Below are 101,127 nucleotides of genomic sequence, written 5' to 3' on the forward strand. Positions count from 1 at the left end.
CTATTGATAATGACATAATTATATCTAATGATAGACCCCGAGTTATTGCTGGTTAACTTACAAAACAGCGACCAATATCTGTTGTCCGCTTTAGTTTACACATTTGCCGTAAAGAAGAAGCTCGCCTTGGACTTTAGCTGTTTCCCTTGGTCTAATAACTCGTACTCAAACGGGTGTTTTTTTCCTATCTGAAATTTGAATAGGATGTCATTTGAAGTTGCACAATAGAAGCTATTGTAAGTTCTGCAATTGACTGTGAAATAGTTTGATTTACTACCATCAGCCCAAATAATTTCTTCGTCAGTAAATGCAAATCCATTCTCACTCAAATACTCTTGAATACCAGATGTAAGAATAACTACCTCTATGTTTGACCTAGTTGTAGGAAACTGTTTGACCAAGCATGCTCCTCGGTAGTGAAGGATTATATTGAACTGCCGTGTCAGATGCTCTTTCAATGTTGTAGAGCCTAAACTTCTGAAATCAACATGAGTATTTGTGTTTTTCAAAAACGTGACTCTCGGTAATGTTGCTTTAAATGTAAATGTGCTTTGGTTCGCTAGCTTTAAATTCTTAAGCGCAATAGGGATGAGAGGGTTACTTTCAATTGCATCCAGATAAACCTGTTTCAAACACCCAACAACTTCATTATCCAGTGGACCACTTTCTTCAAGTTCTGCTTTATGCTTCTTCAGGTTCTGCACAACATCTTCAAGGAACTCTTCTGAGACCTTTAGAACTTCTTCAACAGTCAAATAATGGCTTGTTATAAATTTCGAAATTGCACCAATAACAACAATATTTTTGATACCAACTTTCAACCTATCGATGACAAAAAGAAGAAAGTCTAAGTCACAGTACTCGTGTAAATTTATATTGAATGATGGCTTGTCTCCTTTAAATTGACATTTAACAATCTCATACACGAAAAGAACGCAGCTTGAATGAATGATGCTCTCCTTTGGCGAATCCCATAACTCTACAGACTCTAATTGCTGGGCACCGACTATTGACGTTAAGATCGCGTCTATTGTGTTCGGTAGAATTCCGTCTGAAAAACTGTGTATATCCGACTTCAAAGGATTAATCAGGTTACGAAGAGATAACAAACAATCTTCTCTTGATTGTAGATAAAAAAGAAATGAATACGATAAACGCCCTACAGCCCTACTAAAGTCCACATCCCACAAGGTAGAAATGAATTTATCAACAAGCTCACTAACATTTTCATCAACATCGACTTCTACTGACTCTAAAGCTTCTACAATTAGTTCTCTTGTAACGTTTTTTTCATCACCTAACAATAATTTCTCTAGTTTCTGTGTTAAATCTGATTGCCACAAGTTAGCGTTAATTCTCTGGTGGAAGAAGTAGCACATGCTTGAACGATTATCATGATTTTTGTGGTTATAGGCATTGCATAAACGTTCGTATAATTCCCTTATTACACTATCGTTCTCGTCTTTCGCTAGACGTATTAACTGCTTGGTATAACTTACTAATTCATTTATATCGACATTGTGTACATATTTTGTATACGGAAGTTCCATGAGAAATCTAGCTGACAAAAAGGGCTTGTAGCTATCGCTTCTTTGAGTTTCTACCCAGACAGCAATCTCTTGTAAGCTACTTAAAGATATTTCATATCTTTTATCACCAAGTAACTGAAATGACAGGTAGGACAGTAAATTTGCGACCATTGTATATTTCTTTTGGGAGGAGTCTGTTGGTAGTCCGTAGAGAATTTTATATAGGCCTGCTATATAGCACTTCATGTGTTCCACCAATCTGCCACTATCATCATTTTTCAAAGAATAACCAAGGCTTTTTGCTTGCTCACTAAGACTATTCACTTCCAAGTTGTTTTTTAGTCTGGCTCCCTCAATGTCCATTAACACGACTACCTCTGTAGTCGTAAGGTCACTAAAGTTCTTAACTTTTCCAAGCATTTTTTCATGTATATATGTAGAACTACTTAGATTTCTAAATACATAAGAGAAATACCTTGCATACATAATCACCACGTATACAAAATAAACTATCACGAATAGTAATATGAACACTTGCAAGTAAGCAGGTAGAGCTTTACTAGCCACATAAAAGATCAAAGCAAAAACCATGTATATGAGCACTCTAGGCACTATAGAGTCAGGACTTATAGGAGATTTTTGATTCAAGTACTTAACTAAACTTTCGGAACCATACTTATCTTCCATCCACTGCAATGACTGCTGTGTAAGTGGAAGGGCGATAGCCGTCAATGCAACTAATATCGTGGCTATGTACGTTATGATGCTTACTGTGTTTTTAAGAGAGTTATTGACCGCACTTTCGAATGGTCCTCCCATATATAGATCATTCAGTACTTCAAACGCTTTATAAAGATATTCCATCTAGCCAACCTACTATTTGTATTATGAATCGAAAGCTCGAAGCTGCTTACTATAACCACTTTAGTTCATAGTACATGGAATATTTTTATGTGGTCAATCAAACACTTAAATATGACTCGTAACAAGTGTGATAGCTCACTAATATTGCTTAATGTAGTAACTCCAAAGTCCAACTATTCTGCAATTTAGCTGACTATCAAGTCATCTTATTTCAACAAGCTCATAAAAGTGGCCTTTAAGTTATCTAGAACCAGTAAGCACGTTTTGAGGTCTATGCTTCGATAATAAATCTAATTCTAAATATTAGGCATGGGCAAAAGCTCTAAAACGTTTATGTCCAGAACCTTCACAGATGGCACTTCGTAACTCAGAAGTGCCCCTATATGTGTTAACGCAAATACTCTAAGGACGGCTTTGAGCGATAAGGAGACCTTGAGTAAAAGACACTAATATGGTGAGATTGCTCCAAAACAGACACTCATTTAAATTATTTCTATAGGATTGCTCTTACAAGGATTGAAGTATATGAAATACATCATTTTTACTATATCACTATTGTTGGCTAGCAATGCCTTTTCGCAAAACATTCCAAAAAACGCGAGACACAACCAATTTACAGCTCAAGGTTGGTCGTGCAATAGCGGTTATAAAGAAGATGGTAATCAATGCAAAAAGGTAAACGTACCGCAGAATGCACGTATCAATGATTACGCTGCTCAAGGTTGGTCGTGCAATAGCGGTTATAAAGAAGATGGTAATCAATGCAAAAAGGTAAACGTACCGCAGAATGCACGTATCAATGATTACGCTGCTCAAGGTTGGTCGTGCAATAGCGGTTATAAAGAAGATGGTAATCAATGCAAAAAGGTAAACGTACCGCAGAATGCACGTATCAATGATTACACTGCTCAAGGTTGGGCGTGCAATAGCGGTTATAAAGCTGTAGGTAATACCTGTATTGTAATGACGGAGGCCGAACTTGCTAAAGAAGCGGAATTAAAACGTAAGATTGCAGCATATGAGAAACGACAAAAGGCGCTTGGTCATTGTGAAACAGAATATAAAACTGGCGCTGAAGTTTGTGTATCGATTTTAGATGGTGCTCTAGATTGTGATGAAAGTTATTCTGGTAATTATTACGATAGCTGTGAGGTTGAACTGTCTTATAAAGTCGAAACGGATTACTCTGGTAGTGCTTATATAGATGCCACTATAAAATGTGAAGTAGAAATAGAGTATAGCGGGAAAAACACATACTCAACGGATAATGAGAGTGAATCAGAACAATACTCTCATACTTTGTATGCTCACGATAGCTCAAGAAGAACGTTTGACTTTGACTTTGATTTTGGGCTGTACGACGAAGTTAATAGCGTGAAAATATCAGAAGCAGAATGCAAGGTTACAGACGTATATATGTATTAAGGTGTTGTTGTCTAAAAGAGAGTTTGGCCAAACGTCCACTTTTTCAATCTTAGTTGTTCTAAGCCGCTAAGCTTAAACAGCTGTTTCTAGCACAGAGCTGTCCTTCGGCTCTAAATTATTTTTGTCCAAAAACTATTTAGGGCTTTAGCCATAACTTCTAATGTAAAAGGTACCGTTGTTCTAAATTCGGTGTAGATACGGCCGTGACCGTCCATTACAAGGACGTCATGGCCGAGCTTCCAGGGCCAATTCTGTTCCATACAGAATTTGGCATTTCCTCCATCCTTGGAGGTCAGATGGACTTGCTGCGTGTCACGGCAGTGTCTGCACATGCGCTGGCCGAGGCCATTGGAACCACTGTTGCCTGAAGTTATCGCCAGTATAAAAATATATCGAGTCTTTGTGTTTCAACAATCAAACGAAGTTTGATTCATTCAATTTTTAGATGAAGTCTAACTTAAATAGCTGACATACTAATTGCTATCAACAGCAAAACAATCAGTTCGCTAAAGCTGAACTCAGTAGTCTCCCGATTTGCCAAACTAGAAAACAAACGAGCGTTTTAAATAACTGGTCTCTGACCTAAACCCCCCGTATAATCGCACCGAAATGTAGGGGTGGACGGTTTTTGTACACCTCTATATTTATGCTTTGTTAACCTAGGCTCGCTTTGAAGCAAACAAGGATTGTTTCAGAAATAGAAAAAACCTACTCAAGTTAGCAATGATTACACCCTACAAATCAATATAATAAAAACCAAGGGACTTAGTTCCATGTTAGAAAAATTATTCAAATTAAAACAACATCAAACGTCGCTAAAGCAAGAGGTTGTGGCTGGTTTAACAACCTTCTTGACCATGGCTTACATTATTTTCGTTAACCCTATGATGCTGGCCGATGCGGGCATGGATCATGGTGCGGTGTTTGTCGCTACCTGTTTGGCTGCAGCAATAGGCTGTTTAGTCATGGGCTTAGTAGCGAACTACCCGATTGCGCTAGCCCCCGGCATGGGGCTCAACGCTTTCTTTACTTATACCGTCGTTGGCGAGATGGGCTATTCATGGGAGACGGCGTTAGGTGCGGTGTTTCTATCTGGGATCTGCTTTCTAATTCTATCGCTTGTGCGTATTAGAGAGTGGATAGTTAATAGTATCCCAATGTCGCTGCGACTCGGTATTGCCGCTGGCATAGGTCTTTTCTTGGCTTTGATAGGCCTTAAGAGTGCGGGCATTGTAGTCGCGAGCCCTGCAACGTTGGTGACTATGGGCGATATTACTGCTTTCCCGGCGGTTATGGCGGTATTGGGCTTCTTCTTGATTATTGCCATGGTACATAGAGGCATGAAGTCTGCGGTGATTATTAGCATTCTTGCTATTACTGCTTTGGGTCTACTGTTTGGCGATGTGCAGTATCAAGGTATTGTGTCTGCGCCGCCTTCAATTATGCCGACGTTTATGAAAATGGATCTGTCTGGTGTGCTTGAAATCAGCATGTTATCTGTAGTGTTTGCCTTTCTATTTGTCGATCTATTCGATACCTCTGGCACCTTAGTTGCGGTGGCGCAGCGCGGTGGCTTCTTAGATGACAAGGGCCGTTTACCTAGACTTAATCGCGCACTAACCGCAGACAGCACGGCAACAATTGCCGGTGCAATGTTGGGAACGTCAACTACGACTAGTTATATCGAAAGTACAGCGGGTGTCAGCGCTGGTGGCCGCACTGGATTAACCGCTGTGGTCGTGGGCGTGCTATTTTTAGGGGCGTTATTTATCTCGCCATTGGCGGGTATGGTGCCAGCTTATGCAACGGCGGGTACACTTTTTTATGTCGCTATTTTGATGATGGCAGGGTTGGTTCATGTTGAATGGGAAGACATCACCGAAGCGGCTCCTGTAGTGGTTGTGTGTATCCTTATGCCACTGACGTTCTCTATTGCAACAGGGATCGCCTTGGGCTTTATCTCTTATGCAATGATTAAATTGATGAGTGGACGCTATAAGGATCTCAGCATTGGCGTGGTGGTCTTAGCCGCACTGTTTATCGCCAAGTTCATCTATGGCTAACAGTCGTTGGGAGTAGATGAATCGTAGATGTAAAGCCACACCGAGTGTGGCTTTTTATTAGGGGGACTGTTAAAAAATCTCGCGCTAAATTTCAACGTTCTGCTAAATTTCCAGCATTTATGATTGGAAAACACTAATTCCCCCATTTTTTTTAGTTTCTTTGTTGGTGCTTACTACCATTTCAAACCTAGATTGGGTATAAGGATTTATTCAATGTAATTTTGTTAGCAAATAATGAACTTAAGTGAGATTAGCTACCGCCGCGTAGTGGTTAAATTGGGAACGAGTGTACTGACTTCTGGCAGCCGTAAGCTAGATAAAGCACACATGGTTGAATTAGCACGGCAGATGGCCTGCTTGATGAAAGCGGGTGTCGAAGTTGTATTATGTACTTCTGGTGCAATAGCCGCAGGTAAAGAGCATTTAGGCTACCCCGAACTACCCGACACCATCGCCAGCAAACAGTTGCTTGCTGCGGTAGGGCAAAGCCAGCTAATTCTAGCTTGGTCTCAGTTATTTAGCATTTATGGTTTGCATGTTGGGCAACTATTACTGACTCGTGCAGACTTGCATGACAGAGAGCGTTACTTAAACGCGAGAGACTCACTCAATGCCTTGCTCAATAATGGCATCATTCCAATTATTAACGAGAATGACGCGGTCGCAACGGCGGAGATTAAGGTCGGGGACAACGACAACTTGTCTGCACGAGCCGCGCTTTTATGTGATGCCGATCTGCTTATCCTTCTAACGGATCAAAAAGGTCTGTTTGACGCTGATCCGCGCAAGAATCCTGACGCAAAACTGATCACCGAAGTTCAAAATATCGATGATAGCCTACGCATGCTAGCGGGCGGTGCCGTATCTGGTTTAGGTACCGGCGGCATGGCGACTAAGCTTGAGGCGGCTGATATCGCGCGTCGTGCAGGTATAGAGGTGGTGATAGCCTCGGGCCACCATAAAGATGTGATTCAAAATGTGGTCTGTTCGAAACCTGTAGGTACGCATTTTACCGCGCTTGAGCATCCATTAGAGAGCCGTAAACAGTGGATCTTAGCCGGACCGAAAGCCCGTGGCCAAGTTGTACTTGATAGCGGTGCGATAGGAGCGGTCACCGAGAAGGGCAGAAGCTTACTTTCTAAAGGCATAACCGAAGTAAAAGGTGTATTTCAACGTGGCGATACCATTGAGCTGATTGATACCAAGGGCAAGGTGTATGCTAAAGGTATGAGTCGCTATGGCTCAGTAGATATGACTAAGATTGCAGGAAAGCACTCAGATAGTATCGAAGAAGTGCTTGGGTATGATTATGGTGATGCAGTGGTTCACCGCAACGACATGGTGGTGTTATGAGTAACGAAGGATATTTAACGGCTTTAGGGCAGAACGCTAAACAGGCAAGCTATGCATTAGCCAGTCTTTCAGGAGCGCAAAAGTCAGCTCTGCTTCGCTGTATTGCCGATAAACTCACAGCTGCAAAGGCCGATATTGTTAGCGCTAACCAACTAGACGTGGCACAGGCGAAGGCCAATGGTCTGTCTGACGCGATGATTGACCGTCTATTACTCGATGAAACCCGCTTAATGGGCGTGATTAGCGATATCGATAACGTGATTGGTTTAACTGACCCTGTTGGCAGCGAGATCGATAGTCGACTACTCGATAACGGGTTACGTTTGTCACGTCGTCGTGTGCCTTTAGGTGTCATTGGAGTCATTTATGAAGCACGCCCCAATGTGACTGTCGATATTGCGGTATTGGCGCTAAAAACTGGTAATGCGGTTATTTTACGTGGCGGTAAAGAGACACTGGCTTCGAATAAAGCTTTATGTAAAGTGATCCGTAGCGCTATGGTAGAACAAGGTTTGCCTGAAGATTGCGTACAGTTAATTGATAACCCTGATCGCGCATTGGTCTCTGGGCTATTAAAGCTTGATAAGTATGTCGATATGATCGTGCCTAGAGGCGGGCAGAACTTGCAGCGTCTATGTGCGGAGCAAGCAACGATTCCAGTTATTTTAGGTGGGATTGGTATTTGTCATATCTTCGTTGATGCAGAGGCTAACCTAGAAAAAGCGGTTTCTGTCATTGAAAATGCCAAAGTGCAGCGACCTACGGTTTGTAACGCGCTGGATACTGTGCTTATTCACCAAAGTCATGCTGAGCTGTTTATTCCTAAGTTATGTAAGCACTTAGCTAACCTCGGGGTTAAATTCTATGGCTGTGATAAGACGCAAGCTATCTTGACTGCAGAAAGTATTGAGGTTTCTGCGGCAACAGCTGAGAGCTTTGCGACAGAGTGGCTATCTCTGACTCTTGGGATCAAAGTCGTTGCAGACTTAGCCGATGCCGTTGAACATATCCGTAGCTTCTCAAGTGGTCACTCTGAGTCGATATTGACCGATAATATCCATACCGCAAGTGAGTTCATGAATGCTATCGACTCAGCCGCGGTCTATGTCAATGCTAGCACTCGCTTTACCGATGGTGGCGAGTTTGGCCTTGGTGCCGAAGTTGCGGTAAGTACACAGAAGTTACATGCTCGTGGACCTATGGGGTTAGAAGCGCTTACAACCTATAAATGGTTAGCCTGGGGCGATTATACGGTTCGAGGTTAAACAGGGCTTACAAATTGTCTATTTAATTCACATAAAAAAGCCGCATTGAGCGGCTTTTTTTATGACTTTTTCTAGGGGCGAGCGCTATTTCGATACGTGTCGTTAAGTGTGCGGTGGTTGAAATATTTGCAGCTCATAAGTGACGATCTGGTGTACGTATAACACAAAGTAGGTGAGTGTCATCAATACCGTATAGATCCTAAAGGGTTTAAGCACGTCTCGCATATAGAAAAAATGCCGATACCGATTCTCTCGGGTAAAGTAGAGTGATGGAATGAGAAAAAAACAGTATAGAAACGCAAAATACCAAGAGTAGGAGCGTCCTAAGTGTAACTCATTTAACAACATCGCCACGGCAACTAGCATAGAGCTGAGTCTGATAAACATGGCTATTTTGGGATGTCTGAAATATTTAAGTGCATCCATACATTTGTAATACATAACTAATATCCATTTTGTTACGCAATTGTTACTTTATACCTATGCCTAAGCTGATTTACAATTAAAGTTTAGCTTATTAATGGCTTTTAAACGAAAAAAGCCGAACATAAAGTTCGGCTAGAAGGAGTAACTTTGCTGTTTTAGGCGTTTAAGCTGATATACGTTTCCTTGTTCGCCATTGACCAACTTTGGGCAAAACTTGCTGTAATACCAGAGCGAGAATAATTAAGCCTAGGCCTATATAAGTCGACTTTTCTATGCTCTCTTGCAAAATCCAAGCGATAAAGCCAATCGACATCACAGGGGTGATAAATACCAAGGTACTGATACTGGCTGTGCGCTCGGCTTTCTTTAAGGCGACCAACCAGAGTACGAAGGTGACACCCATTTCAAATAGCCCAACGTAGACGCCAGCCATTAGTGCCTTCAGATCTAGGCTTGGCAGCGATTGGGTCAGCATGAGCGCGACTAGGATAAAAGGCAGTCCCACTAGAAAGCTCAGAAGTAAACTAACAACTGGATCGCCTTTATCTTTGGTATTTACAATCCAGTAAAGCGACCAAAGTACAGTGCTGGTTAGCGCCAGCGCAACCCCAGTCATGCTTTCAAATTGCACGCCAGTAATATTACCTTTGGTGGCAATAAAGAATACGCCGCAATAAGCAACCAATGCCGCTGTGACATCGCTCTTACGCAGTGCTTGCCCAAGTAAAGGCACCGATAATAGCGGCAGCAAAATCGCCCAAGTGTAATTTAGCGACAGTGCTTGTTGAGCTGGCAGCAGATCGTAAGCTTTAAATAAAACTAAATAGTATAGGAATGGATTCAGTAGCCCAGTCTGTAGGTAGAAAAGCGGCCTTGAGAGAAATTGCTGCTTAATTAGCGGTAATTTTCTCTGTGCGATCAGGATGACACCTAAGGCAAATATTGAGGTTGTAACAGCCACAAATACCAGCTGCAGCGGCGTATAGTGCGCCAATGCTAATTTAAATGCAGTTGCAACGGTGGACCATAGGAAAATGGCACCGATACCAAACAGATACGCTTGATGGGATGATTTCAATGTTTACTACTCTACAAAATGAGATGACAACTAAGCGTAAATTGATTCGTGATGAACCCAATTGACACGCTACCTCTAGATTGTATCCATTATACGTTTTGACTCGGTTTACGAACGAGTCACAGATCAAATTAATGCATTCTTAAGATAATTTTTAAATTTTCCCTTGTATTCACTCTAAACGTCCCAATATAGGGGTTAAGAGACGATTTGGGGTGAAAAAAAAAGACTTGAAAACGATTCGGTCTGTCCCCATTTCAATAACCAGATAACAAATTTAGTTTTTAAAAAGTTTTTCGGAGGACTCCATGGGTAGAATTATTGGTATCGATTTAGGCACAACTAACTCTTGTGTTGCAGTATTAGATGGCGACAAAGCGCGCGTATTGGAGAATGCTGAAGGCGATCGTACTACACCCTCAATCATCGCATACACTGCTGATGAAACATTAGTTGGTCAGTCTGCAAAGCGTCAGGCTGTAACAAACCCAAATAACACTGTATTTGCTATTAAGCGTCTTATTGGTCGTCGTTTTAAAGATGACGAAGTTCAACGTGACGTTGATATCATGCCATTCAAAATCATCAGCGCTGACAACGGCGATGCATGGGTTGAAGCGCAAGGCAAGAAAATGGCTCCGCCACAAATCTCTGCTGAAATCTTGAAGAAGATGAAGAAGACAGCTGAAGATTACTTAGGTGAAGAAGTAACAGAAGCGGTTATCACTGTTCCTGCATACTTTAACGATTCACAACGTCAAGCTACTAAAGATGCGGGTCGCATCGCGGGTCTTGAAGTTAAGCGTATCATCAACGAGCCTACAGCGGCTGCACTTGCTTACGGTATCGATAAGAAGCAAGGCGACAACATCGTTGCTGTTTACGACTTAGGTGGTGGTACATTCGATATCTCTATCATCGAAATCGACAGCGTTGATGGCGAGCAAACTTTCGAAGTACTTGCTACAAACGGTGACACTCACTTAGGTGGTGAAGACTTTGATAACCGTATGATCAAGTATCTTGCTGACGAGTTCAAGAAAGAGCAAGGTCTAGACCTACGTAACGATCCACTAGCGATGCAGCGTCTAAAAGAAGCGGCAGAAAAAGCGAAGATCGAACTATCAAGCACAACACAGACTGAAGTTAACCTGCCATACATCACTGCTGATGCAACAGGTCCTAAGCACTTAGTGGTTAAGATCACTCGTGCAAAACTTGAGTCACTAGTTGAAGACTTGATCAAGCGTTCACTTGAGCCGCTAAAAGTTGCTCTAGCTGATGCTGACCTATCTGTTTCTGATGTTAACGAGGTTATCCTTGTTGGTGGTCAGACTCGTATGCCTAAAGTACGTGAAGAAGTGTCTGCATTCTTCGGTAAAGAGCTACGTCAAGACGTTAACCCAGACGAAGCGGTTGCTATCGGTGCTGCGGTTCAAGCGGGCGTACTATCTGGCGACGTTAAAGACGTATTGCTACTAGACGTTACTCCACTATCTCTAGGTATTGAGACTATGGGTAGCGTAATGACTAAGCTTATCGAGAAGAACACCACTATCCCGACTAAAGCTTCACAAACATTCTCGACTGCTGACGACAACCAAAGTGCCGTGACAATTCACGTACTTCAAGGTGAGCGTAAGCAATCAAGCGGTAACAAGTCTCTAGGTCAATTTAACCTAGAAGGTATTGAGCCAGCTCCACGTGGCATGCCACAAATTGAAGTTGCTTTCGACATCGATGCTGACGGTATCTTGCATGTATCTGCTACAGACAAGAAGACTGGCAAAGCACAAAACATCACTATTAAAGCCTCTTCAGGCCTAAGTGATGAAGAAGTTGAAGCTATGGTTCGTGACGCTGAAGCACACGCTGACGAAGACGCTAAGTTCGAAGAGCTAGTAACTGCTCGTAACCAAGCCGATGGCATGGTTCACGCGACTAAGAAGCAGATCGAAGAAGCGGGTGAGGCACTACCAGCGGACGAGAAAGAGAAGATTGAAGCTGCAATGGCTAACGTTGAAACTGCTGTTAAAGGCAACGACAAAGAAGCGATTGAAAAGTCTACTCAAGAGCTAATGGAAGCGTCTTCTAAACTAATGGAAATCGCTCAAGCTAAAGCGCAAGCACAGCAAGGTCAACCAGAAGGTGAGGCTAAGTCTGCTAAGCCAGAAGATGACGTAGTCGATGCTGAGTTTGAAGAAGTTAAAGACGACAAAAAATAATGCCGGGTAACTCCTAAATTATTGTAGCGGGCGTTACGAGGAAACTCTAACGCCCGTTTGTGCAACTTTAGCAAAGAAAGTATTAAAACTATGTCAAAGCGCGATTATTACGAAGTATTAGGTGTCGGACGTGATGCCAGCGAACGCGAAATTAAGAAAGCTTACAAGCGTTTAGCAATGAAGTTTCACCCTGACCGTAACCCGGGTGATAAAGCGGCTGAAGCCAGCTTTAAGGAAGTTAAAGAAGCTTACGAAATCCTAACCGACGGCGATAAGAAAGCCGCCTATGATCAGTTTGGTCATGCTGGCGTCGATCCTAACCGCGGTGGCGGTGGTTTTGGTGGCGGCGCCGATTTTGGCGACGTATTTGGCGATGTGTTTGGCGATATCTTCGGCGGTGGACGCCGTGGTGGTCAGCGCCAAGCGGCACGTGGTAGCGATCTACGTTATAACCTTGAGCTATCTCTAGAAGAAGCGGTTCGTGGTCTAACTAAAGAGTTACGTATTCCAACATTGGCTGCTTGTGACGCTTGTGATGGTAGCGGTGCTAAGAAAGGCTCTTCGCCAACCACATGTGGTACCTGTCATGGTCAAGGCCAAGTGCAGATGCGCCAAGGTTTCTTCGCTGTTCAGCAGGCATGTCCAACCTGTCACGGTCGCGGTAAGATCATTAAAGATCCTTGTAACAAGTGTCATGGCGAAGGTCGCGTCGAGAAGAGCAAAACGCTATCAGTTAAGATCCCGGCAGGGGTTGATACGGGCGATCGTATTCGTCTTTCTGGCGAAGGTGAAGCCGGTGAGTTCGGAGCTCCTCCAGGGGACTTATATGTGCAGGTGAGCGTGCGTGAGCATGCTATCTTCCAGCGTGATGGCAACAACCTTTACTGTGAAGTGCCAATCTCATTTAGTAAGGCTGCTTTAGGTGGCGAGATTGAAGTGCCAACACTCGATGGTAAGGTTAATCTTAAGATCCCAGCCGAAACACAGACTGGCCGTATGTTCCGTATGCGCGGTAAAGGTGTTAAGTCGGTTCGCAGCCATGCGGTAGGTGACTTGCTATGTAAGGTTGTAATGGAAACGCCAGTTAACCTTAATGAGCGTCAGAAAGAGCTACTTCGTGAATTTGAAGATACCTTAACGGGTCAGTCGAAGAAGCATAGCCCAAAGGCTGAAGGTTTCTTCGATGGCGTGAAGAAGTTTTTTCAAGATCTAAATAGCTAAAACTGGGTTCGTTCAGTATATAATTTAAGCCTCGCAACTGCGGGGCTTTTTATTATGTGAAATCAGAAGAGAGCAATATATGAAAGGAATACTAATACTGCTTAGCGCGGCATTGTTTTTAACGGGCTGCGCAACACACCAATCACCCACAGGCCGTGGGCAAACTTTATTGTTTTCTCCCCAAGAAATGTCACAACTTGGCGATAGCTCTTTTGCTCAGATAAAACAGCAAGAAAAAATCAGTCAAGATAAAGCGCTAAACGCGTATGTTCACTGTGTCGCGGACAGAGTGACTCAGGCGCTGCCCGATCAGAGTTTACCTTGGGAAGTGGTAGTGTTTGAGTCAGATCAAGTCAACGCCTTTGCCTTGCCGGGTGGCCATATCGGTGTGTATAGCGGATTGCTTAATGTGGCGGTAAATGCCGACCAACTTGCCACAGTTATTGGACATGAGATTGCTCACGTACTGGCAAATCACAGTAACGAGCAGGTATCACGTGCACAGCTGACTGGTGCGGGTATGCAGCTTGCCGATTTGGCGCTCGGTGTTGGTGGTATTGCCGATAAAGAGCTCTATATGGCCGCGCTAGGTTTAGGTGTACAGGTGGGTTACATATTGCCATACGGTCGTGAGCAAGAGTCAGAAGCAGATGTGATCGGCGTAGAATTGATGGCGAAAGCAGGCTTTGATCCCGCACAGAGTGTCGAGCTTTGGAAGAACATGTCAAAAGCGGGCGGAGAGCAGGGGCCTGAACTGCTTTCTACTCATCCGTCACACGGTCAACGTATCGCTCAGTTGCAACAGATGCAGGCAAAAGCCCAGCCTTTATATCAAGCCAGCAAATTAAGTGTGAAAAATACTTGTCAAAGACCAAAATAGCTACAGTTTTTAGGGCAACATCACAGAAATTATGATAAAGTTGCGCGCGAAAATTCATTTGAATCATTGAGAGTACAATCATTATGTCTGAGAAGTTCAGTACAATTGAAGCGCAAGCAAGCTACGGTGTTGGTCGTCAACTAGGTGAGCAACTAGCTGCTAACTCGTTTGAAGGTATCGATATTTCTGCTGTTCAATTGGGTCTATCTGACGCTTTCGAAGGTAAAGAAAGTGTTGTATCTATGCAAGATATGCAAATTGCATTCACTGAAATTAGTCAGCGTATCCAGAAAGTTCAAGAAGCTGCTGCAGCTGCTGCATCTGAAGAAGGTGAGAAGTACCTAGCCGATAACGGTGCACGTGAAGGCGTTGTTACTTTAGAATCTGGCCTACAGTATGAAGTTATTACTGAAGGTAACGGCGATAAGCCTGGTTACGACTCTACAGTTCGTACTCACTATCACGGTACTTTCATCTCTGGTGATGTATTTGATAGCTCAGTTGCTCGTGGTGAGCCAGCTGAATTCCCAGTTTCAGGCGTTATCGCTGGCTGGACCGAGGCACTACAGCTAATGCCAGTAGGCTCTAAGTGGAGACTGTTCGTACCACAACACCTAGCTTACGGTGAGCGCGGTGCGGGTGCAGCGATCCCACCATATTCAACTTTGGTATTCGAAGTTGAATTATTAGATATTATCTAAGTTAGACAATAAGCCTAAGTTAATACTTAGGCTTTTTTTTGACATATGCAGGGAGACACTGAGATGACTGAACGAGTAAGAGTGGCAATAACCGGCGGCAGCGGTCGTATGGGACGTACTCTTATTGAGGCAGCGAAGCAAAATGACGCTATTTTGCTAGGCGCAGCGATTGAACGTGCAGGTTCGACCCTAATGGGCGTCGATGCTGGTGAGCTTGCTGGGGTTGGTTCGATGAACGTAGCCATCACAGACTCATTAGATAAAGCAGTCGATGATTTTGATGTGCTTATCGACTTTACCTCACCAGAAGCCAGCGTGATTCACACCGACTGGTGTGCAAGAAATGGCAAGGCAATCGTTATCGGTACAACCGGGTTCAATCATGCTCAGAAAGAGCAAATCTCAGCCTATTCTGATCAAGTACCTATTGTAATGGCACCTAATATGGCCGTCGGCGTTAACCTGATGTGGAAACTGCTTGAAGTGGCTGCAGAGGTAATGGGACATTACAGTGATATCGAGATCATCGAAGGTCACCATAGATATAAAAAAGATGCGCCATCAGGCACGGCGCTTAAGATGGGCGAAGTGATTGCCGAAACCTTAGGCCGTGATCTTGAGAAATGTGCCGTTTATGGCCGTGAAGGTATTACCGGTGAACGTGACAGAGAAACCATAGGTTTCGCGACTGTACGTGCTGGTGACATAGTTGGTGAACACACTGCGCTATTTGCCGATATTGGCGAGCGTTTAGAGATCACCCATAAAGCCTCAAGTCGAATGACCTTTGCTAATGGCGCAATGCGCGCTGCAACTTGGTTAGTCGATCAAGATTCAGGGCTCTACGATATGCAGCAAGTTTTAGGCTTGAAAGCATAATTATTTAAAACCGCTATTAGCGGTTTTTTTTTGCTAAAAAAAATTTTTTGACAAATTTCTTATCTGTACTATGGACAGGTTTTAATTTTACATATAAAATCGGCGGAATTTGTCAAAATTTTGCATTTTAGCGAAAGTTGGTATCTTAAAAACACACAAAAAACAATCAATTTCAATGATTTGGCTCTTTCCGGAGGTCGCGTTGACAAAGTCTGCCTTACTCGTACTTGAAGATGGAACCATTTTTTCTGGCACTGCTATCGGTGCTGAAGGGATGTCTGTTGGTGAAGTAGTATTTAACACTTCAATGACTGGTTACCAAGAAATTTTGACTGATCCATCATATTCACGTCAAATGGTCACCCTCACTTATCCACATATTGGTAATACTGGTACCAATGAAGAAGATACAGAATCTGATTCTGTTCATGCATGTGGCCTTATCATTCGAGACTTGCCGCTCATCGCAAGTAACTTTCGTAATCAGCAATCTTTAAGCGATTATTTGATCGCTCACAACGTTGTTGGCATTGCTGATATCGATACCCGTAAATTAACTCGTATCCTACGTGAAAAAGGCGCTCAAGCCGGTTGTATCATGGTTGGTGATTTAGATGAAGCTAAAGCGCTAGCTGCAGCTAAAGCCTTCCCTGGTCTTAAAGGCATGGATTTAGCTAAAGAAGTCACTACAAATGAAACCTACTCATGGCGCAGCGGCAGCTGGCGTTTAGTTGGCGGTTTGCCATCTGACACACCTGAAGCTGAGCTTAAGTATAAAGTGGTAGCCTACGACTATGGTGTTAAGCGCAACATCCTACGTATGTTGGTTGACCGCGGTTGTGATGTGACGGTTGTACCTGCACAAACTCCAGCGAGTGAAGTGCTAGCGATGAATCCTGATGGGGTATTCCTATCAAACGGTCCTGGCGACCCAGAACCATGTGATTATGCAATCGCTGCGATTCAAGAGATCTTAAAAACAGATATTCCTGTTTTCGGTATCTGCTTGGGTCACCAGTTATTGGCATTAGCTTCAGGTGCTAAAACACTGAAAATGAAGTTTGGTCACCATGGTGCTAACCACCCTGTAAGCAATATTGAGCAAGGTAATGTGATGATCACCAGCCAAAACCATGGTTTTGCTGCTGATGAAGCCACATTACCAGCCAACATTAAGGTGACTCACAAGTCGCTGTTTGATGGCTCTTTGCAAGGTATTCACCTTACTGATAAGCCTGCATTTAGTTTTCAAGGCCACCCTGAGGCGAGCCCTGGACCACACGATGCTGCGCCGTTATTCAATCACTTCATCGATTTGATTGAGTTATACCGTAAAAACGCCAAGTAGTAACCTCATCCGGGAGAAGATTTAAGCAATGCCAAAACGTACAGATATAAAGAGTATTCTTATCCTAGGTGCTGGACCAATCGTAATTGGTCAAGCCTGTGAGTTTGACTACTCAGGCGCTCAAGCCTGTAAAGCCCTACGCGAAGAAGGCTACCGAGTTATTCTCGTTAACTCAAACCCTGCAACCATTATGACTGACCCTGAGATGGCTGATGCAACATACATCGAGCCGATCCAGTGGGAAGTGGTACGCAACATCATAGCTAAAGAGCGTCCAGACGCGATTTTGCCAACCATGGGCGGTCAGACTGCACTTAACTGTGCACTTGAGCTTGAAAGCCGCGGCGTACTGAAAGAGTTTAATGTCGATATGATTGGCGCAACTGCCGATGCAATCGACAAAGCGGAAGACCGTAGCCGTTTCGACAAGGCGATGAAGTCGATTGGTCTTGAGTGTCCACGTGCGGGTATCGCTCATACAATGGATGAAGCTTACGGCGTACTTGAGCAGGTCGGTTTCCCATGTATTATTCGTCCGTCATTCACCATGGGTGGCAGCGGCGGCGGTATCGCTTATAACAAAGAAGAGTTTGAGGATATCTGTTCTCAAGGTCTTGAGCTATCACCGACTAACGAACTACTTATCGACGAATCTTTGATTGGTTGGAAAGAGTACGAGATGGAAGTGGTTCGTGACCGCAACGATAACTGTATTATCGTATGTTCTATCGAAAACTTTGACCCAATGGGCGTTCATACTGGTGACTCAATTACAGTTGCACCAGCGCAAACACTAACAGACAAAGAATACCAGTTGATGCGTAATGCATCACTAGCGGTTCTACGTGAGATTGGTGTTGAAACAGGTGGTTCAAACGTACAGTTTGGTATCAACCCGAAAGATGGCCGTATGGTTATCATCGAGATGAACCCACGTGTATCTCGTTCATCAGCACTTGCGTCTAAAGCAACCGGTTTCCCGATTGCTAAGATCGCCGCCAAGCTAGCGGTTGGTTTTACCCTTGACGAACTAAGCAACGACATCACAGGCGGTGCAACTCCGGCATCATTTGAGCCTGCTATTGACTACGTTGTGACTAAGGTTCCACGTTTCAACTTTGAAAAGTTCGCAGGCTCTAACGACCGCTTGACCACACAGATGAAGTCAGTGGGTGAAGTGATGGCGATTGGCCGTACTTTCCAAGAGTCGCTACAAAAAGCCCTTCGTGGCCTTGAAGTGGGTAAGAATGGCCTATGTCCGCATATCGACCTTGCAGATAGCGAAGCGTTAACCCGTATTCGTCATGAGCTTAAAGAGCCAGGTGCAGACCGTATTTGGTATATCGCTGATGCATTCCGCGCAGGTTTATCAGTAGACGATGTGTTTGCTTTAACTAACATCGACCCTTGGTTCCTTGTACAGCTTGAAGACTTACTAAAGTCTGAAGCGCAAGTTGCTGAAGCAGGTCTTGCTGGTTTGACTGAAGACTTCCTACGCCAGCTTAAGCGCAAAGGTTTTGCTGACTCACGTCTAGCAGCACTTGCAGGTGTAAGCGAGACGGAAGTACGTAAACTACGTACTCGTTTCGAAATTCATCCTGTATACAAGCGCGTTGATACTTGTGCGGCTGAGTTCTCAACTGATACGGCTTACATGTACTCTACTTATGAAGAAGAGTGTGAAGCTAACCCGTCTAACCGTGACAAAATCATGGTACTAGGCGGTGGTCCAAACCGTATTGGTCAAGGCATTGAATTTGACTACTGTTGTGTACACGCAGCGCTAGCGCTACGTGAAGACGGTTATGAAACCATCATGGTTAACTGTAACCCTGAAACGGTTTCTACCGACTATGACACATCAGACCGTTTGTACTTCGAATCAGTAACATTTGAAGACGTGCTTGAAATCGTACGTATCGAGAAGCCAAAAGGCGTTATCGTGCAGTACGGTGGCCAAACACCACTTAAACTTGCACGTGACCTAGAAGCTGCTGGTGTACCAATTATCGGAACTAGCCCAGATGCAATCGACCGCGCTGAAGACCGTGAGCGTTTCCAGCAAGCGATTGAACGTTTAGGCATGAAGCAGCCAGAAAACGATACCGTTACTACAGTAGAAGGCGCGGTTATTTCTGCAGAGCGTATCGGTTATCCGCTAGTTGTGCGTCCATCTTATGTTCTTGGTGGCCGTGCGATGGAAATCGTATATGACGAGCAAGATTTACGTCGTTACTTCAACGAAGCGGTAAGTGTATCTAACGCGTCTCCAGTACTATTAGACCACTTCCTAGACAACGCAATTGAAATTGACATCGATGCAGTATGTGATGGCGAAACTGTTGTGATTGGCTCAATCATGGAGCATATCGAGCAAGCTGGTGTTCACTCTGGTGACTCAGGTTGTTCATTGCCTCCATACAGCCTAAGCCAAGACATTCAAGACCGCATGCGTGAGCAGGTGGGTAAACTTGCAATGGAATTAGGGGTTGTAGGTCTAATGAACGTACAGTTCGCGGTGAAGGATAACGAGATCTACATGATTGAAGTTAACCCACGTGCAGCGCGTACCGTGCCATTTGTGTCAAAAGCGACTGGCGTACCATTGGCTAAGATCGCTGCGCGAGTGATGGCAGGACAAAGCCTTAAGTCTCAGAACTTCACTGAGGAAGTGATTCCACCATTCTTCTCTGTAAAAGAAGTGGTATTGCCGTTTAACAAGTTCCCTGGTGTTGATCCACTGCTTGGCCCTGAAATGCGCTCAACGGGTGAAGTTATGGGCGTGGGTGATACGTTTGCCGAAGCTTATGCTAAAGCACAGCTAGGTGCGACATCTGAAGTACCTAAGTCTGGTCGTGCACTGTTGTCTGTTCGTAACAGCGATAAGGCTCGTGTAGCCGATTTGGCTGCTCAGTTAATTGAGCTAGGTTACCAAATTGATGCAACACACGGTACAGCGGTTATCTTGGGCGAAGCGGGCATTAACCCACGTCTAGTGAACAAGGTACATGAAGGTCGTCCACACATTCTTGACCGCATCAAGAACGGTGAGTACACCTACATTGTTAACACGACAGAAGGCCGTAAGGCCATTGAAGACTCACGTCAGCTACGTCGTGGTGCGCTACGCTACAAGGTGAACTACACAACGACTCTGAATGCTGCATTTGCAACTTGTATGGCTCACTCGGCGGATGACCGCTCGAACGTGACTTCAGTACAAGAGTTGCATAAGCGCATTACCCAGTAAGTTAAGCGAAGCTTGAATAAAAAGGCCGCTTTTAGCGGCCTTTTTTATTGCAGGCGAGAAGTGGGTTAATAAAAATTTATCTGTAACGGCTAGTAACTCTAGCCAAGGTTGAGTAAGCTCTAGAACGGCTGTTACGATATCGTTATTGCTGTATTCCTCGTTTATATCGCCAGCTTGACTTATATTTTGAACACAGAAGCTAAGTTATCGAGCGTAGCAGATAGATTAGAGTGCATCGTTTGCCCTCAGCGTTTACAATAACGCAATTCCACCAAATTTTTATCTCACTGACAGTTAGGCTCAGTGGGGCATGCTTTTGTTTTAAAGGAGACGAAAGAAGCTTATGAGTACGGTTCCAATGACAGTTGTCGGTGCTGAACAACTGCGTAAAGAATTAGATTATCTTAAGTTCGAACGCCGCCCACAAATTGCTGAAGCAATTGGTGAGGCGCGTGAACTTGGCGATTTAAAAGAAAACGCCGAGTACCACGCAGCACGCGAAGAACAAGGTTTGTGTGAGGCGCGCGTTAGAGATATCGAAGGTAAGCTTTCTCACGCACAGATTATCGATGTGACAACCATGGCTAACAACGGTCGTGTTATTTTCGGTTCTACCGTGACGATTTTGAATGTCGATACCGATGAAGAAGTGACTTACCGTATCGTAGGTGAAGACGAAGCGAATATTAAAGAAAACCTGCTTTCAGTCAGCTCTCCGATTGCCCGTGGTCTTATCGGTAAGAACCTAGATGACGAGATCTCTATCGTAACCCCAGGTGGCACTAACGATTTTGAAATCATCAAAGTAGATTACATCTAACTTCAGGGTTAGATAGTCGAGTTAAGCCGCTTTTTAGCGGCTTTATTATTGGTTTAATGGGTATTAAAAGCTTTGTGTCTTTAGCTAACTAGGTTTACTATGTTAGCGATAAATAAGGCATATATTAGGACGTTAATTGCAGTTATTGGTGCGGTTTGGATTTATCTTGTTGCTCATAGGGGGATTATTCTTCACGCCTATGGCTGCGAGTGCGTCTGAGCAAAGTCCACAGCAAGCTCAAGTGTTAGCGGCTGAGCACGTTAACGAGCAAGCGCAGTTACAAGCGCAAGCAAAGCTGGGTATTGACTTGGCTGTGTTAAGCCTGCCTGATGTCAACTCTATTACGCTAAAGGATAACCATGCCCAGAAGAAGCAGGGAGATGACTCTGAATATGCGCCGCTAGTATCATCACGTTTCGTCAGTTTCTCACAGCATGATCCACAGCAAACACGTCCAGAATATCTACTCGCGTTTGAATTTATATCGCCTGCCGTTCCATCGTTAACTGTGGGTTACCGAGTGGAGTTTACTCCGGCTCTTGATTGGTTGTTACATATCTCAAGTTCTACACATAGGCTCTCCGCTTGGAAAGAGTCCAATCTTCTCTATCGCTTTTCTCAAGCTCGCGCCATTTGCTAAGTTCCATAAGCCATTTCGGCTTACCTATCGAGAACTTCTTTACCTCTGTGCAGCAACAAACCTCATTTGGCTAAAGGAAGGTTTTATAAACTTTGCCTTTAAAACATAGGTTTCATGCTTAGCCGTGTGTTTACCCACTCATTATTTTTATGAGTTAGCACCGCATTGGTAAGTACTATTTGCTGTTTTAAGCATGACCAGGCAGGTCACTAAAAGCAGGCTCTTCTCGATAGCGATTACCGCGATATTACGTGTGCCCAAGTCAACTCTTACGGGTTAATAACCCCGGACTAATGGCAAGTCATTATCGCGTTCTTAGGCAATATACAGAGCAAATATTATGAGAGAGAACAAGAGTCCGACAATCTTAAACCATTACAGCGCATGGAAATATGTGCTGTTAGTAGTCACTATAACCATTATGCTACTCAGTGCATTACCCACATTCTTTGGTGAGGATGCTGCAGTGCAAATAAGCGATGAGGCGGGTCTTAAGGTTAACCCCCTGGAGCTACACCAGCTGTTGGTATCACAAGGTATCAGCGTCAAGCGCATCGATCAGGCTAGCGGTCAAACCCTGATCGTGCTTGACGACAATTCACAACAGAGCAAGCTCAAGACCTTACTTGTAAGCCAAGTAGAAGATCCTGCTAAGTTAACCCTTACTCTTGCGCCAGCAGCACCTAACTGGCTATTGTCACTTGGTTTTTCCCCAATTAAATTGGGGCTGGATCTGCGAGGTGGAGTGCAGTTTCTACTCGATGTTGAAATTGACCCCGTTTATAAGCTGCAGGCCAATACCTTTATCGAGTCTGTTAGACAATTTGTACGTGAACAGTCGCTATATGGCGTCACGATTCAGGAGCAGGTTGATGGTCATGTGAATATCAAAACAACAGACTTAACCCAAAGAGCGGCGGTAAGAGAGTTTATTAAGTCTCAATATCCCAATTGGCAAATCACTAATTCTGGCGACCAATCTCTAAATGTTGGCTTGTCTGAAGCTGGAAAAATTAACATTCGCGATCTAACCGTGAAGCAAAACTTGCAGATTATGCGTAGCCGTATCGAGCAGCTTGGGATCAGTGAAGCTGTGGTTCAGCGTCAAGGAGAGCATCGTATTCGCATCGAACTCCCTGGTGTACAAGATCCTGCAGCTGCTAAGTCGGTGATTGGTGCGACAGCCAGTTTAGCTTTTTATCAAGTGAAGCAGGCGGGGTCAGTCAATGCCAAGGTTCTTAAAGATGAGCAGGGGCAGCCAGTTTATGTCGCCAGACGCGCAGTACTAGGAGGTGAACATATCGTCGATGCCAGAGCGTCTCTTGGAGAGATGGGGCTACCAGAGGTGGTGATCCATTTAGACCGAGAGGGAGGTGCCATGATGTCAGACTTTTCTCGTGACAATATAGGTAAGCCAATGGCGACCTCATACAGCGAGTATAGCCGTGATGATAGAGGTAAGATAAGACAAACCACCGAGGTGATCAGCATTGCGACAATACAGTCACAACTGGGTGACCGCTTTAGTATTACTGGCGTGGGAGAATACGCCGCCGCGCAGCAGTTAGCGCTCTTACTGCGCGCTGGTTCGATGACTGCGCCAGTGACTATCGTAGAGGAGCGTACTATCGGCCCGAGCCTTGGGGAGGAGAATATTACTAATGGCTTCTCAGCGTTGGCTTTAGGCATGGCGGTGACCTTATTGTTTATGGGGCTTTGGTACCGCCGTTTAGGCTGGATAGCAAACGTGGCGCTTGTGGCCAACATGATCCTTATTTTTGGCTTAATGGCATTAATCCCGGGCGCGGTATTAACTCTACCGGGCATTGCGGGTCTTGTGTTAACAGTCGGTATGGCTGTGGATACCAACGTACTAATTTTCGAGAGAATTAAAGATAAGCTAAAGGAGGACAGAAGTTTTGCTCATGCTATCGACAGAGGTTTCGATAGCGCTTTTTCAACCATTGTCGATGCCAACTTCACCACCATGATAACGGCTGTGGTGCTTTACGCAATTGGTAACGGACCCATTCAAGGCTTTGCGTTAACCCTAGGGTTAGGTCTACTCACCAGTATGTTTACCGGAATATTTGCATCCAGAGCATTAGTTAACTGGGCATATGGTCGTAACTTTAGTCGTAATGTGAAGGTGTGATATGGAACTTAAGAACATGAGTAAATTAAGCAAGTTGACTAAGGCACGTTACCTCTCGAGTATCTTCTCTGTGCTTGTAATGCTTTCATCTATTGGCATTATTTTGGTTAATGGTTTTAATTGGGGCCTAGACTTTACTGGCGGAATTGTTACTGAAGTCAAACTTGATCCCAAGATCAAGGCTGAGCAAATTAGCAAGTTGTTGGCAAAAACATCTGAGCAGGAAGTCAGTGTTATTTCCGCGGGCGAACCTGGTCGTTGGATTTTGCGTTACGCCAAAGTAGACAATGCTGGGACGCAGGATATTAAAACGGTATTGGCGCCTTTGACTGACGATGTTCAAGTGCTCAACTCGAGTATCGTTGGGCCACAAATTGGTCAAGAACTCGCAGAACAGGGCGGCTTGGCGCTACTTGCTGCAATGCTATGTATTTTGGCTTACTTGAGCTTTCGGTTTGAGTGGCGCCTTGCCAGTGGCGCACTACTCGCCCTATTTCACGATGTCATCTTTGTGTTGGCCTTCTTCTCGTTAACTCAGATGGAGTTTAATTTAACGATTCTGGCTGCAGTATTGGCTATTTTGGGTTACTCCTTGAATGACTCTATCGTGATTGCCGATAGGGTTCGAGAAGTTCTGATCGCCAAGCCTAAGATGGCGATTGATGAGATCTGTAGTAGTGCAGTGGAAGCAACTTTCTCGCGTACCATGGTTACCAGCGGTACAACCCTGTTTACCGTTGCAGCCTTATGGATTATGGGCGGCGCACCGTTGCAGGGGTTTTCCATTGCTATGTTTCTTGGCATCATGATTGGAACTATTTCGTCAGTTTCAGTAGGTACTTGCTTACCCGAATTCCTAAAGGTGAGTGCAGAGCATTACATGGTTGAGCCTTTAAGCGAAACACCATAAAAGGCTCATAAAAAAAGAGCCGCTGAATTAACAGCGGCTCTTTTTATTTATCTTGCAACGGCTTCTTAAAGAGGCCTTTGCTAATTACTTTGCCTTAGGCACAGCAATTTTCATTTCTTCAGACTGACGGAACAGTACTAAGACGTGACCGATAAGCTGTACTTTTTCAGCTTGAGTTTCACGTACAATGGCATCTACGATAGCGTTTTTAAGCTCTCTGTCACCAGAGGCTACTTTCACTTTAATCAATTCATGATGAGAAAGTGCATTATCAATTTCAGCCAGTACTCCTTCAGTCAGGCCGTTGCCACCAAGCATCACTACAGGCTTGAGACTGTGCGCTAAGCCTTTTAAGTGCTGTTTTTGTTTGGTTGTTAAGTTCATTTATACCAACTTTATGCTGAGTTACTGTTGAAAACCCGCTATTCTACCCTTATATAGTCTTTGTGTAACTCTCAATTTTGTTGCGGATTTTAAATGTCAGGAAAAAAACGAACAGCCAGTTCATCTCGCTGGATGCAGGAACATTTCGACGATCACTATGTCAAACTGTCGCAAAAGCGCGGTTTAAGGTCGCGTGCGGCCTTTAAGATTGAAGAGATCCAGGAAAAAGATAAACTCATTCGTCCGGGAATGACGGTTGTTGATTTAGGTGCCGCACCGGGTGGCTGGTCCCAAATTGCCGTTAAATTGGCTGGAGACAGTGGTAAAGTTATTGCTTGTGATATCTTACCTATGGACCCGATTGTTGGTGTTGACTTCCTACAGGGTGATTTCCGTGAAGAGAAAGTGCTAGATGCATTGCTCACGCGTGTAGGCGATGCCAAGGTTGATGTTGTATTATCCGATATGGCACCAAACATGAGTGGTTCAGGTGGGGTCGATCAGCCTCGCGCTATGTATTTAGTAGAGCTTGCGTTAGATATGTGTCATCAAGTGTTGGCACCTAATGGTAGCTTTGCTGTTAAAGTCTTTCAGGGGGAGGGCTTTGATGAATATATGAAAGCGGTTAAAGAGGCGTTTAAAACCGTTAAAACACGTAAGCCAGATTCTTCGAGACCACGTTCTCGTGAAGTCTATCTTGTGGCGACAGGTTACAAGTTATAGTAATCTATCGTAAGTACTCTAACATTAGTTTTCGAAAGACTTTAAAAGAGGTCGAGTAATTTGAGTGACATGGCAAAAAATTTAATTCTCTGGGTTGTCATCGCCGTTGTGTTGATGTCAGTTTTTCAGGGCTATTCCCCCTCTTCTTCTACCAAGCAGAAGATGGATTATTCAACCTTTTTAGACGATGTTCGCTCTGGACAGATTAGTACTGTCGAAGTGAAAAGCGATCAGCGTACCATTGAAGGAACAACGACTACAGGCGAGAAGTTTGTCACAATCATGCCGATGCCAGATCTTGATTTAATCAACGATCTAGACCGTAAAGGCATCATGATGAAAGGACAAGAGGCTGAGGAGTCTGGTTTCTTAACCCAGATCTTTATCTCTTGGTTCCCGATGCTACTGCTTATCGGTGTATGGATTTTCTTTATGCGCCAGATGCAAGGCGGGGGCGGTAAAGGCGCAATGTCATTTGGTAAGAGTAAAGCCAAGTTGATGAGCGAAGATCAGATCAAGACGACTTTTGGTGACGTTGCTGGTTGTGACGAAGCGAAAGAAGACGTTAAAGAGCTGGTTGATTACCTAAAAGAGCCGACTAAATTCCAGAAGCTGGGTGGCCGTATTCCAACAGGTGTACTACTTGTTGGCCCACCAGGTACGGGTAAAACTTTGCTTGCTAAGGCGATTGCCGGTGAAGCTAAGGTACCTTTCTTTACTATTTCTGGTTCGGATTTCGTAGAGATGTTCGTCGGTGTTGGTGCATCTCGTGTGCGTGACATGTTCGAGCAAGCGAAGAAATCTGCGCCTTGTATCATCTTTATCGATGAGATCGATGCCGTAGGTCGCCAGCGTGGTGCCGGTGTGGGTGGTGGTCACGATGAGCGTGAACAAACACTTAACCAGATGCTAGTTGAGATGGATGGTTTCGAAGGTAACGAAGGTATTATCGTTATCGCTGCGACTAACCGTCCAGACGTACTTGATGCTGCACTGTTACGTCCAGGCCGTTTCGACCGTCAAGTGGTTGTAGGCTTGCCTGATGTGCGTGGTCGTGAGCAAATTCTTAAAGTTCATATGCGCAAAGTGCCTTTGGCAGATGGCGTTAAGGCAAGTGTCATCGCCCGTGGTACTCCAGGTTTCTCTGGTGCTGACCTTGCGAACCTTGTTAACGAAGCGGCGTTATTCGCGGCTCGTAACAGCCGTCGTGTTGTTGGTATGGAAGAGTTCGAAAGTGCAAAAGACAAGATCATGATGGGCGCAGAGCGTCGTACCATGGTGATGTCGGAAGAAGAGAAAGAGATGACCGCTTACCATGAAGCTGGTCATGCTATCGTCGGTTGTTTGGTGCCTGAGCACGATCCTGTGCATAAGGTAACGATTATTCCACGTGGTCGCGCACTTGGTGTGACCTTCTTCCTGCCAGAAGCTGATGCTATCAGTCAGAGTCGTCGTAAGCTCGAGAGTCAAATCTCAGTTGCCTACGGTGGACGTATCGCAGAAGATTTGATTTACGGTAGCGAGAAAGTATCTACTGGTGCGTCACAAGACATTAAGTATGCCACTTCTATCGCACGTAACATGGTGACCCAGTGGGGCTTCTCTGAGAAGCTGGGTCCTGTACTTTACGCGGAAGATGAAAATGAAGTGTTCTTAGGTCGTAGCATGGGCAAATCTCAGCATATGTCTGATGATACAGCTCGCGTTATCGATGCAGAAGTGAAGATGCTTATCGATGCCAACTACGGCAGAGCCCATACTTTCCTAACTGAAAATATGGACATTCTTCATGCAATGAAAGATGCCTTGATGAAGTACGAGACTATTGACTCTGAGCAGATCGAAGACTTGATGGCTCGTCGTGAAGTGCGTATGCCTGCTGAATGGCAAAAGGATCAGCAGTCTAACGACAGTGACAGCAATAACACTTCATCTGAGAAGAAAGAAGAGATCAAGGAAACTAAAGAAGAGAAGCCAGATGTCAGTGATGCTGACGAATCTCCAGCTAAGTAATCTTTAGTTTGATAAAGAAAACCCCGTCTAGGGGTTTTCTTGTTTACGGAGCTTTATTTTGTCTATATTAACCAGCGGTCAAAACCTGCTTGATTTGAGTTCTCCTGTCGTGATGGGGATCTTAAATGTTACGCCTGATTCCTTCTCTGATGGTGGCGAATATTCATCATTTGAAACAGCCTGCAAGCAAGCCGATTTAATGGTGGCCCAGGGCGCAAAAATCATCGATATCGGTGGTGAGTCTACCCGTCCAGGTGCGAAAGATGTGTCGGTTGATGATGAATTAGCACGTGTGTTGCCTCTAATTGAATATGTTAGCCGTAATCATGATGTGTGGATCTCTATCGACACCAGTAAAGCCGATGTCATGTTGGCAGCGGTTAGAGCCGGCGCTCATTTGATTAATGATGTAAGAGCCTTGCAAGAGCCTGAAGCATTAGAAACCGCCGCAAAGCTCAATGTGCCAGTATGTTTGATGCATATGCAGGGGCAGCCAAGAACCATGCAGGATGCGCCATATTATGATGATGTGGTAAGTGATGTCAGTGCGTTTTTCAGTGAACGAATCGATGCCTGTATTGCTGCAGGAATAAAGCGAGAGCATATTGTGCTAGACCCTGGATTTGGGTTTGGTAAGTCATTAGCTCATAATTATGAATTACTCAATCGGATGGCTGAGTTCTCCACGTTCAATTTACCAGTGCTTGCGGGATTATCCCGTAAGAGCATGTTCGGTCAATTACTTGGACGTGAGGTATCACAAAGATTAAGTGCCACACTTGCTGGTAATATGCTGGCAATACAAGCGGGTGCTCAGATAGTGCGGGTTCATGACGTACAAGAGACCTGTGACATGATAGCGGTGTTAGACGCTGCCAAAAATTTTAAAACTTTAGCTTAGCACAGGGCTTTACAGACCAGCCGTTCAGCTAGGGTTAGTATTTTTTACGGTAGAATCAATGGATTTAGATCTACCTGATTATTGAGTTTGGAGTTCAAGTGAAGCAAAGACAATTTTTCGGAACAGACGGTATTCGTGGCAAGGTAGGGGCAGGTAAGATGACCCCGGAGCTTGCGCTTAAGCTTGGTTGGGCAGCAGGTCGTGTGTTATCTCGTGCTGGTACCCAGAAGGTGATCATAGGCAAAGATACCCGGATCTCGGGTTACCTGTTTGAGTCTGCACTAGAAGCTGGCCTTTCTGCTGCGGGCCTCGATGTGATGCTGATTGGTCCTATGCCAACGCCTGCTGTAGCATACTTAACACGTACATTCCGTGCCGAGGCGGGGATCGTGATCAGTGCTTCCCATAATCCCTATTATGATAACGGCATTAAGTTTTTCGCTAATGACGGTAGCAAGCTCGATGATGACGTCGAACTTGAGATTGAAGCGGAACTCGAAAAGACGTTAACTTGCGTAGAGTCGCACTTGCTAGGTAAAGTTGCCCGTATCGATGACGCCGCTGGTCGTTATATTGAATACTGTAAGAGCCACTTTCCAGCTGAGCAGACCCTTAGCGGACTAAAGATTGTGGTTGACTGTGCCCACGGCGCAACATATCACATCGCTCCAAGTGTATTTAAAGAGCTAGGCGCCGAAGTCATTGCGATTGGTGATAAGCCAAATGGATTGAACATCAACGATAAAGTTGGTGCGACATCTATGGGGCAGATCTGTGAAACGGTATTGGCTGAAAATGCCGATTTAGGTATTGCGCTCGATGGCGATGGTGACCGTATCATGATGGTTAACCGTCATGGCCGAGTCATCGATGGCGATGAAATCCTGTATATTCTTGCTTGCGATGCACAAAAGCGTGGTGTGCTTCGCGGTGGTGTGGTTGGCACCTTGATGTCTAACCTAGGTCTAGATCTTGCACTGCAAGCACTTGATATTCCATTTGTTCGCTCGAAAGTTGGCGACCGTTACGTGATGGAGTTACTCAAAGAGCATGATTGGCGTATCGGCGGTGAAAACTCAGGTCATATCTTGAATTTAGATCATGGTACGACTGGCGATGGTATTGTCGCGGGGATCTTGGTGTTGGCTGCTATGCAGCGCCAAAATGCCACCCTTGAAGAGTTAACTGCGGATATTAAAATGTTGCCGCAAGTGTTAGTTAATGTTCGCTTCGAAGGCGACAGCGATCCGTTAGCTTCTGAAGTCGTTCTCGCTGCGCAAGCTGAAGTAGAGCAAAAGCTAGGCGCGCGTGGTCGAGTATTGCTGCGTAAGTCGGGTACTGAACCACTACTGCGAGTGATGGTTGAAGGTGATGACCAAGTTGCAGTAACTGAATATGCTAATTATATTGCCGATGCAGTACGCAATTTAGTTTAGTAATTAATGGATTAACAACGGTGTTGAAGCTATGTCGCGATTAAATATTCTGCAAATTGATGTTTAATCGTGTCATTGGGATAGTGGTCGCGTAAAAAGTGCGCGTTCTCGCCAAGATTATGAAAAAATAACGCCTTTAGGTATTGTAAGTTCATAAGTGGTTCGCTATTATTCACGCCGCTTTCAAAGGAGACAGTAATGGCACTTAGACGTCCCATGGTTGCTGGTAATTGGAAAATGAACGGCAGTGCGCAATTGGCGCAAGAGCTATTCAAAAAGTTCGCTACCAAGCTCCAAGATGATTCAGTGGAAGTGGTCTTGTGTCCACCTTCTATTTACTTAGAGAGTGTTCGACAGCTACTAGATGAAAATAAAGAGACCTTAAATGGTTGCTTAGTCAGAATGGGAACTCAGAACCTTAGTCAACATGACTTCGGTGCCTATACTGGTGAAATATCTGGTCAGATGTTAAAGGATTCAGGATGTCGATATGTTATTATCGGGCATTCAGAACGTCGCCGTATGTACGGAGAGACGAGTAATATTGTAGCAGAGAAATTTGCTGCCGCTCAGAAGCATGGTTTGACCCCAATATTATGTGTTGGTGAGTCGGGTCCAGCTCGTGAAGCAAGACGCACTTTTGAAGTGATTGCTGAAGAGTTAGATGTGGTCATCGAAAAGAATGGCACCATGGCTTTTGACAACGCGATTATCGCCTACGAGCCGTTATGGGCAGTGGGAACAGGTAAGAGCGCTACGCCAGAGCAGGCTCAAGAAGTTCATGCGTTTATTCGCAAACGCCTCTCTGAAGTATCTCCATTTATCGGAGAAAATATCAGGATTTTGTACGGTGGTAGCGTAACACCGAGTAATGCAGCAGACTTGTTTGCTCAACCTGATGTAGACGGTGGTTTGATTGGCGGTGTAAGCCTTAATGCTACCGAATTTCTCAGTTTATGTACGATAGCGATGAGCGCATAATATGTATGAAGTTCTAATGGTTGTTTACTTGTTGGTTGCGATTGGTCTAGTTGGCCTGATCTTAATCCAGCAAGGTAAAGGTGCTGACATGGGGGCCTCTTTCGGCGCCGGTGCTTCAGGTACTCTGTTCGGTTCATCTGGTTCTGGTAACTTTTTGACTCGTTCAACTGCGATTCTAGCAGTAGCGTTTTTTGCACTAAGCCTTACTATCGGTAACCTAAGTGCGAATCACTCTAAAGCTGAAGGTGCATGGGACGATTTAGGAAGCGATGCAGCTCAAGTTGTAGAACAAGTTCAGCAAGAAGCTGAAAAGTCAGAAGACAAAATCCCTGACTAACTCATAAGGAAACTTATGATGGTATCAATCGACAACGATTGATACCGACTGTAAAACTGCTATTAACCTCTTATACGTAGCAGTTAATTAAATACAGTCAAACCACGGTTTTATGCGGATGTGGTGGAATTGGTAGACACGCCATCTTGAGGGGGTGGTGAGCTATGCTCGTGAGGGTTCAAGTCCCTCCATCCGCACCAAATCCCTGGTTTCGTTAATGACGAAATCGAGGATAATAAAGAGGCTAAAGAGCCCTTTATTATTGCAAGTGACGAGGTTTCTCAATATACTTGCACAAGTTGTCGCGGGGTGGAGCAGTTTGGTAGCTCGTCGGGCTCATAACCCGAAGGTCGTCGGTTCAAATCCGGCCCCCGCAACCAGCTTCCCAGTAAAGAAATTTATTTCTATACTGTTACAGGTTCTGGATATATCAACCTCGTCATTACGGGGTTTTTTGTTATCTGGAACTTATAAAACTGTCACCGAGTGTGACGTGTACTGGGGCTATTAGGCCCTTTTTTGTTTTTCTGGGGGTGTTAACCTTGGCTACATTAGAACGCAAACTGGTAGAGATGCTCAAAGCGCCAGTTGAAGCATTAGGGCATCAGCTTTGGGGTTTGGAATATATTCAAGCAGGCAAGCATTCTATCTTGCGTTTATATATAGACAATGAAAAAGGCATCTTCATCGAAGATTGTGCTGAAACCAGCCGCCAAGTTAGTGCTGTTATGGATGTTGAAGATCCAATCTCCACAGAATACACATTAGAAGTTTCTTCTCCAGGTGTAGATAGACCTCTGTTTACTGCTGAGCAGTACAAGGCCTACATCGGGGAGACCGTAAAAGTACAATTAACGATGCCAGTAGCTGGCAGTCGTAATTTAAAAGGCACCGTTACTGGCGTTGATGGGCAAATGCTTAATCTGTCGGTAGATGGGAACGAACTGATCGTTGCTTTGGATAATATCCGTAAAGGCAACTTAATCGCTAAGTTTTGATGAATTCAAGGTGAACGAGGCAAGACAATGAATAAAGAGATTCTGCTAGTCGCTGAGGCGGTTTCAAATGAGAAAGGTGTACCGCGCGAGAAGATTTTCGAAGCGCTGGAGATTGCACTAGCCACAGCAACCAAGAAAAAATACGAAGGTGATATCGACGTTCGTGTTGCTATTGATCGTAAAACAGGTGCGTATGAAACTTTCCGTCGCTGGATGGTAGTAGAAGACGCTGGTGTTCCATTAGAGAACCCATTCCGTGAAATTACGCTTGAAGCAGCGAAGTTTGATGATCCAGAAGTTGAGCTAGGTGGTTTCATCGAAGATGAGATTGAGTCAGTAGCATTTGACCGCATCACCACTCAAACAGCTAAGCAAGTTATCGTACAAAAAGTACGTGAAGCTGAGCGTGCGCAGGTTGTCGATCAGTTCCGTGACCGTGAAGGTGAATTGATCGTTGGTGTTGTTAAGAAGAGCAACCGTGAAAGCGTTGTTGTTGATCTAGGTAACAATGCCGATGGTGTGCTGTTTAAAGAAGATCTGATTTCACGTGAATCATTCCGTCCTGGCGACCGTGTTCGTGCATTGCTTTACTCTGTGCGTCCTGAAGCGCGTGGTGCACAGCTATTCTTGACTCGTACTAAGCCAGATATGCTGATTGAGCTATTCCGCGTAGAAGTACCTGAAATTCAAGACGAGATGATCGAAATCATGGGCGCAGCTCGTGATCCAGGTTCTCGCGCTAAGATCGCTGTTAAGTCAAACGACCGTCGTATCGATCCTATCGGTGCATGTGTTGGTATGCGTGGCGCTCGTGTACAAGCTGTATCAAACGAGCTTGGTGGTGAGCGTGTCGATATCGTACTTTGGGACGATAACCCAGCACAATACGTGATTAACTGTATGGCTCCTGCTGACGTGGCATCAATCATCGTAGATGAAGACAACCACTCAATGGATATCGCCGTTGAAGCAGACAGCCTAGCTCAAGCAATTGGTCGTAACGGTCAAAACATTCGTCTAGCGACTCAACTATCTGGTTGGGAACTAAACGTAATGACAGTTGATGATATGAAAGCTAAGCATCAGGCTGAAAGCGCTAAAGTGGTGAATCTATTCATCCAAGCACTAGACGTTGATGAAGAGTTTGCACAACTGCTTTCTGATGAAGGCTTTACTTCTCTTGAAGAAGTGGCGTACGTACCAGAATCAGAACTACTAGAAATTGATGGATTCGACGAAGATATCGTTGAGTCATTAAGAGAGCGCGCTAAAGCGGCGATCTCTACTCGCGCACTTGCGACTGAAGAAGCACTTGACGGTGCTGAACCAAGTGAAGAGCTTCTTGCGTTAGAAGGTCTAGATAGACACTTGGCATTCGTAATGGCAAGCAAAGGCGTTATTACGCTTGAAGACTTAGCCGAACAAGGCATTGATGATTTGATCGAAATTGAAGAATTAACAGAAGAAAAAGCAGGTGAGCTAATTATGGCTGCCCGTAATATCTGTTGGTTTGGCGAAGAAGCATAAGTCGATCAACAGAGGGGAGTTTTATAGATGGCAGATACTACAGTAGATAAATTGGCCAAAGAAGTAGGGAAGAGCGCTGAACGCTTGGTCGAGCAGTTTTCACAAGCAGGTATTAAGAAAACTGCAACGGATACCGTTTCTGAATCAGAGAAGCAGCAGCTACTCGATTTTCTTAAGAAGCAGCATGGTGGCGATTCTGCCCCAACGAAAATGACATTACAGCGTAAGTCAGTTTCGACATTGAGCGTTGCAGGTAGCGGCGGTCAATCAAAAGACGTTAAAGTTGAAGTGCGTAAGAAGCGTACTTTCGTTAAGCGTGACGCAGCGGCTGAAGCTGAATTAGCAGCTAAGGCTGAGGCGGAAGCGAAAGCTGCTGCAGAAGCCGAGGCGAAAGCAAAGGCAGAAGCTGAGGCGAAAGCCAAGGCCGAAGCAGAAGCTAAAGCAAAGGCTAAAGCTAAAGCAGAAGCCGAAGCAAAGGCGAAAGCTCAAGTAGCTAAGCCTGTTGTAGAAACTGCAGACGAGAAACAAGCTAAAGCTGAAGAAGCTAAGTTATTAGCAGCACAAGAAGCTGCTGCTAAAGCCAAGGCTGACGAAGAAGCTCGCGCCGCCGCTGAAGAAGCGCGTCGCTTAGCTGAAGAAAACGAGAAGCGTTGGGCTGAAGAAGAGAAAGCCCGTAAAGAAGCTGAGAAGAGTGTTGATCACCACGTGACAACATCTTCTGAAGCGCGTGCGGCTGAAGATACAGCTGACGCAAACGCTGAAAAGCGTGGTCGTCGTACTCGTAAGCCAGCAGCAAAAGCGGGTAACGATGCCAATAGCGGTAGCCCTATGGGTAAAGGTAAAGGTAAGCGCGGTGGTAAAGACAACCGTCGTGATAGCCGTAACCCACGTAACGCTCGTAACAACCGTAGTGTTGCTCCTGAGTCAATGGATCACGCGTTCACTAAGCCTGCAGCAGTAGTTAAAGCTGACGTAAGCATCGGTGAAACGGTTTCTGTTGCAGAGCTTGCTTCTAAGATGTCTATCAAAGCCACTGAAATCATCAAGCAGATGATGAAGATGGGCTCTATGGTGACGATTAACCAAGTACTGGACCAAGAAACTGCTCAGCTTGTTGCTGAAGAGATGGGCCACAAGGTAATTCTAACTCGTGAAAACGAATTAGAGCACCAAGTACTTGCTGACCGTAACGGTGACGTTAAGGTTGAGCCTCGTGCACCAGTTGTTACCATTATGGGTCACGTTGACCATGGTAAGACTTCATTACTTGATTACATTCGCCGTGCGAAAGTTGCTTCAGGTGAAGCGGGTGGTATTACTCAGCACATCGGTGCATACCACGTTGAAACCGACAACGGTATGATCACTTTCTTAGATACCCCTGGTCACGCTGCATTTACAGCAATGCGTGCTCGTGGTGCTAAGGCTACCGATATCGTAATTCTAGTTGTTGCGGCTGACGATGGTGTTATGCCTCAAACAATCGAAGCGATTCAACACGCAAAAGCCGGTGGCGTTCCACTGATTGTTGCTGTGAACAAGATCGATAAGCCAGAAGCAGATCCAGATCGCGTGAAGTCTGAGCTATCTCAGCACGGCGTAATGTCTGAAGATTGGGGCGGAAGCAACATGTTTGTTCACGTTTCAGCTAAGACTGGTCAAGGTATCGATGAGCTACTAGAAGGTATTCTTCTTGAAGCTGAAGTGCTCGAGCTGCAAGCTGTTCGTGAAGGTATGGCTGCGGGTGTTGTTGTTGAATCTAAGCTAGATAAAGGCCGTGGTCCAGTTGCAACAGTACTTGTACAAGAAGGTACCTTGAAGCAAGGCGATATCGTTCTGTGTGGTCTAGAGTACGGTAAAGTCCGTGCAATGAAAGATGAGAACGGTAAGTCTATCACTGAAGCGGGTCCATCTATCCCTGTAGAGATCTTAGGTCTATCGGGTGTGCCATCAGCGGGTGACGAAGCGACCGTTGTACGCGACGAGCGTAAAGCACGTGAAGTTGCACTATACCGTCAAGGTAAGTTCCGTGACGTTAAGTTGGCTCGCCAGCAGAAGTCTAAGCTTGAAAACATGTTTGCCAACATGGTTGAAGGCGAAGTTAAAGAACTTAACTTGGTACTTAAAGCCGACGTTCAAGGTTCACTTGAAGCGATTGCTGATTCACTAGATAAACTATCGACTGACGAAGTTAAAGTGAATATTATTGCTCGCGGTGTAGGTGGTTTAACCGAGACTGATGCAAGCCTAGCTGCAGCGTCTAACGCTATTATGGTCGGCTTTAACGTTCGTGCTGATGCACAGGCGCGTAAAGTTGTAGATAGCGAAAGTGTTGACCTACGTTACTACAGCATCATCTATCAGTTAATTGATGAAGTTCGTGACGCAATGGGTGGTATGCTTGCACCAGAATTCAGACAAGAGATCATTGGTCTTGCTGAAGTTCGTGACGTGTTTAAATCACCTAAGATTGGTGCAATTGCTGGCTGTATGGTTACTGAAGGTACCATTAAGCGTAGCGCACCAATTCGCGTACTACGTGACAACATCGTTATCTACGAAGGTGAGCTTGAATCACTTCGTCGCTTTAAAGATGACGTTAACGAAGTTCGTAACGGCATGGAATGTGGTATCGGTGTGAAGAACTATAATGACGTCAGAGTTGGCGATCAGATTGAAGTCTTCGAGACCGTTGAGATAGCACGTACATTGTAAACCTGTCTCAGTACTTATGGGGGCGGCGTTAGCCGCCCTTACTTTTTGATTAGATGGCAAAATATTATGGCAAAAGAATTTAGTCGTACACGCCGTATTGCACAGCAACTACAGCAAGAGCTAGCGGTTGTGCTTCAGCGTGATATGAAAGACCCACGCATCGGCTTTGTCACTGTTAACGATGTAGACGTTTCTCGCGATTTAAACTACGCAAAAGTTTATGTGACCTTCTTCGAAGAAGATCCAAAGTTAGTCGAGCAGAAAGTCGAGGCACTAGAAGCAGCAGCGGGTTATATCCGCTCACTTGTTGCAGGCCGTATGAAGCTGCGCGTTATGCCTGAGCTACGCTTTATCTATGACAGCTCACTCGTTGAAGGTATGCGTATGTCTAACCTTGTTAGCCGTGTTATCAGTAATGATGAAGCCAAGCAGAAGCAACATGGCATCGAGTCTGATGCAGAGCAAGACAGCAAGGAAGAGGGCGACAAATAATGGCACGTCGTTCTCGCGGCCGTTTTATCGACGGTATTGTACTGTTAGATAAAGACACCGGCATGAGCTCAAACTTTGCTCTACAAAGAGTAAAGCGCTTTTTTAATGCAAATAAAGCAGGTCATACCGGCGCTCTGGATCCGCTAGCTACGGGTATGTTACCTATCTGCTTGGGTGAGGCGACGAAGTTCTCACAGCACTTACTCGATGCTGATAAGCGTTATTTAGTGACGGCTAAGCTTGGTCAACGTACCGATACGAGTGATTCGGACGGTGAAGTTGTTCAAACGAGAGAAGTTAACTTCACTCAAGAGCAGTTAGATGCAGCTCTGGAACATTTTCGCGGTGAGACGATGCAAGTTCCCTCAATGTATTCTGCATTGAAATACCAAGGCCAGCCTTTGTATAAGTATGCCCGCGAAGGAATTGAAGTTCCTCGAGAGGCGCGCCCAATCAATGTGTTTGAGCTTAACTTTATTAGCCTTGAAGGTGATGAGTTAACCTTAGACATTCATTGTTCAAAGGGCACTTATATCCGCACTATCACCGATGATTTAGGTGAGATGTTAGGCTGTGGCGCACATGTCATCATGCTGCGTCGTACTCAGGTTGCGGGCTACCCATACGACAAGATGGTGTCGCTCAAGCAGCTCGAAGAGCTAGTTGCCAAGGCTGAGGCGGAATCATTACCGTTAACAGAGGTGTTAGATCCGCTTCTGTTACCTATGGATACAGCGGTAAGTGGCTTTAAAGAGGTGAATGTCTCTGATGAGCTAGCGACTTACCTGATGAACGGTAATCCAGTTCAGGTGGCTAACCTACCTGTCGATGAATTAGTGCGGATCACCATAGGTGAAGCGCATCAGTTTGTTGGTATTGGTCAAATGAACGATGATGGATTACTGGCTCCTAAGCGCCTTATTGTATTAAGGGAGCAACAAGACTAATTGTGGGGGGGTAATCCGACAATAAGCTTGCTACCTAAAGTCTAAATAGGTAGAATGGCGCGCCCCTTTGGCTGAGTTAGTGATCGGCTAAAGAATTTTAATGAAATATTTTGGAGATAGAAATGTCACTAAGTACTGAAGCAAAAGCACAAATCTTGGCTGAATTCGGCCGTTGTGAAAACGACACTGGTTCTACTGAAGTTCAGGTTGCATTGTTAACTGCACAAATCAACCACCTACAAGGTCACTTCAAAGAGCACATCCATGATCATCATTCACGTCGTGGTCTTTTGCGTATGGTTAGCTCTCGTCGTAAGCTTCTAGCTTACCTAAAGCGTACTGAAAACGTTCGTTACCAAGAACTAATCAAGAAACTAGGTCTACGTCGTTAATTTTAACGTCTGATCTATTAAAAGGAGGCTATGCCTCCTTTTTTTGTGCCTGTTTCATGCTCGTTATTTCTTTCGTGTTCGCCGATGTCTATTGAGCCTGTATGGCTTACGACTATAACCTTGGTGATGCGCTATATCAGCTAATCGTTTCTCGGGCATTAGGGGTTGCAGCGAGATAATTTGCTTCAAAGGACTCTATTGCTAAAGGCTTACTAAAGTAAAAACCTTGGCCTATCTCGCAGCCGCGTTTTTGCAACCATTCGAGTTGCTGCTCATTTTCAATTCCCTCTGCGACAATGCTCAAATCCAGCTGTTTTCCTAACATCAAAATAGTCGATGCTATGGCACTCTCTTGCGGTAGATCAGATACAAAGCCGCGATCGATTTTCATGGTATTTATCGGCAAGCGACGCAGATAAGACAGAGAAGAGTAACCTGTACCAAAATCATCTACTGCGATGCCGAATCCCGCGGCCTTTAATTGATTTAGCTTAATGATTGCACTCTCAATATCATTCATTAAAGACGTTTCAGTTATCTCAATCTCTAATAGTTCTGGCGCTATTTGGTAGCGTAGTGCCGCCTGTTTTATATCCGGTACCAGGCTTGCGTCTTGGAACTGTTGGGAGGAGACGTTAATCGCAATTGGCATGGCAAGGTTATATTTAGCTTTCCACTGCTGAATGGTCTTACAGCTCTGCTCTATTACCCAGCGGCCAATGGGGATGATAATCCCAGTCTCTTCAGCAACAGGAATAAAAGAGGCTGGACTAATAAGGCGGCCGTCCTTTTGCCAACGGATTAACGCTTCACAACCAACCACCTTTCCACTTTTTAGATCGAGTTTTGGCTGAAAGTGTAGTAAAAACTCACTGTTTTCCAGCGCATCATGCAGCGAGGCTTCAGTGCGTAATCGCACGGCAGCACGCTCTGTCATCTGTGGCTTAAAGAAGGCCCATTGATTTGACCCCGCTGCCTTGGCGCTATACATGGCGATATCGGCGTGACGAATGAGATCTTCTGCCCGTAGGCCGTCATCGGGATAAATCGCAATACCAATAGAGGCTGCTGGGTGGACTGTATGCTCATTAAGTTGCATAGGAATATTGAGCTGATTGAGTAATTTATCGACAAGTTCGGCGGCATGGTTAGGCGATTCAATACTATCTGCAAGTACCACAAATTCGTCTCCGCCTAACCTTGCAACAGTTCCAGACTGGCCAACGGCTATTTCTAGGTTACGCGCTATACGTACTAAGAACTGGTCACCTATATCATGCCCAAGCGAGTCATTGACATTCTTAAACCTGTCCAAGTCAATAAACAGCAGAGCAAATCGGCACTCTTGAAGCTTGGCTCTTTGAATGGTTACCGTGATAGTTTCTAGTAGTAGAGTACGATTAGGTAAGCCTGTTAGCGCGTCTCTGGTGGCCATTTTGCGCAACTTATTTTGGGTTGTGTCGAACTGCGCCAAAATTTGGTTAAGCTTTGAGATAACGACACCAAGCTCATCGTTGCTATGGGAGCGAGTTACGGGAAGTAGATTTTTCGCTGGAGACTCAGGATCAATTTTGTCGATAGCCTCGCTTATTTTGGCAATAGGCTGGGTAAGGAAGCGATGAAAAACAACGGAAAGCACTAACGTCAGTAGAAAAGCGCGGGCGAGTGTAGCCCAAAGGCTAAATCTAAGGCTAGAAATTAAAGCGCTTGTGAGTTCCTGAGTATCATAAAACACAGTTAAGGTGCCAATAAGCTCTTTATTTCCATTAGCGTCGGTATAGAAAGGTCGATAAAGGGACCGAGAAACCTCTTTTAGATCGCCAAATAGCTCCGAGCTGACCTTGATGAAAAACTCTGGATTGGTGGCTGGCGCACCATTATTAACTGAGACGAAGCGGCTGCCATCTTCGAGTTCTAACAATGCGGAGCTAACATGTTTGACTTTCAAAATCCCTTGAATGGTTTGAGCGGCGAGTAGGTCATCTAGGGCCCAGATGGCATTTATCGCTGGTTGCTCAAAGGAGTCGATTAGCTCAAGTTGGGTCAGGCTAAGCTCCTCACGTGTATCGGTGACGAGTAGAAAAATTTCAATTAAAAAGATCGCAACAGCAAAAAATAAAGTGGAAGAAACGAGCAAAACTGTTTGCTTCCATGTGAGCGATTTGAAACTCTCCTTCATCAACTCTCTTCCTTTATATCAATGGTTTAGGTTTGTTTCACTCGTTTGTGACCAGCTAAGGTTACCTTCGCTATTGACGAGTTGATCCACTTTAGAGAAAAGATTGTGCTTTGTCATCAATCTATTCTCTTTATCTATTGAATAAACTTGCAGTATACTTACGCGCGTAATTAAGGTAATTAAATATTAAGGAATGGTTCACGTGAATCCAATCGTAAAGAGTTTTGAATATGGTCAGCATACGGTCACTCTAGAGACCGGTGTTATTGCGCGTCAAGCAGATGCTGCTGTTTTGGCAAGTATGGGTGATACAACGGTATTGGTTACTGTTGTTGGCAAGAAAGCTGAAGAGCCAGGCCGTGACTTTTTCCCGCTAACCGTTAATTACCAGGAAAAAACATACGCAGCAGGTAAGATCCCAGGTGGATTCTTTAAGCGTGAAGGTCGTCCATCTGAAGGCGAAACCTTAACTGCACGTCTAATCGACCGTCCAATCCGTCCACTATTCCCGAACGGTTTCAAGAACGAAGTTCAGGTTATCATTACAGTTGTTTCTGTTGACCCTGAAATCAGCCCAGAAGTTATCTCTATGATTGGTACTTCTGCTGCACTATCTATTTCTGGTATTCCATTTAATGGTCCACTAGGTTCAGCTCGTGTTGGCTATGTAAATGGCGAATATATCCTTAACCCAACTGTTACGCAGCTTGTTGATAGCCAGTTAGAGCTATCTGTTGCAGGTACTGAAAGCGCTGTACTTATGGTTGAGTCTGAAGCAAACGCACTGCCTGAAGAAGTTATGCTAGGTGCGGTTGTTTATGGTCATGAACAGCAACAAGTTGTTATTCAAGCAATTAAAGAGCTACAAGCTGAAGTTAACAAGCCTGTATGGGACTGGTCAGCACCAGCACAAGACGAAGAGCTTGTCGCTAAGATCAAAGAGTTGGCAGAAGCTGGTCTAACTGAAGCTTACCAAATTGAAGTTAAGCAAGATCGTTACGCTCAAGTTGGCGTTGTTAAGTCAGCAGCTAAAGAAGCAATTCTGGCTGAAAACCCAGATGCGGATACGCGTGAAATTGACGGCCTACTTGGTAGCTTAGAGAAGAAAGTGGTTCGTAGCCGAATCATCGCTGGTAACCCTCGTATCGATGGCCGTGAACCAGATATGGTTCGTGCACTTAACGTGATGGCTGGCGTACTTCCACGTACTCACGGTAGCTCACTATTTACTCGTGGTGAAACTCAGGCGTTAGTAACTTGTACACTTGGTACAGAGCGTGACGCGCAGAAGATCGATAGCATCATGGGCGAGCAAACTAGCCGCTTTATGTTGCACTACAACTTCCCTCCATATTCTGTTGGTGAAACGGGTATGGTTGGTTCGCCAAAGCGTCGTGAAATTGGTCACGGTAAGCTAGCATGGCGTGGTATCAACGCTGTTATGCCGACAGCTGAAGAGTTCCCATACAGCGTTCGTGTTGTATCTGAGATCACTGAATCTAACGGTTCAAGCTCTATGGCGTCAGTTTGTGGTACTTCTCTAGCACTTATGGATGCTGGTGTACCAATTAAGACTTCTGTTGCTGGTATTGCAATGGGTCTAGTTAAGGAAGGCGATGATTTCGTAGTTCTTTCTGACATCCTAGGCGATGAAGATCACCTTGGTGACATGGACTTTAAAGTAGCGGGTACTCGCGACGGTATTACTGCTCTGCAGATGGATATCAAGATCGAAGGTATCACTAAAGAGATCATGCAGATCGCATTAAAGCAAGCTTATGGTGCGCGTGTTCATATCCTAAATGTTATGGATCAAGCTATCTCTGGTCACCGTGAAGATATTTCTGACCACGCTCCACGTATCACGACTCTTAAGATCAACCCAGAGAAGATCCGTGATGTTATCGGTAAAGGTGGTGCTACTATTCGTGCACTAACTGAAGAAACTGGTACTACGATTGAGCTTGAAGATGACGGTACAGTGAAGATTGCTTCTGCAAATGGTGAAGCGACTAAAGAAGCTATCCGTCGTATCGAAGAGATCACTGCTGAAGTTGAAGTTGGCTCTGTATACAACGGTAAAGTCGTTCGTATCGTTGACTTCGGTGCATTCGTAACGATTCTTCCTGGTAAAGATGGTCTAGTACACATTTCTCAAATCGCTGAAGAGCGCGTTGCGAACGTGTCTGACTACCTAGAAGTAGGTCAAGAAGTTAAAGTTAAGGTGATGGAAGTTGACCGCCAAGGCCGTGTACGTCTTTCTATGAAAGAAGCGACACCTAAAGCCGAAGCGCCTGCAGCTGAGTAAGCACCAGCACTTTACTAAAGAGGAGGCCTTTGGCCTCCTTTTTTTATGCGTACAAATTAAAGTTGATCAATTAATCTTCGCTAATTTGATTATTTTCAATTCCTTGATAGCAGTCGTGATAAGGGGTTGCTATGATTGGTGCTATTGGCGAACTCAAAAGGTTAAATGGATGAATCAAAAGATACGAGCTGCCGTGGTAGTGGCTGTGGCAAGTGTAAGTATGCTGTTGACAGGATGTGTGTCCACTCAGTCCGATAGTGAACAACAAACATCGATAAGGGTTGCCCCTGTTTCGCCCGATTATAAATTGGAAATTACCTTAGCTAAGTTGAATGAAATTTTGGCTTCAGTGGAGTTAACACCTGAGCAGCGTGCGCGTTTTCATTACGACCGCGGTGTTATCTATGATCGTGTCGGCCTGCGTATATTGAGTCGTATCGATTTTCACCAAGCATTAAAGTTGCAGCCTAACTTAGCTGATGCTTATAACTTTCTTGGGATCTATTACACTCAGGAAAGTGAGTTTGAAAGCGCCTATGAAGCATTCGATGCTGTATTAGAGCTATCACCTGATTACGACTATGCCTACTTGAACCGCGGGATTTCACTCTATTATGGTGAGCGTATGGAGCTTGCCGTATCGGATATGAATGCCTTTTACAACCGAGACCCATCTGATGGATATAGAGTATTGTGGCTCTATTTAGCAGAGCGTGAAATTGACGAGCAAGCTGCACAGCTGAAGCTGGCTGAAAACCGTCAGAATTTACAGGCTAATGTATGGTCTACGGCTTTAGTCGATTTTTACTTAGGGAAAAAGACTAAGGAAGAGATATTCAAACTCGCGAAAGAGGGGCTAAAGCACCCTAATGAATATGCTGAGCGCCTTTGTGAAGCCTACTTCTATATGGCAAAGATTGCGCAAAAACGGGGTGATAATGCCGAGGCGGCTAATTACTTTAGATTAGCATTGGCGACAAATATCTATGATTTTGTTGAGCATCGTTACGCGAGGCTTGAGCTTGCTAAAACCAATGAAGCTTTAAATATGGCTACAAACTAAAGTTAATCAACGCGCATTAAAGCCTCCCTTCGGAGGCTTTTTTATTCGCTGGCTTTACAAATAGATGCCGATGCACCCGATGTGGTAGCTAAAACGTAGGTGAGCGGCTATAATTGCGGCCTTTGTGAACTCCCAGAATTACAGGTAAACATGTCAGGCTATAAAGTTGAGGTCGACAAACGTCGCACTTTTGCCATCATCTCGCACCCTGATGCCGCCCAGCCTTTCAACGCTTAAAACCACCTTTCATTGCACACCACAATCACATCTCTACGTACTGAATTTAAAGGCTTTTTGTCTTTTTCTCGTTTCTTTGCTTTTCAATGATGTTCAAGCGTAACCTCGGAAAGTGTGTACAAACTTGAGTACAAATTCCGTTTTAAAGGCCTTTGGCGAAAATTCCATGACACAAATCTGGCTGTAGGCCTTGTGGTTACTGGGTTTGATGAAGAAAGTACCTCCTGCTTTTGATACTTTGGTTTCGACATTACAAAAGCGGAATAAATGCGATCATCTCTAGTTTTTTGTTTATAAGCTTATGAATTTAAAGGGTTCGTCATTGTGTTTTTTGGTGTGTCATCGTTGCGAGTGTACAAACAGTGTGTACAAATTTTTCTCGTTAGGCGTGTTGATTGCTCTTCATGACACAAACCGCCTTGTAGCCCTTGTTATTCATAGTTTTGAGCTGAAAAGTACCTAATAGCAACATTTGTGTTTTGATAAGGCTGATCTTCTGAACAAATCATGCATCTTTCTGACCATCAACAAGTGATGAATCAGGCGATGATAGCTTTACATTGATTTTCAGGAGAATGCAGATGACAGCAGTAGCGCACCAGGTAACCCCTTTTCTAACATCTTACGAAGTGATGGCTCGTTACCACATAAGCTATACGACGCTCTGGCGAAGAATAAAAGATGGCAGCTTGCCGCAACCTCGTATCAACCGAAATACACGAAACAAGCTTTGGCACATTGAAGACCTAGAAGAGTATGAGAAGAAAGAGGACTGAGCCTCTTTCTTTTATTGTCCGAAACGCCAGTTGAACGGAAAGCCTGTCGGCTCGATGATGGTCTCTAGCTGTTGATACCAAACGTCGTAAGCATGACGCATTTCATCCAGGTACTGATATTGGTTGTAGATAGCATCCAACCCTTTTTTGCTGTGGCCAATCATCAACTCGGCAACTTCTTGCGTGGTGATGGCTGACATTCGCGTTCGCATCGTTCTGCGAAGATCATGCATAGACCAGTGTTCCATCTCAATACCAAGCGACCTGCGAGCCCAGATTTTCACATTGTTAGGAATAGTGGTATCAAAGCCATTTGTGGCAAGCTCTTCTTGTCCGTTAGCGGGAAACACGTAAGTTGATTTACTCATCTGCATCGCCAGTTCAATCAGCTCAATAGCAGGCCTAATCAATGGCCGCATGATTGGCGCTCCAATTTTCTCACCTTGTTTGCGGATCTCTATAGGCACTGTCCACATTGCTGATTGCAAATCAAAGTGATGCTTTTCAGCTTGAATGAGTTCGCCCTTGCGACCGCCCAATAGCAGAAGCAGCTTTATGTAGATGCGATTCTTCTCAGTGATTTTTGACTCATGCAAATAGCGCCAAAGTATCCTGATCTCGTTGTCATTTAGCACCCGAGTTCGTTTGCCTTTCTTACCGCCAACCTTTTTTGCTGTGATCCCAGCAGCAGCGTTAATTTCCAAGATTTGTTCATCAATCAGCCAGTCATAGAACTTATGCAGTACAGACACTAGGCGCTCTGTGTTTGACGGAGACGATTCCGAAACCTCACGAAGACAGTTTCTTAAGGACAATTCATTGATGTCAGTTAATGGATACTTGCCAAGTCGGGGCAGCAAATATATTTCACTGCTACGTTTTTGGAAGTGCCACGTTTTCTCCTTTAGTCCTTGCTTACCGGCAGAGTCTATCCAGTCTCGAAAAATCGATTCGAAGCTTTGGTTGGCAGAATACTTAGCCCGTTCCTGCTGTAGGTAGAGCTTAGGGTTTCGGCCTTGATCAAGTACTGCCCTTAACCTATCCAGCTCATTCCTGGCTTCAGCAAGCTTCATAAGTGGGTAAGTACCTATGTCTACCCGCTGTTGCTTGCCATCGAAACGATAACGAAACTGAAAAACAATTTTGCCCTTGGGCGATACCCGAGCACTTAGCCCATCTCGGTCGGCTTTTACTACGGTTTCTTTTGCTTCTTTATTTAACCTGGCATCGAGCCAGCTAACTGATAACGCCATGTTATAAGCCCAGCCCTAGTTTTGATTTTAATGATTGTTTACGTGATTCTGCTTTGGGTTCTGGCGCTGTACTCATAGAAGTCACTTCACCATCTGGTGCAAAGCCATCCACCGGTACAGATGTCGAGGATAGATTGGGTTGGCTCATGTGAATTAACCCAAAGGTGGCCAGCATTCGCAGACGCTCAGCGCGTTCCCGTGGCGGCGTCTTTTCTAATTCTTTGAGTAGTTCAGGGTGGCTCCCTGGGGGAATGTTGACGACAACTCTCATGATCAGGCTCCATAAAACCAGAAGCCTCGGACGTTCGCCAAAACAGACTGTTCCGGCACGATGATCTTGCTTCGTGAAAAAATCTCCTTGGCCGCTTCCTTATAAGCCAAAGCTCCACCTCCGGCGATCAATACCAAGTCCGCATTAATGCTTTCGTCACGCATAGATTGGCGCATGGCTGTAAGAGCAACAGGCGCTACCTTTTTCATGGCGGCATTCAGATAAGGTGAAATATCGACTTTTTCACCAAATAGCAGCACCTGTAAGTCGCCGGTTCTCATGGCTTTTTCAAGTCGATCCATACCCACTTTGGCACCGTGATCTTCCGAAATCAGCTTATCAATCGTTTCCAGTAGCACGGACATTGCCTGAAGACTGGTTCCTGATGAGCTGTAGCGAATTTCTCCGGCCTCAAGGGCAACCCAGTCAACAGAAAAAAAGCCGGGATCTATGACGACGACGCGACCTTCTTCAATCAAGCCCAAATCTCCACCTGTTTGAACCAGATCCATATAGGCACCGGCAGGCTGCGGCAGCACTTTGACGTCATGAACGGTGATGCTGCGCTTAGGCGTCACTTGATGGACACCTTTTAAACGCTGCACAAGGTCAGACTTACGTTGTGGTTCATGAAACTGGGAAACCGGTAATCCAGTGACAACCAAATCGATGGATTCTGTTTCAGCCATTAACAAGGCGGCATGAAAAAGTGCCTTATAGGTTTTTGTGGTGGGATATTCCGGGTGAAGCTCTCGTTCCCAGCCTTGAAGGCGTCCAGCAGGCACACCAGCGGCCCAGCGCTCATTATCGACAGACACATACAAACAAGTTTCATCATCGCCTCCACCGATACGCTCCGGCATACGATCCGCTGGACCGGCACCCGCAGGTAGAATAATGGTTTTCGGTTCACTGCCTGATTGGCCAATTGCCAGCTTCAGGTTTGAGTAACCGATATCTACGCCTAGTACAAACATACTTATCTCCTGTGCACTCAAAGTGCTCTAACGGTTTTCAATCAACCGCACTGGCCATGCTTGGGCTATTCCAAGTGCTCTGGCGGTTCACTCAAATGTCATTATCAGGATTCGGTGCACTGGCGGTGGGTAGAAAGGTGACAAATCCTTTCATCTATCTGCCTATTGCATTTTCGCAAAAGTATGAGAATAGGCTCTGTTTGGCGGCGGATGACTGAGCCAAAAAAATCGAGACGCCAAACGTCGTTTGCATTCTGGCCTGAACTCGCCAAACGGTTTGTATCTTCATGGCGATACGTCTTTTTAGGCGTTTTTAAGTGAAATCGGTCTGTATCCCTTGTCAGGTATGGGATTGCGCGAGTTGATTTATATCGAGACGCCAAACAGTGATTGTTACGGCAGTTTTACGTTTGGCGTTTCGACCCAAAAGCCAAACGGATAGTGGTTTTGGCTTTTGGGGTTAATTGGATGGGGAAATTGGTTTGGTAGAAATCGTCAATGAACAATGGAAAGCAGAGGTATCAGATTTACTTCAGCAAGAAACGGACAGGCTAAAAGCGCTGGCACGAGCCGAAGTTGATGACTTTTGGGTTACCCATTACAAGGTTCGAGAGAATGAGCCCTTTAAAGACTGGGGTCTGCTTGGTGTCCGTATCAGAGACTTTAAGTATGGCTTTGGCATAGAGTGGTACATCAACAGTTTTCACGGTCAACGAGGCAAACGCGTGGTCTTTAGCAAGGGGCTGCGTATCTCAAAGACGAAGCTGAGATACTCATTTTTGGACTGCCAAGGTTTGGCCAAAGAATGGGAGTTAGCGCTGGCCATAGAGAAAGAAGAATTTTTCAGTGATATTCGACGCAAAGTTGATAAGCTCAACATGCTGCGTCGCAGAGTGAATGCCTATTGAGTTAACTGCGCTACTTCACTCGCGGCAACTGGTCCCAGCGTGTTGTGTAGGCGGGAGACAAATGCTCTCGCTTCATCGACCAATCTTTCTTCGTACCTTGTCCACCAAAGAAAACCTTTCCGGCACCGCTTTGATTAATGGTGTCCAATACTGACATTAACTGCTGGCTATTAGAGCGGGTCGATACGTCATCGAATAATCCTGGCTGAAACATGCCAGGATCGTAAAAGTCAGACAGCATGACGCCCGCTTTGGCATAACGAAAGCCATCTTTCCATATCCGCTTGAGTAAGTGATTGGCCAGCTCAATAAAATCCCGCGTATCACAACTGGGTATCAACAGCTCGCCCGATGTCGAGTTACTGTACTGCGGCTCGTTGTCCTTAAAGGGGCTGGTACGTATAAACACGGTCAGCACTTTGGCTTGCTGCTGTTCTTTGCGAAGCTTCTCAGTGGCGCGGGTTGCGTATTCGCAGACGGCTTCACGTAACAATTCAAAGTGCGTTACTTTTACGCCAAATGAACGGCTACAGACAATTTGTTTCTTAGTTGGTGGGATCTCTTCAAGTTCAATGCACGACTCACCATTGAGCTCTCTGACGGTTCTCTCTAAAACCACTGAAAACTGGTCTCTGATGGCTCTAGGAGAGGCATTGGCTAGGTCTAAGGCTGTGGTGATACCCAACGCATTTAAACGCTTAGAAAGCCGTCTACCAACGCCCCAAACATCATCAACCGGGACTAATGCGAGCAATCGACGTTGCCGATCTGGATTGGTCAGGTCTACAACCCCCTGAGTGGCTGGATACTTTTTGGCGGCATGGTTTGCCAGCTTGGCGAGTGTTTTTGTCGGTGCAATGCCTACACAGACGGTGATCCCAATCCAGTGGCCTATTCGCTCTCGCACTTGTTGTCCGAACTCGACAAGGGATATGGCTGACTCTATACCGGTTAAATCCAAAAACGCTTCGTCAATGGAGTAAACCTCTACTCGTGGTGCCATCTCCTCCAAAGTGCGCATCACTCGACTGCTTAAATCTGCATACAGCGCATAGTTAGACGAGAATGCCAAAATGCCATGGCGCTGCATTTCAGCTTTGATTTGAAAGACGGGTACGCCCATTTTAATACCGAGTAACTTAGCTTCACGCGAGCGTGCAACCACGCAGCCGTCGTTATTGGACAGCACCACAACCGGCGTATCTTTTAAATCAGGACGAAACAGCTTCTCACAACTGGCGTAAAAGTTGTTGCAGTCCACCAAGGCAAATACAGGCATGGGATAGTCACGACTTGCGGCGCATGTTTCGCACCACATTGGTGACCACACCAAATATCTCTAACTCTGTCCCTTCAGAAATATGGATGGGTTCATACGCCCGGTTTCTTGGGATCAGCATGACGCACGGCCTCAGTTGAAGCTCCTTTACCGTGAGTTCACCATGGATGCCAGCGATGACAATGTCACCGTGTTCGGCTTGGACAGAGCGATCAACCACCAGAATATCATCTGGGTGAATCCCGGCATCAATCATTGAATCACCTTCAACACGCACAAAGAACGTTGCAGCCGGTCGTTTGATGCACAGCTCGTTAAGGTCGAGCGTTTGCTCAACATAATCCTGCGCTGGTGAGGGAAAACCAGCAGAAACACGTTCCATGAACAATGGAATACGAAGGCGCTTGGCTTTGATGAAGGCAAGTGCGCCGCTACGGCCTATCAGCGAGACACTCATGACGAACCTCGAAAAATCATAATTAATACTGTTTGTTTGTACAGTATCTAATGCTATGCTGATTTCTACAAGTAAAATTGTAGGTAAAACTGTAGTTGTTCGAGTAAGACGTTGTGTCGTGGGCGATTTCTTTTTTGTGTTGAAAAGCTTGATGTGGGGGACCGCTCGCCCTCGTCAAAGCCTGCAAGGCTTGGACAATACTGCTTCTGCCTACTGCTCTTGTTTCTGTTACTGATCCTGTTACTGCTACTGGTTAACGCATGGGTCAAGTAACCGTCAAACAAGGCTTGTTGAACCCTTTGCAAAGGGTTTAAAAACACTTAGTAAAATTCTGCTTCGTATTGAATTTACTGGCTTAAAGCGAAGTCAGGAGCATCATTAAAATGCTCAGTCGAACTCAGTTAAAGCCTTTTTCAACCGTTTGAAAAGGGGTTGGCTAAGCCATACGTAAAGGGTATCGGTAAGGGTTACCTAAACGGTTTAGCTAAGGCTTTCTGAAAGGCTTAGTCAAAGCCTTCATACATAGGTTCACCCAGTAGAAAGATTAAAAAAACGCTGAGGTATCCAAGGTGCATTTTGTACAAACGCGTTTATAAACGAACAGGGCACAGTGAAATAACCCAAAGCGAACAATAGAATTGAAGAGGAACCATCAATGACAAGAGCCCCTGCGCCATTTCCGCTAGAGCGCCTCGCGGATATCCCAGAAAGACCAGAAGATTTTAGATTGCTGGAGCGTATTCCATTAACGCGTGAGCCGCAGACTTGGCCACTTGAACTTTCTCCTGTGGTCGGTGATGAACGGCCAATGGTGCTGCTCGATACAGAGACAACCGGACTGTCTGCCGATGACGAGTCCATTATTGAGCTTGGTATGGTTAAGGTGCTTTACAGCCCCTCTGCTAAGCGGATTGTGTCGATTGTTGATGTGATCAGCTTGTATGAAGATCCCGGCAAGCCAATCCCCGAGCTGATTACCGAGTTAACCGGCATCACCGATGAGATGGTGCAAGGCCAGCACATTGATGATTCACTGGTAGCGAGTTGGTTATCCGATGATCCGCTGGTGGTTGCACACAATGCACAGTTTGATCGTCCTTTCTTTGAAAAGCGGTTTGCTGCATTAGGACATCTATCTTGGGCCTGTTCAGCCAGTGGCATAGATTGGAAGGCGCTGGGTTTTGAAAGTCGAAAGCTTGAGTACCTGCTGCTTCGCTTAGGTTGGTTTTATGAAGGACACCGAGCTGCAACCGATTGTTTGGCGATGGCCTGGTTGTTTCATTTGTTGCCCGAGTCCGTTGCAAACTTGTTGTCTGAAGCAGACAGGCGAACTGTGTTAGTTCGTGCGTTTGGTGCGCCGTTTGACGTAAAGGACTATTTAAAAGAGCGTGGTTACCGCTGGCATGACGGTGTTAAAGGTGCTAACAAACATTGGTGGCGCGAAATCAGCGAAGACGAGTTGCCGCAGGAACAAACTTACCTGGATGATTTGTATCATCGTGGTTCAGAACATGCCCACTATGACTACAAAGATGCTCGCAATCGATTTAAAGCCTTGTCATAGCCCCTTGCATATTTGAAAACCTCTGGAAAATGGAAAGTGAACTCATGGTTTAACCAATAAGAGGAATCTTTCCATGTACCAAGACACCTACATTGAATACTGGGGCGAAATCTTCGTCTCTGCCCGCATCATTGAATTTGGCATCACGTTCGAGCGCTTTCTTAAAGATCCATGGAAGCATTTGATGTCCTGTGGCCAAGAGTCTGCCCCAGACGCGATTGCTGAAGGGATGCTGCCATTGCTACCAGCCCAGGCAGAAGTTGCTAGACGTGTTCGAGAGAATGAATTGCGTCAGTTGGCATTCCAGCGTGAGCTTCTATCAAGGCCAGAAAAGAAACATTCGAACAATGTCAAGCCAATTTTTATAGCCAACAAGACGACTTGTTGATACTATGAGACCTAATGAAAAAAAGTAGGTTGCTTGATGGCATTCAATCGATGGCTTCCTAGTTTTAAATGATTAGGGCTTGTCCCAGATGGATTGAGAGGCTGACAGTGCAAGACAACACTGGACTTGAAGAGCTTAGCCAAGCACAGAGAGAACGACTCGCTCATATTGATTTCACTTTGTTATTTAAAGGTGAAGCTGGGCGTAGTTATTTAACCGAGCGCTTTAGCGTAGCGCCGTCTGTGGCAACACAAGATTTTGCGCGGTACAAAGAGTTGGCTCCTAACAACGTTATGTATGACGAAAAGCGCAGAGTGCACTTGAAGACGAGCGCATTCCAGCCGTTGTTTGATTATGACGTTGTTCGAACTCTTGCGACGATAAGCCAAGGGTTCGGTGATGGCTTTCTTGGCAAGGTCAGGCCACCTATGGCTTGTGAAGCACCATTTCATCTCAATAAGCCGAAATTGGAAGTGGTAGCGGCTATTAGTGAAGCCATACATAAGCGCGCTGTGATTAATATTGAGTACACCTCATTGTCGAGTGGTCATGGGAGCAGGCAAATAGTTCCTCATACCTTGATTGACAATGGCTTGAGATGGCATGTCCGAGCATTCGATAGAAAGCATAGAGAGTTTAGGGATTTTGTTATAACCAGAATAAGTGAAGTTGAGTTGTTAGAGGACGAGGTTAACGACGAAGTTGAGACTCTTCAGTGGGATAAGCAATGGAACCGAATCGTTGAACTAGAGCTGATACCTCATCCAAAACTAGCACATCCAGAAGCTGTATCGATGGACTACGCAATGGAAAACAATAGGTTGCGTGTAGAGATAAGAGCTGCGTTCGCTGGATATTTACTGCGTTTATGGAATATCGATTGTTCAAAGAATAGTAAGAGCAATGGGCGAGAGTTCCATTTAGCACTTAAAAATCCAGAAGCACTATACGGCGTTGACAATGCTGCACTTGCTCCTGGATATAGCGAATCGTGAGATGAATTTATGAATATAAAAGAATATTTAGGCGATCTTATCGGAGGCAGTTTATTGATAACTGAATCTAGAATAATCGCAGAATCGCTACTGAAAAAACTTCCAGAAGATGAGTGGAAGTCGCTGATCGTTGAGCAAAATGTTCTTCAGAAAAAATCCGGTCAGACTGCTATTCGTTATGCCAGAACAATCCGTTGGCGTATTGAAGGCCTGGGTGATGAGTTTATGACTGATCTTTTAGCCGCGAGTGAACGCGCCTATGTCCAAATGCTGATGATGTCATTACTCATTCATTCTCCGGTTGTCGCTGATTTTATGAGACTTACCTTAGCCGAGGCTCGTCGCACCTATAAACCCTCTTTAACCGCTGATGCATGGTCTGAGTTTTATGACACGAGAGTGCGGGCATATGCCGAACTTGGCGGTTTTTCTGACTCAACTGTCAAAAAAATGGGTAACAACGCAATTAAGGCATTGGTTGATAGTGGCTACTTGAGTGATAGCAGGACAAAGAAAATACAACCTGTTTACCTAATGCCAGAAGTTAAAGATTGGTTAGTTCGTCTGGGCCGGGAAGATTTGATTGATGTAATGGAGTGCACAATATGAAGGCTCTTCAGACCAGGCTTGATCTGATATTGGAACGAATTGAAAGCCCTAAGTTTTTGAAAAACGATGGCTTGGGCAATGAAATTGGATTTTGGGTATTTGACTATCCAGCCAAGTATGAACTGCTTGTACGAGAGCACCTTAAGCACGTTGACGAAAAACTCAACAAGCGTGGTTACCGCTTTGTCCATCTCAATATTTTTGAAGTCTTGATAGATATGCTTGAGGAGCGAGGCCTTTTCGACCGAGCTTGCCAGCGTGAACTGCAAGTCGGTGTTGATGGCCTTCGAAAAACACTAGCCGGGCCTCTGAGCCAAGAGAAAGTGGCAAGGTATATCGCGGACAAATATAAGCCATCAGAACTTGAGTTTGTGTTGCTGTCAGGCTTAGGCAGTGCGTGGCCTCTTGTTCGAGGGCATGAGTTACTTAGTGCTCTGCAAGACGTTATGGGTAACACGCCATTAGTGCTTTTCTATCCGGGTGAATATAGCGGAAGGGATTTGCATCCTTTCGGCATGATCGAATCTAAAAACTACTATCGCGCCTTCAAGCTTGTGCCTGAAGACGGTAAAAAAAATTAAGAGCAGGGAGCCTCCCGAATGAAAATTGAACAGATTTTTTCCAAGAAGTTGACGCGTGACATTAATGGCGTTGTTAAAGCGGAACAAAAAGACAATGACAGTGTGTATGTCGAGCTTGATGAGTATGTTGTAACCCGAGAGCTAGATCGTCACTTTCGAGCATTCTTTGAAGCTTATGTACCATCTGTTGCGAAAAGCCACGGTGATATGTCAGGTAAAATTGGCGTATGGATTTCTGGCTTCTTTGGCTCGGGTAAATCGCACTTCCTGAAAATTTTATCTTATTTGCTTGAGAATAAATCTGTTGAAAAAGATGGCCAAGGCCGACAAGCGTTTGAGTTTTTCAAAGACAAAATCAACGACGCCATGCTGTTGGCGGACATCCAAAACGCTGTTACCAAAGACACTGATGTTATTCTTTTTAACATCGATTCGCGAGCCAATACGGACGACCGAGAAAATGCCATTCTTAAGGTTTTCCTCAAAGTATTTAATGAACGTGTAGGATACTGCGCTGACTTTCCTCACATTGCCCACTTAGAACGCGAACTTGATAAACGTAATCAATACGCATCTTTCAAGGATAAATTTGCTGAGTTGACCCAATCAACTTGGGAAAAGGAGCGTGACGCCTATGACTTCTATCGAGACGAACTTTCAGAAGCTCTCGCTCATGCCAGTGAGCAATCATTAGAGTCTGCAAAAGCTTGGGTTGAGCAGGTTGAAAACAATTTCCCGCTAGATATCCGAAACTTCTGTAAGTGGGTTAATGAATACTTAGATCGAACTGGGGATCGTAACCTTCTTTTCTTAGTCGATGAAGTCGGTCAGTTTATCGGTAAGAACACACAAATGATGTTGAAGCTTCAGACCATTACTGAAGATCTTGGCACATATTGTGGTGGCAGAGCTTGGGTCGTTGTTACCTCTCAGGCAGACATTGATGCTGCCATTGGTGGTATGGATAAGCGCGATGGCGAGGACTTCTCTAAAATTCAAGGGCGTTTTAGTACCCGCTTACAGCTGTCGAGCTCGAATACCTCGGAAGTTATTCAAAAGCGTTTGTTGTCCAAAACGGAAGAAGCTCGTACACACCTCATCGATGTCTTTGCAGAAAAGGGCGACATTCTTCGTAACCAGCTGACATTTGATAAAACGACAACCGCTTCTCTAAAAGGTTACACCGACGCTCCGTCTTTCGTGGACAACTATCCGTTTGTGCCTTACCACTACACGTTGGTTCAAAAAGTGTTTGAGTCAATTCGAACAAAAGGCGCGACGGGTAAGCACTTAGCTATGGGTGAGCGTTCATTACTTGATGCCTTCCAATCAGCTGCAAAACAGATGAAGGACTCTGGCCTTGATGTGTTAATCCCGTTTTACAGTTTCTATGCACCGATTGAAAGCTTTTTGGAGCCAGCTGTTAAGCGAACGATTGACCAAGCCTGTGAGTTGGATTCCTTAACAGAATTCGATGGCAAGATCCTAAAAACTCTTTTCTTGATCCGTTATGTGGACGTTGTCAAAAGCACACTAGACAACCTTGTAACGCTGTCAATTGATCGAATCGATGCAGATAAAATTGCGCTGCGTAAACAAATTGAAGAGAGCTTGAATCGTCTTGAACGCCAATTGCTGATTGCCCGTAATGGTGATGAATTTATCTTCCTGACCAACGAAGAAAAAGAGATCGAAAACGAGATCCGCCACACTGACGTTGAAATGTCAGAGGTCTCTAACAAGCTTTCAGCAATCGTATTTGACGGTATTTTGAAAGGTAATCGTGCCTATCGTTACCCGATTAATAAGCAAGACTTTGCGGTGAGCCGTTTTTGCAATGGTCATCCAAAAGATGGCACCACGCTGGAAGACCTAGTCATTAAAGTCATTTCACCTTTGGATTCGCACTTTGAAAATTACTCCCACGATCAAGCGTGCATCAATCATACGCTTGAGGCTGATGGGTGCGTGCTCGTCAAGCTGGGCGAACATAAGCGTCTTTGGGATGACCTGACAACCTTTATTAAAACTGACCGATTCTTAAAACAAAATTCAGGACAGCGACCAGAGCAAGAACACCTTCTCCGCGAAAAGCAGATGGAAAATATTGAGCGTGAAAAACGCTTAAGAACGGATTTTGAAGCTTTGTTTGCAGAGGCTGACGTTTACGCTATCGGCACAAAACTACCGAAGAAATCAGCAACGCCAAGTGCTATCGTCGAAGAAGCATACAAATACGTTATCGAAAACACATTCGCTAAATTGAATATGCTCAAGGCAACGCCTGGTGAAGTTTTGCGTGAGCTACAGGCCGTTCTTGTTGCTGATGATATTGCTCAGATTGGACTGGATCTTCAAGCGGATGAATGTAACCCAGAAGCTACGCGTGAGGTTGAGCAGTACGTAACGCTAAAAGTCGAGCGTAACGAGCCTGTTTACTTACGTGACATCGTTGCCCGCTTCGGCAAGCGCCCATATGGCTGGCCAGACAATGAAATCTTATTGCTCACTGCAAGGCTGGGCTTGGCTGGAAAGGTATCTTTTAGTACCCAAGGCACAGATCTGGCGTTGAAAAAAGCTTACGAGCCGTTTACCAGTGTGCGTAAACGCGGCGAGATCCGTGTACATAAGATCAGGCAACATGACGAGCGCCAAATTAAAAAGGCTGCTGGTCTTGTTAAAGAGATCTTTTCAAAAACTTTTACCGGCTCTGGTGAAAAGGAGCTCTACGAATTAGTGCGCGATGAATTACTGGCTTGGAATGAAGAGCTTAAATCATTCAGAACCAAGTCACAGACAGGCCATTTCCCAGGTAAATCTCAAATTGACGATGGTCTTGCATTGGTAGCGGGTATTCTTGAGCAAACTTCAAGCTTCGCCCTTATCACCCGATTCTTAGAAGACGCTGATGCCCTTGAAGAGTTTGCTGAGGACTTTGAGGATCTTGATGATTTCTACAATAGCCAATTTCAAACTTGGCAAGCCCTTGCTGGCGCATTGAACGAGAAGTTTAAGGCCAACAGACCCGCGTTAGAAAAAGACAGTGAAGCATTAAAAGCGCTCACTGAATTAGAACGCATTTACAATATGCCCTCACCGTATGAGCAGCTGCGCCACATTAATCCGCTTATCGAGCAGGTGGCAAAAGTTAACTCAACATTGGTTGAAGAAAAACGCACTCATGCCTTAGAGCGTGTTGATCTGCGCATCGGACGTGTAAAAGAAGCGCTAGCTGACGCTCATGCACCGTCTGAACTACAGAACCAAGCACTGCGCCCGTTACAAATGTGCCGACAGCGCATTGAAGCAACCTCTTCGATACCACAAATTATCAGTGAGCAAACTGAAGCGGAAGGTTACGAGGACGAAGCCTATGAGTTGCTGAATGGCTTTATCGAAGATCAACGCAAAAAAGCTGAAGCTGAGCAAAGACGTCGTGAACTCGAACAGAAGAAACGCGAAGAAGAAGCAGCGAAAGCCGGTAAGGCAGCTCCAGCACCTGAGCCAGCCCCTGAACCAATGCAGCCACAGCCGGTTGCAAAACGTACCGTAACGATTAACCCAACTGATGCCATGGCAAAGTCAGTAACAACCGGATTCATTGAAAGTGAAGACGAAGTTGATGCCTATCTTGCCGCTTTAAGAGAGCAGCTGATTGCTGCGGTCAAAGCTGGCGACCGAGTAAGAATTAAGTAAGAGGCAACGGATAGCTATGTATCAAGCGGGTGGAACAATAAGATCATTACTCGACAAGGTTGCTGAGCAGGAATACCTGTTACCGGCCATCCAGCGAGAGTTTGTATGGCGACCAGAACAGATCTGTCGTCTATTTGATAGCCTGTTGCAAGGTTACCCGTTTGGGACCTTTCTATTCTGGAAGATAAAACCAGAGAACCGGGATAGCTATCAGTTTTATCAGTTCATGCAGCATTACCATGAGCGAGATAACTACCATTGTGAAAATGTCACTCAGTTACCGGAACGTGAGTTCATTGCCGTCCTAGATGGACAGCAGCGGATTACCGCTTTGAACATCGGCCTACGCGGCTCATTTGCGTGGAAGCTGACAGGTAAATGGTGGAGCAATGATGACGCCTTCCCAGTGCGCAGGCTTCACTTAAATCTGTTAAGCCAGCCCGACTTAGAAACTGGGTCGATGTATGACTTTGAGTTCCTAACCGACGATAAAGCCTCTCTGGATGCATCTGAACAGTACTGGTTCCGTGTAGGCCGGATCATGGAAGAGGAAGAGGATGCACTTATCGATGAAGTTGCTGATGATGACAGGTTGAGTTCGGAGCAACGCAAAGAGGCTCGTTCAACTCTTCGTCACTTGTATCGAACCATCCATGACAAAGACAAGATTTCGTTTTACGAAGAAAGTGACCAGAGCCTTGAACGTGTTCTGAATATCTTTATCCGCATGAATAGCGGCGGTACTACCTTGTCCTACTCAGACTTACTACTTTCAATAGCAGTAGCCCAGTGGAGCTCGTTAGATGCCCGTGAAGAAATTCATGCATTAGTAGATGAGATGAACCGTGTTGGTGATGGATTCAACGTATCAAAAGATCTCGTCTTAAAAGCAGGCTTAATGCTCTCTGACATCGGTAGCGTGGGCTTTAAGGTTGAGAACTTTAACAAGGAAAACATGGCGATTCTGGAAAAGAACTGGACGCCAATTCGTGATGCGTTATTGCTCTCAATGCAGTTGCTTGCAAGTTTTGGTTTTAATGCACAAAACCTCAGAGCAACAAGTGCCATCCTCCCGTTGGCGTATTACCTGCACCACCGAAAGTTAACGGCAAGCTACCTTTCCAGGGTTGAATATGCGGTCGATAGAGAATGTATCAGAAACTGGCTCATTAGGTCGTTGTTGAAAGCGTCAGGCATCTGGGGAAGTGGTTTGGACACCCTGCTTACTATGCTCCGCTCAGACATCAAGCAATCAGGTGATACAGGTTTCCCGCTAGCGAAAATTGAAGCGACCATGCAACAGCGTGGTAAATCGTTGCGCTTTGACCCAGAGGAAATTAGTGAACTAGCCCAGTTGGATTATGGTAATCCGCGTACCTTTGCCTTGTTGACTTTGTTGTTCCCAGGATTCGATTTTTCACGACACTTTCATGTGGACCACATTTACCCCAAAGGTTTGTTTACACGTAACAAGCTTGCAAAAGTTGGTGTCCCAGCTGAACAGCTAGATGAACTCATCGAAGCATCTAACAAGCTGCCAAACCTTCAGCTGTTGGAAGGGACTATCAATAATCAGAAGCGGCAAAAAATGCCCCATGAATGGTATGCGCAGCAGTGGCCTGATGTGAATGCAAGACAAGCACATCTGCAATCGCAAGCCATAACAACATTACCTGAACAACTAAACCAGTTTATGGATTTTTACCGCGAGCGTCAGGAAACACTGCTTGCCCGCATAAGAACTGCATTACAACCCGCAAGCAGCGTAGAGAAAGAATAAGAGGCGCAAGATCATATGAATACGAACAACATTAAAAAATACGCACCAAAAGCGCGCCGCGAATTTATGGATGCGGTAGCTAAACGATTAAACACCTTTGGTATCACCGCAAATAAAAAAGGCGAGCTACAAATTGCAGAAGCGAACCTACAAGGTTCTGTGCTTCAAATCGCCGGTAACAGTTTTGACGGTAAACTGGCTGAACCCAGAAAACGCATAGTGGCCAGAAGCCAGAAGCTGGGGTATGCACAACTTATTGAACAAGTAGCTTATACCTGGTTCAACCGTCTGTGTGCTATTCGCTATATGGAAATCCATGACTACCTAGGTCACGGTTTTCGTGTTTTGTCACACCCTGACAACCCTAAAGGCTTTGAAATTATCGATCATGCGCAAGATGCTGCGGATGAACTCGGATTAGATAGAGCTCGCATAATTGAACTCAAGCTAGCGGGCAACAAAGACGAAGAGCTTTATCGTGAACTGCTGTTGGGCCAGTGCCATAAGCTTCATGAAGCGATGCCTTTCTTATTTGACGCATTGGACGATGAAACTGAGCTTCTTCTACCAGACAACCTAACACGTACCGACTCAATTCTACGTGGATTGGTAGACGGCATCCCTGAAGAGGACTGGCAACAGGTAGAAGTGATTGGCTGGCTTTACCAGTTCTACATTTCTGAAAAGAAAGATCAGGTAATGGGCAAGGTGGTCAAAAGTGAAGACATCCCTGCCGCCACCCAGCTATTTACACCCAACTGGATTGTGAAGTACCTGGTACAAAACTCAGTCGGTCGTCAATGGCTGCAAACCTATCCAGATTCTGCCATTAAAACGCAGATGGAATACTACATTGAGCCTGCTGAACAATCTGACGAAGTTAACCAACAGCTAAAGGCTATTACGCCAGAATCTATTGAACCTGAAACCATCAAAGTACTCGATCCCGCTTGTGGCTCGGGCCACATACTGATTGAAGCCTATAACGTGCTAAAAGCCATCTACGAAGAACGTGGTTTCCGCTCTCGTGACATTCCAAAGATGATTCTGGAGAACAACCTCTACGGCCTAGACATAGATGATCGTGCAGCGCAGCTATCTGGCTTTGCGTTGATGATGATGGCTAGAGATGACGATAAGCGTATTTTTACCCGTAACGTGCGACTCAATGTGCTGTCATTGCAGGAAAGTAACCATATTGACCTGCCAACGTTATGGAAAGCACTCAATCTATCGGGAAGTTGGCAAAGCGGCACATCACAAGGCTTGTTCTCAGATGATGATCAAGATTTAAGCTCGTTCAATGCAGACAACCGCTACCAACTGCTGAAGCGAACCTTGGCAAGATTCACTCAGGCCAAGACCTTTGGTTCATTGATTGATGTACCAAGCGATGACCATGAACAGCTAAAAGATTTACTGAGCACTCTAGTCGAGCTACAAGAGTCAGGCGACTCAATGCAAAAACCTGCGGCGAAGCAATTGATTGAAATTGTGCATCAGGCATTGGTTCTGTCCATTCGTTACGATGCTGTAATTGCTAATCCACCTTATATGGGAAGATCTTATTATAACAACAACCTTAAAAAATATATTGATTCCAACTTTGAATTGGTCAAGGAGAATATTTTTTCTGTGTTCATGGATAGAGCGTTCAAACTTCTTGTTCCTGGCGGATTCAATGCTCAAATCAATATGCATGCGTGGATGTTTATCTCTCGGTTTGAGAAATATAGACATGTATTGTTAAAAGAATACAGTTTAGACAGCATGTTGCATCTTGGGCCTAACACGTTCCCTGAAATTACAGGTGAAGTTGTTCAGAACACGGCATTTGTGTATTTAAACATGTGTGTTAAAGACCATGTTTCAACTATTCATAGGTTGGTAGATGGTGATAGCGCTGAGAAGAAAGATAACTTTATTGCTCGCAGTGGTAAGTACAATTTTAAATGTGTAGATTTTCTGAATATTGATGGAAGTCCTTTTGTATATTGGGCTTCCTCTGCAATCTATGATGCATTCAGTAATTTTGACTCTGCGGGTCAATACATTAAAACGAGAGAAGGGCTCGCGACTGCAAATAATGATCTCTTTCTACGTAGTTGGTACGAAGTTGATGATGATGCCATTGCAAATTTGAATGGTAATGCTGGGCAGAAAAAATGGTTTCCATATAACAAAGGGGGCGGAGAAAGAAGGTGGTATGGCTACTTAGATCTTCTCGTTAATTGGGGGAATGATGGTGAAGAAATTAAAAATAATATTGACCCTATAACAGGAAGAGTTCGCTCGCACAACTATAACGGAGAGTATGCTTTTAGAGAGGGCTTTACATGGTCTGGCATTTCGAGTGCAGGGTTTTCGGTAAGGTACGTCCCTCAAGGTTATATGTTTGACGCTAAGGGACCTATGGGTTTTTCTTCATCTGATAACCTATTTCCTTTTATGGCGTTCTTTAATTGTAAAATAACGACATTTCTTATGTCTATGCTGGCTCCGACATTAGATTTTAAGTTGGGGCATGTCTTAAAGCTTCCATTGCAGCCGACATGTGACGATGCTTGTTTGGCGGAAAATGCAAAAAGGTGCATAGAAATAGCGAAAAATGACTGGGATTCATTCGAAATCTCAAGAGATTTTTTACGACATAGTTTGTTGGATTGTGGTAGCACTATTCAAGAGAGTGTAAACAACCATTTAAGAGCATCAAAAGTGCTCGTTGATGAATTAAAAGATCTTGAGCATAGGAATAACTCAATTTTGCTTGAAAGATATGGTTTACATCATGAGATGAAACCAGATGTTTCTTTACGAGACGTTACGCTCCAGTGTAATCCAGAATATCGTTATTCGGCTTATAAAGGAGAGATCGCTAGCAACGTGCTTTTTGTCTCAGATTTAACCGCTGAGCTGTTGAGTTACTCTATTGGTTGTATGATGGGACGATACTCTCTTGACCGGAAGGGGCTTGTTTATGCTCGCTCTCAAGGGAGGGGATTTTCAGAGTTGGTTGAAGATGACGCATATAAAACCTTTCAGGCAGACGATGATGGAATCATTCCGCTCAACGAGCAAGAATGGTTCAAAGACGACGTAACCAACCGCTTCCGCGAGTTTGTTCAGGTTGTATGGGGCGAAGAGCATCTGCAAGAAAATCTCGATTTTGTCGCAGAATCACTATGCCTAAACGCCATTAAACCGAAAAAATCTGAATCAGCTCTTGAGACGATCCGCCGTTATTTATCAACTCAATTCTACAAAGACCACCTGAAGACTTACAAAAAACGCCCTATTTATTGGCTGTTTAGCTCAGGTAAACAAAAGGCTTTTGAGTGTCTGGTGTATTTGCATCGCTACAACGAGGGCACGCTTTCTCGTATGCGTACCGAGTATGTCACCCCGTTACTAGGCAAATACGATGCTTATGCAGAGCAGCTTGAGAAGCAGATTGAAACGGCAGACTCGACCAGTGAAGCGAACCGCTTCAAGAAAGAGTTGGATGCTTTAATCAAGAAACAGGTTGAGCTACGAGAGTTTGATGACAAGCTAAAACACTATGCCGATATGCGTATTTCACTGGATCTTGATGATGGTGTGAAAGTGAATTACGGCAAGTTTGGTGATCTGCTGGCTGATGTTAAGGCCATTACCGGTTCTACCCCGGAGGTTAACTAATGCAGATTAGTGAACTGGCGCAAGGCGTCGCTGCAAAACTCGAACAGAGCCGCATTGTGTTTTGGTATGACCCAGAGCAAAGCTTTACTGAAGAGCTTGAGCATTTAGCTAATTCTTTATCGCTTGCAAAAGAATCAGGTGATAAAGCGACAGATATAACTGCTAGGGTACTGCCAAAAGATTTGACCATCCTCAATATGGGCAATGAGTCTGTATTGGCAGTGAAAAAACGCATTGAAGTAGATGAGCGTGAAGCTAAATTCCTTATCTATTTTCCAAGCGCTGAGCCAGAGCCTGACCGCGATTGGTTGCTAGACGTGCGTTTGTATAGTGAACAGTTTTTTGCTGATCACAGCTCAATGCTGCTTAATGAGCTGGGTATCCCTAAAATGGCGCTACGCACGCACATTCGTAAGCGCCAGAGCTTTTTTGCCAATAAACAGCGCATAGCCGGTTTAAAAAAGTGGGTGACTGAGAACGAAGACGAACTGTCGTTAGACAGGAAGATGATGGCAGTGGTTGTAAAAGCTGATTCTGCGTCTTTGTCGGACATTCTGCTTGGGTTACTACGCGAATATGCGGCTTATATCGAAGATGAAAGCCTTGGCCAACCTTTATGGAGCCAGCTAGGAAAGTTTGATCTTGAGACCTCACTCTGGGCATATCTGAGTGAGGGTTTTGGCTATACAGTCGAAGAGCCAGCCTTCTCAGACTTCGTGTTGAAATTATTCTGTACTGAATTCTGGAGCCAAATTGAAGGCGTTGAACGCGATTGGTTGCTTAACAATGTTCTAAAAAGCGCATCAGGCCGGGCGACAGCCTTGGCGTTTATGGTGAGCTGGCGCGACAGCCGCTCTTTCGCCGCTTACTACGAAAGCATCTCTAAGGTGCTTAGCCAACAGTTGGAAATTTCGACTCGTGCTGGCCAGTACCATCCGGTTGAGCTTATCGAATGCGAAACGTTCGAAGCTGTGGAACAGGCCATAATCCGTGGTTTAGTTCGTGATTTGCTCGATAGCAGTAAAGCGCTAGACCGGGTTCAGTTTGATACGGTCTTATCAAGACGTCTTGCTAGCCACTGGACATTGTCACGCAAAGAATACTTCGCAATTTATGAAGCTATCCGCAACGCTGAGGAGTTAATGCACTTGCGAAATCGCTATGTGGACGGGTTCCACTTTGATAACGCGAAAGCAATGTACGACGCCTATACCACAGACATTTATCGTTTTGACCAGGCTTACCGTTTGTTCAATGAGCATGTGCACTCTGTATTGAGTAAAGGTGCAGACATACTGCGTCAGCTCGACGACGAAGTCGAAAGCATTTATACCAACTGGTACTTATATGAGCTTGGCCTTGCCTGGGATCGTCACTTGGCCAATGAAAAATTACTTGAAAAGTGGCAGATTTCTGGCGTACCTCACCAGTATGACTTTTATGAAAAAGAAGTTCGCACACGACTGAGTCTGAAACAGACAAAACGAGTGTTTGTGATCATCTCTGATGCCCTGCGTTTTGAAATTGCGAATGAGCTTGGCGCTATCATTAATAACGAGAAGCGATTTAAGGCTGAGGTGTCTACGCAGTTGGGCGTTTTGCCGAGTTATACCCAACTTGGGATGGCGGCATTATTGCCTCATAAGGCGCTCAGTTACCAGCCAGAGCAAGGCACGGCTGTTTATGTGGATGGTATTTCTTCACAGGGTTTAGACAATCGTAATTCCATCCTACAAAAAGTAGGTGGTATGGCAGTGAGTTCTAAGGAACTGATGAGCTGGAGTAACCAGGAGGGGCGTGACAAGGTTCGAGACGTAGAAGTCGTTTATATCTATCACGATACCATTGATGCGATTGGTGATAAGGCAGCAACTGAAGAGAAAACGTTTGAAGCCTGTCGTAGTGCCATTGAAGAGCTAAAAGACCTCGTTGGGCGGGTCATCAACCGTCTAAACGGCAGCCGAGTTGTGATCACTGCTGACCATGGCTTCCTCTTCCAACAAAAAGCACTTGTAGCGGCTGACAAAACCTCGTTGAAAACCAAACCTGCTGGCGCGATAGAAGCCAAGAAACGTTATATCGTTGGTAATAACTTGCCTTCAGATGAAGCCTGTTGGAAAGGCTCAATTAACGATACGGCTCATGGCTCTAGTGATACCGAGTTCCTGCTTCCAAAAGCGGCTCAACGCTTCCACTTCGTTGGTGGTGCTAAGTTTGTGCATGGCGGAGCGATGCTACAGGAAGTCTGCGTACCGGTACTACATGTGCGAGAGCTACAAAAAGAACAAGCAGCAAAACATGAGAAACAACCGGTAGGTGTTGTAGCAGCCACTCAGCCCATCAAATTAGTAAACAATATCGACAAGGTCAGATTTATTCAGACAGACCCTGTAGGCGAGCGTTTCGTCGCACGGTTGTTGGATGTCTATATCGTCGATGCACAAGGTAATGAAGTCTCCAGTCGTGAAACGATTAACTTTGATAGCGTGAGTAAAGTGATGGATGAACGTACTCGCGAAGCTAGGTTAAAGCTTATTGGCTCCCAGTTCGACAGAAACGCTCAATACACATTAGTTCTTGAGAATGCGGAAATGAGAACCCGTTATAGCCAATACGCGGTAACCATTGATTTGGCATTCCAAGATGATTTTTTCTAAGGCGCTGAGGTGAAACATGACAACTGATTTTTCACAAGATCATAAAGACGAAAAAAATCAGATGCAAAGCGCCGATTTAGACGCATTGCTCAACCAATATTTTAAAGGCCGTGTCGTTCGAAAAGATCTGACAAAGCAATTGAAAGAAGGCGCGAACGTCCCTGTCTATGTGCTTGAGTATTTACTAGGCATGTATTGTGCGTCCGATGACGACGAAGTTGTAATGCAAGGCCTTGATAATGTGAAAAAAATCTTGGCTGAGAACTATGTCCGACCAGATGAAGCGGAGAAAGTGAAGTCACTGATCCGTGAACGCGGCACGTTTAAAATCATCGACAAAGTAAGCGTTAAGCTCAATCAGAAAAAAGACGTCTATGAAGCTGCGTTGTCGAACCTGGGTATCAAGGATGCCCTTGTACCGACCAAAATAGTACAAGACAACGAAAAATTATTAACTGGCGGCATCTGGTGCATTATTACCGTCCAGTATTTCTTTGAGGAAGGTCAGAAGACATCACCTTTCTCCATTATGAGTTTAAAACCGATACAAATGCCGTCCATGAACATGGATGAGGTGTTTTCAACCAGAAGATATTTTAGTACCGATCAGTGGATGGATGTGTTGCTTCGTTCCGTGGGTATGGAGCCAACCAACTTAGAGCATCGGGTGAAGTGGCATCTTATTACTCGCATGATCCCATTCGTTGAAAACAACTACAACGTTTGTGAGCTCGGACCAAGAGGGACAGGTAAAAGCCATGTCTACAAGGAGTGCTCACCAAACTCATTGCTTGTCTCGGGCGGACAAACAACTGTGGCGAACTTGTTCTATAACATGAGCTCGCGCCAAGTTGGGTTGGTCGGAATGTGGGATGTTGTCGCCTTTGATGAAGTAGCGGGTATAAACTTTAAAGACAAAGACGGCGTCCAAATAATGAAAGATTATATGGCGTCAGGGTCTTTTGCCCGTGGTCGTGATTCAATCGAAGCGAAGGCTTCCATGGTATTCGTCGGTAACATCAATCAAAGCGTTGAGACACTGGTGAAGACCAGTCATCTGTTGGCACCTTTTCCTGATGCCATGATTGACACTGCTTTTTTTGACCGTTTCCATTCCTATATTCCTGGATGGGAAATACCGAAGATGCGTCCTGAGTTTTTCACCAATAGTTACGGATTAATCACAGACTATCTTGCTGAATACATGCGTGAAATGCGCAAAAGAAGTTTTGCGGATGCTATCGATAAGTTCTTCAAACTCGGTAATAACCTTAATCAGCGTGATGTAATTGCTGTACGCAGAACTGTTTCGGGCTTGTTAAAGCTACTACACCCCGACGCACAGTACACAAAAGATGATGTAAGAGCCTGCCTGACCTATGCGCTGGAAACTAGACGTAGGGTCAAAGAGCAATTGAAAAAGCTTGGCGGAATGGAATTTTTTGATGTGCACTTTAGCTACATCGATAACGATTCATTAGAAGAATTCTTCGTCAATGTTCCGGAACAAGGTGGCAGCAAGCTAATTCCTGAGGGCTTACCTCGCGCTGGTGTTGTGCACTTGGTTACTCAGGGAAGTACTGGGCAGCTTGGGTTATATCGCTATGAAACCCAGATGATGGCTGGTTCTGGTAAACACTCAGTGTCTGGCCTTGGTTCGAATACCGCAGCGAAAGAAGCTGTGCGTGTTGGCTTTGATTATTTCAAAGGTAACCTGAATAGAATCAGTGCGTCGGCGAAGTTTTCTGATCATGAGTATCACCTCCATGTTGTTGAGCTCCACAATACTGGGCCAAGTACAAAGTCATCGCTCGCTGCATTAATTGCGTTCTGTTCAATTCTGATGAACCGACCGATTCAAGAGCAGATGGTTGTTTTGGGAGAGATGACTTTAGGTGGTGTCGTCAATCCTGTTCAAGATCTTGCAGGCAGTCTTCAGTTAGCTATGGACAGTGGCGCAAAGCGTATTTTGCTCCCAATGGCCTCAGCCTCAGATATTCCAACGGTTCCTGCTGAGTTGTTCTCAAAATTCCAGATCAGCTTTTATGCAGACCCCGTCGATGCTGTGTTTAAAGCGCTTGGGGTTAATTGATTAGGTGTCGTTTGACGCGCCATTTTATGGAGTAATTACAGGTATGTTTACCCTGACATCATTTAATTTTTTTCAGCATGTTTTTGTCATAACTGATCTACATGCAATATTTAATAGTGTATTGCCAGTTTGATAGGTGGCATTGATATCATGATAGACAGGACCTTCAAAGATATTCCAGATGGGAAAGATAATGATGCCGACCAACAATCTTTCTTGGTAAGTCTAGGCTGGTCACGAGGAGATAGATGGAATGATTTACTAAGTTCAAAACGTGTTCTAATAATTTCCGAGGCAGGTGCAGGAAAAACTTACGAATGCCGTAAACAATCCGAGCGTCTGTGGGCTAAGGGAGAGCCAGCATTCTTTGTAGAATTGGCCGCGTTGGCAACAGAAGACCTTCGTAATCTCCTAGATGCAGATGAAGAAGACCGTTTGGATAGGTGGCTTGTTTCACAGTCTGAAGAGGCTACATTTTTTCTGGACTCGATTGACGAACTAAAATTGACTATGGGTTCATTTGAGCGGGCGCTCAAACGACTGAAAAAATGTATCGGAGATCAGCTTCATCGGGCGCGTTTTGTGATCACGACAAGGCCAATCCCCTTCGACGAACAGTTGGTTCGAAATTTATTACCTGTTCCAACAGCGTCCTCTTCAGAATCCGATGAAGAAGTATTTGCTAAAATCGCAATGCGTGAGCATCGTGATAAACACGACAACAGAAACAAAAATCAATCGCCCGATTGGAAGACTGTAGCTTTAATGCCCTTTTCAGACGAACAGATCGTCCAATTTTGTCGACATCAGGGAGTGAGCGATCCTACTCTTCTTTTTGAAGACTTACGTCGTCGCAATGCCCTAGAGTTTGCTCGTAGACCTCAGGACCTTATTGAGTTATGCGCTGACTGGCGTGAGCATAAACGCATCCGAACACATCGTGAGCAGGTTGCTACTAATGTTCGTGTGAAGTTGCTTCCTCGCGAAGACAGAGCTGAGCCGGCAGAGTTATCTGTTGACAAGGCGATTGAAGGTGCTAGTCGACTCGCACTTGCTGTTCAGATGACACGCCGTATAACGATTCGTCATAGTGCTGCGTCCGACGCCATCGACAAAGATGCTGCTCTCGATCCTGCGATTATCCTATCAGATTGGCAGCCTAATGAACGAAAAGCACTGCTTGAGCGTCCGTTATTTGGCTTCGCTTCTTACGGACGAGTGAGGTTCCATCATCGCTCTGTTACCGAGTATCTTGCTGCGGAACGGCTATTAGCTCTTAGAAGGCAAGGCATGCCGTTTCGAGCCCTCAAACGTCTTCTATTCGCGGAGACAAAAGGTAACACAATCGTTCGCCCGTCCAAGCGACCAGTGGCGGGTTGGCTAGCCTTGCAAGAAGACGGGATATTTGAACTTTTGCGGGACAATGAGCCTGCTGTTCTTCTGGATGAAGGCGATCCAGAGTCGCTAACGCAGAAACAGCGAAATCAAGCTCTTCGCGCCTATGCTACGCGTTATGGCCCTGGTGGTTGGAGAGGTCTCCAGGTGCCTCACATTCAAGTCCACCGATTTGCGTCGAACGAGTTGGCAGAAGAAATCGACAGGATTTGGCGCAGTGGAGTAGAAAATCCAGATGTACGACAAGTCCTCATCAGCCTTTTAGAGGCGGGTCGCATAAAAGCTTGTGCAGATATCGTATTTCATATCACGCAGGACATTGCTGCACCTGAGGTCGAGCGCATAATGGCTATCGACGCTTTAGTAGCCCTGGCTGATGAGAGATTAGGAATAATTTCTGCCACGATAGCTGATGCTGATGATCTCTGGTCTGACAGAGTAGCACGCAGTGCCATACTAACCCTTTTCCCAAAATTCATGTCGGTTGAGCAACTTTGTCGAACCCTTCGCTGGATAAAGCGAGAGAAGCGAAATGTAGGCGATCTTAGTTGGCAATTACCACGCCTGATTGCTGAAGCCTCCCTTGAATTCCCTGTCCTTGAGGAGCTTCGTGATGGTCTCATCTCGCTAGTATCAGAGGGGCTAAAATGGCGAAAAGAGTGGCCACATATTGTCAGTGAACGTCCTCACCTTAGTGGAGCACTTGCAGCAACATGTGAACGTGGCCTCGGAGTAGGCCTGGACGAACAGTGGCTGTATGGAGGTGTAATTGCATTGCGATTACACCACCGAGACCATTGTGACGATGAACCGATCAAATCACTTCGCCAACGGCTGATTAATCTGAAAGCAGCAGACAATGAGCGTCTTTTCTGGATTCAGGACGCTTTGTTGCAGTCTCTCCATGAAATCAACGATCCCTGGCCACGGCTCGCAGAGATTATTATTCACGATAGAACGATTCAACTAAGACCGGACAGGGATCTGTCTTGGGTGAAAGAAGCTCTTGGTGACGCGACTCGGGATATGAAGGAACGCGCAATGCTCTTGGAGGCAGCTATCCGTCTTTCACCAGAAAATGAGTCATGGAAAAAACACAATGAAGGACTTAGGTCTCTCATAGTTGATGAACCCTTATTTGTGCAAAGGCTTGACGACTGTCTTAAGCCATCGAAACACGACAAAGAGCTTCGTCGTTGGGAAAAACAAGAAGCTGAACGAAAGTTGCAGGAAGAGCGACGAAAGGCTAAGAACCGAGCGAGCTGGGTTCTGTTCTGGCGAGAGGTTGCTAATCAGCCTGAAAACGCATTTTCGAAGGAGCAAAGCTGGAACACTGCTTGGAACTTGTGGCGCACCATGAGTCATGATGGTGAAAACAGTCGATCGTCAGGTTGGAACCGGCGATTTATTGAAGAGCAATTCAATCAAGACACGGCCGACAAGCTTCGCAGAGTGATGATGAAGATCTGGCGTGATGATCGCCCAACGTTTCCCAGCGAAAGGTCAGAAGGCGAACGAAATACATATCTTGTACGTTGGCAGTTTGGTCTGGCCGCGATCTACGCCGAAGCGGAGTCTCCCGACTGGTCAGCTAAACTCGACGATGTCGAAGCCGAACTAGCTGCGCGATACGCTCTGATTGAACTGAATGGTTTGCCTACGTGGATAGAAGCACTCGTAGACACTCATCCAAACGCCGTAGATCAGACGCTCGGAAATGAATTGTCGTGGGAGCTAAACTTGCCTTCAGGTGAACGTGGACATTCTAGCTTACTTCAAGGAATTGAGTATGCACCTGAGAGGGTTACCCGTTTATTTTTACCACGACTCGAATCTTGGTTAGATGAAAGTGGGGACCTGATTAATGGCACTGATAGCACGACCGGAATAACAGAAAGGGTTCGACAAGTGACTCGGGTTATTTTGAAGAGCGGCGATGCGACTGTAATTAAGAGACTTCAAGAACGAGCTCTACAAAGATTGGAACAACAATTACCGTTTTCGCTTCGCCTTGTTTGGTTGTCGGCCTTAATGCGAATTGATCCTCAGAAGGGTGTCGAAAAGCTGGCAGATCAGATTGATGTAGTTGAACCATCAAAACTATCAGAAGCTGTGACATGGCTGGCCTGCCTCTTTGGTGATCGCCAAGACGGAGTCGATTTGAACGACGAACGATTCACGCCGCAACTACTGTTGAAACTTCTTCGTTTGGCCTATCGCCACGTTCGAATACAAGACGATGCTTACCACGAAGGGTCCTATTCACCGGACACTCGGGATCATGCGGAACAGGCACGGAATAGCATTGTAACGGCATTATTCAACGCGAAAGGCGAAGAGGGCTTGGCTGCCAAGCTTGAGATGGCCGCAGATCCTTTGTGCGCTCATTTTAAGGACCGAATTTTGGCTGTGGCAGAAGAGAGTTGGGCGCAAGAGATTGATGCTGAGGTATTTGATCAGGATCAAGCAGGAAAGCTAGATCGAAGTGGGGAAGCTCCTGCCTCGACGAATGAAGCCATGTTCGCGCTAATGAAGGATCGGCTCTCTGATCTTGATGACCTTTTATTGCACGATGATTCACCGAAAGAAGCCTGGGCGTTGATATCTGATGAGAAGGTAATGCGTCGAGTAATATCGAGAGAACTTAGGCGTGCGGCAAATTCACTTTATACTGTCGATCAAGAAGCAGTAACAGCGGACGAAAAGGAAACCGATATACGCCTGCGTTCTGTTCTGTCGAAACATGAAGCTGTGATTGAACTCAAGCTCGGTAATGCCAATCGATCTGCGAAAGAGCTTCTCGATACAATAGAAGGACAATTGGTCAGGAAATATATGGCGGCGGAACACTGTAGGGCTGGAGCTTTGCTAGTGACCCTTGCAAAAGACCGTCAATGGCAACATCCAGATGAAAAGCGCAAGATCAAAGCGGATGAGTTGTTGTCTCTTTTGACCGTAGAGGCTGAAAGAGTGCAAAAGGCTTTAGGAGGTGAAGCGTTCATACATGTTCACCTTCTTGATTTGCGCCCAAGGTTGCCTATTGAGACTAAGTGTAAGCTTTAAAAGCTAATAAAAATTTGATGATGAAGATGCTGTAAAGCTGGATACAGGACAATGAGACTTATTGATCTTCTTCATGATTTATCAATCTATCTAGTCATCTAGTACAGGGTTGAACCTTCACACTATCGTGTCGGAGGTTCACAATGTTCAAAAACCTATTTTTTCAAACCAAAGCACTACCAGAGCTGTCATCTCAACTCGATGCAGAAATCCCACGCTACCCGCCATTCCTGAAGGGGTTGCCAGCTGCATCACCTGAAGATTTGCAGTCCACACAAGACGAGCTAATTGCCAAACTTCGCCAGGTACTTGGCTTTAACCAGCGTGAGTTTCAAAGGCTGATTCAGCCCTGCATTGATCATCTGGCTGCTTATGTTCATTTATTGCCAGCTTCTGAGCATCATCATCACAGTGGTGCTGGTGGTTTATTACGTCACTCGTTGGAAGTTGCTTTCTGGGCGGCACAAGCTGCTGAGGGGATCATCTTTGTTGCCAGTGGCACCCCAGTTGAGAAAAAAGAGCTAGAGCTAAGGTGGCGTGTTGCGGCGGCTCTTGGCGGTTTGTTCCATGATATTGGTAAGCCTGTTTCAGACTTGTCTATTACAGACGAAGATGGACGCTATCAGTGGAACCCTTTTTTAGAAACATTATCCCAGTGGACCACAAATAGCAGCATTGAACGCTATTTCATTCGCTGGCGCGACGGACGGTGCAAGCGGCACGAGCAATTTTCAATTCTGGTTTTAAACCGGGTGATGACACCAGAGTTGCTCGCCTGGTTAACCCAGCCAGGCCCTGAGATTTTGCAAGCCATGCTGGAGGCAATTGGCAATACCGATCCCGAGCATGTCCTGTCTAAATTGGTTATTGAAGCTGACCAAACCAGTGTCCAGCGAGACCTGAAAGCTCAACGAATTTCCGTTGACGACAATGCCCTTGGTGTCCCAGTCGAACGCTATCTACTTGATGCCATGAGGCGATTACTTGCCAGTTCCCAGTGGTTAGTCAATCAGCGAGATGCCAGAGTTTGGATACGAAAATCGAATCAATCAACCCATCTTTACCTGGTTTGGAAAAGCGCGGCTAAGGACATCATTGAGCTCTTGGCCAAAGACAAGATACCTGGCATTCCAAGAGATCCCGATACCCTTGCGGACATCCTTATTGAGCGAGGATTGGCCACTAAATCCGCCTCGAATGAGCGATATGAAAGCCTTGCCCCTGAAGTGCTGATCAAAGACGACAAGCCAATCTGGTTAGCTATGCTACATATAGTTGAGGCCGATTTATTGTTCAGCTCGAATGTACCAAGTAGCGTGAGACTGTTTAGCAAATCTGAGTGGGAAGCAACACAGCAAACACAAGCAGAGCCACAGAGTCGCTCCATTGAGCAGCCAGGCTTGGCTGACGCGTCATCATCAATCGAACACGGCAATTCGTCTGAGTCGCCATCGACAAACTCGTCCGAACAAGATGATGAACTTCGTCATGCCAGTGATGTTAATAACCCCCAGGCAACTGAAAATGCTCCAGGTGATGAATGTGAAAAGCCTAACAATTCATATGATGGCGCTATCTCAAATAACGTAAACCAGCACGATGAAGAAGCATTGAATCTGCCTGAATTTTTGGCGTGGGTCCCAGAGGCCAGCAGTGCGTTGGTTATGGTTGGTGAACAGATACTGATCCGCTATCCCGATGCCGTAAGGCCTTGGTGCGCTCCCCGAAAACTGCTTGCTGAACTCAGTCGATTAGATTGGCTTGAACTAGATCCAGCAAACCCGACACGTAAGGCCAGAACTGTGACTACGAATGATGGCGTTCAGGAGCAAGGGTTACTGCTGAAAGTATCGATTTCTAAAGGGCTAACTGCACTGATAGATCTCTCCAATCAAGACGAAGAACCGGCGGAAATTAAGGATGAAGTAGCTGCACAGCGTCCGAGTCGAACTGAGACAACCAATGCCCAAGCAAAAGAGCCCGTCACAAAAGCGGAGCGTAAGCAAAAGCCGATTGCGGCCAATGCGAACTCAAGTACAGACCCCAAACACGCGCAGCGCCAACAGATGGTTAATTTTGTGAAAGATTTGCCCATCTTACTGACCGATGGCGATTACCCAGACGTGGATCATAGTGTCGATGGTATTCGCGTCACAATTCAAACCTTACGCCAAATCGCCAATGCGCATGGCATTCCAGCCGGACAGCTACTTCGGGGGATTTCGGCCAGTGACCAATGCCAGTTTGATGAGGGGGAAACGGTTCTGTTTACCGCTCACGCTGAACGTTAATCCATTTGAAATTAATCGGATTGCAAACGGTTATTTTGCGGAGCATGAATGAAAGAAAACGCATACGAGATGCCTTGGCGCACGAATTATGAAGCCATGGCAGCAGCAGGTTGGCTGGTAGGGGCCACTGGGGCAATAGCCGCAGAAATGCTGACTGAGCTACCACCTGAGCCATTTTGGTGGATGACGGGGATTTCCTCGGGCATGGCGTTGTACCGCCTGCCCGAGGCTTACCGTCTTCATAAGTTACAGAAGGGACTAAAAGGCAAACCTTTGGCATTTATGGAGCTTTCGCATTTGCAAAAAGTGATGGCAAAACATCCTGATGAATTGTGGTTAGGTTATGGCTTTGAGTGGGACCAACGCCATGCCCAACGCGCTTATGAAATCTTAAAGCGGGATAAGCAAACCTTGCTTAACCAGGGTCACGGCAAGCAAATGGGCTCGACCTGGATTCATGGTGTCGAGCCCAAAGAAGAAGATGTGTACCAGCCAGTTGGTCATACTGAGGGGCACACCTTAATTGTCGGTACGACCGGTGCAGGGAAAACCCGATGCTTTGATGCGATGATCACCCAGGCCATTTTGCGCAATGAAGCCGTGATTATTATTGACCCCAAGGGAGACAAAGAGCTTAAGGATAATGCACAGCGAGCCTGTATTGCCGCCGGTAGTCCTGAGCGCTTTGTGTATTTTCATCCGGGTTTTCCAGAGCATTCAGTACGTCTTAATCCCCTGAGAAACTTTAACCGGGGCACTGAAATTGCCAGCCGTATTGCGGCACTAATCCCATCCGAAACCGGGGCTGATCCATTTAAAGCCTTTGGCCAAATGGCACTGAATAACATCGTTCAAGGTCTGCTGCTTACTTCACAACGTCCTGATCTGAAAACCCTGAGAAGATTCTTGGAAGGTGGCCCAGAAGGCTTAGTTATAAAAGCCGTCACAGCCTGGGGGGAGCAGGTGTATCCGAACTTTAGTGTGGAGATTAAGCGCTTTACCGAAAAGGCTAATACCTTGGCAAAACAAGCTATGGCGATGCTGCTTTTTTACTATGAACGCATTCAGCCTGTTGCCGCCAATACCGATTTGGAAGGCCTTTTGAGCATGTTTGAGCACGATAGAACCCACTATTCCAAGATGGTGGCCTCATTGATGCCGGTGCTCAATATGCTCACATCAAGTGAACTAGGTCCATTGCTATCACCGATTGCAAACGATGTGGATGACAGCCGGTTAATTACGGATTCTGGCCGTATTATCAACAATGCCCAAGTGGCCTATATCGGCTTGGATTCATTGACTGACGCCATGGTTGGCAGCGCCATCGGTTCGTTGCTTTTATCCGATCTCACCGCTGTGGCCGGTGACCGCTATAACTATGGTGTTGAAAATCGTCCCGTAAATATCTTCATCGATGAGGCTGCTGAAGTCGTCAACGATCCCTTCATTCAACTGCTCAACAAAGGCCGTGGCGCAAAAATGCGTTGTGTGATTGCTACTCAGACCTTTGCTGATTTTTCAGCTCGTACAGGCAGCGAAGCTAAGGCCCGTCAGGTGTTAGGTAACATCAACAACCTGATAGCTCTTCGGGTGATGGACGCCGAAACGCAGCAGTACATTACCGACAATCTGCCTAAGACTCGGTTGCAGTACATCATGCAAACTCAAGGTATGTCGTCCAACTCGGACAGCCCCGCGTTGTTTACCGGCAATCATGGCGAACGCTTGATGGAGGAAGAAGGCGATATGTTTCCACCGCAGTTATTAGGCCAGCTTCCCAACCTGGAGTACATCGCCAAGCTTTCAGGTGGCCGCGTGATCAAAGGCCGCATTCCTATTTTAACCAGCTCTACACAGGCAGCATAAGGAGTCTGTATGCATCATTCTGTCTGTCTGAAAATGACAACACTTACCAGTAAAGAAATGCTCGCTCAGTGGCAGCAACATAACCCCCAGTTCAAGGAAACCTTAAGACTGCTTGAAACCGACTGGCCTCATGCTTTGGCCTCGGTGTATTGCTTGGCGGACTACTTAACGGATGCGTTCACGTTAGATGGCCATTCCATCTTTGATTTGTGTCTGTGTAATGGTTTGGGCAGTTATGAAGAAGTCAGTTGTGATGATGATAGTGTACGCCTTTGGCATTTCATTGAGGCACTGACCTGGACTGCCGCCAGTGCTTTAACGGGGATTCGCCTGCGTGATCCTGACCATTTCGAGTGGGCCGCCGTAGATGGTGTGTATTTCTACTCCTGGATTCGTAATCGTCCAAATCGGATGGCGTATCTGGCTGAAGGACGCATCGAAGTGCGTTATGTCAGCGGTCATACGACGACAAAGCGGCTTCAACAAGTGATTAAAGCCCGGATTATGACGCCAACCGTTGCAGCCATGCTGGCCCGAGTAGAAGAGGATGTTTGGCATGAGCAAGCATAAGTCGGTTTGGCTGCTGTGTCTGGCACTGATGCTGGAGATTATTGCCATTGGCGTATTAGTGCCCGGTGATTGGACTGGCCGGGTTATTAGTAAAGAGAAGCAGATGATCCAAAATCAATTGGGCGCACAAACAAGCTATTGGATTGGTCAAACTAGCCATGGCTGGTATCAATCATGGGTTGTAGATACGCAGATGGAGCAATCTGTGCGAGATTTTCTCATCCCCACTGAAGAGCAGCGACTGCGCTCTAAAGGGATGGAGAACATGGGAGGCTTTTGGTTTGTCTGGGTAGAAGACCGTATTCAGGCATTTTTTGATGTGTTGTACCAAGTGTTCACTCGATTTGCGTTGCTGATGGTCTGGTTGCCCTTTGCGCTTATTCTCATGTTACCGGCGTTGTGGGATGGCTTGATGACCTGGAAGATTAAGAAGACAACCTTTGATTTTTCGAGCCCTATCATTCACCGCTATAGCATGATAATTCTGGGTTCAGGCGTCATCTTACTGTTTATGGGATTGTTCGCCCCGTTGGCTATTCCACCGGTGGTTCTACCGTCGATGATCATCGGCTTGGCATTGATGGCAGGGTTGGCGTTAAGCCACTTGCAGAAGAAGATATGAGGCCAGTTAGGCCTCATCTTGTAGAGCTAAAACCTTACGCCAACGGTATTGCCATTCTCGTCTTCCGCTGGCAAATGATAAGTATCAATAAGATGACCTTGAAGCCAAATATATTGCGGCATCCAAAACGAGTACTGTCGTATAAGAGCCAATACTTCTTTCAGCGGTTTGTTTGCATGAGGCTCGGCAAGGCGAAAGTACATGAATGAGCAATCATCTCGAAAGTACTCCTGAAGCTCTGAATCTGATAGCGTTTCTTTTAGCGGCCTGTTTTGTTCGTCGTCCTCATCATGGGAGTTGGCATAAATTTCAAATAGCTGCTTTTCAGTGAGCATCTCCAAGAAATGGTCTTCAATTAAAACCCCATCACTGGTATCGACATCCATACCATCTTTGACATCAAAAGCCATGACACATCCAGAAGATAACGCCACCTCTGATGGCTTCAGTACGTCATTGGCTTGTACAACCTGATGCCAATGATTAAAGCCAACAGAGATTGCAATTTCATCGAGTGCTTGAGTGTGTGTAATGGATTTTTCACGTTTAAGCTTTCGTGCTTTTTGCTTTAAACGTTCAACCGTGTCAGAGGAAATGATTTTAGTAATTTGCATTGAGTTTCTCCTATTAGCGAATACGGTGCCCACTGCCGAGGTCGCAGAAAAAACCTAAGCAAAAAATAAATTTGATATGCATGTCGTCCCATCCGGGTTTGCTAAAGTGGGCAGCTGGTCTCGACACGACCAATATCCTCATCATATCAACCGCATCAAAAAGATCAATTGTTAGTATTGTCTGAGTAGAACCCTCAAAACCTTCAAGAATTCGGCATCTAGCTGACCACTGAAGCTGCCAATCCCGAGGCATCCTTCACTTCTCAATTCAAACAACGAGGAGTGACTATGGAACCTGTAAATATTCCATCCTATATCGATGACCCGCCGCACTTCCTGCTTTGGAGTGCCGATGAGATGGCTCCCATTCTGTTGGGGCTAGTGATCGGCATTTTTACCGGTAATGCCTTGGTTTTATGCCTGTTGGGGTTGGTGACAACCAAGCTCTATCGGCGTTTTCGTGATGGTCGCCCAGATGGTTTTATTCTTCACGCCATCTACTGGGCTGGACTGTTGCCAACCAAAGCCAAGACGATCCCTAACCCATTTATCAGGAGCTATCTGCCGTGAAGTTCGACGTGTTTTTAAAATCATGGCAAGGCACGCAATTAGAGAACCGATGGCAACGGTTTCTGATTGCAGTGCTGGTGCTATCTAACTTGCTGCTTGCGGTTGCGGCATTTTCTCGCAATACCGTAGTGGCCATTCAACCACCAACCTTGTCTGAAACGGCTGAAGTGTCACGAAACCAAGCTACTCAACCTTACCTTGAATCCTGGGGACTCTACCTGGCTGAGCTTATGGGCAACGTGACGCCGGGTAATGTGTCCTTTATCCGGGTTGCCATTGAGCCGCTACTTTCTCCAGCGGTGTACCAGCAAGTGGTCGATGCACTGGAGATTCAGGCAAGACAAATCCGCGAAGACCGGGTCACGCTCAAATTCCAACCTAGACAAGTGGAGTATGAGTATGAAACCGGCCATGTCTTTGTGACCGGTTATTCCTTGGTTTCTGGGCCATCTGGAGATGAGCAGCGCCAAACTCGCACCTATGAGTTTGACATCGATATTGAGCAATACCGTCCAAAACTTAGCTGGATGGATACGTATGAGGGGCAAGCTAGAACGAAGCGCGTTCGTGAAAAGTTGACCCAAGAGCAAAACCGGAGGGTGAATGATGCGAACCAAAATTAGTCGATGGATGACACCAAGCTTAATCGCAATGAGCTTGAGTGGCGTCCTTTTATCTCAAGCGTCGTATGCAGACGTGGAATTGCCGATTGTGCCAGCCAGTGTGATGAAGCAGTCTGCTACTGCAAATCCACCGGTTCAAAGCAATACGGTTTCAACGGATGCGCCAACAACGTTACTGATGACACCGGGGGTTAATGAACTGATCCCTGTAGCACTTGGTCATCTGAATCGGATTGTGACGCCGTTTGAATCGCCTCAGGTGAGAACAACCAGTGATGCTCAGACGCAAATCAAGGGGAATGTTGTATATGTGGCTACGGACAAAGAATCACCGGTTTCACTTTACATCACTCCGCCTGGTCAGGAAGCGCCCGCATTATCTGTCACCTTAGTACCTCGTCGTATTCCACCGCGTGAAATCACCTTAGCTATTGATGGTCAGCAGTGGCCTATTAAGGGCGTCGTGAACCGAAAAGCCGCCACTTGGGAAACGGCTCAGCCATACGTCGATAGCTTACGTGATTTACTCAGACGCCTTGCACTAAATGAGTTACCACAAGGCTATGACATCCGTTTGGCTGGCCAAACCGACACAAGCCCGAAATGTTTTCAGCCGGGCTTAAAGTTTGGTTTTAAGCAGGGGCAAATTGTGACGGGACATTACTTCACCGTCTATGTAGGACTGGTTGAAAGCTTTGCCGATGAGCCGATAGAAGCCAGAGAAATAGCCTGTCATGCACCGGATATAGTGGCAAGCGCCTACTGGCCTCGCAATATCTTGTTGCCGGGTGAAAAGACTGAGTTGTATGTGGTTGTTCGCAATCATCGTGAAGAAGCGATGGAAAGTCTGCGACCTTCGCTTCTTGTGGGAGGTGAATAACGATGAAAGCACAATGGGAACAAATGAGCCCGAACATGAAGCGGGGCCTATCGGTTGCTGGTATTGCTGGTGGTATCATCCTTATGGTGATGGTGTTTTCACCTAATCCTGACGATGGCTCAAGCAGTCGGAACCGGCAGGAAACGATCCGGCACATTCTTACGGATACCAATACTCGTGATGTTGGGGTCGATAGTTTGGCTGCGAACGTAAAACTACTCAGTGAGCGCAATGAACAGTTACGTCGTGAAGTTGAGCGCTTGCGTCGTGACGTCGATTCAGGACGGCTAAGCCCAGGTTCGCCTTCTATACCAAGTGAGGTCAATGCGGAGCTGGCCCGCCTTCGAGCGGAACTTGATGATGTTCGCGCAGGAGGTGATGCAGCAGTTGAAGGCACAAATAGCCGTTATGAAGTGCCTTTATCTGCCATGGAATTACCCAAAGACGAAAAGCCTCTGCCGTCTAACCCAGACGACTATTTTGCCAATGCGCCGCTGCCTGATCCGCTCTATCAGCAGCCAGCCAATGGCCAAGGTACACGAGCACGAGATGTTCCATTGCCGCCAATCACGATTCGTATGATTGAGCCAGAAGTGGTTGCTGAACCAGAGGTTGTTGTGCAAGAAGCGCCGCCTTTGTATCTACCGGCGGGCAGCATCATCTCAGGTACTTTGATCACAGGTTTGGATGCACCTACTCACGAGTCCGCAAGACGCGAGCCTTTTCCTGCATTGCTGAGGATTCAAAAGGAAGCCATTTTACCCAACCGATTTAGAGCGGATATCAAAGAGTGTTTCTTGATCGCCGCAGGTTACGGTGATTTGAGCTCTGAGCGTGCTTATTTGCGAGGCGAGACCATTTCATGTGTGAGAGAAGATGGTGGCGTCATTGAAACGCGACTGGATTCTTATGCCGTGGGTGAAGACGGTAAAGCCGGTATTCGTGGCCGATTAGTGTCGAAACAAGGCCAGCTGGTGGCCAAATCGATGATGGCCGGATTCCTTCAGGGCTTGGCAGGCGCATTTGATGTGAATCCTGTACCAACGATTCAGACGGGTAATGCCGGTGATACTCAGTTGTACCAGCAAGTCATGAGCCAAGAAGCATTACAAGGCGCTGCGATTAAAGGCACTGGTAAAGCATTGGATCGAGTGGCCAAGTTCTATTTGGACATGGCAGAAAATATGTTCCCAGTCATAGAGGTAGACGCTGCAAGGAAAATAGAAGTCATAGTCACTCGTGGGGCCTCGTTGTCGTTGGCCACTTCGCAAGGGGGAGGTGCAAGAAGATGAAAAAATCCTGCATGTTGCTAACCGATCGAAGTCCGTTTCAGACAATAAGATGTGTATCCAGAGGAGAGTTAACCATGACGACATCAATGCAGAACAACCCAAAGCACCAGTCAAAACAGTGGTCTAAAGCTGGATTACTTTTATTGGCAGTCGGCTCAACCTTATTGTCTGGCTGTAGTTCATTGGGTCTTGGGAGTAGTGAATATGGATGCCCAGGTATGCCTGACGGTGTGCGCTGTTTATCCGCTCGTGAAGTCTATGAGCTTACCAGTAATGGCGCTGCACCCAAGACGATTGATGCTGTGGCGACTCGAATTGGTTCTCCCTCTGGGTATTCACAATCTGATTTAGAGACAGGACTGCTGAGCCATCCAGCATTACCTGAGACGCAGCAATCTGCACCTATTCGCATTCCTTCAAGGGTGATGCGAATTTGGATTGCGCCTTGGGAGGATGACCGTGGAGATCTGAATTTATCCAGCTACGTGTTTACCGAAATTGAACCGCGCCGGTGGGATATTGGGGTGTCAGCACCTCGAATGGTTTCGCCTGTGCTACGTCCACTTCAGACTCAGAGCGATTCAACCTCAGCGGGAGCTGATGGTAAGCGCGATAACTTGAGTATCTACGGAGAAACTAACGAATGACAAATGCAGTTCGCACCATTCAAACTCAGCGCCTAATGACCATTGGTGCGCTTGGTTTGATGGCGTTAATGATTTCGGAGCCCTCATTTGCGGGCACCGGTGGTGATGCTTTCACTGATGTGTGGGATACCCTAAAAGACTGGACCCAAGGTACATTGGGACGGATCGTAGCGGGAGCCATGGTACTGGTGGGTATTGTGGGCGGTATCGCTCGCCAAAGCTTGATGGCTTTTGCCTTGGGCATTGGTGGCGGTATGGGTCTCTACAATACGCCAACAGTCGTTGAAAGTGTCATGTCTGCAACTTTACCTGTTGTTGCCAGCACTCAAGAAGTCATTGGCACAGCAGTTCCAGCAATCAGCGCCGTTTTACTGGGCACCTGAATGTGAGCCATAGTAGTCAGTTCACTTAAGGCAATCAAACTTAGGTCTACACAACATCGGGTTATTGGTGATGTTGTGTAGACTTTTTCATTTCAACAACGCCGCATTAGCGGGCTTTGTTTACAGTATTTGGTATATTAACACCTAAAGTGTTAAAATCCCTATCGTAATAAACTAAATGGTTTATACTGTTCGTGATATTCACACTTGGGGTGTTAAAATGTCATCTAAGATAAACTGGCTTGTTGCTCATACTTCTCCTGGTGCGCTAGTACTTCAGCAATGGCTGACTGAAAACGGTGTGAGCTACTCCCTGGCTCAAAAGTACGCGCAGAACGGTTGGCTGAAGAAGCTTAGTTCTGGCGTGTACTATCGTCCAGATGCGCAGGGCGATATAAAGCCAACTTGGGTTGATGCCATTCAAGCATTAGATGTGCAATTGGGCGTTTCAGTTCATTTGGCTGGATTGAGCAGCTTAACTCACCAAGGACTGAGTCACTATTTACAGCTGAACAAAGAGCAAGTTTGGATTTGCGTTAAAAATAAGTCGTCCTTACCAAAATGGTTTCGTGAATTCCCTTATCAGAATTGGTTTTACTGTGGAAACCATAAGCTTGAAGTGAATCCCGAGAAAGATTTGAAAAGGATCACGGTTAAAGAGAAAGAACTCACTGTCAGCTGTGCAGAACTTGCTGCCTATGAAGTGGTAGACGCGATTGGGAAGCTGATTTCATTTGAGCATGTCGCAGAATTATTTCAGGGTTTAGTCAATCTTAGCCCTAGAAAAGTACAAGATATTCTTGAGCGAAGCAGCTCTGTTCAGGCAAACCGAATATTTCTATTTCTGGGTCGATACTACGATCACCAGTGGGTCAATCGCATAGATGAAACAAGAATTAAATTGGGGGCAGGAAAGCGGCAGGTTGTCGAAAAAGGACGTTTTGATGAGCGATATCAAATCACAGTGCCAGAGATATTAAGCGTCAAAAAAGGTGAACAACATAATGGATAAAGATAGCCCATATTACAAACAGGTTTCCTTGCTCATAAGAATGCTTCCTGTGGTAGCAACAGAGACGGTTTTTGCACTTAAAGGTGGCACCGCCATTAATTTATTTGTGAGAGATTTTCCTCGGTTATCTGTAGATATTGATCTTGCTTATCTTCCACTTGAACCAAGAGATGAGGCTTTGATTAATGTCAGGGCTGCATTGCAGCGCATTACAGACAGAATCAATACTCAACCAGATATCAGAGCGGCATTTCAGGATAATAAAGCTGATGAACTGAGAATAGTTGTATCAAGTCCGGTTGCGACGATCAAAATTGAAGTGTCGCCCGTCGCCAGAGGTACATTGCATAGTGCAGAAATAATGCCAGTTCAAGAGTCTGTTGAAGACGAGTTTGGTTATGCTGAGATTCAGGTAGTCAGTCTTCCCGATCTGTATGGTGGGAAATTGTGTGCTGCAATGGATCGCCAACATCCTCGCGACTTATTTGATGTGCGTATGTTACTTGGCAGTGAAGGGATTTCGAGAGAGATTTTGGTGGGTTTTTTAACCTATACATTAAGTCACCCTCGGCCTATTAATGAAGTCATGTCGCCAAACTGGCAGCCTCTGAATGAGAAATTTCAGGCAGAATTTGACGGAATGACTTTTGAAAAAGTTGAATGCGAAGACTTAGCCTCTGTTAGGCCCATGATGTTAATTGAGCTGCAAAAACATTTCACAGAAAGGGATCATGCTTTCCTTATGTCATTCAAAAGAGGGCAACCTGACTGGGCATTGTTTGACTATCCTAATGCAGCAGACTTGCCAGCGATTCGTTGGAAATTGCAGAACATTAACAAATTGGCAAAGAATCAAGCAAAACACCAAGAGCAATTAGATAAATTGAAGCAAGTGCTTGATGATTGGCTTGTTAACGCAAACGCCGAGTAATTCGTTTATAACAAACCTCAACGAGCTATAAGCCCACTAGTTAGATTGCGATTTCTTCAATCTATCTAACCGAGTCCACATAGGACAACTGCATAGACTGGAGCCTCGATTTACATTAACGAGGACTCCTCATGCGAAAACTATCTCCAATCATTCTGGCGCTTGCGCTGTCTCCTTTGGTTCAAGCTGAACCTGTGTCTGAAGTGTCGCCCGTTGGCAAAATTGACGGCATGGTTTCTTTACCTGTCACGGGTATGAAAGCGGTCGAAAGCAATGGCCGTATTGTTTTCATGTCAGACAGTGGCCGGTTCGTCATTGATGGCACGCTCTATGATGCCTGGTCGAAAAAGCCGCTTACCAGCCTTGAAGAGATTCGTGAAGCGGGAAACACGCTGGACTTAAGTCGTCTTGGCTTAAAAATGGATGATTTGAACCCACTGACGCTGGGCGAAGGCAAAAAGAAAGTGGTGGTCTTTGTTGATCCACGATGCCCGCACTGCCATGAGCTTTTGAAGCAAGCCTTACCGTTAACCAAAGAATACACCTTCCAAATACTCCCTGTGCCAGTGCTTGGTCCAGATTCAGAGCGTCAGGTTCGCCAACTTGGCTGTGCGCGTGATAAGAAAGCGGCCACCGATGCATTGCTCAATGGCCGGATTGGTAACCTAGAACAGGATGATGCCTGCAACTTGGAGCCAATGCAGCGTACCTTGGTGACGGCTCAAATTCTGGGCATTCAAGGTGTACCTTTCATCGTCGCCAATGATGGTCGCATCAGCCGAGGCCGTCCTTATGATCTTTCTGCTTGGTTGGAGGGGCGTTAATGAAAGCCTCTCTGTATTCAGGGCAACGCGCTTCAGAGCTGTTGCCAGTATTGGCCTATTCCGACGATGAGCAACTGTTTTTCATGGAAGACCAGAGTGTTGGCTTTGGTTTTCTATGTGACCCATTGCCGGGTGGTGATGAGTCTGTTGCAGACAGGGTTAATGTTCTACTTAACAACGACTGGCCAAAAGACACTTTGCTGCAATTTGGCCTGTACGCCTCGCCTGATATTCAAACCGACCTTCAGCTCATGATGGGCTTGCGGCATCGTCAATCCGATCCATTGCTCAGGGCGTCGATACGCAAACGTGCGGATTTCCTCGATGGCGGCACGGTTCAACCGATAGAAGAATCGACCCAGACTCAGGTACGCAACTTTCAACTGATCGTCACCTGCAAATTGCCTCTGGAAAGTCCTATACCGACGGAGCGTGAGTTGAGTCGAACATCCGCGCTTCGGGCTTCTTTCTCGCAGGCGCTGACAACGGTTGGTTTTCGCGTTACTGAGATGACTGACCGGAACTGGCTCGCGGCATTAAGTGCGCAGCTTAACTGGGGGAAAGATGCTTCTTGGCGTAATCCATCTCCAATTCGAAGTGAGGCAGATAAACCACTTCGAGAGCAAGTGTTGGATTATGACCGGGCTATCAAGGTGGATAGCCAAGGTCTGATGCTGGGTGATTACCGAGTTAAAACCTTATCGTTTAAGCGCTTGCCTGAGCGGATCTGGTTTGGTCATGCCGCAAGTTTTGCGGGCGATATGATGACGGGCAGTCGCGGTTTACGCGGAAGCTTTTTGCTGAATGTCACCATTCACTTTCCTTCAGCTGAGGCGATGCGATCTCGTTTAGAGACGAAGCGTCAATGGGCGGTCAATCAGGCCTATGGCCCGATGCTCAAGTTTGTGCCGGTGCTTGCAGCCAAGAAAAAGGGATTTGATGTTCTTTTTGAAGCCTTGCAAGAAGGTGATCGTCCTATTCGGGCAAACATGACCTTAACGCTGTTTTCACCAACTGAAGAAGCGTCCATCAGCTCTGTTTCAAATGCTCGAACTTATTTCAAAGAACTCGGATTTGAGCTGATGGAAGACAAGTACTTCTGTTTGCCCATTTTTCTGAATGCCTTGCCATTTGGTGCTGACCGCCAGGCGATGAACGACTTGTTTCGATTCAAGACCATGGCGACACGGCATGTGATCCCTCTGTTGCCTTTGTTTGCGGATTGGAAAGGTACAGGCACGCCAGTGATTAACTTTGTTTCCCGTAATGGCCAGATCATGAGTGTGTCTCTTTATGACTCGGGCAGTAATTACAACTGTTGCATCGCGGCGCAATCTGGGTCGGGCAAGTCATTCCTGGTGAACGAAATCATCTCCTCCTACTTATCTGAAGGTGGGCAATGCTGGGTGATTGATGTTGGCCGCTCCTATGAAAAGCTGTGTGAAGTCTATGACGGTGAGTTCTTACAGTTCGGGCGGGACAGTGGCATTTGCTTAAATCCGTTTGAAATCGTTGAGGACTATGACGAAGAAGCGGATGTACTAGTTGGGTTATTGGCCGCAATGGCCGCACCTACGCAGTCATTAACCGATTTTCAGATGGCCAACCTAAAGCGTCAGACCCGTGAACTGTGGGAGAAAAAAGGTCGTGCCATGTTGGTTGATGATGTGGCAGAGGCTTTGAAAAATCACGATGACCGTCGTGTGCAAGACGTGGGTGAACAGCTCTATCCGTTTACGACACAAGGCGAATATGGCCGCTTCTTTAATGGCCACAACAATATTCGCTTCAAAAACCGTTTCACCGTTCTGGAGTTAGAAGAGCTAAAGGGGCGTAAGCATCTACAACAAGTGGTGTTGCTTCAGCTTATCTACCAAATCCAACAAGAGATGTATTTAGGTGAGCGGGATCGTCGCAAGATTGTGTTCATCGACGAAGCCTGGGATCTGCTGACTCAAGGTGATGTCGGTAAGTTCATCGAGACCGGTTACCGTCGATTTCGAAAATATGGCGGCAGTGCTGTAACGGTAACGCAGTCGGTCAACGATTTGTATGACAGCCCTACAGGTAAAGCCATCGCTGAAAACTCGGCCAATATGTACCTGCTTGGCCAAAAAGCTGAAACCATCAACGCGCTCAAAAAAGAAGGCCGCTTGCCACTCGGTGAAGGCGGTTATGAGTACCTGAAAACCGTTCATACCGTCACGGGTGTCTATTCCGAAATTTTCTTTATTACCGAGATGGGCACCGGGATTGGCCGCCTCATCGTCGATCCGTTTCACAAGCTGTTGTACTCTTCCCGTGCAGAAGATGTAAACGCGATTAAGCAGTTAACGCGCAAAGGCCTTTCTGTTGCTGATGCCATCTCCCAGTTGTTAAAGGAGCGAGGCTATGAATAAGACCACGCTTTGGCCATTTATGGCTTCTATTACTTTGTCTATTGCTGGTAGCGGTTTAATGACCAGCTGGCTCTTAATGAAAACACTCGACCCCATCCACAGCCAGTTGGCGTTAAGTACGCCCATTGCTGTCGTGGATTTTGGGGAGGCGGTGTTGTCACTTGGCCCCAATGCCAGCGAACAAGACATCGAATCCAGGTTGCTTCAGACCAATCAGCAAATTGAAAAGCTAAAAGCAGCCGGTTTTATCGTGCTGGATGCCCAAGCGGTGGTGGGTGCAGATGATTCTGTATTCGTGCCAGTAGGATCAAAGGAGGTGTCTCATGCAGATACTCCGTAAAAGAATGCCTTGGCGGCCATATCTCATCCGTTTGACCATTCTTGCGTTAATCATGGCCTTGGTAGGCACCTACGCCATGATGCGCTACCGAATAGGGATTGATACCCAGCAAGAGCGCTGCCTGCCTGATACCACGGTGTATCTGATTGACCTATGGAATAAAGAGCCCGTTAAGGATGGTTTGTATGCCTTCCACTCAAAAGGACTCGCTCCGTTATATAACGACGGTACTCGTATGTTGAAACGCCTAACAGGGATGCCTGGGGATGAAGTCAATGTGACGCCTGAGCATGTGCTGGTGAACGGTGCTGAAGTCTCAACCGGCATGGCATTAGCCCAGCGTCTTGGTGTGGCTGAAACAGAATTTAGCCGCTCATTGACGCTGCAAGAAAACGAATATTGGTTTTCCGGCGAGGCTGCTACGAGTTTCGACTCCCGCTATTGGAATGCCGTTAAGCGCGAGCAGATTGTTGGTCGCGCTTGGCCGCTTTGGTAGGAGGTGGAAGATGAGAAGACTATGCCTCTTATTTTTGTTGGTTGCGCCATTGGCTTTTAGTCAAGTGTCCTGGGCACAAGAGCCTTATCCGTTGTCTGACGAGGACAAAAAGATCGTCGAAATGAGCCGCAGCATTTTACAAAGTGCTGTGGATGGTTCATCTGAATTTATCGAGCCTTTTTCACCGATTGAACAACCTAAGTCGCTCAAACACAACGATGAATGGTTGATATTTGCGTCGTCCTCACTGGGGGATTCCTCACTGATGCAGCTATTTAAAGAGGCCAGTGCTACCGGCGCTATTGTGTTGTTTCGGGGAATTCCTGAAGGAAAGACCTTGGGGGCGGCTATCCGTGATTGGCATACCCTGATGGCGGGACTTGATCCTGTTCCTCAGGTTCGAATCGATCCGAAAGCCTTTGTGCACTGGCGGGTGACTAGCGTGCCTGCCATTTTCCGCATAGAAGATGACAAGGTGACTGCAAGTGCACTAGGGGTTTACAGCAAGGACTGGTTGCAACGTCAAATTGAAACAGGCAATACCGGATCTTTGGGTCAACGCGGTCCGATTCATTCCATTTTAGAACCGGATTTGATGCAAGTGGCGATGCAGCGTTTACAGTCGCTTGACCTGGGCGCGTTAAAGAAAAAAGCCATTGAGCGTTTCTGGTCTCGCCAAACTTTCACTGACTTACCCAAAGCCACGCAGTATCGGATAAGAATGGTTGATCCAACCATCGTCATGAAGCGGCCACTATTGGATGCCAATGGCCGAACATTGATCCCAGCAGGAACGCGTATTAACCCGCTCAAAGCCTTGCCATTTACTCAGCAGCTTGTGGTGTTTAATGCGTCGGACGCTGAAGAAGTGGACGCAGTTTCGCATTGGCTTGAGGGCCAAGATAGGACACTGCGCCGCATTACGCTTATCACCACGCAGCTCGACCGTGCTCAAGGTTGGAATAGCCTCAATGCGCTCGAAAAGACATTGGACAGTCCGGTTTACCTTCTCAATGCCTCGCTAAAGCAGCGCTTTGATTTGCAAGTCACCCCGTCGTTTGTTCAAGCAAAGGGGCTCGCGTTTGAAATAGAAGAAATTCCAGCAAAGGAGCTTGTTCATGCAAAAGCTCAATAATACGTATCGTCTGATGCGGACTCTCGTTGTCATGCTTGTCCTGGGCGCATCTATTCCTGCAAAAGCCGAACTGACCTGCCCAGACGCGGGTTTATTGTCTGGCAAGTTGCTGACGGATGTTTGCTGGTCATGCATTTTTCCTATCCGGGTTGCAGGGCTTCCTCTTGGCTCTGGCAATGTCCCAAGCGGCGCATCAAACAAGTCATTTTGCTTGTGTGAAGACAACTTAGGCGTGCCAAGGCCAGGTATTGTTACCAGCATGTGGGAGCCAGCGCGTCTGATTGAATTGGTCAGAACGCCGGGTTGTTCGCCTTCCATGGGAGGGATCCGTTTACCGTTAGGTGATAGACGACTGCAAGGTGGTCATGGTGAAGGTGAATACGATACCGGCGATCTTGCGTTCTACCATTACCATTATTACGCCTTTCCGCTTTTGGTCATGCTTGATTTGTTCATGGATGGCAATTGCAATGCCGATGGTTACATGGACTTTGACTTGATGTATTTGTCGGAATTGGACCCAACATGGCTTAACGATGAACTGGCCTTTTTTACTCAGCCTGAAGCGGCTGCTGTTGCTAATCCATTGGCTATTTCGGCTTGTACCGCTGACGCTGCTTCATCAACGCTTGGTAAACCCATCGATCAGTTGTTTTGGTGTGCTGGCAGTTGGGGCCATCTCTACCCGTTATCTGGCCACACCTTAGCCTTTGGCTCATTAGCAGAAAACACCAGCCATTTAGCGGCGCGTGCAATCGCGGCTCAACACAGGCGTGGTCTTGCTAGGCGAACAATGGGGAACAGTGCGCTATGCCGACCTGTTATCGAACCCATGCTGCCGAAATCCCAATACAAGATGAGTATGTTCTTCCCTGTACCGGAAACTGAAAGTGCGCATGTCATCGGTGAAAGCACCATGAAATGGGGAGAGTGGCGAACGATCCCCGGTGCCGGTGAAGATGCGCTCTACATTTTGTGGCGCTGGCAAGACTGCTGTAACTCGGGAGGTTAACCATGAAACCAACACTTTTTACCCGAGTTTTAGCGGGTATTTTATCAATCACTATGGCGTGCCTGCCCTTACATGGTGTGGCCGCTGATGTGCAGCGCCAATCCGGCCTAAGCGGACAACAAGAAGGTAAGCAATTGCTGCAAAACTGGACGATGCCCGCACTCAATGGCAATACATTGTCGGTGCCGAATGGCAGTGGTAATGAGTCCATTAACTTGCAAGAGCTTTTCCCTGGTATGGATCAGGGCTCATTGGATGTCTTAACGGGCGTTTATGGCTCTGATGCCAGCATGAATCAATTGGGGACACAGCGCCAAGAGAGCATGGCATCCGAAAGTGGCGCTACGGGTGAAGCATTTCGTTCGCTACAGCAAATCAAAGACAGGTCTCGGCCAGATATGGTCAATGATCCGCTTTGGGCATTAACTGATGCGGTTCAAACTGACCCCAATCTATTAACCCAAAGCTTCCCCGGCTGTGAGTCTCAAGGTGAAGGCAGCCCAAATTACCAGCAATGTGACAGGCTCAATACAGCGGTTAACAGCTGCACTATTACTCACGATTACACGGCAGGCATTATTGAGCATGTTTCTGGACCGATGAACCTTCGCTCTTGTGGTGAGGGGTGTCTTGAAGTTTGGATTGGACGAATTGGCGACAACTACTGGAGTGGCCGTTGTAAAGTGTTTGAACAGGCCATCACACTCAAAGTCGTGAACCCCGATGCGATTACCTCAGCCGTTCTTGAGTACGCTAAATGGGATGACTACATGCAAGTTTGGCTTGGCGATCAGAAAGTCTGGTCTGGGCCGAACAATAACTTTCCACCAGAAACGTCAGGTCGCTGCGAGCTCAGTACCAGTTGGGAGCGCAATCCAAATACCGATCTCACTGCCAGGCTAAAAGCGGTAGAACCCGGTTTAGAAGTGCCGGTAAAAATTCGCGTATCGGTTACGGGTAGTGGTGAGGGGTATGCACGCATCAAGGTGCGCTTTGATCCAACCAAGGTGGTGATGAATGATAGTTGGTCGCCACAATCCTGTATCGAACAAGCAGCGGATATCCCGACGAAGTTTTCAGACTACAGCATTCAATGCACGGATCAGCCTTCTTCAACCAACGGATGTACGGTGGTCAATGGTGTTTCAGTTTGTGAGTCCTATTTTGCCCCAAGCCCAGTGGCTGGCATATCGCCTTTGTGTCGTCGTGTGCAAGTGAGTGTGGATGATGAAAGCTATAAAGGGATTGAAAATCAGGCCTGCCAAGTGCTTGAAGCGAATCCTTCCTGTGGATTCATGTCGTCAGAATGTGCCGAGACCAATGATAAAGGTGAATGCACTCGTTTTACCGATACCTATGACTGTGGATTGCAAACCAGCGATCCAAAGTGTGTGGTATCCAATCTTATGCCGAGTAGTTTTGAAGCCTGTGAGCCTACTCAGACGATCACGCCATTTACTGAAACCAAGCATGTACCCGATTACCAGGTGTGCGAGAAGATCAGCACGCTTACTCAGTGTCAGTTAGAGCGACGTGTATCCGCTGAAACCCATCAACAAAGCTGGTCCATTGAGCGTGGTTGCTTTAGCTCCGAAACGCTCAGTTTTGTTCCACAGCACAGCAGTACTATGCAAACTGGAAACGCTACGCTGAGGATTTTTGATAATCAAAATACTGAGATAAAAATCACCGAGTCGCCATCCAAGGCAAATGGCTGGAAAACGACACTCTCATTGACGGGCAATAAGGAGACGGTGACTGAGACGAAACCGTCCATTAAATACCCTGAAATGACCTGTCCAAAAGGAACCTTGGTTGGCTCATTGTGTAAAGTCGTCAATGGTTCGATTATTTCGTGGCATGAACCCCAGGAGGTCACTCGTTCCAGATGCGATTCCGGCTGGAACAAAGTCGATTTCGACACTTGCAGCCGAGAAGTTCAGAAGTGTTTGGCTCCTGCGAAACTGAGTGCTTCCTTGACCTTCTCCGGCAAGTACTTAGAGCAAGACGTTGTTCATCAATCAAGTGATCCGGGCATAGACCAATGCTTGATGCAAACGGATCAGTTTACTGCGGTGCAGTGGCAGTGTTTGGATACGGGCACAAAACGAATCGACGGGTTAACGGTTGGTAGTAGCGAGTTGGCGAAGCTTGGAAGTCTTTATCCGGCTGTTGTTTCGTCTCCTGCTCATTTAACCAGTCGTGGCAGCTCTGATGGACTGGGGCTCTCATGCTGGAGGGCAAAAGCGACCTATAATGCCTCGACTGCTCACCCAGAGTTCAACATGGGCAGCTCAGATAGCTGGGTAGATGCCAATGGTAATACACAAACCATCGTCAATAACGGACAAAACACGACCACCAATACGTGTGCCGCGCTAGAGCAAAATCCGGCCTGCCAGTACGTCAGAACCGAATGTACTGAGGGCGGGGCTGGTCATGAAGGCTTCTGTTATATCCAAAGTTTGGTGTATGACTGCGGACAAAGCGTTGAAGTGCAAAACGCTCGAATGGAAACTCAATACAACTGTGAGGGGCCAGTTCGCTGTATGGGCACAGATTGTTTAGAGCCAGAGTCAATCAAGCAGGCTAACTTTGCAGAGGCCGCTGCGATGCTTAATGCGGCGCAGTTTATGACCAATGATATGTCATGCACAGGAGCTGATGGCCAAGATAACGTCGAGTGTACGGTCTTTAAAGGTAATGCTGGCCAGTGCAAAAAAGCCGTTGGCGGCATAGTGGATTGCTGTGAAAAGCCAAGTGGCGTGTCGCTATCGGATTACATCACGATGATAGTTGCGGTCAACAAGCTTGATACGGCAGTCATGGCCATGAATCCGTCTTCGGCAATCTATGGTTCGTGGAATACGCTCAGGGAACCAATCACCAGTACCTGGAGTGCGGTTAAAGAGCCTTTTGTGTCTGCATGGGACTCTCTCATGGGGGCTGGGCCATCAACGGCTGCTGGCGCGGGAGCGGAGCAAGCTGCGACTGGCTTTATGCAGGTGTTGACCAACAAAACGGCTGAGTGGGTAGGCTCTACGTTTGGTTCGGGGGCGCAATCGGCACTGTTTAGTAACGTTGGTGGTGCGGTTGGAGCCGATGGTGTCGTTTCGGGTGGTAACTTTGCCCTGGGGGGCGCTGCGGGCGCGGTTCTGAGTACGGTTATGACGGCCTACATGATTTATTCAGTCACTATGATCCTCATTCAGCTTATCTGGAAATGTGAGCAGAGCGAGTTTGAAATGAACGCCAAGCGGGTATTGAAGAGTTGCCACTATGTAGGCTCTTACTGCAAGTCTAAGTTCTTAGGTGCCTGTGTTGAAAAACGGCAGTCATATTGCTGTTTTACTTCGCCACTTTCACGGATCATTCAAGAACAAGTACGCCCTCAATTGGGCCTTGGTTGGGGCAGTGCCAAGTCACCAAACTGTGAAGGTTTGACCGCGAGTCAGTTAAACCAGGTAGATTGGAGCCAAGTCAATCTCGATGAATGGATAGGTATCTTGTCGATAACAGGCAACCTACCCGAAGTACCGTCACTGGATCTGGAACGACTCACAGGCTCAGGAAGTACGCTAAACGTTGATGGAAATCGTCAGAGTGCCGCAGATAGAGCCATTGAACGGCTAAACGGAATGGATGCCCAGAAACTTCGCCAGGAGGCAACGGAAGAAGTCTCGGGGAACAATTAGAATAAATTGCTCCGTTAGCCCCGTTTTGCAGGACTAATGGAGCAGAAAAAATAATCAATATGCATTTATGTAACTGCGACAAATTTGCAAAAATGTGTTTGTAGTAGTTTCGATAAATAGAGTTGGACATCGGACAGATAGCTATGAGCGAGGAACTGACGTGGCCAACCAAAATCGACCAACCCAGCTAAGCCACTTTTCTCAATATCTTCATTTTTAATTCATACATATTTGGGCTTGGATACCTCAAATATGTATGCAAACGTTCTGTATTGTAAAATGTCATGCTAAGCTCGAAAGCACGATTGAACACCTTGGTGTCGAGATTGAAGATGTACTAAGGATTTCAGATAGTTGTGACGGATGATTCAATGCCAACGGCTTAAGTTGTAAATATTCATGGCAGACGTTTGTGTCCCCAACGCTATATCTTTCACACAAATATGAGAAGTGTATTTATGACTATTCAGCAAATTAAAGTTGGCAGTGTTCCTGATATTATTGAGCTAACACCAAACTCCAATGAGCAAAGTGATTCTTATCCTTTTATCCTATCAACGAATACTTCATGGGGAGAACAGGGTTCTAAAATATCAATAGAGAAATTACGCCAAAATATTGAGCCTTGGTTAACAGCACTTTTTCAATCCGAACATTTAAATCTATTGATCGGTGCGGGTTTAAGTACGTCTATTCAAATGTCGGCTACAGGCGTGCCACCCGTTGGAATGGGGTGGATCAGTGATCTAGCGGTCTGTCAAAGCGAAATAAATGAATTCGCTACAAAAGCTGCCAAATCGGCTGGTCGCGCACAAGGAAATATAGAAGATCAAATTAGAGCTATTAATGAACTTATCAAAGGTCTTGAAATTTTAACAGTGTTGGATAGCCCGCAACCTGAAAACCCCCCGGCTCCATATGCAGCCTATAGAGACCTAAAAGCTGATTTAGCTGCAATTAAGGGGGAATTGTCTCGATGTCTAGGTGAGTTTTCAAAATCTGTCAGTACAGGAGAACACTTAATTAAAAGTGCTGAAAAAAAACGAAAAGAGGAAACTTTCAATTATCTTGTGAGTTTCTTAATGAGCTTTGCAAGTAGAACCGCTACACGCGACAGATTGCATATTTTTACAACGAACTATGACCGAATTATCGAGGTTGGTGCTGAACTTGCTGGTTTAAGACTCATAGACCGTTTTGTTGGAAGTATTGCTCCCGTTTTTAGATCCTCAAGATTAGAAGTTGATTATCACTATAACCCTCCGGGAATACGTGGTGAACCAAGATATTTGGAAGGAGTGGCACGTTTTACCAAACTTCACGGTTCTCTAGATTGGCACGAACAAGATGGTGCGATTAGGCGCTTTGGCCTACCTTTTGGAGCTCGCTCTGTTGAACCGTTTCTAGAAGCAGAGGGGCACGAAAGCGATAGTTATGAACAACTTATGATTTACCCTAATTCAGTCAAAGATAGAGAAACCGCTGAGTACCCCTATGTAGAGTTATTTAGAGACTTAGCAGCAGCGACTAGCCGTCCAAACAGTACATTAGTCACGTATGGCTATAGCTTTGGTGATGAGCATATAAACAGAGTAATTGAAGATATGCTTACCGTTCCATCTACCCATCTAGTCATCATTGCTTTCGGAGATCCGCTAGAAAGAATTATGAACTTCATTGGTAAAAGTGGAAGAAAAGCTCAAATCACTTTACTAATGGGTGACCATTTGGGGGATCTAAAAACTTTGGTTGATAACTATCTACCTAAACCAGCCATAGATAAAGCATCAATAAAGATGGCCGAATTACTAAAACAGCGAGGCTTTATCCAGTCAGAACACTCAGGTAATGCAACTACCACCGAGGTAACATCATGAGTTACTTGCCTATAGAAAGACTGGAACAGTTACGAATCGGAACCGTTGGTTTTGTATCGCCTAGTGAAATTAGAGTTTCCTTAGAAATTGATTCCCCAGACTCAGTCTCTCTTCAAGGAGGCTCACCTCGCAACTTTCCTCGAATCAACAGTTATGTGCTTATAAACAGTGATGATGGATTTCTAGTTGGTCAAGTTGAGTGGATCGCAGTAGAACACTCGCCATACCCCAAAAGAAGAGGCTTGCAAGATTTTGGCTTGATAGACTTACCTTTTCCTCTAAAAAAGCTCAGTATCAACCCCGTTGGTACATTGAGAAGCGATAGAAAAAACGATGGTTTCAAATTCACCAGAGGAACAGATGCATTTCCTTCAGTTGGTGATTCAGTGCTTTTACCTACTGACCAACAATTAAACTCAATAATCGAATCAGGTGAAAACAGAAGGGTTAAAATAGGAGATAGTCCTCTAGCTAACAATGCAGAAATAAAAATCGACCCCGATAAGCTTTTTGGGCGACATATAGCTGTTTTAGGCAACACAGGTAGTGGTAAATCTTGCTCTGTGGCGGGACTAATTCAATGGTCACTGGACGCAGTTTTACAACAGGGCCAAACTCCGAACGCTCGATTTATAATACTTGATCCTAACGGGGAGTACAGCCGAGCATTTGGTCCAAAGTCAAAATATAAGGGGAATTTATTGCGCGTAGAGGCTAACTCTGATTATGGTGAGTTAGAACTTAAAGTACCATCATGGCTATGGAACAGTTCAGAATGGGGGGCGTTCACTCAGGCAAGTTCAAAAGTTCAACTCCCATTACTACGACGAGCTTTGAGGGCGATGAGAAATGATGTGTTGTCAGAAGATGATGTGACAATTCAAGCAAAACATTTTTGCGGAATACTTTTAGTTTCAATAAGGCAACTAGCAAGTCAAGGGCAGATATATGTGAATGGTGGTCATGCCAAAGGCTTAGTTGAAAGTTTAACGTCATGGGAAACTAGCCTCATAACATTAAACGAAAAAATCCACAACCAACCTTTCAATAGTGTAATAAGCACGATAAATACTTACCTATCTTCCAGAAGAGGAGCACAGTGGCCTGCTAAGCCTGAAGTCAGTGATACTGATAAGTTGATTTCTGAGTTAAAAGAAGCTCATGTTGCACTTGGTGGTGATGAACAAGAACTTCTCCCGAAAAGTGAAGATACGCCTATTCGCTTTGAAGGTGATGACTTCGTCGCCTATCTCGAAGCTTTAGCACAAGAAACGGGAACTGAGCAGTTCATGGAATTTCTTTTGACTCGAATTCGCACAATGCTAGGTGACACCCGAATTAGTGCAGTTACTAAAGATTCTGAGGAACCAATAAGTTTAACTGATTGGCTAGATACTTTTCTTGGGAAGGATACTCATGGTGCTATCACTGTTATCGACCTATCACTAGTTCCCAATGAAATTATCCATCTTGTAACAGCAGTAATCTCTAGAGTGACTTTTGAAGCTCTTCAACGATATCGGAAGATGAATGGAAAACCATTACCAACAGTAATGGTTGCAGAGGAAGCTCATACATTTATCAAACGATACAAAGAAGAAAGTGAGAGTCAATCAGTTTCTGATGTGTGCTGCAAAGTATTTGAAAAAATCGCTCGCGAAGGGCGTAAATTTGGTTTGGGACTAGTAGTATCATCCCAACGACCTTCTGAGTTATCTCCTACTGTTCTTTCTCAATGTAATACTTTTTTACTGCACAGAATTAGCAATGATAGAGACCAAGAACAAGTTCATAGGCTTGTTCCCGATAACATGAGGGGGCTATTAAGAGAGCTACCATCGCTACCATCTCGACATGCAATTTTACTCGGATGGGCTTCAGAACTACCGGTGTTAGTTCGAATGAAAGAACTTAGTGAAGAGCAAAGGCCTCAGTCTGATGATCCTGACTTTTGGGACGTATGGTCTAACTCCACAGGTGAGCCTCGTGAAGTAAACTGGCAGCCAATCGTTGAAGAATGGCAAAACAGAGATTAATTTACCAGCCAAATTAGCGCCAAATAGATGCTTAACAATACGAATAAGATTAACTTTCTATGGCGCATTTGTTCCAAAGCGATGAGTGGCGTGAACTATTAGTGGTGTGCGAATCAATAGGCTATTACGCTAATTTCGATAAACGGGTACTTTCCAAAGTGACTTAGGGTTCCTTTCTGACAATTTATTAAATGCATAGATATTAACGACGCTATACGAGAGAAATTTGGGGGAATTACGATTGATTGAAAATTCGACTTAATTCGACAAAGCTGATGATGGTTCAAAAGCGAGTCAGATCCGAACGTCCACTTTGGCAGTTGCCGACTATCAGATTAATTTTAGTAATGTTAATCTGATTTTCGCTAAAAGAACCTTGTCCAACAAGTTTGTCTCAGCTAGTTTCAATTAACAGCTATTTGACACATGGCAGTTAGAGTTACCTTGAATAGTTTTAATCTTAAAATCACGCACTTTTTCCCATTCGTCAACAGGGTCCATTCTTGACCAAGCTTCAAATAGCTGAGTTTGTTGCCTACTGAGTCTTAGGCCGTATTGATCTCGCATGTAGAAATAAATTCTAGCAATATCACCCTGACGGTTAGCTGGTGGTTCTGCTCGACGGTCTTTGAAATCAACTTCGAAATCACATTGACCATAGGATCTTGGTTCATTCGGAATCATGCCAAATCGAAAATTTGACCTATCCCCATTGAGCTCTCCTACAGATGGTACGAGGTTATGGAGATCCGAAACCATTTTAGAAAACTCAGGATCATTCTTTTCGCAGTTCCGACGACCACCATTTTGCCAGCATTGGCGTTGATGGCCAATTTCCCAAGCTGAGACTACATGTTCCCACTCTAAGCGTTCACCTCGTTTCGGTTGCTTTCTTGGTTCATATCCGCAAGATGCAGCATCAATCGCACCATCATTGCTATAGCTACATCCACAGTAAAACGTACTCTGGTTGTCTTGGTAAATTTCTCGGGCAAATCGTTTTGCCTGACTGAACGATGTGGGGTGTTCTGCAATTGCAGGTATAGCGAATAACGCTATAAAGAAAGGGTATACGGATTTAATGGTTGATGGGGCACCTTCACCCCACCAACCTGATACCACCCTCAGATGGTTGATAGATCGACCCCGTAGTTGAGTTCCTCTGCGAAGTCCGGCAGTCCGTAACCGATGGTTTTCTTGTAGAACGGAGAGACCTTCGCAGTCGGAGCCTTCTTCTTGTGCTTCGTAGTGTAGAGCATTCGTGCCCGCATCACCTCGAAGGAGTAACCTCGCCCTTCACGGTTCTTGTCCTTGGCCAGTCGGTTGATGGACTCCGTGTAAGCATTGGTGACGGGCATGTCCGTCTCGAAGTAGGTCATGATCTCTTCGCGCCAGTTGCCCACAGCCCTGACCAGATCGCTCCAGACTTCCTTCTGGCCCTTCGGAATGGTGGCTATCCAGTCGTCCAGGGCGGTTTCTGCCTGGGGTCGTGTGGTGGCGTCCCAGATGCCGTAAAAGCGTTCCTTGTGCTCGTAGGCGGCCAGCAGTTGCGGGAATGCGCCTGTCCAGGTCTCCATGATGAAGCGTTCCCGGTCTGAGACTTCGTGAGCGCGTTTCAGCAGGATTTTCCGGTCTCCCTTGAGAGTCCGGCTCTGGGACGGTTTCAGCTCCTTTCTGGAGCCCTTGCGCACTCTCTAGGGCATCGTTGGCCATGCGCACCACATGGAACTTATCGACCACGATACGGGCCTGGGGCAGCACAGCCTTGACCGCTGCCCGGTAGGGGTTCCACATGTCCATGCTGACGATCTCGACCTTCTGCCGGTCTTTCAGCTTCATCAGGTAGTTGGTCACCACGTCCTGGCGGCGGGTGGCCAGCAGGTCGAGCAGGGTTCGCTCCTCAATGTTGGTCAGAATGCAGCGGT

At 45.8% G+C, this 101,127-nt stretch carries 75 protein-coding genes, 2 tRNA genes and 1 pseudogene; 65 read left to right on the forward strand and 13 right to left on the reverse strand.

Translation table 11 applies throughout. The features are described 5' to 3' along the window. Positions 1-95: 95 nt before the first annotated feature. Positions 96-2,393, reverse strand: a complete 2,298-nt coding sequence (locus tag K5Q92_RS05420; protein ID WP_220768039.1) for a hypothetical protein — start codon at positions 2,391-2,393, stop codon at positions 96-98. 525 nt (positions 2,394-2,918) lie between these two features. Between K5Q92_RS05420 and K5Q92_RS05425 the strand changes: the two genes are divergently transcribed. The 4 genes from K5Q92_RS05425 (at position 2,919) to K5Q92_RS05440 (ending at position 8,499) form a co-directional block, all read left to right on the forward strand. Continuing rightward, positions 2,919-3,818, forward strand: coding sequence for a hypothetical protein (locus tag K5Q92_RS05425; protein ID WP_220768040.1), 900 nt, complete (start codon positions 2,919-2,921; stop codon positions 3,816-3,818). 773 nt (positions 3,819-4,591) lie between these two features. Next, on the forward strand, positions 4,592-5,881 hold the full coding sequence (locus K5Q92_RS05430; protein ID WP_220768041.1) for an NCS2 family permease: 1,290 nt from the start codon (positions 4,592-4,594) through the stop codon (positions 5,879-5,881). A gap of 234 nt (positions 5,882-6,115) precedes the next feature. Next, positions 6,116-7,234: a glutamate 5-kinase gene (gene proB / locus K5Q92_RS05435; RefSeq protein ID WP_220768042.1), complete on the forward strand. Its 1,119-nt coding sequence runs from the start codon at positions 6,116-6,118 to the stop codon at positions 7,232-7,234. Then, positions 7,231-8,499 carry a glutamate-5-semialdehyde dehydrogenase gene (locus K5Q92_RS05440; RefSeq protein ID WP_220768043.1) on the forward strand — a complete coding sequence of 423 codons (1,269 nt, stop codon included), beginning with the start codon at positions 7,231-7,233 and terminating at the stop codon, positions 8,497-8,499. The genes proB and K5Q92_RS05440 overlap by 4 nt, the downstream gene beginning before the upstream one ends. A 102-nt stretch (positions 8,500-8,601) precedes the next feature. Here K5Q92_RS05440 and K5Q92_RS05445 read toward each other — a convergent pair whose 3' ends face one another. Beyond that, positions 8,602-8,940: a hypothetical protein gene (locus tag K5Q92_RS05445; RefSeq protein ID WP_220768044.1), complete on the reverse strand. Its 339-nt coding sequence runs from the start codon at positions 8,938-8,940 to the stop codon at positions 8,602-8,604. A gap of 148 nt (positions 8,941-9,088) precedes the next feature. Then, complete coding sequence (locus K5Q92_RS05450) at positions 9,089-10,003, reverse strand: DMT family transporter (RefSeq protein WP_220768045.1); 915 nt, start codon at positions 10,001-10,003, stop codon at positions 9,089-9,091. 308 nt (positions 10,004-10,311) lie between these two features. On the opposite strand from K5Q92_RS05450, the gene dnaK reads away from it, so the two are divergent. The 11 genes from dnaK to secF all read left to right on the forward strand — a co-directional run bounded on the left by dnaK (position 10,312) and on the right by secF (position 25,032). Continuing rightward, complete coding sequence (gene dnaK / locus K5Q92_RS05455) at positions 10,312-12,228, forward strand: molecular chaperone DnaK (RefSeq protein WP_220768046.1); 1,917 nt, start codon at positions 10,312-10,314, stop codon at positions 12,226-12,228. 90 nt (positions 12,229-12,318) lie between these two features. After that, the gene (gene dnaJ, locus K5Q92_RS05460; RefSeq protein ID WP_220768047.1) at positions 12,319-13,449 is read left to right on the forward strand and encodes a molecular chaperone DnaJ; all 1,131 of its coding nucleotides are present in this window, start codon (positions 12,319-12,321) and stop codon (positions 13,447-13,449) included. A 79-nt stretch (positions 13,450-13,528) separates the two neighbouring features. Beyond that, positions 13,529-14,329 (forward strand): M48 family metallopeptidase, encoded by an 801-nt coding sequence (locus K5Q92_RS05465; protein ID WP_220768048.1) that lies wholly within the window; start codon positions 13,529-13,531, stop codon positions 14,327-14,329. An 83-nt stretch (positions 14,330-14,412) separates the two neighbouring features. After that, positions 14,413-15,030, forward strand: a complete 618-nt coding sequence (locus tag K5Q92_RS05470; RefSeq protein ID WP_220768049.1) for an FKBP-type peptidyl-prolyl cis-trans isomerase — start codon at positions 14,413-14,415, stop codon at positions 15,028-15,030. Positions 15,031-15,093: 63 nt separating this feature from the next. Continuing rightward, complete coding sequence (gene dapB, locus K5Q92_RS05475) at positions 15,094-15,909, forward strand: 4-hydroxy-tetrahydrodipicolinate reductase (protein WP_220768050.1); 816 nt, start codon at positions 15,094-15,096, stop codon at positions 15,907-15,909. A 175-nt stretch (positions 15,910-16,084) separates the two neighbouring features. Further along, on the forward strand, positions 16,085-17,257 hold the full coding sequence (carA, locus tag K5Q92_RS05480) for a glutamine-hydrolyzing carbamoyl-phosphate synthase small subunit (protein ID WP_220768051.1): 1,173 nt from the start codon (positions 16,085-16,087) through the stop codon (positions 17,255-17,257). Positions 17,258-17,285: 28 nt separating this feature from the next. Then, positions 17,286-20,507 (forward strand): carbamoyl-phosphate synthase large subunit, encoded by a 3,222-nt coding sequence (carB, locus tag K5Q92_RS05485; RefSeq protein ID WP_220768052.1) that lies wholly within the window; start codon positions 17,286-17,288, stop codon positions 20,505-20,507. A 343-nt stretch (positions 20,508-20,850) separates the two neighbouring features. Continuing rightward, the gene (greA, locus tag K5Q92_RS05490) at positions 20,851-21,327 is read left to right on the forward strand and encodes a transcription elongation factor GreA (RefSeq protein ID WP_220768053.1); all 477 of its coding nucleotides are present in this window, start codon (positions 20,851-20,853) and stop codon (positions 21,325-21,327) included. 136 nt (positions 21,328-21,463) lie between these two features. After that, entirely contained in the window at positions 21,464-21,967 is a 504-nt protein-coding gene (locus K5Q92_RS05495) for a hypothetical protein (RefSeq protein ID WP_220768054.1), read from the forward strand. A 340-nt stretch (positions 21,968-22,307) separates the two neighbouring features. Beyond that, the gene (secD, locus tag K5Q92_RS05500) at positions 22,308-24,122 is read left to right on the forward strand and encodes a protein translocase subunit SecD (RefSeq protein WP_220768055.1); all 1,815 of its coding nucleotides are present in this window, start codon (positions 22,308-22,310) and stop codon (positions 24,120-24,122) included. Position 24,123: 1 nt separating this feature from the next. Next, a complete protein-coding gene (gene secF, locus K5Q92_RS05505) occupies positions 24,124-25,032 on the forward strand; it encodes a protein translocase subunit SecF (protein ID WP_220768056.1) in 909 nt (302 codons plus the stop codon). 84 nt (positions 25,033-25,116) lie between these two features. Here secF and yhbY read toward each other — a convergent pair whose 3' ends face one another. After that, positions 25,117-25,416: a ribosome assembly RNA-binding protein YhbY gene (gene yhbY, locus K5Q92_RS05510; protein ID WP_202721862.1), complete on the reverse strand. Its 300-nt coding sequence runs from the start codon at positions 25,414-25,416 to the stop codon at positions 25,117-25,119. Positions 25,417-25,509: 93 nt separating this feature from the next. Here yhbY and rlmE point away from each other — a divergent pair, with 93 nt between their 5' ends. From rlmE to rpsO, 14 genes are all read left to right on the forward strand, one after another. Beyond that, entirely contained in the window at positions 25,510-26,139 is a 630-nt protein-coding gene (gene rlmE / locus K5Q92_RS05515) for a 23S rRNA (uridine(2552)-2'-O)-methyltransferase RlmE (protein ID WP_202721861.1), read from the forward strand. A 69-nt stretch (positions 26,140-26,208) separates the two neighbouring features. Then, positions 26,209-28,152: an ATP-dependent zinc metalloprotease FtsH gene (ftsH, locus tag K5Q92_RS05520; RefSeq protein WP_220768057.1), complete on the forward strand. Its 1,944-nt coding sequence runs from the start codon at positions 26,209-26,211 to the stop codon at positions 28,150-28,152. A gap of 58 nt (positions 28,153-28,210) precedes the next feature. After that, positions 28,211-29,053 carry a dihydropteroate synthase gene (folP, locus tag K5Q92_RS05525; RefSeq protein WP_374758440.1) on the forward strand — a complete coding sequence of 281 codons (843 nt, stop codon included), beginning with the start codon at positions 28,211-28,213 and terminating at the stop codon, positions 29,051-29,053. Positions 29,054-29,151: 98 nt separating this feature from the next. Continuing rightward, on the forward strand, positions 29,152-30,489 hold the full coding sequence (gene glmM, locus K5Q92_RS05530) for a phosphoglucosamine mutase (RefSeq protein WP_220768058.1): 1,338 nt from the start codon (positions 29,152-29,154) through the stop codon (positions 30,487-30,489). A gap of 198 nt (positions 30,490-30,687) precedes the next feature. Beyond that, the gene (gene tpiA / locus K5Q92_RS05535; RefSeq protein ID WP_202721857.1) at positions 30,688-31,470 is read left to right on the forward strand and encodes a triose-phosphate isomerase; all 783 of its coding nucleotides are present in this window, start codon (positions 30,688-30,690) and stop codon (positions 31,468-31,470) included. A 1-nt stretch (position 31,471) separates the two neighbouring features. After that, positions 31,472-31,807 (forward strand): preprotein translocase subunit SecG, encoded by a 336-nt coding sequence (gene secG / locus K5Q92_RS05540; protein WP_220761661.1) that lies wholly within the window; start codon positions 31,472-31,474, stop codon positions 31,805-31,807. A 114-nt stretch (positions 31,808-31,921) separates the two neighbouring features. Continuing rightward, a tRNA-Leu gene (locus tag K5Q92_RS05545) sits at positions 31,922-32,007 on the forward strand. A 103-nt stretch (positions 32,008-32,110) separates the two neighbouring features. After that, positions 32,111-32,187 (forward strand) — tRNA-Met (locus K5Q92_RS05550). A gap of 162 nt (positions 32,188-32,349) precedes the next feature. After that, positions 32,350-32,805: a ribosome maturation factor RimP gene (gene rimP / locus K5Q92_RS05555; RefSeq protein ID WP_202721855.1), complete on the forward strand. Its 456-nt coding sequence runs from the start codon at positions 32,350-32,352 to the stop codon at positions 32,803-32,805. 27 nt (positions 32,806-32,832) lie between these two features. Then, a complete protein-coding gene (gene nusA, locus K5Q92_RS05560; protein WP_220768059.1) occupies positions 32,833-34,332 on the forward strand; it encodes a transcription termination factor NusA in 1,500 nt (499 codons plus the stop codon). A 27-nt stretch (positions 34,333-34,359) separates the two neighbouring features. Further along, positions 34,360-37,047 (forward strand): translation initiation factor IF-2, encoded by a 2,688-nt coding sequence (gene infB, locus K5Q92_RS05565; protein ID WP_220768060.1) that lies wholly within the window; start codon positions 34,360-34,362, stop codon positions 37,045-37,047. Positions 37,048-37,113: 66 nt separating this feature from the next. Further along, positions 37,114-37,539 carry a 30S ribosome-binding factor RbfA gene (gene rbfA / locus K5Q92_RS05570; RefSeq protein WP_220768061.1) on the forward strand — a complete coding sequence of 142 codons (426 nt, stop codon included), beginning with the start codon at positions 37,114-37,116 and terminating at the stop codon, positions 37,537-37,539. Further along, entirely contained in the window at positions 37,539-38,486 is a 948-nt protein-coding gene (gene truB, locus K5Q92_RS05575; RefSeq protein WP_220768062.1) for a tRNA pseudouridine(55) synthase TruB, read from the forward strand. Before rbfA ends, truB begins: the two co-directional genes overlap by 1 nt. Before the next feature lie 122 nt (positions 38,487-38,608). Next, on the forward strand, positions 38,609-38,878 hold the full coding sequence (gene rpsO, locus K5Q92_RS05580; RefSeq protein ID WP_220768063.1) for a 30S ribosomal protein S15: 270 nt from the start codon (positions 38,609-38,611) through the stop codon (positions 38,876-38,878). 136 nt (positions 38,879-39,014) lie between these two features. On the opposite strand, the gene K5Q92_RS05585 is transcribed toward rpsO, so the two are convergent. Continuing rightward, the gene (locus tag K5Q92_RS05585) at positions 39,015-41,057 is read right to left on the reverse strand and encodes a bifunctional diguanylate cyclase/phosphodiesterase (RefSeq protein ID WP_220768064.1); all 2,043 of its coding nucleotides are present in this window, start codon (positions 41,055-41,057) and stop codon (positions 39,015-39,017) included. 202 nt (positions 41,058-41,259) lie between these two features. Between K5Q92_RS05585 and pnp the strand changes: the two genes are divergently transcribed. From pnp to K5Q92_RS24450, 3 genes are all read left to right on the forward strand, one after another. Beyond that, the gene (pnp, locus tag K5Q92_RS05590) at positions 41,260-43,365 is read left to right on the forward strand and encodes a polyribonucleotide nucleotidyltransferase (protein ID WP_220768065.1); all 2,106 of its coding nucleotides are present in this window, start codon (positions 41,260-41,262) and stop codon (positions 43,363-43,365) included. 169 nt (positions 43,366-43,534) lie between these two features. Further along, positions 43,535-44,428, forward strand: a complete 894-nt coding sequence (gene nlpI, locus K5Q92_RS05595; RefSeq protein ID WP_220768066.1) for a lipoprotein NlpI — start codon at positions 43,535-43,537, stop codon at positions 44,426-44,428. 818 nt (positions 44,429-45,246) lie between these two features. After that, entirely contained in the window at positions 45,247-45,441 is a 195-nt protein-coding gene (locus tag K5Q92_RS24450) for an AlpA family transcriptional regulator (protein WP_000127614.1), read from the forward strand. 11 nt (positions 45,442-45,452) lie between these two features. Here the strand turns inward: K5Q92_RS24450 and K5Q92_RS05600 are convergent, their stop codons facing one another. The 3 genes from K5Q92_RS05600 to K5Q92_RS05610 are packed head-to-tail and all read right to left on the reverse strand — an operon-like array spanning position 45,453 to position 47,942. Continuing rightward, positions 45,453-46,694, reverse strand: coding sequence for an integrase family protein (locus K5Q92_RS05600; RefSeq protein ID WP_220768067.1), 1,242 nt, complete (start codon positions 46,692-46,694; stop codon positions 45,453-45,455). Between the two features lies 1 nt (position 46,695). Beyond that, positions 46,696-46,965, reverse strand: coding sequence for a hypothetical protein (locus K5Q92_RS05605; RefSeq protein WP_220768083.1), 270 nt, complete (start codon positions 46,963-46,965; stop codon positions 46,696-46,698). Positions 46,966-46,967: 2 nt separating this feature from the next. Then, entirely contained in the window at positions 46,968-47,942 is a 975-nt protein-coding gene (locus tag K5Q92_RS05610; RefSeq protein WP_000497807.1) for a ParM/StbA family protein, read from the reverse strand. Positions 47,943-48,406: 464 nt separating this feature from the next. Between K5Q92_RS05610 and mobI the strand changes: the two genes are divergently transcribed. Further along, positions 48,407-48,850 (forward strand): conjugative transfer protein MobI(A/C), encoded by a 444-nt coding sequence (gene mobI / locus K5Q92_RS05615; RefSeq protein ID WP_220768068.1) that lies wholly within the window; start codon positions 48,407-48,409, stop codon positions 48,848-48,850. Positions 48,851-48,860: 10 nt separating this feature from the next. Here mobI and umuC read toward each other — a convergent pair whose 3' ends face one another. Together umuC and umuD are read right to left on the reverse strand one after the other, a co-directional pair. Then, complete coding sequence (gene umuC / locus K5Q92_RS05620; RefSeq protein ID WP_220768082.1) at positions 48,861-50,129, reverse strand: translesion error-prone DNA polymerase V subunit UmuC; 1,269 nt, start codon at positions 50,127-50,129, stop codon at positions 48,861-48,863. Between the two features lie 7 nt (positions 50,130-50,136). Continuing rightward, positions 50,137-50,586: a translesion error-prone DNA polymerase V autoproteolytic subunit gene (gene umuD, locus K5Q92_RS05625; protein WP_220768069.1), complete on the reverse strand. Its 450-nt coding sequence runs from the start codon at positions 50,584-50,586 to the stop codon at positions 50,137-50,139. 655 nt (positions 50,587-51,241) lie between these two features. Between umuD and K5Q92_RS05630 the strand changes: the two genes are divergently transcribed. The 15 genes from K5Q92_RS05630 to K5Q92_RS05700 all read left to right on the forward strand — a co-directional run bounded on the left by K5Q92_RS05630 (position 51,242) and on the right by K5Q92_RS05700 (position 78,436). Further along, positions 51,242-52,150 (forward strand): 3'-5' exonuclease, encoded by a 909-nt coding sequence (locus tag K5Q92_RS05630; RefSeq protein WP_220768070.1) that lies wholly within the window; start codon positions 51,242-51,244, stop codon positions 52,148-52,150. 73 nt (positions 52,151-52,223) lie between these two features. After that, positions 52,224-52,538 carry a hypothetical protein gene (locus K5Q92_RS05635; protein ID WP_000284113.1) on the forward strand — a complete coding sequence of 105 codons (315 nt, stop codon included), beginning with the start codon at positions 52,224-52,226 and terminating at the stop codon, positions 52,536-52,538. A gap of 68 nt (positions 52,539-52,606) precedes the next feature. Continuing rightward, positions 52,607-53,533: a WYL domain-containing protein gene (locus tag K5Q92_RS05640; protein ID WP_220768071.1), complete on the forward strand. Its 927-nt coding sequence runs from the start codon at positions 52,607-52,609 to the stop codon at positions 53,531-53,533. 9 nt (positions 53,534-53,542) lie between these two features. Further along, entirely contained in the window at positions 53,543-54,142 is a 600-nt protein-coding gene (locus K5Q92_RS05645; protein ID WP_001021937.1) for a DUF1819 family protein, read from the forward strand. Beyond that, on the forward strand, positions 54,139-54,723 hold the full coding sequence (locus K5Q92_RS05650) for a DUF1788 domain-containing protein (protein ID WP_220768072.1): 585 nt from the start codon (positions 54,139-54,141) through the stop codon (positions 54,721-54,723). Before K5Q92_RS05645 ends, K5Q92_RS05650 begins: the two co-directional genes overlap by 4 nt. Positions 54,724-54,741: 18 nt before the next feature. Further along, positions 54,742-58,419 carry a BREX system P-loop protein BrxC gene (gene brxC, locus K5Q92_RS05655; protein WP_220768073.1) on the forward strand — a complete coding sequence of 1,226 codons (3,678 nt, stop codon included), beginning with the start codon at positions 54,742-54,744 and terminating at the stop codon, positions 58,417-58,419. Positions 58,420-58,435: 16 nt separating this feature from the next. Beyond that, positions 58,436-60,199 carry a DUF262 domain-containing protein gene (locus K5Q92_RS05660; protein WP_220768074.1) on the forward strand — a complete coding sequence of 588 codons (1,764 nt, stop codon included), beginning with the start codon at positions 58,436-58,438 and terminating at the stop codon, positions 60,197-60,199. A gap of 15 nt (positions 60,200-60,214) precedes the next feature. Continuing rightward, positions 60,215-63,877 carry a BREX-1 system adenine-specific DNA-methyltransferase PglX gene (gene pglX, locus K5Q92_RS05665; protein WP_220768075.1) on the forward strand — a complete coding sequence of 1,221 codons (3,663 nt, stop codon included), beginning with the start codon at positions 60,215-60,217 and terminating at the stop codon, positions 63,875-63,877. Then, positions 63,877-66,534, forward strand: coding sequence for a BREX-1 system phosphatase PglZ type A (gene pglZ / locus K5Q92_RS05670; RefSeq protein ID WP_220768076.1), 2,658 nt, complete (start codon positions 63,877-63,879; stop codon positions 66,532-66,534). The genes pglX and pglZ overlap by 1 nt, the downstream gene beginning before the upstream one ends. A gap of 16 nt (positions 66,535-66,550) precedes the next feature. Continuing rightward, the gene (gene brxL, locus K5Q92_RS05675) at positions 66,551-68,626 is read left to right on the forward strand and encodes a protease Lon-related BREX system protein BrxL (protein ID WP_096087090.1); all 2,076 of its coding nucleotides are present in this window, start codon (positions 66,551-66,553) and stop codon (positions 68,624-68,626) included. 150 nt (positions 68,627-68,776) lie between these two features. After that, positions 68,777-73,084, forward strand: a complete 4,308-nt coding sequence (locus tag K5Q92_RS05680; RefSeq protein ID WP_220768077.1) for an NACHT domain-containing NTPase — start codon at positions 68,777-68,779, stop codon at positions 73,082-73,084. Between the two features lie 143 nt (positions 73,085-73,227). Continuing rightward, the gene (gene mobH / locus K5Q92_RS05685) at positions 73,228-75,375 is read left to right on the forward strand and encodes a MobH family relaxase (protein ID WP_220768078.1); all 2,148 of its coding nucleotides are present in this window, start codon (positions 73,228-73,230) and stop codon (positions 75,373-75,375) included. Between the two features lie 48 nt (positions 75,376-75,423). Further along, the gene (traD, locus tag K5Q92_RS05690) at positions 75,424-77,244 is read left to right on the forward strand and encodes a conjugative transfer system coupling protein TraD (RefSeq protein WP_220768079.1); all 1,821 of its coding nucleotides are present in this window, start codon (positions 75,424-75,426) and stop codon (positions 77,242-77,244) included. 9 nt (positions 77,245-77,253) lie between these two features. Next, positions 77,254-77,814, forward strand: coding sequence for a conjugative transfer protein (locus tag K5Q92_RS05695; RefSeq protein ID WP_118119266.1), 561 nt, complete (start codon positions 77,254-77,256; stop codon positions 77,812-77,814). After that, positions 77,801-78,436: a DUF4400 domain-containing protein gene (locus K5Q92_RS05700; protein ID WP_000033754.1), complete on the forward strand. Its 636-nt coding sequence runs from the start codon at positions 77,801-77,803 to the stop codon at positions 78,434-78,436. Before K5Q92_RS05695 ends, K5Q92_RS05700 begins: the two co-directional genes overlap by 14 nt. Positions 78,437-78,462: 26 nt before the next feature. On the opposite strand, the gene K5Q92_RS05705 is transcribed toward K5Q92_RS05700, so the two are convergent. Then, a complete protein-coding gene (locus K5Q92_RS05705; RefSeq protein WP_023266690.1) occupies positions 78,463-79,050 on the reverse strand; it encodes a hypothetical protein in 588 nt (195 codons plus the stop codon). Positions 79,051-79,338: 288 nt separating this feature from the next. On the opposite strand from K5Q92_RS05705, the gene traL reads away from it, so the two are divergent. From traL to K5Q92_RS05790, 17 genes are all read left to right on the forward strand, one after another. Beyond that, positions 79,339-79,620, forward strand: coding sequence for a type IV conjugative transfer system protein TraL (gene traL, locus K5Q92_RS05710; protein ID WP_000433889.1), 282 nt, complete (start codon positions 79,339-79,341; stop codon positions 79,618-79,620). Then, on the forward strand, positions 79,617-80,243 hold the full coding sequence (locus K5Q92_RS05715) for a TraE/TraK family type IV conjugative transfer system protein (RefSeq protein ID WP_000667170.1): 627 nt from the start codon (positions 79,617-79,619) through the stop codon (positions 80,241-80,243). The genes traL and K5Q92_RS05715 overlap by 4 nt, the downstream gene beginning before the upstream one ends. Continuing rightward, positions 80,227-81,123, forward strand: coding sequence for a type-F conjugative transfer system secretin TraK (locus K5Q92_RS05720; RefSeq protein ID WP_118119809.1), 897 nt, complete (start codon positions 80,227-80,229; stop codon positions 81,121-81,123). The genes K5Q92_RS05715 and K5Q92_RS05720 overlap by 17 nt, the downstream gene beginning before the upstream one ends. Positions 81,124-81,125: 2 nt before the next feature. After that, complete coding sequence (locus K5Q92_RS05725; protein WP_220768080.1) at positions 81,126-82,415, forward strand: TraB/VirB10 family protein; 1,290 nt, start codon at positions 81,126-81,128, stop codon at positions 82,413-82,415. A 74-nt stretch (positions 82,416-82,489) separates the two neighbouring features. Next, positions 82,490-83,062: a type IV conjugative transfer system lipoprotein TraV gene (gene traV / locus K5Q92_RS05730; RefSeq protein ID WP_139175592.1), complete on the forward strand. Its 573-nt coding sequence runs from the start codon at positions 82,490-82,492 to the stop codon at positions 83,060-83,062. Beyond that, positions 83,059-83,445 (forward strand): TraA family conjugative transfer protein, encoded by a 387-nt coding sequence (traA, locus tag K5Q92_RS05735; protein ID WP_023584042.1) that lies wholly within the window; start codon positions 83,059-83,061, stop codon positions 83,443-83,445. The genes traV and traA overlap by 4 nt, the downstream gene beginning before the upstream one ends. Positions 83,446-83,665: 220 nt before the next feature. Next, on the forward strand, positions 83,666-84,457 hold the full coding sequence (locus K5Q92_RS05740) for a type IV toxin-antitoxin system AbiEi family antitoxin (RefSeq protein ID WP_048608544.1): 792 nt from the start codon (positions 83,666-83,668) through the stop codon (positions 84,455-84,457). After that, the gene (locus K5Q92_RS05745) at positions 84,450-85,388 is read left to right on the forward strand and encodes a nucleotidyl transferase AbiEii/AbiGii toxin family protein (RefSeq protein ID WP_000356587.1); all 939 of its coding nucleotides are present in this window, start codon (positions 84,450-84,452) and stop codon (positions 85,386-85,388) included. Before K5Q92_RS05740 ends, K5Q92_RS05745 begins: the two co-directional genes overlap by 8 nt. A 131-nt stretch (positions 85,389-85,519) precedes the next feature. Beyond that, positions 85,520-86,212, forward strand: coding sequence for a DsbC family protein (locus K5Q92_RS05750; protein WP_001228924.1), 693 nt, complete (start codon positions 85,520-85,522; stop codon positions 86,210-86,212). Further along, a complete protein-coding gene (traC, locus tag K5Q92_RS05755; RefSeq protein ID WP_048608542.1) occupies positions 86,212-88,611 on the forward strand; it encodes a type IV secretion system protein TraC in 2,400 nt (799 codons plus the stop codon). Before K5Q92_RS05750 ends, traC begins: the two co-directional genes overlap by 1 nt. Further along, positions 88,604-88,951 carry a hypothetical protein gene (locus K5Q92_RS05760; protein ID WP_048608540.1) on the forward strand — a complete coding sequence of 116 codons (348 nt, stop codon included), beginning with the start codon at positions 88,604-88,606 and terminating at the stop codon, positions 88,949-88,951. The genes traC and K5Q92_RS05760 overlap by 8 nt, the downstream gene beginning before the upstream one ends. Beyond that, the gene (locus K5Q92_RS05765; RefSeq protein ID WP_172689549.1) at positions 88,935-89,447 is read left to right on the forward strand and encodes a S26 family signal peptidase; all 513 of its coding nucleotides are present in this window, start codon (positions 88,935-88,937) and stop codon (positions 89,445-89,447) included. Before K5Q92_RS05760 ends, K5Q92_RS05765 begins: the two co-directional genes overlap by 17 nt. Before the next feature lie 10 nt (positions 89,448-89,457). Next, positions 89,458-90,582, forward strand: coding sequence for a TrbC family F-type conjugative pilus assembly protein (locus tag K5Q92_RS05770; RefSeq protein ID WP_048608537.1), 1,125 nt, complete (start codon positions 89,458-89,460; stop codon positions 90,580-90,582). Beyond that, on the forward strand, positions 90,566-91,594 hold the full coding sequence (locus K5Q92_RS05775; protein ID WP_048608535.1) for a TraU family protein: 1,029 nt from the start codon (positions 90,566-90,568) through the stop codon (positions 91,592-91,594). The genes K5Q92_RS05770 and K5Q92_RS05775 overlap by 17 nt, the downstream gene beginning before the upstream one ends. Before the next feature lie 2 nt (positions 91,595-91,596). Then, entirely contained in the window at positions 91,597-95,289 is a 3,693-nt protein-coding gene (gene traN, locus K5Q92_RS05780) for a conjugal transfer protein TraN (protein WP_004249370.1), read from the forward strand. 458 nt (positions 95,290-95,747) lie between these two features. Next, entirely contained in the window at positions 95,748-97,166 is a 1,419-nt protein-coding gene (locus K5Q92_RS05785; protein WP_004249371.1) for an SIR2 family protein, read from the forward strand. Then, positions 97,163-99,202 (forward strand): ATP-binding protein, encoded by a 2,040-nt coding sequence (locus K5Q92_RS05790; protein ID WP_004249372.1) that lies wholly within the window; start codon positions 97,163-97,165, stop codon positions 99,200-99,202. Before K5Q92_RS05785 ends, K5Q92_RS05790 begins: the two co-directional genes overlap by 4 nt. Before the next feature lie 408 nt (positions 99,203-99,610). Here K5Q92_RS05790 and K5Q92_RS05795 read toward each other — a convergent pair whose 3' ends face one another. Further along, a complete protein-coding gene (locus K5Q92_RS05795) occupies positions 99,611-100,324 on the reverse strand; it encodes an endonuclease (protein WP_232015275.1) in 714 nt (237 codons plus the stop codon). 2 nt (positions 100,325-100,326) lie between these two features. After that, positions 100,327-101,127 (reverse strand): annotated as a pseudogene (locus K5Q92_RS05800) (ISL3 family transposase); the annotation flags it as partial.

The sequence above is a fragment of the Shewanella sp. MBTL60-007 genome, from assembly GCF_019654915.1.
GTDB lineage: Bacteria > Pseudomonadota > Gammaproteobacteria > Enterobacterales > Shewanellaceae > Shewanella.

Coding starts and splice junctions, on each gene's coding strand:
- K5Q92_RS05740 (WP_048608544.1), top strand. CDS start 83,666: ATGTCATCTAAGATAAACTGGCTTGTTGCTCATACTTCTCCTGGTGCG.
- K5Q92_RS05440 (WP_220768043.1), top strand. CDS start 7,231: ATGAGTAACGAAGGATATTTAACGGCTTTAGGGCAGAACGCTAAACAG.
- rlmE (WP_202721861.1), top strand. CDS start 25,510: ATGTCAGGAAAAAAACGAACAGCCAGTTCATCTCGCTGGATGCAGGAA.
- ftsH (WP_220768057.1), top strand. CDS start 26,209: ATGGCAAAAAATTTAATTCTCTGGGTTGTCATCGCCGTTGTGTTGATG.
- secD (WP_220768055.1), top strand. CDS start 22,308: ATGAGAGAGAACAAGAGTCCGACAATCTTAAACCATTACAGCGCATGG.
- pglX (WP_220768075.1), top strand. CDS start 60,215: ATGAATACGAACAACATTAAAAAATACGCACCAAAAGCGCGCCGCGAA.
- K5Q92_RS05725 (WP_220768080.1), top strand. CDS start 81,126: ATGAAAGCACAATGGGAACAAATGAGCCCGAACATGAAGCGGGGCCTA.
- K5Q92_RS05790 (WP_004249372.1), top strand. CDS start 97,163: ATGAGTTACTTGCCTATAGAAAGACTGGAACAGTTACGAATCGGAACC.
- nusA (WP_220768059.1), top strand. CDS start 32,833: ATGAATAAAGAGATTCTGCTAGTCGCTGAGGCGGTTTCAAATGAGAAA.
- nlpI (WP_220768066.1), top strand. CDS start 43,535: ATGAATCAAAAGATACGAGCTGCCGTGGTAGTGGCTGTGGCAAGTGTA.
- K5Q92_RS05645 (WP_001021937.1), top strand. CDS start 53,543: ATGAATATAAAAGAATATTTAGGCGATCTTATCGGAGGCAGTTTATTG.
- K5Q92_RS05760 (WP_048608540.1), top strand. CDS start 88,604: ATGAATAAGACCACGCTTTGGCCATTTATGGCTTCTATTACTTTGTCT.
- K5Q92_RS05470 (WP_220768049.1), top strand. CDS start 14,413: ATGTCTGAGAAGTTCAGTACAATTGAAGCGCAAGCAAGCTACGGTGTT.
- K5Q92_RS05770 (WP_048608537.1), top strand. CDS start 89,458: ATGAGAAGACTATGCCTCTTATTTTTGTTGGTTGCGCCATTGGCTTTT.
- traD (WP_220768079.1), top strand. CDS start 75,424: ATGAAAGAAAACGCATACGAGATGCCTTGGCGCACGAATTATGAAGCC.
- K5Q92_RS05785 (WP_004249371.1), top strand. CDS start 95,748: ATGACTATTCAGCAAATTAAAGTTGGCAGTGTTCCTGATATTATTGAG.
- K5Q92_RS05630 (WP_220768070.1), top strand. CDS start 51,242: ATGACAAGAGCCCCTGCGCCATTTCCGCTAGAGCGCCTCGCGGATATC.
- traL (WP_000433889.1), top strand. CDS start 79,339: ATGGAACCTGTAAATATTCCATCCTATATCGATGACCCGCCGCACTTC.
- secG (WP_220761661.1), top strand. CDS start 31,472: ATGTATGAAGTTCTAATGGTTGTTTACTTGTTGGTTGCGATTGGTCTA.
- umuC (WP_220768082.1), bottom strand. CDS start 50,129: ATGCCTGTATTTGCCTTGGTGGACTGCAACAACTTTTACGCCAGTTGT.
- tpiA (WP_202721857.1), top strand. CDS start 30,688: ATGGCACTTAGACGTCCCATGGTTGCTGGTAATTGGAAAATGAACGGC.
- K5Q92_RS05430 (WP_220768041.1), top strand. CDS start 4,592: ATGTTAGAAAAATTATTCAAATTAAAACAACATCAAACGTCGCTAAAG.
- dnaK (WP_220768046.1), top strand. CDS start 10,312: ATGGGTAGAATTATTGGTATCGATTTAGGCACAACTAACTCTTGTGTT.
- truB (WP_220768062.1), top strand. CDS start 37,539: ATGGCACGTCGTTCTCGCGGCCGTTTTATCGACGGTATTGTACTGTTA.
- brxC (WP_220768073.1), top strand. CDS start 54,742: ATGAAAATTGAACAGATTTTTTCCAAGAAGTTGACGCGTGACATTAAT.
- yhbY (WP_202721862.1), bottom strand. CDS start 25,416: ATGAACTTAACAACCAAACAAAAACAGCACTTAAAAGGCTTAGCGCAC.
- carB (WP_220768052.1), top strand. CDS start 17,286: ATGCCAAAACGTACAGATATAAAGAGTATTCTTATCCTAGGTGCTGGA.
- K5Q92_RS05765 (WP_172689549.1), top strand. CDS start 88,935: ATGCAGATACTCCGTAAAAGAATGCCTTGGCGGCCATATCTCATCCGT.
- dapB (WP_220768050.1), top strand. CDS start 15,094: ATGACTGAACGAGTAAGAGTGGCAATAACCGGCGGCAGCGGTCGTATG.
- K5Q92_RS05775 (WP_048608535.1), top strand. CDS start 90,566: ATGCAAAAGCTCAATAATACGTATCGTCTGATGCGGACTCTCGTTGTC.
- brxL (WP_096087090.1), top strand. CDS start 66,551: ATGACAACTGATTTTTCACAAGATCATAAAGACGAAAAAAATCAGATG.
- dnaJ (WP_220768047.1), top strand. CDS start 12,319: ATGTCAAAGCGCGATTATTACGAAGTATTAGGTGTCGGACGTGATGCC.
- K5Q92_RS05660 (WP_220768074.1), top strand. CDS start 58,436: ATGTATCAAGCGGGTGGAACAATAAGATCATTACTCGACAAGGTTGCT.
- K5Q92_RS05650 (WP_220768072.1), top strand. CDS start 54,139: ATGAAGGCTCTTCAGACCAGGCTTGATCTGATATTGGAACGAATTGAA.
- secF (WP_220768056.1), top strand. CDS start 24,124: ATGGAACTTAAGAACATGAGTAAATTAAGCAAGTTGACTAAGGCACGT.
- K5Q92_RS05600 (WP_220768067.1), bottom strand. CDS start 46,694: ATGGCGTTATCAGTTAGCTGGCTCGATGCCAGGTTAAATAAAGAAGCA.
- K5Q92_RS05420 (WP_220768039.1), bottom strand. CDS start 2,393: ATGGAATATCTTTATAAAGCGTTTGAAGTACTGAATGATCTATATATG.
- K5Q92_RS05745 (WP_000356587.1), top strand. CDS start 84,450: ATGGATAAAGATAGCCCATATTACAAACAGGTTTCCTTGCTCATAAGA.
- K5Q92_RS05635 (WP_000284113.1), top strand. CDS start 52,224: ATGTACCAAGACACCTACATTGAATACTGGGGCGAAATCTTCGTCTCT.
- K5Q92_RS05705 (WP_023266690.1), bottom strand. CDS start 79,050: ATGCAAATTACTAAAATCATTTCCTCTGACACGGTTGAACGTTTAAAG.
- K5Q92_RS05700 (WP_000033754.1), top strand. CDS start 77,801: ATGAGCAAGCATAAGTCGGTTTGGCTGCTGTGTCTGGCACTGATGCTG.
- traC (WP_048608542.1), top strand. CDS start 86,212: ATGAAAGCCTCTCTGTATTCAGGGCAACGCGCTTCAGAGCTGTTGCCA.
- K5Q92_RS05720 (WP_118119809.1), top strand. CDS start 80,227: ATGCGAACCAAAATTAGTCGATGGATGACACCAAGCTTAATCGCAATG.
- infB (WP_220768060.1), top strand. CDS start 34,360: ATGGCAGATACTACAGTAGATAAATTGGCCAAAGAAGTAGGGAAGAGC.
- K5Q92_RS05695 (WP_118119266.1), top strand. CDS start 77,254: ATGCATCATTCTGTCTGTCTGAAAATGACAACACTTACCAGTAAAGAA.
- greA (WP_220768053.1), top strand. CDS start 20,851: ATGAGTACGGTTCCAATGACAGTTGTCGGTGCTGAACAACTGCGTAAA.
- K5Q92_RS05750 (WP_001228924.1), top strand. CDS start 85,520: ATGCGAAAACTATCTCCAATCATTCTGGCGCTTGCGCTGTCTCCTTTG.
- pglZ (WP_220768076.1), top strand. CDS start 63,877: ATGCAGATTAGTGAACTGGCGCAAGGCGTCGCTGCAAAACTCGAACAG.
- rbfA (WP_220768061.1), top strand. CDS start 37,114: ATGGCAAAAGAATTTAGTCGTACACGCCGTATTGCACAGCAACTACAG.
- umuD (WP_220768069.1), bottom strand. CDS start 50,586: ATGAGTGTCTCGCTGATAGGCCGTAGCGGCGCACTTGCCTTCATCAAA.
- proB (WP_220768042.1), top strand. CDS start 6,116: ATGAACTTAAGTGAGATTAGCTACCGCCGCGTAGTGGTTAAATTGGGA.
- carA (WP_220768051.1), top strand. CDS start 16,085: ATGATTTGGCTCTTTCCGGAGGTCGCGTTGACAAAGTCTGCCTTACTC.
- rpsO (WP_220768063.1), top strand. CDS start 38,609: ATGTCACTAAGTACTGAAGCAAAAGCACAAATCTTGGCTGAATTCGGC.
- K5Q92_RS05465 (WP_220768048.1), top strand. CDS start 13,529: ATGAAAGGAATACTAATACTGCTTAGCGCGGCATTGTTTTTAACGGGC.
- K5Q92_RS24450 (WP_000127614.1), top strand. CDS start 45,247: ATGACAGCAGTAGCGCACCAGGTAACCCCTTTTCTAACATCTTACGAA.
- mobH (WP_220768078.1), top strand. CDS start 73,228: ATGTTCAAAAACCTATTTTTTCAAACCAAAGCACTACCAGAGCTGTCA.
- traN (WP_004249370.1), top strand. CDS start 91,597: ATGAAACCAACACTTTTTACCCGAGTTTTAGCGGGTATTTTATCAATC.
- K5Q92_RS05445 (WP_220768044.1), bottom strand. CDS start 8,940: ATGTATTACAAATGTATGGATGCACTTAAATATTTCAGACATCCCAAA.
- traA (WP_023584042.1), top strand. CDS start 83,059: ATGACAAATGCAGTTCGCACCATTCAAACTCAGCGCCTAATGACCATT.
- K5Q92_RS05585 (WP_220768064.1), bottom strand. CDS start 41,057: ATGAAGGAGAGTTTCAAATCGCTCACATGGAAGCAAACAGTTTTGCTC.
- K5Q92_RS05605 (WP_220768083.1), bottom strand. CDS start 46,965: ATGAGAGTTGTCGTCAACATTCCCCCAGGGAGCCACCCTGAACTACTC.
- K5Q92_RS05640 (WP_220768071.1), top strand. CDS start 52,607: ATGATTAGGGCTTGTCCCAGATGGATTGAGAGGCTGACAGTGCAAGAC.
- K5Q92_RS05610 (WP_000497807.1), bottom strand. CDS start 47,942: ATGTTTGTACTAGGCGTAGATATCGGTTACTCAAACCTGAAGCTGGCA.
- traV (WP_139175592.1), top strand. CDS start 82,490: ATGACGACATCAATGCAGAACAACCCAAAGCACCAGTCAAAACAGTGG.
- K5Q92_RS05425 (WP_220768040.1), top strand. CDS start 2,919: ATGAAATACATCATTTTTACTATATCACTATTGTTGGCTAGCAATGCC.
- K5Q92_RS05680 (WP_220768077.1), top strand. CDS start 68,777: ATGATAGACAGGACCTTCAAAGATATTCCAGATGGGAAAGATAATGAT.